This window comes from Spirilliplanes yamanashiensis, assembly GCF_016863475.1.
GTDB classification, from domain to species: domain Bacteria; phylum Actinomycetota; class Actinomycetes; order Mycobacteriales; family Micromonosporaceae; genus Spirilliplanes; species Spirilliplanes yamanashiensis.
The window spans coordinates 1-114,460 of sequence record NZ_BOOY01000022.1 but is presented as its reverse complement, the minus strand read 5'-3'; the positions used below and the strand labels follow the sequence as shown (position 1 = coordinate 114,460).

Here is a 114,460-nt window from a genome sequence, read left to right as displayed (position 1 = left end):
GTACGGCCGCTCCGGCGACAACCCGGCCGACGCCAACGGCGACGACCCGGCCGTGTGCGCCGACAACGTCTGCAACAACGTCCAGTTCCTGGTGCAGGACGCCGCGAACCAGTGGGTCGCCGACCAGAAGGCCGCCGGCCGCACGGACGCGCAGATCAAGGCCGAGCTGGCCACGTTCGACGTGCAGGACCGGTACGACTTCGACGGCGACGGCAACTTCAACGAGGCCGACGGCTACCTCGACCACTTCCAGATCGTCCACGCCGGCGGCGACGAGTCCGACGGCGACCCGTATCAGGGTGAGGACGCCATCTGGGCGCACCGCTCCTTCGTGTTCCAGACGGACGAGGGCAACACCGGCCCGTCGGGCAACCTGCTCGGCGGCGCGCAGGTCGGCAACACCGGGTTCTGGATCGGCGACTACACCATGCAGCCGGAGAACGGCGGCCTGAGCGTCTTCGCCCACGAGTACGGCCACGACCTGGGCCTGCCGGACGACTACGACACCGCGGGCGCCGGCAGCGTCAACAACGGCCACTGGACGCTGATGGCGCAGAGCCGGCTCAGCGGCGCGGGCGAGCCCATCGGCACCCGCCCCGGCGACCTCGGCGCCTGGAACAAGATGCAGCTCGGCTGGCTCGACTACGAGATCGTCGTGGCCGGGCAGCAGCGCACGCTGCGCCTCGGGCCACAGGAGTACACGTCGGACGACGCCCAGGCCGTGGTGGTCGTGCTGCCCGCGCAGACGATCACCGACCAGCTCGGGGCGCCGTTCGCCGGCACCCGGCAGTACTGGTCCGGCAACGCCAACGACCTGCGCAGCAGCATGACCCGGCAGGTCGACCTCACCGGCAAGGCCGCGGCGGCGCTGACCGCCAAGGTCCGCTACAACATCGAGGCCGACTACGACTACCTGTACGTGCAGGCGTCGGCGAACGGCCAGGCGCCGTGGACCACTCTGGACGGCACGGTCAACGGCCAGCCGTTCCCGCGTGACGGCAGCGGCGCCCCGGCGCTGACCGGCGACACCGCCGGCGCGTGGGTCGACCTGAACGTGCCGCTGAACGCGTACGCCGGCGCGCCGGTGCACCTGCGGTTCCTCTACCGCACCGACGGCGCGGTCACCTCGGGCGGCTTCTTCGCCGACGACATCGCGGTGACGGCCGACGGCCAGACCCTGTTCACCGACGGGGCCGAGGGCGCGAGCACGTTCACGCTGAACGGGTTCACGCAGGTCGGCGCCTCGCGCACCGCCCAGTACGCGCACCGATACATCGCCGGCTACCGCACCTACCAGTCGTACGACCGCTACCTGCGGACCGGCCCGTACGTCTTCGGGTACGGCGCCGCGAAGCCGCGGTGGGTGGACCACTACCCGTACCAGGACGGTCTGCTGATCTCCTACAACAACACCTACTGGACGGACAACAACACGAGCGAGCACCCCGGCCAGGGGCGCAACCTCATCATCGACGCCAACGCGCGGCCGCTGTACAACCTGGCGGGCACCCGCTGGGGCGGCCAGGTGCAGGTGTACGACGCGCCGTTCTCCCTGGAGAAGTCCGACTCGTTCACGCTGCACGTCAACGGCCAGCCCTCGTACGTCCGGGGCCAGGCCGCGCAGCCGCTGTTCGACGACACGAAGCAGTTCTTCTACGAGGACGGCCCGCTGTACGGGGTCAAGCTCCCCGCCGTGGGCGTGAAGATCCGCGTCCTCAGCGCCGACGGCGACACCATGCGCATCCGGATCTCCTGATCCGCACCGCGTGACCGGCGGCGCCCGGGGCCATCGTGGCCTCGGGCGCCGTCGTCTTCGGAACCGGAGGGGGCCCCGGTGCGTCCCATCGATGTGCGCCTTCTCGCGTGTTCCGGTGTCCTGACCGTGCTGGCCGTAGCCGGCTGCGCCGCTCCGGCACCCACGTCCCCGACGCCGGCCCCCTCCGCCGGGGCGCCGTCCGCCGGGGTGCCCTCTGCCGGGGTGCCATCCCCCGCCGCCTCGCCCGCCGGGGAGCCGGCGTCGGCGCCGCCCATCGGCTTCACCGACCTGCAGAAGCGGCCCGGCTGGGTCGTCGGCACCGTCACCCGCGGCGGCGACGGCCCCTGCTACGGCTTCCTCACCGAGGCCGGCGAGACCCTCGCCCTGCACTCCCCCGACGGCCTCACCCTGCGCCAGGGCGCCACCGTGCGCATCCAGGTGATGTCACCCAGCCACCGGATCGCGTGCGGCGAGGGCACCCCGATGGCCCTGCGGGCAGTGGAGCCGGTGGGCTGAGGCCGACGCGGGCGCCAGGGGCCTAGGCTGTCCGGCATGAGTGGCCAGGTGGACGAGGCGCGCGTGCTGGTGGAGGGTCCGTGGACCCACCGGTTCGTCAACGCCAACGGCAGCCGGTTCCACGTCGTCGAGACCGGCACCGGCCCCCTGGTGCTGTTCCTGCACGGCTTCCCCGAGTTCTGGTGGGCGTGGCACGACATCCTGCCCCGCGTCGCGGACGCCGGCTTCCGCGCCGTCGCCGTCGACCTGCGCGGCTACGGCGCCAGCGACAAACCGCCCCGCGGCTACGACGGCTACACCCTCGCCGCCGACGTCACCGGCCTCACCCGCGCCCTCGGCGAACGCTCCGCCATGATCGTCGGCACCGGCGCCGGCGGCATGATCGGCTGGACCGCCGCCGCCTTCCACCCCAAGATGGTCCGCCGGCTCGTCGTGCTCGGCGCCGCCCACCCGCTGCGGCTGCGCGCCGCCCTGTTCGCCGACCCGCGCGGCCAGGTCGCCGCCGCCGCCGGCACCCTGCGCTTCCAGGTGCCCCGGTACGAGCACCAGCTCACCCGGGACAACGCGGCCGCCGTCGGCCAGCTGCTGCGCCGCTGGGCCGGGCCCGGCTGGGCGCTCACCAGCGAGTTCGAGGACTACGAGGCGCGCTGCCGCGAAGCCATGCAGATCCCGCAGGCCGCGTTCTGCGCCCTGGAGTCGTACCGGTGGGCGTTCCGGTCCGCGCTGCGGCTGCACGGGTACCGGTTCGTCAAGCTCATGCAGCAGCCGCTCGTCACGCCCACCCTGCAACTGCACGGCAGCGTCGACACCGCAGTGCTACCCCGCACCGCGCAGGGCTCCGGCCGCTACGTCATCGCCCCGTACGAGTGGCGGGCCGTCGAGGGCGCCGGCCACTTCGTGCACCTCGAACGCCCCGAGTTCGTCACCGGGGAGATCCTGCGCTGGCTGAAGAGCTAGACCTTGTGCTCGTGCAGGTCGGTGACCTCGGCCACCGGCGCCCAGCCCTGATACACCCCGAAGTCGAACTCCTCCAGGCCCAGCGCCTTCGCCACCGGCGCCCGGCCGCCCGTGTACTCCACCCGCAGCCACGAGTCGTGCTGCGCCAGCACCACGAACGGCTGGCCGCGCCACTGGCACGTCGTGCGCACGTACGCGAACGCCTCCAGGTCGCCCGCGGGCACCGCGCGCACGTACCGGCCCGGGCGCACCTCCTCGAAGCCGTCCTGCGGCTCCTGGGCGTACAGGCGGACCTCGTCACCCTCGGGGCTCGCGTCGAACTCCCGGCCCCGCCACAGGGCCACGAAACCGTCCCGCATCACTGCTCACCGATCCGGCGCCAGCGCGGCGCGTCCGCGTCGAGGATCGCCACCATCGTCTCGCGGCCGTCCGCGTCCATCCGCCACAGCTGCGCGCCGTGCGGCAGGCGGATGCTGTCCACCTTGAACTCGGCGATCACGTCGTCGCTGTCGGACGGCGCGAAACCGTTGCCTCGGAACGGCGGCCGCTCGATCACCCAGCCGTCCATCGCCCGCATCGCCTGCTCGTTCGGCCCGCCGTACGGGATGCGGTACAGGTTCGGCCGGTGCGCCTGCCACCGCAGCACGAACGCCTCCTTGGCGTCCGCCTCGTACGGCGAACCCGGGAACACCAGGCCCAGCGCCGCCAGCAACGCCCCCGGCGTGCGCAGGTGCTCCACCTCGGACGCCCGGTGCACGAACCCGGCGACCCGGTCGTACCCGCGGTCCAGCAGATAGTCCACGTGGTCCGGCGGCACCGTCTTCTGCATCATCGGCACGGCCGCCGGCGGGGTCCGGCGCACCTGCGCCGCGGGCAGCGGCTGCGGCTCCCCGCCCAGCCCCTGCTCGGCCGCCCAGCTCGCCAGCGCCACCACCTGCGGTCCCGGCAGCGTCGCCCCGACCGGCGTACCCGGATTGACCGCGAACGACCACGACGGGTCCGGCCAGTCCCGGATCAGCTCCGCGAACTGCACACCCCGCGTGGGCGTGCCGCCCGGGTACCGCTCACCCAGCCGCGTCGGCGACGTGAACACCACCAGGTACGGCTCCCCGTCGATGTCCTCCGTCCGGTACCGCCCGTCCTCCCGGACCGGCGCCAGCACCGTGGCCAGCAGCAACGTCGACAGGAAGTCGTCGGTGCTCCCCCGCCCGGCGGCGTCGAGCAGGTCGGCCTCGGCGGCGTTGGACGCGGCGAAGTCGGCGTCGGGGGCCTGCCCACCCCCACCCGGCAGCCCGAAGGTGCCGGAGACGGCGTTCCAGGCGGGTTCCTCGGCGGCGGCACGGGGGTAGGCGCCGGACGGCGCGTTCCACGCGGGCGGGCTCGCCGGCGGTGGGGTGTGCGGCGGGGTCTGCGGCGGGCCGGCCTGGTGGGGCGGCGTGGGGTAGCCGCCCGTCGCGCTGCCGCCGGCCGTCGCTGCGCCGCCGGCCGTCGCTGCGCCACCGGCCGTCGCTGCGCCGCCAGCCGTCGCTGCGCCACCGGGCTGGGTGCTGCTGCCCATCGCCGTGCTGCCGGGCGTCTGGGTGCTGCCACCACTCTTCGCGGTGCTGCCGGGGGCGGGTGGCGGGATGGTGGGGCGGGTGGCCGGGGCCGGGATGACGGGGATCATCGGCGGGCGAGCAGCCGCCGGTGGCTGCCCCTGCCCAGGACCGGGCTGGGGCGCGCCACTGGGAACGCTGCCCGAGGTCTGGCCGGGCTGGCGCCGCGGCAGCCCGGCGGGCCCCTCGCCCGCCGCGGTACTGCCGGCAAGGCCCTGGTGGCCCGAGGCCGGACCGCTGGAGTCCTGGTCGGCACGTCCTCCGAAGCCGGTGCCGCCCTGACCGAACTGACCACCCTGGCCGGGCTGACCACTCTGGCCGGGCTGGCCGCCCTGACCAGGCTGACCACCTTGGCCGGGCTGGCCGCCCTGAACGGGTGCGGCCTGCATGGGGGCGGCGTGGCCGTGGGTGGCCTGGCCCCCGTAGCCCTCGCCGGGGCCGGTCTGGCCGGTCTGGCCGGTCGCCGCCGGGCTCGCCGGGGTCGGGCCCGTCGCGCCCGGACCCATCGCGGTCTGGCCGGTCGCGGTGAGACCCGCCGCCTGGCCCGTCGTGCTCTGTCCGTGGGCGGTCTGATCCGCCGCGGCGTTCCCCAGGGCGGTCTGGCCGCCCGTCGGGCGGCCCTCGGCCTGGCTCTCCGCGGCCCAGCCCTCGCCAGCCCGGCCCGGGCCGGCCTGGCCCGGCTCGCCCGGTCGGGCCTGGCCCGGGGTGTTGCGTCCGGCGCCGGCGAAGGCCTGCGCCACGGCGCTGCGGCCCGCCGCGCCCTGGGCGGGTCCTGCGGTCGCGGTCTGGCCGGCGGCTGCGGCCTGGTCGCCGCCCTCCTGTTCGAGGGCGGCCTGGCGGCGGGCGGCCTCGGCCATGGAGGCGGGGCGCTCCGACGGCGGGGTGACCGGGCGGCGCGGGAGGGGGCTGATGGCGGGTGCGTCGTCGTTGCCGCCGGGCGGGGCCACGGGCGGCGCGGACACCCGCGGCGGGAAGCCGGGGGCGTCGCCGGCCGGGGTCCCGGGCACCGCGGGCGGCGGCGGGGCCGCGGCGGGCACGCCGGCACCGGCGGGTGCGGCGGAGACGGGGGCGTCGGCGCGGGCGGCGGCCGGGTCCGGCGCGGCCGTCGCGCCGGACGTCGCCGGGGCGGCGGCCGGCGTGGCCCAGGGACCGCGGTCCGCGGCGGGCTCGGCCTCGGGGGTGGCGGGCCCGGCGCCGATCTCGGCGGCGGGCGCCCACGGCGTCGAGACGCGCGGCGGGGGCTGGTCGGCGGCGGTGCGGCCGGCGCCCGACGCCCACGGCGTGGCGCCGGCCTCGCGGGTGGCCCAGATGCTGCCGCCGCTCGACGGGGCGGGGTCGCCCGTCGGCTGGGTGACCGGGCGGCGCGGCAGGCCGCTCGATGTCATCCCTGCGGGTGACGCCGGGGCCGGCTCGCGGGCCGGGAACGCGGAGTCTCCCGGCGGCGCCGCCGGGCTGGACGCGGCGGGCAGTGGGCCGCCGGGCACCGGGCGCGCCGGGGGCACGTCGGGCCGGGTCGACGCGGCGGGGACGGCGGCCGTCGCGCTCTGCGCCGGGGCGGGTGCGGCGGGGCCGCGGGTGGGCAGGCGGAAGTCGCCGCGCGCGGACTGGGCGACGAACCACGCCGGCAGGTACCCCTCGATGGGCAGGCCGGGGTTGACGGCGAGCCACCACTCGAGGTTCGGCCAGGTGGCGGCCAGGTCGCGGTACGCGACGCGGCGGGCGGAGCCGGCGTGCTCGGCGAGGCACGCCTGCAGGGCGGGCGCCGACGTGAACGCGAGCACGTGCGTGCGACCGCCGGTGGTCCAGGTGCCCCAGCCGAGCGGCGCGCGCCCGGCGACGGCGTCGGTGGAGACGGGGAGGAGGAGTTCGACGTCGGCCAGGATCCTGAAGTAGGACTCCTGGTCATCGGAGCGCAAAGCCTCGCGCATCGCTGTCTCGGCTTCGGTAACCGGTTCCCACTCGGCCACGTCCACCTCCCTTCGCGGGCGTGTCACCCCACACGCAACGCGTACAACCTACAAGGTCAGACGTCGATCACAATGGTCACGGGTAGGCGGACCACCAAGACGGTCGCGCGCGACTAACATCCGGAACCGGAACGAGGCCGGGGGGAGAGCTACGGATGCGCAGCGCTATGCGTTGGTCACGGATGGTGGCGGCAGGTGCGCTGGTCGTCGGTTGTGTTCCGTTCGTCTCCGCGGCCCCCGCGTACGCGGTGGTGCCCTGCTCCGGCCAGCAGGCCCCGCCGCTGGGCACGGCGATGCCGGACGTCCCGTACCCCCTGCTCCGGTACGCCCCCGACCGGCTGGCGCCGCTGTCCACCGGCAGGGGCGTCACCGTCGCCGTGATCGACTCGGGCGTCGACGACCGCCACCCGCAGCTGCGCGGCCGCGTCCTGCCCGGCCGCGACCTGCTCGCCAGCAACCCGGACGCCAAGCAGGACTGCGCCGGCCACGGCACGGGCGTCGCCAGCATCATCGCCGCCCAGCCCGCCGACGGCACCGGCTTCCGCGGCCTGGCGCCGTCCGCGACCGTCCTACCGGTACGGGTGACGGAACGCAAAGAGATCGAAGAGGACAACCCCGGCCGGTACGTGGGCTCCGACGGCTTCGCCGAGGCCATCCGCTGGGCGGTCCGCAACGGCGCCCGCGGCGGCGTGATCAACCTGTCGGTCTCGCTGAACCGCGACGTCCCGGCGGTGCGCAGCGCCGTCGACTTCGCCCTCGCCAACGACGTCGTCGTGGTCGCCGCCGCCGGCAACGCCAGCGCCACCGACGCGGCGAAGGAGCCCTACCCCGCCCGGTACGACGGCGTCCTGGCCGTCGGCGCCGTCGACGCGAACGGCCTCTGGGCCGACTTCTCCCTCACCGGCGACTACGTCGACGTGGCGGCCCCCGGCTCCCAGGTGACCATGGCGGCGGTCGGCGGCGGCCACGTGCAGGACAGCGGCACCAGCTTCGCGGCCCCGTACGTGGCGGCGACGGCGGCCCTGATCCGCGCCCGCTACCCGGACCTGCCCGCGAAGGACGTCGTCAAGCTCATCCTCGCCACCGCCGACCCGGCCCCGGGCGGCAACCGCAGCGACAAGTACGGCATCGGCATCGTCAACCCGTACCGGGCCCTGACGGAACGCCTCGCCGACCAGCCGCCCCGCGCCCCGCAACCCGTCGCCGCCGAACACACCGACCCGGCCACCCAGGCCCTGACCGACCGCCGCGACGCGGCCCGGGACCGCGCCCTGCTGGTGGGCGTGATCGGGCTGGGCGCGGCGATCCTGGCCGTCGGCCTGGGCCTGATCCTCCCCCGCGGCCTGCGCCGCCGCTGGCGCCCCGCGGCCTGACCAGCCGTTTCGCGGCCGGCCCGCCCGGGTCGGGCCGTAAGGGAAAAGCACGCCCGGCTCGCGAGCCAGGACCCAAGGGACGGCGCCGAACCCACGCGGACATGCCGGCTCGGCCCGGCGGGGTGGGTGATCGCGGCACGGCAGTTGTGACCGCCGCAGAGCGGCCGAGCTGCACCGGTGGCCATGCCCGGAGCCGGACCGTCGCGGACGCGTGAGTTGGCCGGCGCGGGAGGCGAAGATGGAGGTGGCCGGCGGCGGCACCGATGAGTGGCCTCAGCCGGAGTACGGGCCGAGGTGGTCGTGGGCCGACCGGAACGGTCCGGAAGATCGCCTGTTGCCCAGGACGCGCCAGGGCCGGGACGCCGCACATAGATCCGCGCCCCGGCCCCGACGACGACCCCGAAGGGTCAGCTGAAGAGGGACGTGGCCCGCTTCTCCGTGTTGAGGTAGTCGTTCGTCGACTCGTCCAGGGCGACCTTGATCTTCGCCAGCATCGCCTTGAGGTCGTCCGAGGCGCGCGTCCAGGTCTGCTGGCGCTGCTGGTAGGCCTCCATCGCCGCGCCGTCCCACGTGGAGATCAGCGGCTTCGCGTCGCTCTCGAGCTGCGCGAGCTGCGAGTCGAGCGTGCTGATGGCCTTCTGGATGTCGGCGGCCGCCTGCTGCAGCGCACCGAAGTTGACGACGAGCCTGCCGTCGCTCATGTGTGTTTCCTCCCCGAAAGTGTGTGGCGTCGTCAGAGCGGCAGGGTGATGCCGCCGCCGCCGGACTGGGTGATGCGGCTCGACGCCTCGGTGTCGGTGGCCGTGTAGTTCTGCCCGGCGGTGCGGATGGCCTCGGCGGTCTCGGCCAGGGCGCGCTGGATGGCGGCCTGGTCGTTGCTCCACTGGACCTTGACCTGCGTGAAGGACGCGCCACCGCTGCCCTGCCAGGCGCTCTCCAGCACCGAGAGCTCGTTCATCAGGCCGGTGAGCATCTGCTGCAGCTGCTCGTTGGTCTGCTCGAACTTCGCGGCGGCCTGCTCCATCACCGCGGCTTCTGACTGCGTCTGGGACATTCCGACGTCACCCCGCTTCCTCGAAAGTTGTCAGTCGAAACGACAAGCCGTCAGGCTAGCCGCTTTCGGCTGCCCGTAGGGGGCAGCCGGACGCACCGACGGTAGCGCCGACCGTCCACGGTCGACAGTCCCTGTGGACAACCGTCAGGGCGCTGTGACGGCCTTGTCGGCGGCGGCGGGGTCGAGGCCCGCGCCGGCCGGGATGAGGCCCGTGAAGCCGGACGGGACGGCGACGGGGGTGACCGTCGCGTAGCCGAGGCGCTTCTTGACGTCGGCGGGGTCGGCCAGGGCGAACTGGCGGCCGGGGTCGGTGACGAGCAGGACGGTGCCGCCGGTGGCGCCGGGGGCGGGGGCGGCCTGGACGAGGGCGCCCCAGCCGGGGCGGACGAGGACGTAGTCGGCGAGGACGGTGCCGGCCGGGCCGGTGCCGGGGGTGCGGGTGCGGCGCTGGACGTCGGGCAGCGCGGATCCGGTGTGGAGGGTGAGGCGGCGGGCCGGGTCGTCCTGGGCGGGGTCGTAGGTGGCGCAGGCGGCGCCGTCGACGCGGGCCAGGTCGGGCAGGGTGGCGGGGGCGGCGGTGGGGCGCGACGGGGTCCACGGGCTCTCGGCCCAGTCGTTCCACTGGCCGAGTTCGATGGCGATCTCGCGGTCGGCGCCGGCGGCGGCGCGGTAGCCCGGGTCGGACAGGGCGAGGGTGCGCTGCAGGGTGGTGACGGGGGCGACGCCCTCGGCGACGACGACGCCCCACAGGGTGGGACCCGCGGTGACCACGGTGCCGATGCGCAGGCCGGTGCGGGTGGAGACCTCGCCGTAGCCGGCGGGGCGCACCGGGGCGATGCGATCACCCTCCTCGATGGGCTTGAGGAGCGCCTCGGCGACCCGTACCGGCTGGATGGTGCCGCCACCGAGCTGCTTGAGCAGGGCCTCGGCGGTGATGCGGTAGCGGCGGCCCTGCCAGAGCAGCCAGTTCGCGCCGCCGGCGCCCTCGACGAGGGCGGCGCGGTCGCGCAGCTCGGCGCCGCCGACGGGGCCGGCGCCGACGGTCAGGGTGGAGGTGGTGTCGGTGCCGGTGGCGGAGCAGACGGTCCACGGGCCGGCGGTGAGCCGGTTGCGGGCGGGCAGCGAGGCGGGCAGGTCGACGACGCCGAGGGTGGCGCCGCGGGGCTCGCCCTCCAGGGCGCGGGCGGACACGGTGACGGGCTTGGCGGAGCCGGTGATGAGCACGCCGGAGGTGAAGTTGAGGACAGGGTGCAGGACGCCGTTGCGCAGCACGTACGAGGCGCCGGTCTCCTTCTCCAGCACGACGGCGGAGCGGGCGCCGTTCTTCCAGTTCTTCGCGCTGGAGCCGCGCAGGAACGCCCAGGCGGCGGTGCCGGCGAGGACGATGGCGGCGATCAGGACACTCGCGACCGTGGCGCCCATGGCCCGCCGGAACGGCGACTGGGCGGGGTCGGTCTCGCGCATGACCAGCGCCGCGACGACGCGCTGGATCATGAACTGGTACGAGTGCAGCTGGTCCTGCCGCGACGGCATTGTGTCCCCCTGAAGGATCGACGCAGGCCATACGATAGGCCCGCCTCCGCCGCCCGTGGGGGCAGGGACCATCGGGGGAGGCGCACGGTGACGGCAGGAGTGGCCGCGACGAGCCGCGTCGAGCGGGGACGCGCGCAGCAGAAGCGCCGGGCTCCCACCACCCTCCACCGTGGACGCCTGCTCGGCGCGGGCGCGGGCCAGCTGGTGGCGACGCAGGTTGCGGTGGTGCTGGTGCTGGCCGGGCTGGTGGCGGGAACGGCGCAGACGGCGGCCGCGGCGGTCCTGGCCGCGCTGCTGCTGGCGGGCGCGTGGGCCCGCTTCAAGGGCCGGTGGGCGTACGAGTGGGCGGGCACGCTGCTGCAGTTCGCGGGCCGCCGGCACGGCACCGCCGACGGCGACCTGCTGGCGCTGGTGGCGCCGGGCACGGTGGTGTCCACGGTGGAGCTGGCGGGCGAGAGCACGGCCGTGCTGGCGGACGGCTACGGCGTGACCGCGGTGCTGGAGATCGGCGACCCGAACGCCCTGCTGGCGGACGACGCGGTGACCCTGCCGTCGCCGGAGTCGCTGCTGCCGCCGGGCAAGGACGGCCCGCCGGTGAGCGCGCAGCTGCTGCTGACGGCGGTGCCGGCCCCCGCGCTGCGGGCGGGCGCGGCGCTGCCGGCGAACTCGTACCGGCAGCTGACGGACGGCCGGCTGCTGAGCCACACCCGCACGCTGCTGGCGTTGCGGGTGCTGCGCACGGAGGGCTGGTCGGAGGAGGACCTGCACCGGGTGCTGGGCGGCCTGATCCGCAAGGTGCCGCGCCGGCTGCCCGGGGTGCCGGTGCGCCCGCTGGGCGAGGCGGCGGCGGTGCAGGCGGTGCACGAGCTGGCACACCACCGCCCGGACCAGCCGGGCCAGGAGTCGTGGGCGGGGCTGAGCTTCGGGGGGCTGGAGCAGGCCACGTACACGGTGGGGCGGCTGGCCCGGCTGCGGCCGGAGGCGGCGCAGCGGCTGGTCGGCCGGGTGCTGGCGCTGCCGGCCACGGCCACCACGGTCGCGATCACCGCGGGGCCGCGCACGGCCGGGGGCACGGCGGCCGAGGTGACGGTACGCCTGGCGGCCCCGGACGAGCGGGCCCTGGCGGCGGCGTCGGGCGCGCTGCGCCAGGTGCTGGCGGCCGAGCACGTGCCGGCCCGGCGGCTGGACGGCGCGCACCTGTCGGGGCTGGCGGCCACGCTGCCGCTGGGCGGCGGCACGCGGCGCCGCCCGCCGGAGATGCCGGCGGGCGAGGTCCCGGCGACGGGCGTGCTGGCGGGGATCGAGCCGGCGACGGGCGCGGGCGGCCTGATGATCGGCAGCAACCGGCACGGCGAGCCGGTGGTGGCCCGGCTGTTCCGGCCGGAGCAGACCCGCGCGGTGCTGGTGGGCGGCGTGCGGCTGGCCCAGCTGGTGGCGTTGCGGGCGATGGCGCTGGGCGCACGCGTGGTGGTGCAGACGGCGCGGCCGCAGGCGTGGGAGCCGTTCGGCCGGGGCGTGGCGACGCCCGGCGAGACGCTGCACGTGGTGCCGCCGGGGCGGGCGCTGGAGATGCCGCCGGGCAGCCAGCTGCACCCGCTGCTGGTGATCGTGGACGTGGGGCCGGTCGGCGCGGACACCCGGCCGGGTCACGGCTGGCAGGCGACGCTGGTGGTGCGCGACGAGTTCCTGCCGGTCGACGTGGACGTGGCGTCCCGGGCGGACCTGCTGATCCTGCAGCCGCTGCGGCCGGACGAGGCGGGTCTGGCGGCGGCCTCGCTGGGCCTGGGCGACGCGGCGCAGTGGCTGACCCGCATCCGCGCCGACATGGTGGGCGTGGTGGTGCGGCGGGCGGTGCGCTGGGTGGCGCTGTCGACCACGCCGATCGAGCAGCAGCAGATCGGGCCGATCATGCGCGGCTGACCACTCCCCGGGCTGGTCGGCGCATGGCACGATCATGGCCATGGGTCTGCTCATCCGACTGGTGACCGGCGCGGTGGCGCTGTGGATCGCCACGCTGCTCGTCGACGGCATCCGGGTCACCGCCGAGTCCGTGCCCGGCAAGATCGGCACGCTAGTCCTGGTGGCGGCGGCCTTCGGGCTGATCAACGCGGTCCTGCGGCCGATCATCAAGACGGTCGGCTGCGGCTTCTACGTGCTGACCCTCGGCCTGGTCGCGCTCGCCGTCAACGGCCTGCTGTTCCTGCTGACCAGCTGGATCGCCGGGCAGTTCGACGTGCCGTTCCACGTCGACGACTTCTGGCCGGACGCGGTGCTGGGCGCGCTCATCGTCGGCGTCGTGGGCTGGCTGCTCAACCTGTTCGTGCCCGACGGCAAGGACGACTGACCGGCCACATCCCGGGAATTGGAGCTGTGCCCGGGCCGCCCCGCGCGCTGTGCTGGGCGGCATGTTTTCCCTGACCCGCGACGACGGCCACGTGCTCGACGGCGACCCGGCCCGCCTGGACGTCGACCTCGTGACCCACTGGCTCGCCACCGACTCGTACTGGGCGCCGGGCCGCACCCGTGAGCTGATGGCGGCGGCGATCGCCGGGTCGGCGCCGTTCGGGGTGTACCGGCCGGGCGACGGCCGCCAGGTGGCGTTCGCCCGCCTGGTCACCGACGGCGCGGTGTTCGCGTACCTGAGCGACGTGTACGTCGACCGCGCGGTGCGCGGCATCGGCCTGGGGTCGTGGCTGGTGGGGGCGCTGCGCGACGAGCTGGCCGCGCGCGGGCTGACCCGGTTCCTGCTGACGACGGACGACGCGCACGGCGTGTACGCCCGGCTGGGCTTCGCCCCGGTGGACGCCGGGCGCTGGATGGAGCTGCGACTCCAGGTGACGTCCCCCATACGTCAGGACCCGATCATGGTCCAGCCCTTACCGTGAACGGCATGGGCGAGGAACGCAAGGGCTACCTGTTCGGGCTGGGCGCCTACATGCTGTGGGGGTTCTTCCCGCTGTACTTCCGGCTGCTCGCCCCTGCCGGCGCCATCGAGATCCTCGCCCACCGCATCGTCTGGTCGGTGCTGTTCGTCAGCCTGCTGCTGGCCGCCATGCGCAACTGGCGGTTCCTGGCCCGCATCGTCCGGCAGCCGAAGGCCCTGGCGGGGATCACGCTGGCCGGCGCCCTGATCGGCGTCAACTGGGGCACCTACATCTACGGCGTCAACGCCGGCCGGGTCGTCGAGACGTCGCTGGGCTACTTCATCACCCCGCTGGTCGTGGTGCTGCTCGGCGTCACGGTGATGCGCGAGCGGCTGCGGGTGGCGCAGTGGGCGGCGCTGGCCGTCGGCGCGGCCGCTGTGGCGGTGCTGACCGTGGACTACGGCCACCTGCCGTACGTGGCGCTCACCCTGGCGGCCAGCTTCGGCACGTACAGCCTGGTCAAGAAGCGGCTGTCGCTGCCGCCGGCGGAGGGCCTGTTCATCGAGTCGGCGGTGCTGGCGCTGCCCGCGGTCGCGTACCTGGGCTGGCTGTCCTGGACCGGCGACGCGGTCGTCGGGCACGTCTCGGCCTGGCACACGACGCTGATCCTGCTCTCCGGCGCGGCCACCGCGGTGCCGCTGCTGCTGTTCGCGGCCGCCGCCAACCGGGTCCCGCTCACCGGCCTGGGCATCCTGCAGTACGTGGCGCCGATCCTGCAGCTGGCGTGCGGCGTGCTGATCCTGCACGAGCCGATGCCGCCGGCGCGGCTCGCCGGCTTCGCGTTGGTCTGGGTGGCGCTGATCGTCTTCACCGCGGACGCCCTGCGGCACGCGCGGCGGGAACGGGCCACCGCGGCCACCACACCCGAAGCGGCGGCCGCGGCGACCCGCTGACCCCTAGGGCACGTCGTAGGTGAGGACCGTCGTCGCCGTGGCGTCGTCCGCGCCGCGGACCAGCTCCAGGCGGGTCAGGTTGTGGCCGGCGAGGCTGGTCATGCCCGACATGGAGATCTCCGCGCCGGGCGCGGCCACCCACGAGCCGATCTGGTCGCGCCGGTCGTCGGCGCCGTGGGCGATCAGCCGGAACGTGTACGCCTTCGCGCCCGAGCCGTCGCCCTTGGCGTAGAAGCAGGTCATGTTGACCTTCGTCCCCCAGCCGGTGCTGACCAGGTTGATGCTGGCCGACACGGGGGTGTTCGCGGCGACCGGCCGCATCGCGACGGTCTGGCCGGGTGGCGGCACCACGACGCCGGGCGCCTCCCGGTCGAGCAGGATCGCCCCGCCGATGCCCGCCACCAGGGCCAGACACGCCGCGGCCATGGCCAGCACGAACATGCGCCGGCGGCCGCGGCGGAGCTCCTGATGCCGGGACGAGGTGGCCGCCACCACCAGGTCCGGCATCCGGTCGCGCTGCCGCGGGCCGCCGGGGTCCATGATCGCCGCGAGGTCGGCCGGGTCGATGCGCCCCAGCAGGCCCGGCAGGACGGCGATGTCCGCCACCGCCTCGCGGCAGAACGAGCAGGTGGCCAGGTGCCGCTCGTAGGCGGCGCGCTCGGCCGGCGACAGGGCGCCGAGGACGTACGCGCCGTCGTCGTGCTCGTGGTCGCACCTCACCCCGTCACCCCCATCTCGTCCAGCACCATCTTCAGCTGCCGCAGCGCGTAGTGCGTGCGGCTCTTCACCGTGCCCGGCGGCACCCCCAGGCGCGCCGCCGCCTCCGCCACCGACCGGCCCCGGTAGAAGCACTCCACCAGCACGTCGCGGTGACTCTCGCTCAGCCGGGCCAGGGCCTCGGCCACCGTCCAGGCCTCCACCGCCCGGTCGGCCTCGTCGGGCGACGGGGGCGGCTCGGGCAGCGTGTCCGTCACCACCTCGCCGACCCGGGCCGACCGCCGCCGCCAGGCGTCGATCGAGAGGTTGCGCGCGGTGGTGAACAGCCACGACCGCACCGCGCCCCGCTCCGGATCGAGCGCCTCGGGGTGGCGCCAGGCACGCAGCAGCGTCTCCTGGACCAGGTCCTCGGCCCGCTGCCGGTCCCCACCGGTCAGCCTGACGGCGTGCGCGAACAGCGCGTCGCCGTGCTCGTCCTGCAGGGCGCGGAGCAGGTCGGCGTCCTGATCGTTCACTGCCGGCCGCCCTCCGCTCGCTCCCACCCCTACTTACGTGCGCATGCACCGGCCGGTTCAACCTGCGGCGAGGACAGCGTGTTCACCTTGGGTTAACCCTCGGTAGGGGGACGCTCCATCCCGGCGTGGCAGCGTCCGCCCTGCACCCGAGAAACACGAGGAGCAGATCTCACATGAGCACCCGCCCCCGCCTGCTGCCGCTGCTGGGCACCCCCCGGCACAGCGGCCGCGACGCGATGACCTGCCTGTACCGCTGCGGCAACGCCTGCGACCACCCCGTGCCGAACGAGTCGGACAACCCGTACTTCCAGGAGGTCGCCGAGGCCGGGTTCTCCCGCCGCGGCGTGCTGCGCACCGGCGCGGCCGGCGCCCTGGTCCTGGGCTTCGGCGGCGCCGCCGCCGGCGCGCTCGCCGCCCCGGCCGCCGCGGCCCCGGCGGCCCCCGCCGCGCCCGAGGCCGCCGCCGCCGGCGCCGCCGCCACGAAGAAGGCCGGCCCCATCACGTTCAAGGCGATCCCGCCGAACAAGCTCGACACCCTGATCGTCCCGAACGGGTACGACCACGCGGTCGTCATGCGCTGGGGCGACCCGGTGCTGCCCGGCGCGCCCGGGCTGGACGTGACCCGGCAGACGGCGCGACGGCAGAGCCAGCAGTTCGGCTACAACGCCGACTTCGTCGGCGTGATCCCGCTGTCGCGCAACCGGGCGCTGCTCGTGGTCAACCACGAGTACACCAACGAGGAGCTGATGTTCCCCGGCTTCACCACCCTCGACGCGATGACCGTCGAGCAGGTGAAGGTCGCGATGGCCGCGCACGGCATGTCCGTGGTGGAGATCGAGCGCGCCGGCCGCACCGGCCGGTGGCGCGCGGCCGACGGCGGCAACCTGCCGTACAACCGGCGCATCACCGCGCTGGAGACGAAGTTCCGGTTCACCGGCCCGGCGGCCGGCTCGCCGCTGCTGCAGACCGCCGCCGACCCGCAGGGCCGCACCCCGATCGGCACCCTGAACAACTGCGCCGGCGGCGTCACCCCGTGGGGCACGGTGCTGTCCGGCGAGGAGAACTTCAACCAGTACTTCGTCGGCGGCGACGCGGTCGCGGACGACGTCAAGCCGAAGCTGGCCCGCTACGGCATCTCCACCACCGCCCGCTACCCGAGCGGCTCGCGCAAGTGGGAGCGCGCGCAGGAGCGCTTCGACCTGGCCGAGCACCCCAACGAGGCGAACCGGTTCGGCTGGATCGTCGAGATCGACCCGCTCGACCCGCAGTCGCGGCCGCGCAAGCACACCGCGCTGGGCCGGTTCAAGCACGAGGGCGCCAACGTCATCGTCGCCCGCAACGGCAAGGTCGTCGCGTACATGGGCGACGACGAGCGGTTCGACTACCTGTACAAGTTCGTCAGCGACAAGAAGTTCCTCAAGGGCGACTCCGGCGTGGCCCGCCGGCACAACCTGACGCTGCTGGAGTCCGGCACCCTGTACGTCGCGAAGATCAACGGCGACGGCACCGGCCAGTGGATCAAACTGGCGCACGGCAACAAGTCGTACGTGCCCGGCATGACCGCCGTCGAGGTGCTCACCTTCACCCGGCTCGCCGGCGACAAGGTCGGCGCCACCAAGATGGACCGCCCGGAGGACGTCGAGCCGAGCAAGGTCACCGGCAAGGTGTACGTGGCGCTGACCAACAACACCAACCGCGGCGTCGGCACCAACCCGGGCGTCGACCCGGCCAACCCGCGCGTCAACAACAAGCACGGCCACGTGCTGGAGTTGGTCGAGTCCCGCGGCGACAACACCGCCGACACCTTCGCCTGGTCGCTGCCGATCATCTGCGGCGACCCGGCGGACCCGTCGACCTACTTCGCCGGGTACGACAAGACGCAGGTCTCCCCGATCTCCTGCCCCGACAACGTGGCGTTCGACGGCGCCGGCAACCTCTGGATCTCCACGGACGGCAACGCGCTGGGCGCCAACGACGGCCTGTTCGCCACCCCGATCGAGGGCCCGGAACGCGGCCACCTGCGCCAGTTCCTCACGGTGCCGACGGGCGCGGAGACCTGCGGCCCGTTCATCACCGCCGACGACCGCTCGGTGTTCGTCGCGGTGCAGCACCCGGGCGAGCTGAGCGGCGCCTCCCTCGACAAGCCGGCGTCGACGTGGCCGGACGGCGACTTCGCCAAGCCGGGCGTCGTGGTGGCCTGGCGCCTGGACGGCGGCCCGATCGGCAGCTGACCTCCACTCCATCGACGGGCCCGCGCATCCAGCGCGGGCCCGTCGTGTGTGCTGCGCCGTCACCGCCGAGGAGTGGGCCCGGTATGTCCCAGAGCTGCCGTATCAGCGGAGTTGCGTCGGCTGACCGTGACCGCTAGTGACCTTTCCCCCGGCTGCGGCGGCGTGCACAATGTCCGCGCCGCATACCGACCACGGGGGCCGTAGGCATGTCTTTCAATGGGTTCATTTCGTACAGCCACGCTGCCGACGGGCGCCTGGCACCGGCGATTCAGCGAGGTCTGCATCACCTAGCCAAACCCTGGCACCGTCGCCGCGCGCTCTGGATCTTCCGGGACCAGACCGGCCTGTCCGTCACTCCGGCCCTGTGGACGTCGATCCAGAACGCCCTCGACGGTTCCGAGTACTTCGTCCTGCTCGCCTCCCCCGAGGCCGCCCGGTCACCCTGGGTGAACCGCGAGATCGAGCACTGGGTGGCCACGAAGTCCCCGGACCGCATCCTGCCGGTCGTCACCGACGGCGACTGGCAGTGGGACGCCGCGGCCCGCGACTTCACCCCCGACTCCACCGCCGTCCCGCACGCGCTGCGCGGTGTGTTCACCGAGGAGCCGCTCTACCTCGACCTGCGCTGGGCCCGCGACGACCAGCACCTGAGCCTGCGCCACTCCCGGTTCCGCGACGCCATCGCCCAGTTGGCCGCGCCCATGCACGGCGTCAGCAAGGACGACCTCGAAGGTGAGGACGTCCGCCAGCACCGCCGCGCCCGCCGGCTCTGGTCGTTCGGGGTCTCGGCGCTCATGCTGCTCACGTTCGTCGCCGTCCTGACCGGGCTGCTGGCCCTGCACAACGCCGACCGCGCCAACGCCTCCGCGCAGGAGGCCCGCCGGCAGGAGAAGATCGCGCTGGAGCAGCGCGGCAGCGCCGAGCGGTCCGCCGAGGAGGCGAACCGGCAGGAGGAGGTCGCGCGGAGCCAGGAGCTGCGGGCCGAGCAGGCCGCGGCCGAGGTGCGCCGGCAGGAGGCGCTGGCGACGGAGCAGAAGAGCATCGCCGCGAAGGCGTCGACCACGGCCGAGCGGCAGCAGGCGAACGCGCGGTACCAGCGCGCCCTGGCCGACAAGGCCGCCGCCCGCGCCCGCCAGCAGGAGATCCTGGCGCAGCAGCAGCGCACGGCCGCCCAGCGGGCCGCCGCGGAGACCCGTCGCCAGGAACGCAACGCCCGCGAACAGCAGAAGAAGGCCGCCGAGCAGGAGCGGCGCGCCACAGAGGCTGCCGCCGAGGCCCGCCGCCAGGAGAAGAAGGCGCGCGAGCAGGAGAAGAAGGCGGACGAGGCGACCAGGGAGACCGGCCGCCAGACCCAGATCGCGATCAGCCGGCGACTACTCAACCAGGCCAAGGCGACAGTCGACAGCGACCCGACCACGGCGCTGAAGCTGGGCCTCGCCGCCGAGAGCGTCCGGCCCGACCCGGAGACCCGCAGCGCCCTCGCCGGGCTGGTGGCCTCGACGACGTTCGCCGGCTCCCTGGACGCGGCGGGCGCGGTCGCGCACGGCCCCGGCGGCCTGCTGGTGCTGGTCGACCCGAAGGGCACCGTGCGGCTGTGGGACGTGACCGACCGCGCCGACCCGAAGCCGCTGAGCACGATCGACAACGTCCTCACCAGCACGTTCGGGCTGTTCGTGTCGATGAGCCCGGACGGCCGCACCATCGCGTTCCCCGGCGAGAACCAGGCGGCGCAGGTGTGGGACGTCAGCGAGCCGACCAGCCCGGCGAAGCTCGGTGAGGTGCCCGGCGCCACGTCCGTCGTGTTCAGCCCCGACGGCCACACCGTCGGCGCGGTCGTCGAGGACACCGCCGTCCTGTACGACACGACGGACTGGGCGGAGCCGCGCCGGCTGGCCGCCCTCCCGGAGGCCGAGTACCACGCGTTCGTCGGCTTCAGCAAGGACGGGCTCACCGCGGTGACCGCCGGCGCCGAACCGGCCACGTACGACATCTCCGACCCGGCCGACCCGAAGAAACTGGCGACGGTGCCGGCGACCTCGACGAGCACCGTGGCGTACAACGCCGCGCAGTCCCTGCTGGCCACCGACGACGGCAACGGGCAGGTCACCTTCTGGAACCTGACCGACCCGGCCGAGCCGGTCGAGGACCGCCGCCGCTGGCTCACCACCGGCTCGCCCGCGGCTCTGATGACGTTCAGCCCGGACGGCAACTTCCTGGCCGCCTCCGACGCGGCCGGCAACGTGACGCTGTGGAGCCTGAGCGGGCCGGCCAGCCCGGTGCGCCTGCACACCGTCCCGCCGCAGTGGGCGCCCACCGCGATCACGTTCAGCGGCGACGAGAACACGGTCATCGTCGCCGCCGGCAGCGGCACGACGATGTGGAACGTGGCGGTCCCGGGCGCCCCGCAGCCCGCCGCCGCCCTGCCGGCCCACCCGAAGCCGGTGCGCCTGCTGGCGTACCGGCCCGACGGCCGCACGCTGGTCACCGTCCACTCGGACGGCATGGCCGTCTTCTGGGACGTGCGGCGCGCCGACCAGCCCGTCAAGCGCACCGCCGTGCGCGTCAGCGACAAGCCGATCCGTACCGCTGCCCTGTCTCCCGACGGCCTGACCCTGGCCGTCTCCGACCGGGTCGGCGCGCTCAGCCTGGTGAACGTGTCGGACCCGGAGAAGCCGGTCACGCTGGGCAGCGACGCCGAGCCGATGGACGAGTGGGGCGGCACGTCGATGGTGTTCAGCCCCGACGGCCGCACCCTGGCCCGGTTCGGCTACGCGAAACTGATGCTGTGGAGGGTGACGAAGGCGGGCGTCCCCGAGCGCGCCGGCATGCTGGAGGGCCCGCTGTTCACCGGTGACCAGGCCGCCTTCAGCCCCGACGGCAAGACCCTCGCCCTCACCGGCCACCCCGGGCTGACCCTGGTCGACGTCACCGACCCGGCCACGCCGAAGACCCTGGTCGAGGTGGGCGGCACGAAGCTGCGGCCGCTGTCGGCGGCGTTCAGCCCGGACGGCAGCATCCTGGCCGTCGGCGACCACAACCGCGAGGTGACCCTGTGGGACGTCACCAACCGCGCGCAGCCGCACCGGTTCGCCACCCTGCCCAACCACGTCGGCGGCGTCGGCTCCCTCGCCTTCGGCCCGGACGGGCGCACCCTGGCGGCCGGCATCCAGGACCGCACCGTGATGCTGTGGGACATCACCGACCGCAACGCCCCGGTCCGCTTCCCCGCGGCGAAGCACAACCGCGGCCAGACCGGCATGCTGGTGTTCAACCCGAAGGGCGGCACGCTGGCGGCCGGCGGCGACTACTACCGCCTGGACACGTCGGTCTCCCTGTGGGACTACTCGTCCCTGAACGCCCTGCGCGCCGACCCGGCGAAGCACGCCTGCGCCATCGCCGGCAGCAGCCTCACCAACGAGGAGTGGTCCCGCTACGTGCCGGAACTGCGGTACCGGCGCAGCTGCACCGACTGACCCTTCCCCGCCCGGGCGATCGGCGGCGACAATCGGTCGCCGCCGATCGCACCGACACGGGGACACCACCATGAAGTTCAACGGTTTCATCTCGTACAGCCACGCCGCCGACGGCCGCCTCGCCCCCGCCGTCCAGCGCGGCCTGCACCACCTGGCGAAGCCGTGGCACCGCCGCCGGGCCCTGTGGATCTTCCGCGACCAGACCGGCCTGTCGGTCACCCCGACACTGTGGACGTCCATCCAGAACGCCCTCGACGGCTCCGACTACTTCGTACTGATGGCGTCCCCGGAGGCGGCAAACTCGCACTGGGTGAACCGCGAGATCGACCACTGGCTGGCCACCAAGTCCCCCGACCGCATTCTCCCGGTCGTGACGGACGGCGACTGGCAGTGGGACCCGGCGACGGGCGACTTCACCGAATCGTCGACGGCGGTTCCGGAGGCGCTGCGCGGCGTCTTCACCGAGGAGCCGCTCTACCTCGACCTGCGCTGGGCCCGCGACGACCAGCAGCTCAGCCTGCGGCACTCGCGGTTCCGGGACGCGATCGCGCAGCTGGCGGCCCCGATGCACGGCGTCAGCAAGGACGACCTGGAGGGCGAGGACGTCCGCCAGCACCGGCGGGCGCGCCGGCTGTGGTCGTTCGCGGCGGCCTCGCTCATGCTGCTGACCTTCGTGTCGGTGCTGACCGGGCTCCTGGCGCTGCACAACGCCGACCGCGCCAACGCCTCGGCCGCGGAGGCGCGCCGCCAGCAGCAGGCAGCCTCGGAACAACGCGGCTACGCCGAGCAGTCCGCGGCCGAGTCGCTGCGACAGCAGAAGAACGCACAGCAGCAGGAAGCACGCGCCCGAGCGGCCGCCGAAGAGGTCCGGCGCCAGGAGGCACTGGCGCGCGAGCAGAAGACCCTGGCCGCCAAGGCGTCGACCGCCGCCGAGAAGCAGCAGGCCAACGCCCGCTACCAGCGCGCCCTCGCCGACACGGCGGCGGCACGCGCCCGACAGCAGGAGATCCTCGCCCAGCAACAGCGCAACGCCGCCGAGCAGGCCGCCGCGGAGACCCGCCGCCAGGAGGAGCGTGCTCGGCTGCAGGAGACCAGAGCTCGCGAACAGGAGCAACGCGCGGAAGAAGCGGCGCAGAACGCTCGCCGGCAGGAACGAATCGCTGCGGAGCACGAACGGAAGGCCAAGGAGGCGGAGGGGGAGGCACGACGCCAGCAACACATCGCGATCAGCCGGCGTCTGGTCAACCAGGCGAAGGCGAACATCGACGCCGAACCTCAGGCCGCCTTGAGGCTTGGTCTGGCCGCGGAGCGGATCCGGGCCGACGCCGAGACGCGAGGAGGACTCGCCGGCTTGGTCGCGTCAACGCACTACGCCGGCGCACTGGGGGGCGCCCACGAAGTCGCCTACGGACCGGACGGTCTGCTGGCCCTGGCCGAACCTTCAGGCACCGTGTCGCTTTGGGATGTGAGAAACCGAGCCACACCGATCCGGCTCAGCACCTTGGGCGCCAGCCGCTATGTCGGGCGGCTGACATTCAGCCCGGACGGGCGAACGCTCACACTGGTCGAGCCCGCGAATGTTGGCGCCCTATGGGACGTCAGCGATCGCGCCCAGCCGACCCGGATCGCCACGCTTCCTCACGCCGTCAACAACCTGATGTTCAGCCCGGACGGCCGTACCGTCGTCTCGACCGGCTATGACGGCCGCACAGTCCTGTGGGACGCGTCAAACCGCGCCCAACCGAAACTGCTCACCGCCCTTTCCGGCATCCCCGCGTCCGCCCGGATCGCCTTCAACGGCGACGGGCGCGCGATGGTGACCTCGGGCGACCCGTCGGTCGTCTGGGATCTCTCGGATCCCGCACATCCCACACCGACGGCGACCCTGCCCGAGGCCCTTCCGGACGGAATGGCGTTCAACCCCAAGCGGCCCATCCTCGCCGCGGGAGGCAGGAACGGAACGGTGCACATCTGGGACCTGACCGATCCGGCTTATCCGCGACAGGAGGTGCTCACAGGTCATGCCGAATGGGCGGCCGGGCTCGCCTTCCACCCGGACGGGAGCATTCTGGCCGTCAGTGACGGGGAAAAGGTGACGCTGTGGAACACGGCGGGCTCGTCCGGTTCTCTGCGGCTGCAGACCCTGGACAGGGTTCGCGGCGGGGCGGCGTCACTCGAATTCAGTCCGGATGGCCGAACACTGGCAACTGTCAACGGCGCCGAAACGAAGTTGTGGAATGTCGCGGATCGGGGCGCACCCGAGCCGGTCGCCGATTTGGTGGCCCACCGCAGGCCGGTGATGACGATGGCATATCGCGCGGGCGGAAAGACGCTGGCCACAGTTGATGCCGACGGCAAGGCGGTCTTCTGGGACATGAGGCGCGTCGGAAACCCTGCGCCCAGCGCCACCCTGCAATTTTCCGGCGGGGACGTCAATGCGGCACTCACCGCGGACGGGCGCACTCTGGCGGTGGCCTCTCTAGCCCACGGGGTGACGCTCACGGATGTGACGGACCCACATGATCCGGTGACACTCGGCTCGTTCCAGGAATGGGTGCCCAGGACGACCACGATGATGTTCAGTCCAGACGGCCGCACCATCGCAATTCTCGCGCACCGCACGCTCAAGCTCTGGGATGTGTCCGACCCACGTCATCCCGTCAAGCTCGGCGTACTGACCGGCGACGCGGTTCAGGGGCGGCAGCTGGCGTTCAGTCCCGACAGTCGCACGATCGCGGTCGTCGCCTACAACACGGTGACGCTGATCGACGTGACCGACAGAGCGGCACCGGTGCGGGTGGCCGAGGTCCCCGCTCAGTCCACCCAAGCGTTGTCGGTCGCTTTCAGTCCGGACGGCAACACACTGGCCACCGGGGGCTACGATCGGACAGCTGTCCTCTGGAACGTCACCGACAGGGCCCGTCCACATCGACTCGCCACCCTCGTCAATCCCACGGGGTGGGTGGGCTCGCTGGCCTTCGGTCCGGACGGGCGGACCCTCGCGGCGGGAATCGCGGATCGGACGGTGATGCTGTGGGACATCACCGACGGTGCCACGCCGGTGCGGTTCACCGCGACCAAGCGCACGGAAGCGCAGACAGGAATGATGTTGTTCAGCCCCGATGGGCGCACCTTCACGGTCGGCAGTGATCTCAACCGGAAGAGCCCCGCAGTCACCGTCTGGGACTACTCCGAACTGAACGACCTCCGCGCCGATCCGGTTGCGCATGCCTGCGCCATCGCGGGCAACGGCTTGAGCCCCGACGAATGGGCCCGCCACATCCCTGAACTCCCGTACCGGCGCAGCTGTGACGGGTGAAGCGTCAGGGCCCGCGCGTGGTACGCGGGCCCTGACGCGGTGATTCTCAGCGGCCCTGGAGACGCTTCACGTTGTCACCGAAGGTCCAGCCCCTCGAGCCGTCCCAATTGATCGACCACGTCATCAGCCCCTTGATGCCCGGGACGGAGTTCCACGCTTCGGTCACCAACGACGGCTTCATGTAGCCGCCGCCCGCCCCCTCCTGCGCCGGCAGTCCTGGGGCCTGCTTGTCGTAAGGCACCCGGATGGTCGTGCCCTGGATCGTCAGACCCTTGTTGAGGCAGTCCGTTTGGGCCGTGAATCCCTGGACGGTTCCGGCCCCGTAGGAGTCGCCGGAACACCCGTACATCGAACCGTTGTAGTACTGCATGTTCAGCCACCACAGGCGGCCGTTGTCGACGTACTTCTTGATGATGGGCAGGTAGGCGCCCCAGATGGAGCCGTAGAAGACACTGCCGCCGGTGACGTAGGCGGTTTCGGGCGCCATGGTCAGACCGAACCCGGGCGGCATCGCGGCGAGAACGCCGTCAATGATGCGGATCAGATTCGCCTGGGTCGTCGACAGGGTGTTGATGTCGCCGCTACCGGTCAGGCCGGTCTCGATGTCGATGTCGATGCCGTCGAAGTTGTACCGCTTCAGGATGGGCACGATGGTCTGCACGAACCGGTCCGCGACGGCGGACGAGTTCAGGTTGACGCCGGCGGTGGCGCCGCCGATGGACATGAGGATCGTGCCGCCCTGTGCCTTCGCACTGCAGTATTGGGCAGGGGTGCCGACGTTCACGCCGACGTCCATGCCGTCCTCCCACTTGACGGTGCCGTCGGGGAGGATGACCGGGAACGCGGCCATGATGACGTTGTACCCGTGCTGCGGGATCCGGCTGTCGTTGATCGGAATCCAGCCCATGCCTTCGTGGACGGCCTTGCCGTCCCAGTTCTCCCAGTAGCCCTGCAGCACCTTGCCCGCCGGCCGGCCCTTGAGCGCGCACGTCTCACCGGTAGGCGGAGTCGTGGGCGGAGTCGTGGGCGGCGTCGTGGGTGGAGTGGTCGGCGGAGTCGTCGGGGGCGTGGTGGGAGGAGTGGTGGGAGGCCTCGTCGTGGGAGGAGTGGTGGTGGGCGGGGTCGTCGGGCCGCCGGTGCAGGCGTCGATGTCGCGCCACAGGGACGGGGTCGCCGCCGGGTTCCAGCCGGTGCCCGCCCACGCCGTGTGCGTCACGAGCGCCTGGTAGAGGCGGCCGTTGTAGGTGGCCTGGGAGCCCGCCGTGTACGAGTTACCCTCGCGCCACGCGGGTGCCGTGCACACCACCGCGGCGGAGCTGGAGGGGATGAGGACGAGGCCGGTCGCGACGGTCATCGCCGCGCCGGCCGCAAGGGTGACCAGTCGCCATCGGAGTCTCATGAACCGAATTAGAACACGTTATTAACAGTTTTCAATGGCTTGATTTTTCAGGCGCTCGCTGCAGCTCCGTTGTCGGTCAGCGCCTCGGCCACCGCGCGCGCCGTGGCGAGCAGTTTCGCGCGCACGACCCGCGCCGACGTCAGCATCTCGGCCGCCGGGAGGGCGCACGCCAGGGCGAGCCGGCGTTCCACGTCGCGGTCGGGGGCGACCAGGACGGCGGCGCCCGCAAGGCCCTGGCGGAACTGTCCGATCTCGAGCTGCATGCCGCGCCGCTCCCCCGCCGCCAGGTCGGCCTCCAGGGCCTCCGGTGACACGAGGGTGGCCGGGGTGAAGGCGCGCATGCCCCAGTCGCGCAGGTAGCGCGCGCGCTGGTCGGGGGTCATGGTGGCCAGCAGCGCCTTGCCGATCGCGGTGGCGTGGCCGCCCTCGTCGTACCCCGGGACCAGGTCTTCGGTGTACGGCGAGCGGTGGCCCTCGGCGACCGCGGTGACGGCGATGCGGCCGCCGACGAAACGTCCGAGGTAGTGGGTGTAGCCGGTGTCGATGGCGGCGCGGCGCAGGACGTCGCCGACGGCGGGCGGGCCGCGGAAGGCGCCGACGAGTTCCCGGTAGCGGTCGGCGATCTCCAGGCCGACGATGTACGTGCCGTCCTCGCGGCGGATCACGTAGCCCTCGTAGGCGAGGGTCCGCACCAGGTGGTAGGTCGTCGCCACCGTCAGCTCGCACCGACGGGCGATCTGCTTCACGGTGAGGCCACGCGGAGCGCGGCCGACCGACTCGAGCACCCGGAGAGCCCGGGACACGCTTCTGATCAGGTCGGACGGTTCCGCCAAGGGGTCGCGCACAACCACCTCCGACGCCGAGGGGACTTACACCATATGAAAAATTCTCCACAGACGGAATGGGCAGGAGGTGCCATACCTCCACCGGGCGGCGACCGTCTGTGTGGGCAATGCCACGTACCGTCTCTGACCAGCCATGATGCGGCCTACAGTCCGAGACGATGACGGAACAAGTCTCGACGCAGCGACCGACGCGGGCCGCCACGGGCGCGATCACCACCACGATCGCCGTCGTGATCCCCGTGTTCCTCGTCGGCGGCCTGGCCGTCCAGATGCAGCAGGAGCTGCGCTTCGACCCGGCCGGGCTGGGGCTGGCGGTGAGCGTCTACTTCGGCGTCAGCGCCCTCGCCAGCGTCCCGGCGGGCACCCTGGTGGAACGGTACGGAGCGGTCGCGATGGCCCGGTGCGGCATCGTGCTGGCCGCGGTCAGCATGCTGGGCGTCGCCCTGTTCGCCACCTCGCTCGCCACGCTCGTCGCGTGGCTCGCCCTGGGCGCGGGCGCGAACGCCGCCGGCCAGCTCGCCAGCAACGCCGCCCTGGCCGCGCACATCCCGGCCCGGCGGCAGGGCCTGTCGTTCGGGCTGAAGCAGGCCGCCATCCCCGTCAGCACGCTGCTGGCCGGCGCGGCCGTGCCCGCGGTGGCGCTGACGCTCGGCTGGCGGTGGGCGTTCGGCTTCGCGGCGGTCCTCGCGGCGGCCGCCCTGCCGCTCGTCCCGGCGGGCACGGCGCGCCCGCGCGCCGCGGGCGGCTCGCCGCAGCGGGCCACCGGCGCCCTGGTCGTCCTCGGACTGGCCGCCACCCTCGCCGCCGCCGCCGCGAACGCCCTCGGCACGTTCCTCGTCGACGCCTCCGTCGACCGCGGCCTCGCCGAGGGCACCGCCGGGCTCACCCTCACGCTGGGCAGCGCGGTGTGCGTGGCGGCCCGGGTGTCCGGCGGCTGGCAGGCGGACCTGCTGCCCACCCGGCAGGTCGCGGTCATCGCCGGGCTGCTCACCGCCGGGGCCGCCGGCCTGGCGCTGCTCGCCGTCCCCGGCACGGCCACGCTGGTCGCGGGCGTCGTGCTCGGCTTCGGGTTCGGGTGGGCGTGGCCGGGCCTGATGAACTTCGCCGTGGTCCGGCTGCATCCGCAGGCGCCGGCCGCGGCCACCTCCATCACCCAGACCGGGGTGTACGCGGGCGGCTGCGTCGGGCCCCTGGGCCTGGGGGCGACGGCGTCGGCGCTGGGCTATCCGGCGATGTGGACGGTGGGGGCCGTGGCGATGCTGCTGGCGGCGGTGCTGATGCTGGCCGGCAGCGCCCTGCTGCGCCGCCACGCCGCCTGAGGCGGCGTCTGCCGCGCCGGGGAGGCGCTCAGCTGGTGCGGTCGGCGATGAAGTCGCACAGCGACTCCATGGCCTGACGCGGCGCGTTCGCCGGCAGCGGCGCCAGCCGCTCCCGGGCCGACTCCGCGTACGCCCGCACGGTCTCCCGGGCGCGCTTGAGGGCGGCCGACTCGCGCAGCAGGCCCAGCGCCTCGGCGTGCAGGTCGTCGTCGACGAGGGGGCCGGCCGAGAGCAGCTCGCGCAGCCGGGCGTCGGTGTCGTCGCCGGCGAGGGCGTACAGGACCGGCAGGGTGGGGATGCCCTCGCGCAGGTCGGTGCCGGGGGTCTTGCCGGACTGGGTGGACTCCGACGCGATGTCGAGCAGGTCGTCGGAGAGCTGGAAGGCGACGCCGATGGCCTCCCCGTACCCCTCGAGGGCCTCGGTGTGGGCGGCGGCCGCGCCGCCGAACATGCCGCCGAAGCGGGCCGACGTGGCGATCAGCGAGGCGGTCTTCTCGCGGATGACGTGCAGGTGGTGCTCGATGGGGTCGCCGCCGCGCGGCCCGGCCGTCTCGGCGATCTGGCCGGCCACCAGGCGGGAGAACGTGCGGGCCTGCAGCCGGACGGCCTCGGTGCCGAGGTCGGCGGCGATGTCGGCGGCGCGGGCGAACAGGTAGTCGCCGACGAGGATGGCGACCGAGTTGCCCCACCGGGCGTTGGCGCTGGGGGCGCCGCGGCGCACGAGCGCCTCGTCCATGACGTCGTCGTGGTAGAGCGTGGCCAGGTGGGTGAGCTCCATGACCACGGCGGCCGGGACGACCAGCGGCGACGACGGGTCGCCGAACTGGGCGCCCAGCGCGACCAGCAGGGGGCGGAACCGCTTGCCGCCGGCGTCCGCGAGGTGCACGGCGGCGTCGCCGATCAGCGGGTCGGCGTGGGCGACGGCGAGCCGCAGCTGCTCCTCGACACCGGCCATGGCCGCCGCGACGGACGCCTCGACGACCGGATCACGGAAGTCGACCCCGGAAGCGTTCACCGTGCTCACCACTCCTTCACGATGCCACACAGGCCCCGGCCGCAAGGCGGCCGGGGCCCGTGACGAACCTGCCTTTTCTACCGGACGAACAGCGATGCGTCGTTCGTGAGGTCCAGCAGCGGCGACGGGACGACGCCCAGGGCGAGCGTGGCCAGCACGCCGATGAACACCGCGGCGGAGGTCATCCAGCCGGGCACGGACACCGTCGGCGTCGTCTCGGCCGGCTCGGACAGCCACATCATCACGATGACCCGCAGGTACGGGAACGCGATGATCATGCTGGTGACCACGCCGGCGACGACGAGCCAGGACTGCCCGCCGTCGATCGCCGCCCCGAAGACCACGAACTTGCTGATGAAGCCGCTGGTCAGCGGGATGCCGGCGAAGGCCAGCATGAGGAACGTGAAGATCGCGGCGAGCAGCGGCGAACGGCGGCCCAGCCCGGCCCAGCGGGACAGGTGGGTGGCCTCGCCGTCGGCGTCGCGCACGAGCGACACGACACCGAACGCAGCCAGCACCGTGAAGCCGTACGCGACCAGGTAGAACAGCGTGCTGGACACGCCCTCGCGGTTCTGCGCGACGACGCCGACGAGCAGGTAGCCCGCGTTGGCGATCGACGAGTAGGCCAGCAGGCGCTTGATGTCCTGCTGGGTCACCGCGAGGACCGACCCGACGATCATCGTCAGCACGGCGATGGTGCCGATGACCGGCTGGTAGTCCCACTGCACGCCCTCGAACGCCACGTACAGCACCCGCAGCAGGGCGCCGAAGCCGGCGACCTTCGTGCAGGCCGCCATGAACGCGGTGACCGGCGTCGGCGCGCCCTGGTAGACGTCCGGGGTCCACACGTGGAACGGCGCCGCCGCGACCTTGAACAGCAGGCCGATGGCGAGCAGCGCGAGGCCCGCGTAGAGCAGGATGTCGCTGTTCTGCGAGGCGGCGACCGCCTCGTTGATCTGCTGCAGGTTGACGCCGCCCGCGTAGCCGTACAGCAGGGCGACCCCGAACAGGAAGAACGCCGACGCGTACGAGCCGAGCAGGAAGTACTTGAGCGCGGCCTCCTGGCTCAGCAGGCGCTTGCGGCGGGCCAGCGCGCACAGCAGGTACAGCGGCAGCGACAGCACCTCCAGCGCGATGAACATCGTCAGCAGGTCGTTCGCGGCGACGAACAGCAGCATGCCGGACAGCGCGAACACGGCCAGCGGGTAGATCTCCGTGTTGCCGGGCGCGCCCTGGGCCTGCCGGTTGTCCTTCTCGGAGCCGACGGTGAGGGCGGCCTGGGCGACGAACGGGCCGCCGGCCTCCAGCGAGCGCTCGCCGATCAGCAGCAGCGACACGATGCCGAGCAGCAGGATCGCGCCCTGCAGGAACAGGCTGGGCCCGTCGATGGCGACCGCGTCGCCGATGGTGACGACCCGGGTGTTGCGCTCCAGCACCACCATGACCAGCGCCGCCACGCTGCCGCCGATCGCGAGGACCAGCTGGACGGGGTGCCGGGCCCGCCGCGGGGCGAACGCCTCGACGAGCACGCCGAGGCAGGCCACGCCGAAGAGGATGAGGATCGGGGACAGTGCCGCGTAGTCGATGGGCGGCAGGTTCAGGTCTTCCACGGCTACGCCGCCACCTCTCCGTAGATTCGCGTCATCGGGACGCCTCCGTCACGCCGCCGCCGGTCGGGGCCGGGTCCTGCTTGCCCATGTCCTGCTGCATGGTCGCCTCGACGGCCGGGTTGATCACGTCCGTGACGGGCTTCGGGTAGAAGCCGAGCACGATCAGCAGCGCGATCAGCGGGGCGACGACGACCTTCTCGCGCAGGGTGATGTCCTTGCGCATCGGTTCGATGTCGGCCAGCGCCGGGTTGAGCGTGCCCTGCGTGGTGCGCTGCACCATCCACAGCACGTACGCGGCGGCCAGGATGATGCCGAGGGTGGCGATCACCGCGACCGTCTTGTTGACCGTGAAGACGCCGATCAGCACCAGGAACTCGCTGACGAACGGCGCCGTGCCGGGCAGGGCGAGCGACGCCAGACCGGCGAAGAACAGCACGCCCGCCAGCACCGGCACCAGCTTGCCGGCGCCGCCGAAGTCGCTGACCAGGGCCGAGCCGCGCCGGGCCACGAACATGCCGACGACCAGGAACAGCAGGCCGGTGGCGAGGCCGTGGTTGAGCATGTACAGCACCGCGCCCGTGCCGGCCTGGGTGGTGAAGGCGAAGATGCCGATGCCGATGAAGCCGAAGTGGGCGATCGACGTGTACGACACCAGGCGCTTGAGGTCGTTCTGGCCGACCGCCAGCAGCGCCGCGTAGATGATGCCGATGAGCGCCAGCGCGATCGCCCACGGGGCGAACCACTGCGACGCCTCGGGGAACAGCGGCAGGCAGTAGCGCAGGATGCCGAACGTGCCGACCTTGTCGAGCACGCCGACGAGCAGCGCGGCCGCGCCCGCCGGGGCGGCGCCACCGGCGTCGGGCAGCCAGGTGTGGAACGGGAAGAACGGCGCCTTGATGGCGAACGCGATGAAGAAGCCGAGGAACAGCCAGCGCTCGGTGCCCGTCTGGATGTCGATCTGGGTCAGCGCCACCCAGTCGAAGGTCTTGCCGCCGACCACCCACAGGCCGATGACGGCGGCCAGCATGAACAGGCCGCCGACCAGCGAGTAGAGGAAGAACTTCACCGCGGCGTACTGGCGCTTGGCGGTGCCGTACGAGCCGATGATGAAGTACATCGGCACGAGCATGACCTCGAAGAACACGTAGAACAGGAACACGTCCGCCGCGGCGAACACGCCGAACATGCACGCCTCGAGCGACAGCAGCAGCGCGAAGTACACCGGCACCGACCGCCGGGACTGCTCGGCGTCGTGCCAGCTGGCCAGGATCACCAGCGGCACGAGGACCGCGATGAGCATCAGCATGACCAGCGCGATGCCGTCGGCCGCGAACGTGAAGTTCACGCCCAGGCCGGGGATCCAGGGGTACGACTCGCGGAACTGGAACCGCTGCGCGTCGCCGCCGACCTGGAACGCCACCCACATGAACACGCTGAGCACCAGCATGACCAGGGAGACGGCCAGCGCCACGATCTTCGCGAGGTTGCCCTTCGCCTTCGGGATGCAGGCGACCACGGCGGCGCCGACGAGCGGCCCCAGCGTGAGGATCGAGAGGAACGGGAAGTTGTTCACGCCAGCCATCCCAGTTGGATCGCGAGGAACGCCGCCACGACGAGCAGCGCGCCGGTGAGCATGGACGTCGCGTACGAGCGGACGAACCCGGTCTGCAGCCGCCGGAGCCGGCCGGAGCCGCCGCCCACCGCCGCCGCGAGCCCGTTGACCGCGCCGTCGATGCCGCGGTTGTCGAGGTAGACCAGGGCGCGGGTGAGGAAGATGCCCGGCTTCTCGAAGATCGCCTCGTTGACGGTGTCCGAGTAGAGGTTGCGGCGGGCCGCGGTGACGACCACGCCCGCGGGCTGCTCCTGCTTGGCGGTGCCGTTGCGGAACAGCAGGTACGCCAGCCCGGCGCCCGCCACGGTCAGCAGCAGCGACAGCGCGGTGAGCACCCCGTGCGACAGGACGGCCTCGTGCGGCTCCTCCTGCGCGCCGAGCCCGCCGGTCGCCTCCAGCCAGTCCGGCACCGAGGTCGACAGCAGGAAGCCGGCGCCGACGGAGCCGATCGCCAGCAGGATCAGCGGGATGGTCATGATCGCCGGCGACTCGTGCGGGTGCTCGATGTCCTCGGTCCACCGCTTGGGGCCGTGGAAGGTGAGGATGAACAGCCGCGTCATGTAGAAGGCGGTCAGGCCCGCGCCGAGCAGGGCGGCCATGCCGAACAGCCAGGCCGTCCAGCCCTCCCGCTCGAACGCCGCGACGATGATCGGCTCCTTGGAGAAGAAGCCGGAGAACGGGAACATGCCGATGATCGCCAGCCAGCCCATCATGAAGGTCAGCCAGGTGATCTTCATGTACTTGGACAGGCCGCCGAAGCGCCGGATGTCCACCTGATCCTTCATGCCGTGCATGACGGAGCCGGCGCCGAGGAACATGTTGGCCTTGAAGAAGCCGTGCGCCAGCAGGTGCACGATCGCCAGCGCGTACGCGGCGCCGCCGAGCCCGACGCCGAGGAACATGTAGCCGATCTGGCTGACGGTCGACCAGGCCAGGACCCGCTTGATGTCGTCCTTCGCCGCGCCGATGATGCAGCCCATCAGCAGGGTGAGCGCGCCGACGCTGACGACCACCGTCTGCAGCGTGTGGTTCGCGCTGAAGATCGGGTTGGAGCGGGCGATCAGGTAGACGCCGGCGGTGACCATCGTCGCGGCGTGGATGAGCGCCGACACCGGGGTCGGGCCCTCCATGGCGTCGGGGAGCCACGCCTGCAGCGGGAACTGGCCGGACTTGCCGGCGGCGCCGAGCAGCAGCAGCAGGCCCAGCACGAGGATCGTGCCCGCGGCCAGGCCGGAGACGCCGTTGAAGACGTCCACGTACTGGGTGGTGCCGAGCGTGGCGAACATGATGAAGATGCCGATGGCCAGGCCGGCGTCGCCGACCCGGTTCATCAGGAACGCCTTCTTGCCCGCGGTGGCCGCCGACGGCTTCGTGTACCAGAACGAGATCAGCAGGTACGACGCCAGGCCGACGCCCTCCCAGCCGAAGTAGAGCATCACGTAGTTGTTGCCGAGCACCAGCAGCAGCATGGCGGCGACGAAGAGGTTGAAGTAGGCGAAGAACTTCCGCCGCCCCTCGTCGTGGGACATGTAGCCCACCGCGTACAGGTGGATCAGCGACCCGACGCCCGTGATGAGCAGGACGAACACGCCGGACAGCGGGTCGAACAGCAGGCCGAAGTCGACCTGGAAGCGCCCGACGGCGATGAAGTCCCACAGGCTCAGCTCGACCGACTTGTTCTCCATCCCGGCGAGCGAGATGAAGTAGCTGAGGCCCAGCACGAACGCGGACCCGACGGCGAGGACGCCCAGCCAGTGGCCCCATTTGTCGGCCCGGCGACCGAGCAGCAGCAGGACGGCGGCGCTCGCCAGCGGGATCGCCACCAACAGCCACACACTGCTCAAAAGCCCTGTGGCCTGCACGTACTCCACAGTCTCTTCCACGTGAAGGCCCCTGTCAGTACTTGAGGAGGTTGGAGTCGTCGACGCTGGCGGACCGCCGGGCCCGGAAGATCGACATGATGATGGCGAGGCCGATCACGACCTCGGCGGCTGCCACCACCATCACGAAGAAGGCCATGATCTGGCCGTCCAGCGTGCCGGTGATGCGGCTGAACGCGACGAGCGTCAGGTTCGCGGCGTTGAGCATCAGCTCGATGCACATGAACAGCACGATCGCGTTGCGCCGGACGAGCACGCCCACCGCGCCGATCGTGAACAGGATCGCCGCGAGGACGAGGTAGTAGTCGGGAGTCACTTCTCGGTTCCCTTCGGGGCGGCCTCAGGCGCCGTGAGCTCCCGCTGCGGCAGGATCTTCGAGATGCTGCGCTCGCTCTGGCTGCCGTCGGGCAGGCGCGCCGGGACGGCGACCGACATCGTGTTCGCGTAGACGCCCGGGCCGGCCTTCGGGGCCGGGTACGAGCCGGGCGCGAACCGCTGCCGCATCCGCTCGACCTGGTCCGAGCGGTCCTCCTTGCCGCGCTCGACGTGCGCCAGGACCATCGCGCCGACGGCGGCGGTGATCAGCAGCGCCGAGGTGATCTCGAAGGCCAGCACGTACCGGGAGAACAGCAGGCCGGCGATGGCCTGCACGTTGCCCGGGGCGTTCGCCTCGGTCAGCCCGACCGCGGTGGTGCCGTCCAGCGCCCGGCCGAGGCCGGTGGCGACCAGGCCGGCGAAGCCCAGGCCCAGCAGCACCGCGACGACGCGCTGGCCGCGCAGCGTCTCGATGAGCGAGTCGGAGGCGTCGCGGCCGACGAGCATGAGCACGAACAGGAAGAGCATCATGATCGCGCCGGTGTAGACGATGATCTGCACCGCGCCGAGGAACGGCGCCGCGTTGATCACGTAGAAGAAGCCCAGGCACAGCATCGTGACGACCAGCCACAGCGCGGAGTGCACCGCGTTGCGCGCCAGCACCATGCCGAGCGCCCCGACGACCGCGAGGGCCCCGAGGATCCAGAACGCCCACGCCTCGCCGGCGGACACCCGGCCCGCGGCCTCGGCGGCCAGAACGGTGGCGGTCATCGCTTCTCCTTCACCAGGCCGGAGCTGGCCGCCTCGGCGCGCGCGCCGTCACGCCGGGCAGTGCCCGCCGTCTCGGCCCGGCCGTCCGCGTCGGTCGGCATGGCGTCGCGCGTGCCCGACTCCGACCACGGCGCGCGCTCGGCGCCCGCCGACGTGCCCGGGTTGGTGAGCGCGCCGATGTAGTAGTCCTTGTCGGTCTCGCCGAGGCGCATCGGGTGCGGCGGCTGCTCCATGCCCGGCAGCAGCGGCGCGAGCAGCTGCTCCTTCGTGAAGATCAGGTCCTGCCGGGAGTCGCGGGCCAGCTCGTACTCGTTGCTCATGGTGAGCGAACGGGTCGGGCAGGCCTCGATGCACAGACCGCAGAAGATGCACCGGGCGTAGTTGATCTGGTAGATGCCGGCGTACCGCTCGCCCGGCGAGAACCGCTGCTCGTCGGTGTTGTCGGCGCCCTGCACGTAGATCGCGTCCGCCGGGCAGGCCCAGGCGCACAGCTCGCAGCCGATGCACTTCTCCAGGCCGTCCGGGTGCCGGTTGAGGATGTGCCGGCCGTGGTAGCGCGGCGCCGGCGACGGCGGCGTGAACGGGTAGTCGGTCGTGATGACCTTGCGGAACATGTGCGCGAAGGTCACGCCGAAGCCCTTGAAGGAGCCGGTGAACGTACCCACGTCACACCTCCTTGTCTGCGGGCTCGTCGCCGCGGGAGTCGCCGCCGACCGTGGCGGGCGCGCGTTCCGCGACCGCGCGCCGCGCCCGTGGGCTCGGCGGCACCTGGAGGTCGAGCGGTGGGACGGGGAAGCTGCCCTGGGGGCGGGCCTGGATCTGTTCCTCGACGCTGAGCTGCGGCGCCTTCTTGGCCGACGGCCAGAGCAGCGCGATGAGCAGCACCACCGTGGCGATACCCACGATCAGGATGATCCGGGTGCCGCGCGACGCCTCGTCGTTGATGACGCGGACGCCGGCCAGGAAGAGGATCCACACCAGGTTGACCGGGATGAGGACCTTCCAGCCGAAGCGCATGAACTGGTCGTAGCGCAGCCGGGGCAGGGTGGCCCGCAGCCAGATGAAGCCGAACAGCAGGATCAGGACCTTGACCAGCCACCACATCAGCGGCCAGTAGCCGGAGTTCGCGCCCGCCCAGATCGTCGTGATCGGGGCCGGGGCCCGCCAGCCGCCGAGGAACAGCGTCGTGCAGATCGCCGACACGGTGATCATGTTGATGTACTCGGCGAGGAAGAACAGCGCGAACTTGAACGACGAGTACTCCGTGTGGAAGCCGCCGACCAGCTCGGACTCCGCCTCGGGCAGGTCGAACGGGGCGCGGTTCGTCTCGCCGACCGCCGAGATGCAGTAGATGACGAAGCTGGGCAGCAGCAGCACCGCGTACCAGCTCGGCGCCGTCACCTCCATGCCGAAGATCTCCTGCGGGTCGCCGCCGGCCTGGGCCTTGACGATCTCCGAGGTCGACATGCTGCCCGCCGTCATGAACACGGCCACGAACGACAGGCCCATCGCGACCTCGTACGAGATCATCTGGGCGCTGGAGCGCAGGCCGCCGAGCAGCGGGTACGTCGACCCGGACGCCCAGCCCGCCAGCACGATGCCGTAGATGCCGATCGAGGCGCAGGCCAGCACGATCAGCACCGAGACCGGCACGTCGGTGAGCTGCAGCGCCGTCCGCTGGCCGAACATCGTGACCACCGGGCCGAACGGGATCACCGCGAACGCCGTGAAGGCGCACATCGCCGAGATGACCGGGGCGATGAAGTAGACGACCTTGTCGGCCGTCTTCGGGATGATCTCCTCCTTGAACGGCAGCTTGACGCCGTCCGTGAGGCTCTGCAGCCAGCCCTTCGGGCCGACCTGGTTCGGGCCCGGCCGCACCGCCATCCGGGCGACGACCTTGCGCTCGTAGTTGATCGTGAACAGCGTCAGCAGCAGCAGCACGACGAACACGCCGAGCAGCTTGATCAGGACGATCCACCAGACGTCGTTCTCGAAGGTCTGGAGAGTCGGGTCCTCAGCCAGGATCATCACCGGGCACCTCCGAGGAGCGGGCCGGGCGCGCCGGCGCTCAGCTTCACCACGGCACCGCCGGAGACGCCGAGCGTGCGGCGCACCGTGGAACCGGGCGAGTTGGTGGGCAGCCAGACCACGCCCGCGGGCAGGTCGGTCAGGGCCGCGGGCAGCGTGATCGCGCCGCGGCCGGTCGACACCGTGACCAGGTCGCCGTCGACGACGCCCAGGTCCGCGGCGGCGGCCTTGCCGAGCCGGACGACCGGCGGGCGGGCCGTGCCCATCAGCACCTCGTCGCCGTCGAGCGCCGACGCCAGGTCGATGAGCTGCGGCCAGGTGGCCAGGATCGCTTCGCCCGCCTCGGGCCGCACCGGCGCGACCGGCGCGACCGCCGGGGCGGCCGGGCGGCCGGCGGCGGTCGCCGGCATCCGGCCCAGCTCGCGGCGGATGCTGTGCACGTCGCCGGTGCCGAGCGCGACGCCGAGCTGCGCGGCCAGCGCCTCCAGGACCCGGGCGTCGGCCATCGCCGTCGTCTCGAGCACCTGGTCGAAGCTGCGCAGGCGGCCCTCCCAGTTCACGAACGTGCCGGCCTTCTCGACCGGCGGCGCGATCGGGAACACCACGTCCGCGCGCCGGGTGACGGCGCCGCGCCGCAGCTCGATGCTGACCAGGAACGGCACCGCGTCGAGCGCGGCGTCGGCCAGCAGCGGGTCGGCCAGGTCGGACGGGTCCACCCCGGCCACCACCAGGCCGCCGAGCTGCCCGTCGCGCGCCGCGGCCAGGATCTGGTCCGTGTCGCGGCCGGTCGTGGCCGGGATCGCGTCCTCCGCCACGCCCCACGCGCGGGCCAGCTCGGCCCGGGCGGCCGCGTCGGTGACCGGGCGGCCACCGGGCAGCAGGTTCGGCAGGCAGCCGGCGTCGACCGCGCCGCGGTCGCCCGCGCGCCGCGGCACCCACGCCAGGCGCGCGCCGGTGCGCTCGGCCAGCGCCGCGGCGGCCGACAGGCCACCCGGCACGGTCGCCAGCCGCTCGCCGACGAACAGCAGCGCCCCCGGCTGCGACAGCGCCGCGGTCACCTCCGGGTCCTCCGCGAGGATCCGGGCCTCGTCACCGGGCACCGCCGGGATCAGCCGCGCGCCCGTCTTCACGAAGCCGCGCGACAGGTACGGGGCCACGGCCAGCACGTCGAGCCGGTGCTTGCGGTTCGCCTTGCGCATGCGCAGGAAGAGGATCGCCGTCTCCTCCTCGGGCTCCAGCCCCACGACGACGGCGGCCGGCGCGGCCTCCACGTCGAGGAACGTGACGCCCGTGGTGGAGGCGACCTGCGCCGCGAGGAAGTCCTGCTCCTCGGTGGACAGCGGCCGCGCCCGGAAGTCGATGTCGTTGGTGCCCAGCGCCACCCGCGCGAACTTTGCGTACGCGTACGCGTCCTCGACGGTCAGCCGGCCGCCGGTCAGCACGCCGACGCCCTTCGACCGGGCCGCCGCCAGGCCCTCGGCCGCCACGACGAGCGCCTCGCTCCAGGACGCCTCGCGCAGCTCACCCGTGGCCGCGTCCCGCACCATCGGCGTGGTCAGGCGGTCCATCGCGGTGGCGTACTGGAAGCCCCAGCGGCCCTTGTCGCAGTTCCACTCCTCGTTCACCGTCGGGTCCTCGCCGGCGAGCCGGCGCAGCACCTTGTTGCGGCGGTGGTCGACGCGGATCGCGCAGCCGGACGAGCAGCCCTCGCAGACGCTCGGCGCCGACACCAGGTCGAACGGGCGGGCCCGGAACCGGTACTGCTTGCCGGTCAGCGCGCCCACCGGGCAGATCTGGATCGTGTTGCCGGAGAAGTACGAGTTGAACGGGACGTCGCCCTCGCCCTCACCCGCGTGGCCGTCGCCGTAGCCCTCGCCGCCGAAGAAGTCGTCCCGGTAGACGTTGATCTGCTCGCCGGACGAGCGGTCCATCAGGTCGATGAACTTGTCGCCCGCGATCTCCTCCGAGAACCGGGTGCAGCGCTGGCACAGCACGCACCGCTCGCGGTCCAGCAGCACCTGGGTGCTGATGTGGATCGGCTTCTCGTACTCGCGCTTGTGCTCGTGGAACCGCGAGTCCGCCCGGCCGTTGGACATCGCCTGGTTCTGCAGCGGGCACTCGCCGCCCTTGTCACAGGTGGGGCAGTCCAGCGGGTGGTTGATGAGCAGCAGCTCCATCACGCCGTTCTGCGCCTTCTCGGCGACCGGCGAGGTGAGCTGCGTCTTGACGATCATCCCGTCGGCGACCGTCTGGGTGCACGACGCCACCGGCTTGCGCTGGCCCTCGACCTCGACCAGGCACTGCCGGCACGCGCCGGCCGGGGCCAGCAGCGGGTGGTCGCAGAACCGCGGGATCGCGATGCCCATCCGCTCGGCGACCCGGATGACCAGCTCGCCCTTGGCGGCGGTCACCTCCACGCCGTCGATGGTGAGGGTGACCTCGTCGGTCCTCTTCGCCACGTCCGTCATCAGTGCGCTCCTACCAGGGCCTTCTCCGACAGGCGCGGAGCCGTGCGGCCCTCGATGTAGTCGAGGTAGTCCTGCTTGAAGTACTTGAGCGAACTGGTCACCGGGCTGGTCGCGCCGTCGCCCAGGCCGCAGAACGAGCGGCCCAGCACGTTGTCGCAGGTGTCCAGCAGGGTGTCCAGGTCCTCGTGGGTGCCGTGACCGGCCAGGATGCGGCGGTAGACCCGGACCATCCAGTAGTTGCCCTCGCGGCACGGGGTGCACTTGCCGCACGACTCGTGGTGGTAGAACTCCAGCCACCGGTACGTCGCGTACACCGGGCAGTCCTGGTCGGAGAAGATCTGCGTCGCGGTCGTGCCCAGGATGGATCCGGCGGCCGCCACCGACTCGAAGTCCATCGGGGTGTCGATGTGCTCCGCCGCCAGCAGCGGCGTCGACGAGCCGCCCGGCGTCCAGAACTTCAGCTGGTGACCCGGCAGCATGCCGCCCGCCAGCTCGATCAGCTCGCGCAGCGTGATGCCGAGGCCGGCCTCGTACTGGCCCGGGTGCACGACCCGGCCCGACAGCGAGTAGATCATCGGCCCGGACGACTTCTCCGTGCCCATGCTCTTCCACCAGTCGGCGCCGCCCAGCACGATGTACGGCACGCTCGCGATGGTGCCGACGTTGTTGACCACCGTCGGGCTCGCGTACAGGCCGGCGATCGCCGGGAACGGCGGGCGCAGGCGCGGCTGGCCGCGGAAGCCCTCCAGCGAGTCGAGCAGCGCCGTCTCCTCGCCGCAGATGTACGCGCCGGCGCCGGAGTGCACCACCAGGTCCAGGTCGAAGCCCGAGCCCAGGATGTTCTTGCCGAGGTAGCCCTTGGCGTACGCCTCGTCGACGGCGTGCCGCAGCCGCCGGGCCGCGTGCACCGCCTCGCCGCGGATGTAGATGTAGGCGCGGTTGGCCCGGATCGCCCAGGACGCGATGATGCAGCCCTCGATGAGCGAGTGCGGGTCGTGCGTCATCAGGGGCAGGTCCTTGCAGGTGCCCGGCTCACCCTCGTCGGCGTTCACGACCAGGTAGTGCGGCTTGCCGTCGCCCTGCGGGATGAAGCCCCACTTGAGGCCGGTCGGGAAGCCCGCGCCGCCGCGGCCGCGCAGGCCCGAGTCCTTGATGAGCTGGATCAGGTCGTCGGGGTGGACGCCCAGCGCCTTCTTCAGCGCGGCGTAGCCGTCGAGTCGCTCGTAGACGGACATCTTCCAGGCGTCCGGCGACAGCCAGCGCTTGGTGAGGACCGGGGTGAGCTTCTCGAGGACCTCCCGTCGGGGCTGCGTCACTTCTTCTCCTCAGCCTGCTCGAGGTTGCGCTCCTGCGCCCGGCCGCCCTCGTCGCCGACGGGCTTGCCGTCACCGGCGGGCGCGTCCGGCCCGGCGCCGGCCTGCACCGGCGTGCCGGCGGCCGTCGACGCGCCGGTGGCGTCCGGGGCCGGCGTGGAGGCGTCGGGGTTGCGCGCCTCGGCCGCCCGGCTCTCCGGGTCCTTCACGTCGCCGGCGGGGACGTCGCGGCCCGCGTTGCGGTGGGCCACCTTCTCGCCGACCTTGCCGGCGACGTTCGTGGCCGCCGACTTCACCGTGCTCGCGACCTTCTTCGCGGCCGTGGCGACCCTGTGGTCGCCGGGACGCTCGGGGGCCGGCTTGGTGGTCGGGATCGGGGTGTCCGGGTTGAAGCCCGGCACCGCCACCCCGTGCTCCTGGGCCAGCGTCACGCCGCGCAGCGTCGGCGCGCCGGCCGGGCCGTCGGCGACGGCGCCGTCGCGCACGTCCGCGAAGCCGGCGAGCTGCTTCGACATCTCCTTCAGCGTGCACAGCCGCGCGCCGCGGGTCGGCGCCGGGCGCTGGCCCGCCTGCAGGCCCTGCACGACGCCCGCCGCCGACTCCGGCGTCACGTTGTCGTAGAAGTCGTAGTTGACCGTCATGACGGGGCCGTAGTCGCAGGCCGCCAGGCACTCGGCGTGCTCCAGCGTGACGGTGCCGTCCGCCGTCGTCTCCTGGTGGCCGACGCCGAGCAGCTCGGTCAGGGTGTCGTAGACCTCCTGGCCGCCGAGCACGTTGCACATGGTGTTGGTGCACACGCTGACCAGGTAGTCACCGGTCGGGCGGCGCTTGTACATCGTGTAGAAGGTCGCCACCGCGCCGACCTGGGCCTTGTTGATGCCCAGGACCTCGGCGCAGAACGCCACCCCGGCCGGGCTGACGTAGCCCTCGACCGACTGCACCAGGTGCAGCAGCGGCAGAAGCGCGGAACGCTCCCGCCCCTCGGGGTAGCGCGCCAGGATGGCCTGCGCCTCGTCGTGCAGCTCGGCGAGCGGAGCTGCGGCGGGGCTGTACAGCGTGTCGGTCAACGGTCACACCCACCCATCACGGGGTCCAGCGAGGCGCCGCCGGCGATCACGTCGGCCAGCAGCGCACCCTCGGCCATCGCGGGGATGGCCTGCAGGTTCACGAAACTCGGGTCGCGGTAGTGCACGCGGTACGGGTGGGTGCCGCCGTCGGAGACCGCGTGCACCCCCAGCTCGCCGCGCGGGTGCTCGATGCCGACGTAGACCTGGCCGGGCGGCACCCGGAAGCCCTCGGTGACGAGCTTGAAGTGGTGGATCAGCGACTCCATCGACTGACCCATGATCTTCGCGACGTGCTCGAGCGAGTTGCCCATGCCGTCCACGCCGATCGCCAGCTGCGCCGGCCACGCGATCTTCTTGTCCTTGACCATGACGGCGCCGGGGCGCAGCCGGTCGAGGCACTGCTCGACGATCTTCAGCGACTCGCGGATCTCGGCGAGACGGACCAGGTAGCGGCCCCACACGTCGGCGGTCTGCGCCGTCGGCACGTCGAACTCGTACTTCTCGTAGCCCGCGTACGGCATGGTCTTGCGCAGGTCCCACGGCAGGCCGGCGGCGCGCAGCACCGGGCCGGTGATGCCGAGCGACAGGCAGCCCGTCACGTCGAGCACGGCCACGCCCTGGGTGCGCTCCTGCCAGATGACCTGGCCGGACAGCATGGCCTCGTACTCCTTGAGCTTCTTCGGCAGGTAGACGAGGAAGTCGCGGATCTTCGCCAGCGCCGTGTCCGGCACGTCCTGGGCGAGGCCGCCCGGGCGGAAGTAGGCGTGGTTCATCCGCAGGCCGGACGTCTCCTCGAAGATGTCGAGGATGTACTCGCGCTCGCGGAAGCCGTACAGCATCATCGAGATCGCGCCGAGCTCCATGCCGGTGGTCGCCAGCCACACCAGGTGCGACGAGATCCGGTTGAGCTCCATGAACATGACGCGGATGGTCTGCGCCCGCTCCGGGATGTCGTCGGTGATGCCGAGCAGCTTCTCGACCGCGAAGCAGTAGCCCGCCTCGTTGAACAGCGGCGCCAGGTAGTCCATGCGGGTCACGAACGTCGTGCCCTGCACCCAGTTGCGGTACTCGAGGTTCTTCTCGATGCCGGTGTGCAGGTAGCCGATGACCGGGCGGACCTCGGTGACCGTCTCGCCCTCGAGCTCCAGCACCAGCCGCAGCACGCCGTGCGTCGACGGGTGCTGCGGGCCCATGTTGACGACGATCTTCTCGTTGCTCAGCGGGTCGATGCCGCCGGTGACCGTGTCCCAGTCGCCGCCGGTGACCGTGAAGACCTTGCCCTCGGTGGTGTCGCGCTCGGTGGCGTATCCAGAGGTTGTCACTGGTAGACCCTCCGCTTGTCAGGAGGCGGGATTTCGGCGCCCTTGTACTCGACCGCGACGCCGCCCAGCGGGTAGTCCTTCCGCTGCGGGTGGCCCTCCCAGTCGTCGGGCATGAGGATGCGCGTCAGGTTCGGGTGGCCCTCGAAGACCACGCCGAACATGTCGTAGGCCTCCCGCTCCTGCCAGTCGGCGGTCGGGTAGACGCTGGTGACGCTCGGCAGCCGGCCGTCGACCGGCACCGCGGCCTCCAGCCGGACCACCCGGCGGTACGTCATGGACGTCAGGTGGTAGACGACGTGCAGCCGGCGGGTGTCACTGCCCAGGTAGTCGACACCGGACACCGAGGAGCACAGCTCGAAGCGCAGCGCCTCGTCGTCGCGCATGACCTGGCAGACCTCGCGGATCTTCTCCGGCTTGACGTGCAGGGTCAGCTCGCCGCGGTCGACGACGACCTTCTCGATCGCGTCGGCGAAGCCCGGGTAGGCCTCCTCGAGCGCGTCGTGCACCTCGTCGAAGTAGCCGCCGAACGGCCGCGGGGTGTCCTGCGTGCTCGGCCGGCGCCGCACCAGGCCGCCGAAGCCGGAGACGTCGCCGGTGCCCTGCACGCCGAACATGCCGTGCTCGGCGTGGATGGTCGGCGAGACCTCGGCGGGCGAGCCGATGTTCGCCCCGGTCGGGACGGCGTTCAGCTCGCTGCCCGGCTCGTTGGTCGCGTCACTCATCAGGCCCCTCCCCGCAGGTGCGGCTGGCGCTGCATCCAGTCCTCGATGCGCAGCTGCTCCTCGCGGCCCTCCAGCACGGCCTGCTCCCACGCGGCGCGGCGCTTCTTGTCCGCGCGATACGACGAGGGCATGGCGCCCGGCGCGACGATCGGCACGTCGCCGCGGGCCTGGCGGGCCTCGAGCATCTTGCGGCCGGTCGGGCCCAGCGGCTGGGCCATGACCTTCTCGCGCATCTTGAGGATCGCGTCGATCAGCATCTCGGGCCGCGGCGGGCAGCCGGGCAGGTAGATGTCGACCGGCACGATGTGGTCGACGCCCTGCACGATCGCGTAGTTGTTGAACATGCCGCCGGACGACGCGCAGACGCCCATGGAGATGACGGAGCGCGGCTCCGGCATCTGGTCGTAGATCTGCCGGACGACCGGGGCCATCTTCTGGCTCACCCGGCCGGCGACGATCATCAGGTCGGCCTGCCGCGGCGAGGCCCGGAAGACCTCCATGCCCCAGCGGCCGAGGTCGTAGTGCGGTCCACCCGCCGCCATCATCTCGATGGCGCAGCAGGCCAGCCCGAACGTGGCGCCCCAGAACGAGGACTTGCGCGCCCAGTTGGACAGCTTCTCCACCGAGGTGAGCAGGATGCCGCTCGGCAGTTTCTCCTCAAGACCCATGCTGCGACCCTCCTAGTCCCAGTTGAGGCCGCCGCGTCGCCACACGTAGGTGTAGGCGATGAACACGGTGACGATGAACAGGACCATTTCCACGAAGCCGAACAGGCCGAGCGCGTCGAAGGACACGGCCCACGGGTAGAGGAAGATGATCTCGATGTCGAAGATGATGAAGAGCATCGCGGTCAGGTAGAACTTCACCGGGAACCGGCCGCCGCCGACGGGCTGCGGGGCGGGCTCGATGCCGCACTCGTACGCCTCGAGCTTGGCGCGGTTGTAGCGCTTCGGCCCGACGATCGGCGCGATGGACACCGAGAACAGGGCGAACAGCGCACCCAGGATCAATAACCCGACGATGGGTACGTAAGGCGAGAGCGTCATGTTTTCTCCCTGCTCGTCCTTCCCAGCCCTGTTGCTCAGTTCACACTAAGAGTGGCCGTATCGGCAGCCGATCACGGGGGTCACACCGCGGGGGCGACCCTGGTCATGGCGTTGATGACCCGGTCCATGGCGTCGCCGCCGCGGGGGTCGGTCAGGTTCGCGAGCAACTTCAGCACGAAGCGCATGAGCACCGGGTGCGGCATGCCGTGCTTGGTCGCGATCCGCATGATCTCGGGCCGGCCGATGAGCTTCACGAAGATGCCGCCCAGCCGGTAGTACCCGCCGTAGCGCAGCTTCAGCTCGGCCGGGTACGCCGCCAGGGCGCGCTCCCGGTCGGGGCCGGCGGGCCGGGCGAGCGCCTGCACGGCGATCTCCGCGGCCAGTTCGCCGGACTCCATCGCGTACGGGATGCCTTCGCCGTTGAAGGGGTTGACCATGCCACCGGAGTCGCCGACCAGCATCACACCACGCGTGTAGTGCGGCACCCGGTTGAAGCCCATGGGCAGGGCCGCGCCGAGGATGTTGCCGTCGGCGTTGGCCTCGTCGCGCAGCCCCCACTCGGCGGGGGTGCCGGCGAGCCAGTCGGTCAGCATCTTGCGGTAGTTCGTGCGGCCGTAGGCCTTGGAGGAGTTGAGCACGCCCAGGCCCACGTTGACCCGGCCGTCGCCGAGGCCGAACAGCCAGCCGTAGCCGGGCAGCAGCGCGTCGCCGGCCTCGGGGCTCTTCAGCTCCAGCCAGGACTCCAGGTAGTCGTCGTCGGCGCGCAGCGGCGAGTGGTAGTAGCGGCGGACCGCGACGCCCATGGGCCGGTCCTCGCGCTTGGCCAGGCCGAGCGCGAGCGGCAGCCGCCCGGACACGCCGTCGGCGGCGATCACGAGCGGCGCGGTGAAGGCGACGGGCTCCTTGCCGGGGCCGTCCTCGGCGGTCACGCCGACGACGCGGCCGTCCGCGTCGAGGACCGGCCCGGTGACGTTGACCCGGGTGCGCAGGACGGCGCCGGCCTCGACGGCCCGGCGGGCGAGCATGTCGTCGAAGTCGAGCCGGGTGCGCACGAGGCCGTAGCTCGGGTAGGAGGCCAGCTCGGGCCAGTCGAGTTCGAGCCGGACGCCGCCGCCGATGACCCGCAGGCCCTTGTTGCGGATCCAGCCGGCCTTCTCGGAGGTGTCGATGCCCATGCGAACGAGCTGGCGGGAGGCGCGCGGGGTCAGCCCGTCGCCGCAGACCTTCTCCCGCGGGAACTCGGTCTTCTCGAGCAGCAGGACCCGCAGGCCGTGCCGTGCCATGTGGTAGGCCGCCGCGGAGCCGCCCGGCCCCGCGCCGACCACGATGACGTCGGCCTCGTCGATGACTACCTGCTCCTGCATGTCTCACCTCCGCTGGCAGAGATCGTGAATCAGTTCACAATCCCCGACGAGGGGAGTCTAGGACGGCCATCGAAGGGCCTATGGGTAAGGGAACCCTAACTGTTTCGCGCGGATGAATGCACCGTTCCGGACGGCTTTGCACCGCTCTTGGCGAGCTCCTTTTCGACGTGTTCGTCGAAGGCGCCCTCGGTCGCGCGGTTCAGTCCCTCGATGAGCCGGTCCACCAGATCCTGGGCCAGGTCCGGGTCGGACGCCGCCAGCGTCCGCAGCCGGTCGGCCAGCTCCAGCGCCTGCCGTTGTCCCTGGTCGCCGTCGCCGGCCGGGCCGTCGTCGTAGGGCATCTGCCTGATCGCGGTCATGCCTTGCCTCACCCCCGCAGCTGTCGTGCACCTGCGAGTCAGCTAAACACCGGATTAGGCGCTTTTAGCCCAGTTTCGGAAACTCGGGCGTCGTCGAATGTGCTTTGTTCCTCGGTGTCCGAATTCAGTCCCGCGTGGCCCGGTGCAGCGCCACCACGCCCCCGGTCAGATTGCGCCATCCGACGCCGCGCCAACGGCCACTCTGTGCGATCCGGCCGGCCAGCTCCCGCTGATCCGGCCACGCCCGGATCGACTCGGCGAGGTACACGTACGCCTCCGGGTTGCTGGACACCGCCCGCGCCACCGCCGGAAGGCTGCCCATCAGGTAGCGCAGGTAGACAGTGCGGAACGCGGCCGCCGTCGGGTGGCTGAACTCGCACACCACCAGGCGCCCGCCCGGCCGGGTCACCCGCGCCAGCTCGGCCAGCGCGCCGTCGGTGTCCTGCACGTTGCGCAGGGCGAACGAGATCGTCACCGCGTCGAACGTCGCGTCCGGGAACGGCAGGCGCAGCGCGTCGCCCGCCAGCAGCGGCACGTCCGGGCGCACCCGGCGCCCCGCCCGCAGCATGCCGGTCGACAGGTCCGCGCCCACCGCGAACGCCCCCGAGCGGGCCAGCTCCTCCGTCGAGACGCCGGTGCCGGCGCCCACGTCCAGCACCCGCTCCCCCGGCTTCAGGTCCAGCGCCGCCCGGGTCGCCCGGCGCCAGCCCCGGTCCCGGCCGAAGGCGAGGACGGTGTTCGTCAGGTCGTAGCGCCGGGCCACGCCGTCGAACATGGCGGCGATCTCGTGCGGCTGCTTGTCCAGGTCTGCGCGGGTCACGCCCTTACTCTGCCAGGACCCCGCCGCCCGGTGATCGCGACTGTCCTCCCGGCGGTGCGGGGATCGTTCTTCATCGTGGGCTTCTGCTTCGACACCGTCCCGCCGGACGCGACGCGGCTGGCCGCGGCCGCCGGCGCCACCGGCGACCCGCCCCGGGTGCCGAAGCTCGGCCGGGTCGAGATCCGGGCCGCCCGCCCCGACCGGCTCGCCGAGCTGATCACCGAGACGAACGAGTGGGGCGTGCCGTCCGACGCCTGGTCGCGCCAGGACGCCGACCGGGCCGCCGCCCGCAGCCGGGCGCTGCTGCGCACCATGGCCGCCGTGGTCGCCGAGCTCGACCCGGCGTACGCCGCCGTGGAGGTGGAGGAGCTCGTCCCCACGCCGGCCGCACTGCGCGACGGCGCCCTGCTGCCGGGCGACGTCTACGTCTCCCACCGGCTCGCCGCCGCGGCCGGGCGGCCGCCCGGCACTCTGACCACCTGGCCGCACGGGTTGCTGCGGCAGGGGTGGCTCGCCGGCCGGGAGGACCGGCCGCGCGACTGGGCCGCGTACTCGCGCGCCGTCGGCGCCGCACTGACCTGACCCGGGACACAGCAGGGGCGGGATGGAGAACCATCCCGCCCCTGCGCCTTGCGTTATATGGACGACCGCCGTCGGTCGGGTCCGACCTCGCCGCCGGCGGCCGTGCCGTGGCGACGTTCAGGTGTTACGCGGGCACGGTAACCAGCGCAAACGCACTTGGGAAGCCCGACACGGCCGCTTCTGTCGGTATTTCTCCGCGTTCGCCCGCTTCATCGTTACGCAGGAGCAACCCGGCATCCCCGGTTCGCCGGTCCCCACCTGGCCGTTCGGGCAGCCACCGACACCGCGCGAGGGACCCTCACACGCGGGCCTCGGGCAGCCGGCGCAGGATCTCGTCCGCCGTCTCCGCCGGCGTCTGGTCCGACGAGTCCAGCCACAGCCCCAGCCGCGGCGTCTCCGCCCGCAGCGACGCGTCCAGGTCGGCGACGGTCCACGCCCCGTACCCCCGCTTGCCCCGACCGGCCTCGCGCGCCGCCACCACCTCCGGCCGCGGCGCCAGGACCACGACGTGCCGCCGCGGCGTCGCGATCCGGTCCACGTACGCCGCCAGCTCCGGCCCGAGGATCACGTCCTGCACCACCGCCGTGACGCCCGCCCGGGCGTACCCGTCGGCCACCCGCGCCGACAGGTCGTACCGCAGGCGCAGCTGCGCCGCCGCCTCCTCCTCCGCGCCCGGCTCGAACTCCCGCCGCCCCGACACGATCATGCGGCGGAACAGGTCCCCGCGGACGTGCGCGGCGAGCGGCAGCCGCTCCGCGACGGCCTGCGCGACCGTCGACTTGCCGGCGGCCATGATCCCGGTGATGACGATGACGGCGCTCACCCGGCCGTTCCTACCCCACCCCGGACAGCGAGAAGCGCGGCACCCGCCGGGCGCCGCGCTCTCATCTATGTGGCCGGCCGGAGCCGGTGGGCAAACGTCAGGCGATGTCGTCCGGCGTCACCAGGCGGGTCTTGCGGCGACGCGCGACCACGAACAGGAACACACCGAGCGCGATGGCCGCCGCACCGGCCACGCCGATGCCGATGGCCGCGGGCCCGGTGACCGGCAGGCCACCACCGTCGCCGCCACCCGTGCCGCCGTCGCCCGGAGTGGGCGTGACGCTCGGGGACACGGTCGGCTGGGCCGTGGGGGTGCCGGTCGGCGTCGCGGTGGGCGTGGCCGTCGGGGTGACGGTCGGGGTGGGCGCCGGCGGGCCGACGATCTCGATCGGCACCTCGATGCTGTTGTCCTCGTCGTGCGTGTCACGGCCGCCGAAGGACACCTCGAGGTGCACGGACCCGGCGGGGCCGGCCGGGACGCCCTCGACCGCGTACAGCGGCAGCTGCTCCTCCATGGACCCGTTCCTCGCCAGGGGCCCGTAGTCGCAGACGTAGACCAGCGTGCCCTCGACCGTCTCGCAGCCCTGGTTGCCCGGGATGCCGAGCTGGTTGCTGACGCGGGTCAGATCGAGCTGAGTGAAGTCGAACTTCACCAGGACGTTGTCGATCCGCTTGCTGGTCTTGTTGGTGACCTTGAACGTCGCGGCCTTGGCGGGCTCGCGGGAGTCGAGCGGCAGGCCCGAGACGGTCACCTTGATGTCCGCCTCCTTCGGCGCCGCGAGGGCGGGCGAGGCGGCGGACGCGACGACGCCCGCGGTGAGCAGGGCGGCGGCGGACACGCGCGTGAGGGTGCGCAGGATCATGAGGGGCTCCACGGGGGCGGGCGCGAATACGGCGGGGACGTTAGCGATCAATGGATTCGGCGCGCCACTGTGAGCTGCGCCGCTCCAGGGCGACAACGCATAGAGATTCCGCTATGCCGGAGTTTTTGTTACCGGACGGATATCAATTCGGAGCCCCCGTCGCCCGCCACCGTCCACTCAGGAGCAGCGTCGGACTGCCGCGACGGCCCGGCCGCAAGGGGTGCAGCCGGGCCGTCGAGACGGAACGTCTTACTTCTCGTCGCGCGGGGCGACCAGGACGATCCGGCGGCGGCGCGCCACCAGGAACATCGCGATGCCGGCGGCCAGGACGGCCGCGCCGCCCGCGCCGATGCCCAGCGCGGCCGGACCGGTGACCGGCAGGCCACCGCCGCCACCCTCGCCACCCTCGGCGACGGTGACCAGGACCGAGAAGGTGTCCTCGTTGTCGGTCGAGTCGATGTCCTGCACCTCGGCGGCCGTCAGCTCACGCGAGTTCTTGGACGGCGCGGCCGGCGCGGCGGCCTTGCGGCGCACGTCGGCGGACTCGGCGGTCTCGATCGCGACGCCGGTGGAGACGCCGCCCTTCAGGGCCGGACCCTTCGCGTCCTCGGCCACCCGGACCGGGAAGAAGAACGCCCGGCTGGACAGCTCCTTGTTGGTGGTCTCGTCGAGGTCGGCCGGGATCAGCTCGATCTCGTCATACGAGCAGGTGACGGTCCGGCCGGAGAAGGTGCACTCCTCGTCGGCGTCGTCCGTGACGAAGCTGGACTTCTCGGGAAGCGTCGCCGTGACGGTGAGACCCCGGGCCGTGCGGTCGCCCTGGTTCAGCGCGTACACCGCGAGGGCGCTGCCCGCGCCCGGCTCGACCGGCTTGCCGGTGAAGCCGTCGTTGTCGACCACGGTCACGTCGGGCGACTCGATCTGCAGGTCGACCCCGCTGCCGCCGACGGTCACGTCCACCGTCTTGGAGTTGTTCGTCTTGTCCGCGTCGCCCGCGACCGTGAGCGAGATGGTGAGCTTGCCGGCGGCGCCGGTCGCGCCGTCCTTCTTCTGCAGCGGCAGCCACAGGTCGGAGGAGGCGCCCGGGGCCGGGATGTCCTCGGCCACCAGCTCGCACTCGGCGATCTCGTCGACGAAGGTGCAGCCGCCCGTGCCGAGGTCGACCTCCACCTTGGACAGGTCGAGCTTGCTCACGTCGAACGTGATGCCGACGGTCTTCGGCTTGGTGGTGCCGTTGTTGGAGACGCCCACCTGGGCGAACTTGCCGCTCGCGTCGGCCGCGATGGTGGAGCCGGTCAGGTCGAGGCCGAAGTCGACGTCGGCCGCGAGGGCCGGGGTGGCGGCGGCGGCCAGGGCACCGGTGGCCAGCAGGCCGACTGCACCGACTCGCGCCAGGTTGCGGAAGGTCATGAAAGGGGCTCCCCGTAGGACGGACAGGACTCGAGGGCGCAGGTTAGCGATCCTCATCCATGCCGCGCGACCCCCACGAGCCGCCAAGATCCCCGCATTGGTCCATCGAAGAACCGTAATGACCGGTATGGCGTTACCTTATCGAAACCTTAAGGCCCCGTCCGTTCGGCGAACGGCGTCGCGCCGCGGGCCGAACGGACGAGGCCGTTGTGACGTACCGTGATCGTGGCTTCTCAGTTCGCGTCGACCAGCGGGAGCGTCGTGCGGCCCGCACCGCCCCCGGGCATCGCGATCGACGAGAAGTGCGAGACCACGCGCTCGTCGGTCGGGTCGTCCGCCGGGGTGTGGTGCACCGCGAGGTGGCGGTAGAGGGTGTCGCGCTGCGCCGGGACGCGGCCCGCCGTGCGGATCATCCAGATCAGCTCGTGCAGGTTCGAGCGGTGCCGGGCGCCCGCCGACGAGATGACGTTCTCCTCGAGCATGATCGAGCCGAGGTCGTCGACGCCCATGTGCAGCGCCAGCTGGCCGACGTCCTTGCCGGTGGTCAGCCACGACGCCTGCAGGTGCGAGACGTTGTCGAAGAACAGCCGGGACACCGCGATGAACCGCAGGTACTCCATCGTGGTCGCCTGGGTGCGGCCCTTGAGGTGGTTGTTCTCCGGCTGGTACGTCCACGGGATGAACGCCCGGAAGCCGCCCACCGAGCCGGCCTGCTCGACCGGCGAGTCCACGTACCCGTTGGCGACCGCCAGGTCCTGCACGTCCCGGATCATCCGGATGTGCTCGATGCGCTCCGCGTTCGTCTCGCCCGTGCCCATCATCATCGTGGCGGTGGACGACAGCCCGTTGCGGTGCGCGACGGCCATCACCTCCAGCCAGCGGGCGCCGGACTCCTTCAGCGGCGCGATGGCCTTGCGGGGGCGGTCGGGCAGCATCTCGGCGCCCGCTCCGGCGATCGAGTCGAGGCCCGCGGCCTTGATGCGGACGACGGCCTCCTCGATCGAGGTGCCGGAGACCTTCGCCATGTGCAGGATCTCGCTCGGGCCGATCGAGTGGATCGCGAGCTGCGGGTACGCCGCCTTGACGGAGGAGAACAGCTCCTCGTAGTACTCGACGCCGTAGTCGGGGTGGTGGCCGCCCTGGAGCATCACCTGGGTGGCGCCGAGGTCGACGGCCTCGCCGCAGCGGCGCAGGATCTCCTCGGTCGGGTGCGACCAGCCCTCGCGGTGCTTCGGCGCCCGGTAGAAGGCGCAGAACTTGCACGCCGTCACGCACACGTTGGTGTAGTTGATGTTGCGGTCGATCAGGTACGTGACGACGCCGTCCGGATGCCGCCGGCGCCGCACCGCGTCGGCCGCCTCGCCGAGCGCGTGGAAGGGCGCGTCGGTGTACAGAAGCAGCGCCTCGGCGGGCGTGATCCGCCCGCCGTCGGCCGCCCGGGCCAGGATGTCCTCGATCGCCGTCACAGTGTCAGAGCCTACGTCGGCCGGGCGGCCGCCCGCCGTCACGCCGGTCACGTCAGCGCTCGATCAGCACGCCCAGGCCGTCCAGGACGCGGGCCAGGCCGAACTCGTACGCCCGGTCCGGCCGGTACGCGGCCTGCAGCGCCTCGCCGGCCACCGCGCCGACCCGCGCCGCCACCGGGTACGGCGAGTAGTCGATCTCGCTGAGCAGCGGCGCGACCTGGCCCCACCACTGCTCGTCGCTCTGCTCGGCGCGGATCGCCCGGGTCTCCGCGTCCGACCGGGCGGCGGCGTGCACGAACCCCAGCAGGAACGTCAGCGCCTCGTCCCGCTCGACGTCGCCGAGCCCGCAGTCGTCGAACGCGCGCAGCTCGTGCTCGTACTTGGCCATCTGCCCCGGCCCGAGCGTCGGGCGCGCCATCGGGGCGGCCAGCGCCCACGGGTGCCGCGCGAACAGGGCGCGGTTCTCCGCCGCGACCGCCGTCAGCCGCTCCCGCCACGGCCGGCCCGTCGTGTCGGTCCGCTCCATCGCCAGGTACGCCTTGTCGAGCATCAGGTCGAACAGCTCCGCCTTGCCCGGCGCGTAGGTGTACAGCGTCATCGGCACGACGCCGAGCTGCTGGGCGAGCCGGCGCATGGTGAGCGCGTCGACGCCCTCGGCGTCGGCCAGGGCGGTGGCGGCGTCCACGACCGCGTCGACGGTCAGGCCGGGCTTGCGGCCGCGGCGCGCCGCCGGCTGGCCGACGTCCCTGCGCCACAGCAGGGCGAGCGAACGGGCGAGGTCGGTCACCGGACCTCCTTCAACTGTACGTTGTACAATAATAGCGGTTTCCGTGATACCGGGGCCTCGACCAGTATCGGGCGGGCGTGGACACCGATTGTCGTCGGTGGGTGGTTCTAGGCTGGCGGCCGGACGTGGAGGGAAGGGGACGCGGTGCTGATCGTGCACGGCGCATGGGCGGCGGGCAGGCTCGCCCTCTGGGCCGAGGACCCGGCCCGGCCGACCACCACCACCTCCCGCGCCACCGCCCGGCCCCACCCCTTCGCCGCCCCCGCGGCCGCCCTCGCCACCGCCCTCGGCGCCGCCGACGACACCATCCGCGACGCCCTCGCCAAGGCACTGACCGCCGAGCTGACGTTCCGCCTCCCCGGCACCGCCCGCGGCCCACTGCCCTCCCCCGAGACCGGCTCCGAACCACCCCGGCGCGGCCTGCGCCTCGGCGACTGGCGCGTCCCCGCCCTGCTCGTCGCCCCCGCCGACGCCCTGACCGCCCTCGCCGCGCTCGGCACCCCCGAGGGCGACGCCGGGTGGACGCCCGCCGCTTCGCTGCGCTACCTGGCGGTCCTCGCCGGGCACGCCTGCGACCTGGCCCGGCGGGGGCGGATGCTGCCCCAGCTGGTCGCGGAGGACGGGGGGTGGGCGGCCCGGTGGCGGCCGGTCCTGACCGGCACGGACGTGGCGACGTTCCGCGACTTCGCGGCGGCGATGCCGCCGGTGTGCCGGGCGGTGGTGGGGGTGGCGGTCCCGGCGGGGTCCGGGGTCTTCGGCGCCGGCCTGTCCTTCACCGGCTCCGCCGCGGGTTCGGCCTCCGACTCCTTCCGCGCCGGGTCGCCCTCCCCCGACGGCTCGTCCTCCGCCGGACCGCCTTCCGCCAGCCCCTCTCCTGCCGGCTCGCCTTCCTCCGCCGGGTCGCATCCCTTCCCCGGGTCGCCTTCCTCCACCGGGTCGCCTTCCTCCACCGGGTCGTCTTCCTCCACCGGGTCGTCTTCCGCTGCCGGCCTGTCGCCGGGTGGGGGTGGTTCGGCCTTCGGGTCGGCTGCCGCCGTCTTCGCCCCGCCCGCCTCCGGCGGCGGGCGGGGGTTCCGGGCCGAGGTGATCCCGCTGGATCGGGCCCGATCGCGGCGCGGCATCCGCGCCAACCTCGCGGTCCCCCACGGCGGGCGGACCGACGCGGCCGCACCCGCCCAGACCGGACCCGGCGGCGCGCCGATGGAGGCCGCCTCCATCGCCCCGACCGCGGGTCCGGCGGACCTGACCGCGAGCCCCGCAAGCTTCACCGCGGGCTCGACCACCGCCCCCAGCTCCGGCTCGACCCCGGGCTCGGTCTCCGTCGCCACATCGGCCGCCACCGCCACCGGCGAGGCCGCCACCGGGGAGGCCGCCGGCGCGGCCGTGGGTGGGGTCGCGGAGACGTTGCGGTCCGCGCTCAACGCCCTCGTCGATGCCGCCGCCCGCATCTCCCTGCCCGAGCGCCTGCTCGTCGGGCAGCGCCCCGGCCCGAAGGCGCCCCTGCCCGACCGCTGGATCTCCGCGCTCACCGCCGAGGACCCGGCCCTGCCCGGCGCCCGCCCGGCCGAGGTCACCGCGCTGGTGCGCGAGCTGGAGGGGTGGCTCGCCGCAGCGCACGAGGCGAACGCGCCGATCCGGGTGAGTTTCCGGCTGATGGAGCCGCCGGAGGGCAGCGACGAGTGGGCGCTGGAGTTCGCGCTGCAGTCGGCGGAGGACCCGAGCCTGTACGTGCCGGCGGCAGCGATCTGGGCGGGCGAGCGGTTGCCCGGGTTGCCGCCGTGCCCGGACGAGACGCTGCTGGCGGGGCTGGGGCGGGCGGTGCGGCTGTACTCGGCGGTGCACGAGGCGCTCAGCGAGCAGCACCCGGCCGGGTTGACGCTGAACACCCGTGACGCGCAGGACTTCCTGCAGAACGCGGCGCCGCTGCTGCAGGCGGCCGGGTTCGGGGTGCAGCTGCCGGCGTGGGCGGGCCGTAAGGCGGTCGGGCTGAAGCTGACGACGCGGTCGCGGCCGTCGGGGCCGGGCGGGGTGGTGTCGGGCGGCGTCGGGCTGGACGACCTGGTGGACTTCCAGCTCGACCTGGTGATCGGGGAGCACACGGTCACGGCGGACGAGCTGGCGGAGCTGGCCCGGTCGAAGGTGCCGCTGGTGCGGGTGCGCGGGCGCTGGGTGGAGCTGGACGACCGGCAGCTCGCGGCGGCGCTGCGGGTGGTGTCGCGGCCGCGCACGGACACCGCCACGGCGGGCGAGCTGCTGCAGAAGGTCGTGGACGGCGGCGAGGAGGACCTGCCGCTGGTCGAGGTGGACGCCGACGGGCTGCTCGCCGACCTGCTGGAGGTCGATCGGCTGGCGCCGGTGCCGACGCCGGCGGACTTCGACGGGACGCTGCGGCCGTACCAGGAGCGGGGTCTGTCCTGGTTGAGTTTCCTGTCGCGGCTCGGGCTGGGCGGCATCCTGGCCGACGACATGGGTCTGGGCAAGACGGCGCAGACGCTGGCGCTGCTGCTGTCGGCGCCCGGGCCGACGCTGCTGGTGTGCCCGATGTCGCTGCTGAACAACTGGCGCAAGGAGGCGGCCCGGTTCGCGCCGCGGCTGCGGGTGTACGTGCACCACGGCGGCGCCCGGCGGCGCGAGGACGTGGCGGCGGACGCGGACGTGGTGGTGACGACGTACGGCACGGCGCTGCGGGACCTGGGGCTGCTGCGCGAGGTCGAGTGGGCGCGCGTGGTCTGCGACGAGGCGCAGGCGATCAAGAACGCGGCGACCCGGCAGGCGCAGGCGGTGCGGGCGATCCCGGCGCGGACGCGGCTGGCGCTGACGGGCACGCCGGTGGAGAACCACCTGGCGGAGCTGTGGTCCATCATGGAGTTCTGCAACCCGGGGCTGCTCGGGCCGGCGTCGACGTTCCGCAAGCGGTACCAGGAACCGATCGAGGCGCGCCGAGACGAGGCCGCGACGGAGGCGCTGAAGCGGGCGACGGGGCCGTTCGTGCTGCGCCGGCTCAAGACGGACCGCTCGATCATCTCGGACCTGCCCGAGAAGAACGAGATGAAGGTGTGGTGCACGCTGACGCCGGAGCAGGCGTCGCTGTACAAGGCCGTGGTCGAGGACATGATGGACGTCATCGAGCGCACGGACGGCATCGAGCGGCGCGGTAACGTCATCGCGGCAATGACGAAGCTGAAGCAGGTGTGCAACCACCCGGCCCACCTGCTCAAGGACGGTTCGCGGCTGCCGGGGCGGTCGGGCAAGCTGGCCCGCCTGGAGGAGCTGGCGGAGGAGATCGTCGCCGAGGGCGACAAGGCGCTGGTCTTCACGCAGTACGCGGAGTTCGGCACGATGCTGCAGCCGTACCTGGCGGCGCACCTGGACCGGCCGGTGCTGTGGCTGCACGGCGGCCTGTCGGCGGCGCGGCGCAACGCACTGGTCGAGGAGTTCCAGTCGTCGCCGGAGCCGATGCTGTTCCTGCTGTCGCTGAAGGCCGCCGGCACGGGCCTCAACCTGACGGCCGCGAACCACGTCGTCCACATCGACCGGTGGTGGAACCCGGCGGTGGAGGACCAGGCGACCGACCGGGCGTTCCGCATCGGACAGACGCGCAATGTGCAGGTGCGCAAGTTCATCTGCACCGGCACCCTCGAGGAGCGCATCGACGAGATGATCGAGCGGAAGAAGGCGCTGGCGTCGGCGGTCGTCGGCACCGGCGAGGACTGGATCACCGACCTGACGACGGACCAGCTGCGGGAGCTGTTCTCGCTCGACCCGACGGCGGTGGCGTGATGCCGGTGGACCCGACGGGACGGTTCTTCGAGGGCGGGCAGGCGATCCGCGTCGAGGGCGGCATCGCGGTGCGCTCGAAGCGCGGCGACATCGGTTCCCGCTGGTGGTCGCGCCGATTCGTCGACCAGCTGGAACGCATCTGTGACGGCGGGCGGCTGAGCCGCGGGCGGGCGTACGCGCGCAAGGGCCAGGTGCTCGGCTTCGACCTGACGCCGGGCGTCATCACCGGGCAGGTGCAGGGTTCCCGGCCGGACCCGTACGAGGTGTCGATCACCATCGGGGCGTTCGGCGACGACGCCTGGGCGGGCATCGTGTCGGCGCTCGGGGCGCAGGCGCTGTTCCGGGCGGCACTGCTGGCGGGTGACATGCCGACGGAGATCGTGGGGCTGTTCGACGAGCTGGGGCACCCGCTGTTCCCGGAGTCGCTGGAGATGGAGTGCTCCTGCCCGGACTGGGGCCGCCCCTGCAAGCACCTGTCGGCGGTGCTGTACGTGCTGGCCGAGGCGTTCGACGACGACCCGTTCCTGGTGCTGGCGTGGCGCGGCCGCGACCGGGACACGCTGCTGGCGGCGTTGCGCGCCACCCCCGGCGGCGAGGAGCCGGCCGACCCGCTCGCCGTCGAGGAGCAGCCGCTGGAGGACCGGCTCCGCGACTTCTACGCCCCCGCGGTGTCGCTGGGCCGGCTGCGGGAACGCCCGCCGCGCACCACCACCCCGCCGGAGCTGCTGCTGCGCGCCGTCGACCCGCCGAAGGTGCGGGTGCGGCACATCCCGCTGGTGGACGTGCTGCGCCAGGCGTACCGGGGACTGGGCCGCCCGCCGTCGTAATGGCGGTGCCGGGCCGGCGGCGATGCGGGAGGCTGGCCGGGTGACCGTGACGATCCGCGCGGCCACCGCCGCCGACCTGCCGGTGCTGCAGGAGATCGAGGTGGCGGCGGGCCGCTGCTTCGCCGACGTCGGCATGCCCGAGATCGCGGGCGACGAGCCGTTGCCGCTGGACGTCCTCGACCACCACCGCCGGCGGGGACTGTGCTGGGTGGCGGCCGGCGACGGGAACGTGCCGGTGGCGTACCTGATCGCGGAGCGCGTCGACGGCTGCCTGCACGTCGAGCAGGTGTCGGTGCACCCCGGGCACGCGCGCCGCGGCATCGGGCGGCGGCTCGTCGGGGTGGTCGCCGGCCTGGCGCGGACCGAGGGGGCGCCGGCGGTGACGCTGACGACGTTCACCGGCGTGCCGTGGAACGGGCCGTACTACGCGCGGCTGGGCTTCCGGGCCGTGCCGGACGCGGCGCTGCCGCCGGGCCTGCGGGCGATCCGGGCGGCGGAGGTGGCCCGTGGCCTGGACCGCTGGCCGCGCACGGCGATGCGCCTGGACCTGTGACGCTGCGTGGGCGTCAGGGTGCGTCCGGTGCACCGCCGCACATGGAACGGGGCCCGCACCGGATGGTTCGGTGCGGGCCCCGGTCACGGGTGGTTCAGTGCGTCACAGCGGCAGCCAGAGCGCCAGGACGTTCGACGGCTCCCAGCCCGGCAGGGACATGTGGCCCTGGCGGCACTGGTAGCGGCGGCCGTTGTAGGTCACGACCTGGCCGGTCGCGTAGTTCTGGTACGGCGCCCACGTGCCACCGGCGGGCGGCGCCGTGGTGGGCGGCGTCGTCGGCTGCGTGGTGGGCGGGGTGGTCGGCTGCGTCGTCGGCGGCCGGGTGGTGGGCTGCGTCGTCGGCGGGTTGGTGACCGGCGGGTTGCCGCCGGCGCCGAACGGGCTCAGGATCACGGCGGCACCGCGCGGGTCGCCGTCGTGGACCAGGCTCTCGAAGCCGCCGACGTCGTCGTACGCGAAGCCGTAGGCCTTACCGTCGGCCATGTTGTTGTGGATGATCCGCGAGTAGTGGTTCGGCGCGCTGTTCTTGTAGAACTGGTTCGCGTCGAGGACCGGCTCCTGCGTGGACGACCCCAGCGTGCCGCGGACCAGCGCGGTGCACAGCGTTCGCTTGATCTCCGGCTCGATGAACGGCGGGGTGTTGGGCGCGTTGAAGACGCCGTCGCAGCCCCACACGTTGCTGGTGGTGGGCTTGGCGACCGTGGCCACCTGGGCGCCGGAGGCGTCCGTGAAGACCATGTTGTTGCCGCTGGTGCGGCCGAAGAACTTGCGGTTCGGCTCGGCCACGCGCGGCACCACGGTGAGGGTGCGGCCCGTGTACGAGTTCCACGCGGTGTTGATGTACGAGGTGAGGTAGTTCGGGTCCATCAGGCCGGCGTCCATGGCCTTGCCCGGCGCGAGGACGCGCAGGACGGTGCCGTCGGGGCCGCGGACGATGGACCGGGCGAACGCCGGCTGCGCCGCGATCTCGTTGATGACCTTGTTGCGGCCGTCGTTGACCGGGTCGCCGGTGCGCTTGGTGACACCGTTGCTGCCGGTCACGCTCACGGCGTGCGGGACGGCGAAGTGGTCGACCTGCGAGCTGTTGATCCACAGACCGGAGTCGTTGTACGTGAACTCGGTCCAGTCGAACAGGATGTCGCGGTTCGGGTCGGCGCCGGCCCACGGGGCGGGCTGCACGAGGCCGTCCGGGGTGAGCCGGAAGTCGAGCTTGCGGCCGAACGAGAAGTACATGCGCGCCGAGATGTGGCGCGGGAAGCGCACCTGCACGCTGCCGCCGTTGCCCGGGCCGGCGATCGCCACGTCGGGGGCGGGGCTGGGCGGATTGGAACCGGCGGGCCAGTTGACGAAGGTGCCCGAAGCGTTGACGTAGCCGAGCTTGCCGCCGGGGCGGATGTCCTGGCCGAGGATGTACAGGAAGGTGGCCTCGCCACGACCGCTGTTGTTGGAGACCGTGACGGGCAGCAGGTCCGGGCCGATCGCGAGGGCGTTGCCCTGCGTCGCGGCGATCGCGCCCGGGATGGCGACCGCGAGAGCGGCGGCTATGCCGGCCAGTTTCAACTTTCTTTTCCGCACGGGCGAACTCCTCAGTTCTCTCCCGCCGGCGCACGCCGCCCAGGGGGCCGCCAGGAGGGCAGCGGCGTTGGGGGGCACACCGGAGCGAGGTGGGGGGACGGTGCACTCTCACGGGAGCGGATGTGAGAGCGCTCTCACAGCTTCATAGTCCGTTCAAGACATGTCAATACAGGGATTCATAAGTATTCCTAAAAATTAAGGCAGGCCCATACAGACGTGGTTCGGAATTGCTACTGCCCGTGACGACGGGGCGGAGCTAAGGTCGGATCATGGGTGAGATGAGCTACCGCCGCCTCGGCGCGTCCGGGCTGGTCGTGTCCGTCGTCGGCATCGGGTGCAACAACTTCGGGCGCAAACTCGACGCCGCCGGGACGAAGGCGGTTGTCGATGCGGCCATCGATGCCGGAATCACGCTGTTCGACACCGCCGACATCTACGGCACCCCGCACGGGGCGTCCGAGCAACTGCTCGGCGAGGCGCTCCAGGCGCACAAGCGCGACGACATCGTCATCGCCACCAAGTTCGGCATGGACATGGAGGGCGTCAACGGCGCCGACTTCTCCGCCCGCGGCGGGCGCCGCTACATCGCCCGCGCCGTCGAGGCGTCCCTGCGCCGGCTGCGCACCGACCACATCGACCTCTACCAGCTGCACACGCCCGACCCGGCCACCCCGATCGACGAGACCCTCGCCGCCCTCGACGACCTGGTCCGCGCCGGCAAGGTGCGCTACCTGGGCAACTCCAACTTCACCGGCTGGCAGATCGCCGACGCCGCCTGGACGGCCCGCACCCGCAACCTCACCCCGTTCGTCAGCGCCCAAAACCAGTACAGCCTGCTGCACCGCGACGTCGAGGCCGAGGTCATCCCCGCCTGCGAACGGTTCGGCCTCGGCTTCCTGCCGTTCTTCCCCCTCGACAGCGGCCTGCTCACCGGCAAGTACCGGCGCGGCCAGGCCGCCCCCGAGGGCACCCGCATGGCCCAGGACCGCTACGAGTCGTGGCTGGCGTCGGCGCCATGGGACACGATCGAGGCCATCGAGGCGTACGCGGCCAAGCGCGGCCGCACCATGCTCGACGTGGCGATCGGCGGCCTCGCCGCCCGCGTCGGCGTCACGAGCGTCATCGCCGGCGCGACCACCCCGGACCAGGTGCGGGCGAACGCGGCGGCCGGCTCCTGGAAGCCGACCGCCGACGATCGCACGGCCCTGGACGAGGTGCTGGCCCCGATCGGGCTGTGAGGGCGGGGCCTAGCGGCGCGTCACGGCACCCACTTGTGGTCGGCGTTGTTGAGGCACGGCCACTGGATGATCTTCGCCGACTTCTCCTTCGAGGCGCTGGGGACGGCGATGCACCGGTCACTGTGGACGTTGCGGTAGCGGACCAGCTTGACGCCGTTCGTGTCCTGGTTCTCGACCTTCCACTTCTGGTCGTTGCCGCCGTCGCAGGTGTACTGGGCGACGGCCGTGCCGTTCGTGGTGCTGTTGTTGACGCCCAGGCACTTCTTCGACTTCAGGTTGCGCAGCTCGATCGCCCCGCCGGTGGTGGGCGCGGACAGCCAGCGCTGGTCGTCGTTGTCGGAGCAGGTGTACTGGATGGCCTGGACGCCGTCGGCGGTGGCGCCGCTGCCGATGGCGAGGCACAGCAGCGAGTGGTTGTTCTTCAGGTGCGAGCCCAGGGCGTGGCTGCGGGCCTGGTAGAGCTGGTCGCCGCGCGGGCTGCCGTCGGCCTGGTCGCAGGCGTACTGGACGGCGGCCTTGCCGGGCTCGGTGGAGCTGGCGGGGATGGCGAGGCAGAGGCCGCTGTGCCGGTTCTTGTAGCGGACCGAGGCGCCGCGCACCTCCGCCGTCCACTGCTCGCCGGTGCCGCCGCAGGCGCGCTGCGTGATCGGGGTGGAGTTGGTGGTGGCGGTGCCGACGCTCGCGCACAGGCCGCTGTGGGTGTTGTACAGCTCCATGAAGCCGCCGGTGGTGGCGCGCTGGACCCAGCGGTGGTCGCCCTGGCCGTTGCAGTACCACTGGACGACGGCGGCGCCGACGGCCTTGGACGCGCCGTTGACGCCGAGGCAGTACTTGGTGACGTCGTTCTTCAGGTGCTCGATGGTGCCGCGGGGCGTGGTCTGGGCGTCCACCCAGGCCTGGAGGCCGTCGACGCGGGTCTCCTGGGCGCCCTCGCGGGTGGTCTCGGGCGCGCCGAGGCAGCCGTTCTGCCAGGAGGGGCCGTTGACGGCGGCGAGCCGGCCGCCGGCGAGCGCGGCGCCGCCGGCGTCGCCCTTGCAGGTGCTGGCGCCGTTGGCGGCGGTGACGTCGAGCGCGGTGGCGCCGACGGCGGTGACGGTGAAGGCGGCGGCGTGTAGCGCGTCGGGCACCCAGGTGTCGGCGGTGCGGCCGAAGCCGGTGACGGTGAGCTGGTCGCCGACGGCGGGCGCGGTGGCGGCGAGGGCGATCGGGCGCAGGGCGGCGGGCACCTCGGCGGCGAGCCGGACGAGCACGACGTCGCGGTCGGGGTGCGGCACCAGCTCGACGGCGTTGAGGGCGTGGCCGGTGGGCTGGGTCAGGTCGGGCCGGCCGACGGTGACGGTGGTGGCGCGGGCCGGGGCGCCGGCGGTGACGGCGGCGCCGAAGCACGACGCCGCGGTGAGCACCCAGCGGGCGTGCACCAGGCTGCCGGAGCAGGCGACGCCGCCGTCGGCGATGGCGCCGATCTGCAGCTTCGCGGCGAACGAGTAGGTGGAGCTGGTGGCGGGCTGGGCGCTCGTGACCGCGTGGGCCGGCGCGCCGCTCACCAGGCCCGCGGCGACGACGGCGGCCGTGAGGCCGATCGCGCGCAGGGTCGTGCGACGTGTGGTCATGGTGGTTCCCCCGTGTCCCAGGCGCGGTGTCCGCGCGCTGCTTCGACCCCAACCTAGGGAGTCGCGCGGAACCCCGTTGACCCGTGTGGTGTGACCCCCGTCACACGTCGGTCAGGCGTCGAAGTCGACGACGAGCCGGTCGGTGTCGGCAGTGGACTGGCACGTCAGGACGTATCCGGCGGCGACCTCGTCCGGCTCCAGCGCGTAGTTGCGAGCCATCGACACCGAGCCCTCGGTGACCTTCGCCCGGCACGTCGAGCACACCCCGCCCTTGCACGCGAACGGCAGCTCCGGGCGCACCCGCAGGGCCGCGTCGAGCACCCGCTCCCCCGGCGCCACCGTCACGGTGGTCGCCCGGCCGTCCAGCAGCACGGTCGCCTCCGCGCCGGCCTGCGCGGTGGTCGGCCGCGCCGGGGCGGGCGGCGGCGCGTCGTCGGCGAAGAACAGCTCCTGGTGGACGCGCTGCGCGCCGCGCTCGGCGAGCACCGCCCGCACGTCGGTGACCATCCCGTACGGCCCGCACAGGAACCACTCGTCGACCGGCGGCAGCAGGGTGTCGAGCAGCCGGCGCATCCGGTCGGCGTCGATCCGCCCCGACAGCAGGGGCGCCTCGCCGGGCTCGCGGGACAGGACGTGCACCACCTGCAGCCGGGCCGGGTAGCGGTCCTTCAGGTCGGCCAGCTCCTCGGCGAACATCACCGTGCGCGCGTGCCGGTTGCCGTACACGACGGTGAACGTGCTGGCCGGCTCGACGGCCAGGCCGTGCGCGACCAGCGACAGCACCGGGGTGATGCCGGAGCCGGCGACGACCGCGCCGTAGCTGCGGGCCCGGCCCGGGTCGAAGTCCGTGGTGAAGTTCCCCAGCGGCGGCAGCACGTCGATCGTGTCGCCGGCCTTCAGCGCCCGCACCGCGTGCCCGGAGAACGCGCCGCCGGGCACTTCCTTCACCCCGATCCGCAGCGTGCGGCCGTCGCCGGGCGGGCTGCAGATCGAGTACGACCGGCGCACGTCGTCGCCGAGCCTCACGGTGACGTGCTGCCCCGGCCGGAACGCGAACAGCTCCCGCAGCGGCGGCGGCACCGCGAACGTGATCGCCACCGCCTCCTCGGTGAGCCGGTCCAGCCCGGCCACGGTCAGGGGGTGGAACGTCGGCCGGCGCCTCACCGGCCGCTTGACGACGACGCTCATTCAGTACGCCTTCACCTGGTCGAACGGCTCGCCGCAGGAGCGGCACCGCCACAGCGCCTTGCACGCCGTCGACCCGAACCGGCTGAGCTGCGCGGTGTCGGGCGAGCCGCACAGCGGGCAGCGCGGGCTCAGCGCCAGCGTGACGGTGCCGGTGTGCTCGGGCGGGGCGATGCCGGTGGCGGCCAGCTTCGCGCGGCCCGCGTCCGTGATGTGGTCGGTGCTCCACGGCGGCGACAGGACGGTGACCACCTCGGCGTCGGCGTGCCCGGCGGCGGCCAGGGCGGCGCGGATGTCGGCGCGGATGACGTCCATCGCCGGGCAGCCCGCGTAGGTGGGCGTGATCGTGACCGTGACCCGCCCGTCGGCGCCGGCCCGCACGTCGCGCACGATCCCCAGGTCGCCGATCGTGACGACGCGCAGCTCGGGGTCCACGACGGACGCCGCCGCCGCGCGGGCGTCGCTCACCACCGCGCCCCGGGGTGCGCGCGGTGCACCACCTGCATCTCGGCGAGCAGGTACGACAGGTGCTCGGTGTGCACGCCGTCGCGGCCGCCGGCCGGGGCCCAGCCGTCGGCGGGCCGGTCGAGGGTCGCCTCGGCCAGCACCGGCTCGACCAGCGCCAGCCACGCCGCCCGCTCACCCAGCTCGTGGGTGTACGGCCACAGCGCGTCGACCGCGTCCTGCATGCGCCGGTGCGACTCGGCGGTGCCGTCGCCCAACCGCACCACCCAGCGCGCGGCGTGGTCGAGGTGGTACGCGGTCTCCTTGCGGGTCTTGGCGGCGATCGCGGCCAGCCGGGCGTCCGGGCCGGCCGCCAGCGCGTCGTAGCGCAGCTTCTGGGCGGCGGCCAGGAACAGCAGCTTCGCCATCGTCACCGCGAAGTCGCCGTTGGGCAGCTCGGCCAGCAGGCAGTTGCGGAACTCGCGGTCGTCGCGCAGGTACGCCAGGTCGTCCTCGGTGCGGCCGTCGGCCTCGCCGGCGTACGACAGGAACAGCCGGGCGGCGCCGAGCTGGTCGAGGGCGATGTTGGCCAGCGCCAGGTCCTCCTCCAGCTCGGGCGCGGACGCGCACCACTCGGCGAGCCGCTGCGCGGCGATCAGGGCGTCGTCCCCCAGCTCCAGCGCCTCGCTGCTCACAGGTGCTTCGCCCCCTCCGGGACGTCGTAGAACGTGGGGTGGCGGTAGACCTTGTCGGCGGCCGGGTCGAAGAAGGCGTCCTTCTCGTCGGGGCTGGACGCGGTGATCGCCGCCGCCGACACCACCCAGATCGACACGCCCTCCTGGCGTCGGGTGTAGACGTCGCGGGCGTTGCGCAGCGCCATCTCGGCGTCGGGCGCGTGCAGGCTGCCGACGTGGCCGTGCGCGAGCCCGCGGCGCGGCCGCACGAACACCTCCCAGAGGGGCCAGCCACTCATGCCGCCACCGTCGCCGTCGCGTGCTTCCGCGCGTACGCCTCCGCGGCCTCGCGGACCCACGCGCCCTCGGCGTGGGCGCGGCGCCGGTGCTCGATGCGCTGCCGGTTGCACGGGCCGTCGCCCTTGATGACGCGCATCAGCTCGGCGTAGTCGGGCGCGGTGAAGTCGTACGCGCCGCGCTGCTCGTTCCACCGCAGGCCGTCGTCGGGGATGCGCAGGCCGAGGATCTCCGCCTGGCCGACGCACATGTCGACGAAGCGCTGGCGCAGCTCGTCGTTCGAGAAGCGCTTGATCTTCCAGGCCATGGACCGCTCGGAGTGCGTCGAGTCGGCGTCCGGCGGCCCGAACATGGCCAGCGACGGGTACCACCAGCGGTCGAGCGCGTCCTGCGCCATGGCGTGCTGGGCCTCGGTGCCGTGCGCGAGGGTGTGCAGGATCTCGTAGCCCTGCCGCTGGTGGAACGACTCCTCCTTGCAGACCCGGATCATCGCCCGCGCGTACGGGCCGTAGGAGCAGCGGCACAGCGGCACCTGGTTGACGATCGCGGCGCCGTCGACGAGCCAGCCGATGGCGCCCACGTCCGCCCAGGTCAGCGTGGGGTAGTTGAAGATCGAGCTGTACTTCTGCCGGCCGTCGAGCAGGGCGTCGACGAGGTCGGCGCGGCTGACCCCGAGGGTCTCCGCGGCGGCGTACAGGTAGAGGCCGTGGCCGGCCTCGTCCTGGACCTTCGCCAGCAGGATCGCCTTGCGCTTGAGGCTGGGCGCCCGCGAGATCCAGTTGCCCTCGGGCTGCATGCCGATGATCTCGGAGTGCGCGTGCTGCGCGATCTGCCGGATCAGGGTCTTCCGGTACGCCTCCGGCATCGCGTCCCGGGGCTCGATCTTCTGGTCGGCGGCGATGACCTCGTCGAACGTCGATGCGGCGAGGCGGGCGGCCGCGGCGGTGCGCAGGTCGGACTCGGCGGCCTCGACCTGGGTGAGCAGCGCGTCATCCACCCTTCGAGTGTTACAGCCGGGCGAGCTGATCGCAATGGGGTGTAACAGCCGTCAGGCGCTCACGAAGGCGGGCCCGTCGGGGCCCAGGGCCGGCGTCTCGCCGCGCGCCGCGGCCCGGCGGGCGAACTCGCGCAGGCCGGCCACCTGGCGCTCGCCGAGCGAGAAGTCGAGCGTCCGGAAGTACGTGGCCAGCGTGGCGGCGTCGAACGGCTCCCAGCGCGCCGCCGACGCCGCGACCTCGTCCAGCTCGCTCAGGCACAGGTCGCGCGAGCGCAGGAACGCCTCGTGCACGTCCTTGACGGCGCCGGGCCGGTCGGCGGCGAAGTCGCGGCGGGCCGCCCAGACGGCGAAGACCATCGGCAGGCCGGTCCACTCCCGCCACTCCTGGCCCAGGTCGGTGACCGTGAGGCCGCGGGCGGGCGCCTCGTACATGGCGCGCAGCGCGACGTCGCCGATGAGCACGGCGGCGTCGGCCTCCAGCAGCATCGCGCCCAGGTCGGGCGGGCAGCGGAAGAACTCGGGCGTGACGCCGTACCGCTCGGCGAGCAGCAGCTGGGCGAGCAGCACGCCGGTGCGCGAGGTGGAGCCGAGCGCGACCCGGCGCAGCTCGGCCAGCGGCTTGGTGGAGACCAGGTTGACCGACAGCACCGGCCCGTCGGAGCCGACCGCCAGGTCGGGTAGCAGCAGCAGCTCGTCGGCGTGCCGCAGGTACTCGACCAGCGTGATCGGGCCGATGTCGAGGTCGCCGTCGACGAGGGCGGCGCTGAGCCGGTCGGGGGTGTCCTTGTGCAGGTCGACGTCGAGCAGCGCGCCGGAGCGCATCAGGCCCCAGTAGATGGGCAGGCAGTTCAGGAACTGGATGTGCCCGACCCGGGGCCGGCGCAGTGCGCTGCTCATGCTGCGACGCTAGCTCCATCGGACGACTCGCCGGCGGGCAGCGGGACAGGACGTTGCTCACGCCGCACCGCCCGCAGTACCGGCGGCACGCACAGGGCGACGGCGAGCAGGCCCGCGCCGCCGGCCGCGGCGACGAGCAGCCGGGGCTCGAACGCGTCGACGAGCGGCCCGCCCAGCACCAGCCCGGCCATGCCGGCGCCCTGCACGGCGGAGCTGAGCGCGGCGAACGCCCGCCCACGGGCGGCGGCGGGCACCCGCTCGGCGATCACGACGGCGGTGAAGACGTTGAGCCCGCCGTTGCAGGCGCCGCCGATCAGCCAGAGGGGCACGAGCAGCAGCGCGTCGGAGGCGGCGGCGCCGAGGGTGATCGGCGCGCAGGCCCCGGCGAGCAGCAGCAGGATGGCCCGCACCAGCCGGGCGGCCCCGGCGATCCGGTGCCCGAGCCGGCCGAAGACCACCGCGCCGATCAGCATGCCGCCCGCCCACGAGGCGCTGACCAGGCCGAACATCGTGGTGGACGCCCCGAGGGTCTCGCGGATGAAGAACACCTCGATGACGTTGATCGCGCTGACCCCGGCGACGACCGCCGCCACGGCGGCGACCATCGTCAGGACCAGCCGGTCGCCGCGCAGCCGCCAGCCGCGCGCCGCCGCCCGCACCGCGGGGGTGCCGCCGCCCGCGCGCCGGGTGCGGATGAGCAGCCCGGCCGCGACGAGCGTCAGGTAGCTGGCGGCGTCGAGCAGCAGCGGGACCCGTACCCCGAACTGGCCGACCAGGACGCCGGCGAGCGCGGGCGCGGCCAGCATGCCGATCAGGCCGGCGGTCTGGTTGATGCCGCTGGCCCGCGCCATGTCCTGCGGGCGCACCATCTCGGGCAGCAGCGCGAGCAGCGTGGGCTGGGTGACGGCGAGGCCGCTCGCGAGCACCGCGACCAGGGCGACGATCGCGGCGGGGTGGGTGGCGAAGGCCAGCCCGAGGCACACCGCGGCCTGCGCGACGCCCGCGACGACGAGCACGGTGCGGCTGTCCACCCGGTCGGCGATGCGCCCGGCCACCGGCGCGAGCACGACCAGCGGCACGCTCGCCGCCAGCAACAGCGCGGAGACGGCGGTGCCGCCCGCCCCGGACTGCTGGAACGCCAGCGCGAGCGACGTGGCGGCGAGGAAGTCGCCGCACGCCGAGACGGCCCGCGCGCCGGCGGCGACGTACACGTCGCCCCAGCGAGATGTGAAGGACATACTTCGAAAGTAATCCTTCACATCTCGTGATCGCAACCCCTCAGTCGACGGGGAACGTGGCGTAGTGCACCGCCACCTGCCGGGCGCCCGCCGGGATCTCCCCCTCGCGGTCGCGCACCCGGTACGGCGCCAGCACCTCCCGCACCTTCTCGTTCACCTCGCGCAGCTCGTCGGCCGACAGGATCAGCCGCTGCCCCATCAGCGCGCTCGCCTCCCGCCAGTCCTTCGACGCGTCGTGCTGGCGGGCGAACCAGTCCCGCAGCTTCGCGAAGTCCCGGCTCAGGTACGCGTCGATCAGCGCCTGCTCCGCCGCCTGCGCCTCCGGCTCCTCCGACCCGCCCACGCTGAAGCCCGCCGTGGTGCTGCGCCACACCCGCTCCCGCCCGTCGCCCCGGCTCGGCGCCTGCTCGACGAGGCCGAACTTCGCCAGCTCGCGCAGGTGGTAGCTCGTGGCGCTCGGCGACAGCCCGACCAGCCCCGCGCACTGGGTGGCCGTCACGACCGCTCCCGTGCTGCTGAGGTGGTCCATGATCTCCAGCCGCGCCGGATGGGCCAGCGCCCGCATGACCTGCGGGTCGCTGATCGTCATGCCGCGCTGGACGGGCCGCTCCTCGCTCATGCGGCCAATGATCCTGCGCCGGCCGGGCGCGCGGAAACCGGGTGAGCGGACGCGCCGCACCGCGTATCGTGGTCAGCCGCTTGACGGCCGCGGTGAGCACGCACCGCAGCGGACGTCCCCGCGCCGGAGGCGGCCCATCCGCCCCCGGACACGCGAGCGAGCAGATGACCCGCACCCAGGGAGTCAGCGTGCCCGCATCCGACCTCGACACCGACCTCGCCGGCGAGCGCGAGCACCTCGCCGCGTCCCGGGCCGCCCTGGCCCGGATGCGGCAGCGCGCCGAGGCCCTGTTCGCCACCGGCCACGACGTGGCCGGCGACTCCTACACCGCCGAACAGCTCGGCCGGACCCTGTCCCTGCGGGTGAAGGAGCTGGCCGACGACCCGTCGACGGCGCTGTTCTTCGGCCGGCTCGACCTGGCCGACGGCGACTTCCACATCGGCCGGCGGCACGTCACCGACGACGCCGGCGAGCCGATGGTCCTGGACTGGCGGGCGCCGCTGTCGCGCAGCTTCTACCGGGCCAGCGTGCGCGAGCCGCAGGGCGTGCTGGTGCGGCGGCGGTTCGGGTTCGTGCGCGGCGAGCTGACCAGCTTCGAGGACGAGCACCTCGACCGCGGCGAGGAGCTGGGCACCGCCAGCCGCATCCTGACCGAGGAGATCGAGCGGCCGCGCGTGGGGCCGATGCGCGACATCGTCGCCACGATCCAGCCCGAGCAGGACGAGCTGGTGCGCGCCGACCTGGAGACGTCCGTCGCCGTGCAGGGGGCGCCGGGCACCGGCAAGACCGCGGTCGGGCTGCACCGGGCGGCGTACCTGCTGTACCTGCACCGCGAGCGGCTGAAGCGCTCCGGCGTGCTGGTGGTCGGGCCCAACACGGCGTTCCTCGGCTACATCTCGGCGGTGCTGCCCGCGCTCGGCGAGGTCGAGGTGCAGCAGGCCACCGTGGACGACCTGGTCGCCCGGGGGCCGGTGCGCGGCGCGGACCCCGTCGAGGCGGCGGTCGTGAAGCACGACGCCCGGATGGCCGAGGTGCTGCGCCGGGCGGTGTGGGGGCGGGTCCGCAAGCCGGAGTCCTCGATGCAGGTCAGCGACGGGTCGTACCGGTGGCGCATCGACACCGAGCCGCTGCGCCGCATCGTCGACGAGGCCCGCCGCGAGGGCCTGCCGTACGCGGTGGGCCGCGAGCGGGTGCGCGCCCGGGTGGTCGCGCTGCTGCAGCGGCAGTCGGAGTACAAGCGCGGCGACTCCCCGTCCGACGCCTGGCTGCGCCGGATGGCGAAGGCGGCCCCGGTGACGGAGTTCCTGGACGCGGCCTGGCCCGCGCTGACGCCGGAGGCGGTGGTCGCCGAGCTGCTGACCGACCCGGCGCCCGCCGCCGACGGCGTGCTCACCGACGGGGAGCAGGACCTGATCCGCTGGGTGAAGCCGCCGAAGACCGTCAAGAGCGCCCGGTTCAGCGCCGCCGACGCCGTGCTGCTCGACGAGGTCGCCGGCCTGCTCGAACGCCCCGCGGGCTTCGGCCACGTCGTCGTCGACGAGGCGCAGGACCTGTCCCCCATGCAGTGCCGGGCCATCGCCCGGCGGGTCGAGCACGGCTCGATCACCCTGCTCGGCGACCTGGCGCAGGGCACCGCCCCGTGGGCCGCCACCGACTGGCGGACCACCCTGGCCCACCTCGGCAAGCCGGACGCCGCCGTGGTGCCGCTGACCGTCGGGTTCCGCGTACCCGCGGCGGTGCTGGCCCTGGCGAACCGGCTGCTGCCCGCGCTGGGCGTCGACGTGCCCGAGGCGGTGTCGCTGCGGCGCGACGGCGACCTGCGCGTGCGCCCCGACGCCGACGTGGCGGCGGGCACGGTGGCCGAGGTGCGGGCGGCGCTCGGCCACGAGGGCTCGGTCGGCGTCATCGCCGCCGACGCGGACGTCGCCGCGGTCCGCGCCGCCCTGACCGCCGCCGGCGTGGACCTCGCGGACCCGGCGGACCTGGAGCCCGCGGCGCGCGTCACGGTGATCCCGGCGAGCCTGGTCAAGGGCCTGGAGTACGACCACGTGGTGGTCGTCGAGCCGGCCGCGATCGTGGCGGCGGAACCGCGCGGGCTGCACCGGCTGTACGTGGCGCTGACCCGCGCGGTGTCCCGGCTGGCCGTGGTGCACGCCCGCCCGCTGCCGGACCCGCTCGGCGCGGCGGCCTAGCGCCAGGAGTGCCGCGGCTCGTAGCCCAGCAGGCGCCGCGCCTTGTCGATGCCGAGCAGCGTCTCGTGCTCGCCCAGCTCGCGGGTGACCGGCACGTCGGGGAAGAACTCGGCGGCCAGGCTCGCGCTGGACCGGCTCATCACGGTGTCGGCGTTGGCGATGACGAAGACCTCCATGCCGGGCCGGCCGTACTCCAGGGCCCGGCGCACGGCCTGGGCGCCGTCGCGCGCGTCGATGTAGCCCCACAGGTTCCAGATCCGGCTGCGCGGGTCGTCGGAGAACGACGGGAAGGCCGCGTAGTCCTCGGGGTCCATCACGTTGGAGAAGCGCAGGCCGATCATCGTCAGGGCGGGGTCCCACCGGCAGAACTGCGCGGCCATCTGCTCCTCGAGGTGCTTGACCAGCGAGTACGTCGACTCGGGCCGGGCCGGGTACTCCTCGTCCACCGGCAGGTACGGCGGCGGGGTGTCGAACGGCAGGCCCAGCACGGTCTCGCTGGACGCCCAGACCACCCTCGTGATGCCGGCCGCCCGGGCCGCGGCGAAGACGTTGTACGTCGCCGAAGCGTTGTTGGCGAACGTGGCGGCGTTGGAGGTGAGCCCGGGCGCGGGGATGGCGCCCAGGTGCACGACGGCGTCGACCGGGCCGGCCAGCCCGTCGTTCGTGGTGAGGGCGTCGACGACCTGCCCGTAGTCGGTGAGGTCGACCCGGATGAACGCCGACGGCTGGTCGCGCGGCCCGGCGAGGTCGAGGTTGACGACGTCGTAGGAGTGTTCGAGCAGGTCCAGGACGACGGCGCGGCCGAGCTTGCCGCTGCCGCCGGTCACCGCGATGCGAGTCATACCCACCCTCTACCCGGATCGGCGAACTTTATGGCACAAAGCTCTTTGACTTTGTGCTGTAAAGTGCTTTGCATGAACCTCGACGACGACAGACCGCCGGCCGACCCGCTCGCCGTCATCGCCCGCGAGCGCGCCACCGCCGAGCGCGGCCTCACCCCCGACCCGCGCATGTTCTCGTGGCCGTGGGGCGTCGCCTGGCTCGTCGGCTTCACCCTGTTCTTCCTGCGGTTCGGCCCCGACGGCCGGGTCTTCGTCGACCTGCCCGGCTGGCTGCCGCTCACCACCCTGCTCGGTCTGATGATCGCCGCCGGCGTCGTCACCGGCGTGGCCGGGGCGCGCGCCGGCCGGCACGTCAGCGGGCCCTCGTCGCGCCAGGGCGCCCTGTACGGGGTGAGCTGGTCCATCGGGTTCGCCGGCATGAGCGTCGTGCTGTCGCAGTTCACCGGGCTGCTCTCCGAGGCCATGTCCGGGCTGCTGTGGGCGGGCGTCATGGTGGGGCTCACCGGCGTCCTGCACATGGCCGGCGGCGCCGCCTTCGACGACCGCCACCTCTTCGTGCTCGGCGCGGGCATCAGCGTCGTCAACGTCGCGGGCGTGCTGGCCGGGCCGGGCTGGCACTCGCTGGTCGTGGCGGTCGCGGGCGGCGGCGGCATGCTGCTGGCCGGCCTGCTCGGCTGGCTGCGGTGGCGCCGGTGACCGAGATCCCCGAGCTCGACCCGGTGATCCACGCCCAGGCGCGGCTGCGGGTGGTGTCGGCGCTGTCCGCGCTGCGCGCCGACGACCGGATCACGTTCCCCCGGCTGCAGGAACTCCTCAAGATGACCGCCGGGAACCTGTCCGTCCACCTGCGCAAGCTCGAGGACGCCGGCTACGTCGAGGTCACCAAGACCCACCAGGGCCGCACCCCGGCCACGCTGGTCCGCCTCACCCTGCGCGGCCGGCTCGCGTTCGACGACTACACCGCCGCCGTCCGGGCGCTGCTCGACGGCGGCACCGCGAAGGAGCAGACGTGATCCTGGCCCGCGCCGAGAAGGTGTCCAAACGCTACGGCGACACGACCGCCGTCGACGGCGTCAGCCTCGACGTCGCCGCCGGTGAGCTGGTCGGGCTCCTCGGCCCGAACGGCGCCGGCAAGTCCACCCTGGTGCAGCTGTTCACCGGCCAGCGCCGGCCCACCGGCGGCCGGGTCGAGCTGTGCGGCGGCGACCCGCGCGACCCCGCTCACCGGCGCCGGCTCGGCGTCACCCCGCAGGAGACCGGGCTGCCGCAGACCCTGCGCGTCGGCGAGGTCGTCGACTTCGTCGCCCGGCACTACGCCGACCCGCTCGGCCGCGCCGAGCTGCTCACCCGCTTCGGCCTCGACGACCTGGTGCGGCGCCAGACCGGCGGGCTGTCCGGCGGCCAGAAGCGGCGGCTCGCCGTCGCGCTGGCGTTCGTCGGCCGGCCGCAGATCGTCTTCCTCGACGAGCCCACCACCGGCCTCGACGTGGAGGCGCGGCGCGCCCTGTGGGACGCGGTGCGCGCCTTCCACGCCGACGGCGGCACCGTCGTGCTGACCAGCCACTACCTGGAGGAGATCGAGGCGCTCGCCACCCGGGCGGTCGTCGTCGGCGGCGGCCGGGTGCTCGCCGACGACACCGTCGACGCCGTCCGCGGCAGCGTCGGCCGCCGCCGCGTGTCGCTCACCGTCGCCGGCGGCGTGCCCGAGCTGCCGGGCGTGCTCGCCGTCGAGACCGAGGGCGACCGCACCCACCTCTACACGGCCGACGCCGACCGCACGGTCCGCGACCTGGTCGCGGCCCGCGTGCCGTTCCACGACCTCGAGGTACGCCCGACGAGCCTCGAAGAGGCCTTCCTGACCCTGACGGCGGTGTGACCGTGAGCCTGACCCTGACCCACGCCCGCTTCCACCTGCTGGAGGCGGTCCGCATCCCGGTCGCGCTCATCGGCAGCGCGTTCTTCCCGGCGGCGTCCATGCTGTTCTTCGTCGTCCCGTTCACCCGCGACGACGCCGTCGGCGCCACCTACGCCACCGCCTCGATGCTCACGTTCACCGTCATGACGACCAACCTGTTCCAGTACGGCATCGGCGTCGCCACCGACCGCGACCAGCCGTGGAGCCCGTACCTGCGGACCCTGCCCAGCGGCCCGCTGCCGTCGTTCGCCGGCCGGATCGTCGCGGGCCTGGCGATGATGCTGCTGTCACTCATTCCCGTGCTGGTCGTCGCCGCGCTGCTCACCCCCGCCACCGTGTCGCCGGGCGGGCTGGTCGCCGGGCTCGGCGCGCTGGTCCTGGCCGCCGTCCCGTTCACCCTCATGGGCCTGGCCATCGGCTACGCCCTGCCGGCCAAGGCCGCGATCGTCGCGGCGCAGGTGCTGTTCCTGCCGCTGGCGTTCGGCGGCGGCCTGTTCACCGGCGGGCCCGGCAACGAGCCCGGCTTCGTCGCCACCGTCGCGCCGTACCTGCCGACCCGCGGCGCCGCCGAGCTGATGTGGGCGGCCGTCACGGACTTCCCGCTCAACGGCACCTCGATGGCCGCGCTGATCGTGTGGACGGTGGCGCTGCTCGGCGCCGCGGTGTGGGCCTATCGGCGGGACGAGGGACGGCGCTTCTCGTGACATGCTCAGGGTCATGGCGCACCCCGAGGCAGGCTTCCCCACCTGGGTGGATCTCGGCACGTCCGACCTGACGGCCGCCACCGCCTTCTACACCGGACTGTTCGGCTGGACCGCGAACGTCTCCCCCGACGAGCAGTACGGCGGCTACACGATCTTCACGCTCGACGGCGCCCCGGTGGCGGGCGCGGGCCCCCTGTTCGCGGCGGGCCAGCCCGTCACCTGGAGCAGCTACTTCGCCGATCCCGACGCGGACGCCACGGCGGACCGCGTCGAGGCGGCCGGCGGCAAGGTCCTGGTGGCCCCGTTCGACGTCGGCGACCAGGGCCGGATGGCCGCCTTCCTGGACCCGGCCGGCGCCCCGTTCAGCGTGTGGCAGGCCGGCACGATGCCCGGCGCCGAACTCTTCGACGCCCCCGGCGCCCTGACCTGGACCGAACTGCTCACCCGTGACGTCGACGGGTCGGTGGCGTTCTACGGCGCGGTGTTCGGCTGGGAGCCGGAGCACAGCGTCATGTCGTACGGCCCGTACACGGTGTGGCGGCTCGGCGGGCGTCCCGTCGCCGCCATGAAGCCGATGCTCGGCCCGGACTGGCCGACGGACCTGCCCGCCCACTGGCTGAGCTACTTCCAGGTGGCCGACTGCGACGCGGCGGTCGCCACGGCCACCGGGCTGGGCGGCAGCGTCGCCACCCCCGCCACCGACTTCGAGTTCGGCCGCTTCGCCGGGTTACGGGACCCGCAGGGCTCCCTCTTCGCGGTGCTGCAGGGCGGCTGATCACGTTAGCCTGCGGTGATGAGCACAGTCGGCGCCATCGTCCTGCCCCAGCTCCCGCCCGAGCGCCTCCTCGACGCCGCCCGCGCGGCCGACGAGGCCGGCCTCGACGAGCTGTGGCTGTGGGAGGACTGCTTCTGGACCAGCGGCCTGTCCGCGGCGGCCGCCATCCTGGGCGCCACCACCCGCGTCCGCGTCGGCGTGGGCCTGCTGCCGGTGCCGCTGCGCAACGTCGCCCTGACCGCCATGGAGATCGCCACCCTGGAGCGCATGTTCCCCGGCCGCGCGATCATCGGCGTCGGCCACGGCGTCCAGTCGTGGATGGGCCAGGTCGGCGAGCGGGTGGCGTCCCCGCTGACGCTGCTGCGCGAGTACACGACGGCGCTGCGCGCCCTGCTGCGCGGCGACCGCCTCACCGTCACCGGCCGCTACGTCAAACTGGACGACGTGGCGCTCGACTGGGCCCCGGTCGACACCAGCGTCCACGTCGGCGCGTCCGGCCCGAAGACGCTGCGCCTGGCCGGCGAGGTCGGCGAGGGCACCCTGCTCACGGCCGCCACCAGCCCGGCCGAGCTGACCACCCTCAAGGCCCGGATCGACGAGGGCCACGCCGCCGCCGGCCGCACCGGCGCCCTGCCCGTGGTCGTCAACGTCCTCGCCGCCACCGGCCCGGACGCCCTCGACCGCGTCACCCGCGAACTGCACCGCTTCGGCGACTCCCCGGACGCCCCGGTCACCGATCTGGCGGTCACGGGCGACGCCGGCGAGGTGGCGGCGGGCCTGCGCCGCTGGTTCGACGCGGGCGCCACGACGGTGCTGCTCCAGCCCGCCCTCGACGAGCCGGACCCGGTGGGGTTCCTGCGCTTCGCGGCCCGGGAGGTCGCCCCGCTGCTGCGCTGAGTCAGGGCCCGACGGCGGCGAGCGCCTGCGTGATGTTCCACTCGGCCAGGTCGAGCATCCACTGCCGGTCGGGGAAGTCGGTGTCCGCTATCCGCAGCGGGCCCTCGATCAGGGACAGCACCTGCGCGTACCGGTACAGCTCCAGCCGGTGCGGGTCGAGCTCGACCGGACGCAGCCGCGGGTACGCGTCGCCGAACCGCATCCGCAGCCACGCGTGCTCCCACTCGACGTCGAACCACGTCAGGCCCTCGATGTCGATGAGCACGGGCTCCCCGGCGGGCGTGACGAGGACGTGGTCGGGCCCCAGCTCGCCGTGCACCAGCCCGTACGTGCTGCGGGCCTGAACCGCGGCGCGCAGCCGCCGCACGTGCCCGGCGATCCGGTCGTGGGCGTCGGCCATCCGGGCGTCGCGGGCGGCGACGGCGCGCAGGTGCAGCAGCGCCCGGTCCACGACGATGTCCTCGGCGGACCGGGACGAGCGGGGAGCGCCGGCGAGCCGGCCCGGGTGCGGGCCGGGCGTGGTGTGCATCCGGCGCAGGGCGTCCCCGAGCGCGGCCAGCGGCGCGGCGGCGGCGGCCGGGTCGCGCTCCAGCAGGGCTTCCAGCTTCACCGCCCCGGCGTCCTCCGTGAGCGCGATGTCGGCGCCGAGGTGCCGGCCCGTGCGGTCGAGCAGCAGCAGGTGCGGCACCCGCACGCCCGCGGCGGTCAGGGCGGTGTGGGCGGTGGCGAACAGGTCCGCGCCGGACGCGTCGGTGAACGGGTCGTCGGGCACGGCCGGCGACGGCGGCCAGTAGTTCTCGCCGGGCGCCCACACGTAGAGGACGGCGGTCGTCCCGTCGTCCAGCCGGAGCCGGTAGACGCCCTTCCTGGTGCCGCCGGTGAGCCGGTCCAGCCCGACGAGCCGCCGGCCGGTGCCGAACTGCCCGGCGACGAGGTCGCGCACGTCGTCCGGCCGCAGGAACGTCCGCACGGCCGTCAGCCCCGCACCGGCACGACGAGCGGGCCGTGGTCGCCCGGGATGACGCGGACGCGGACCCGGTAGTGCTCGGCCAGCAGGGTCTCGGTCAGCACGTCGGCGGGCGGTCCGGCCGCCGCCACCCGGCCGTCGGCGAGCAGGACGAGGCGGTCGGCGTACTCGCCGGCGGTGGTGAGGTCGTGCATGGTAGCCAGGACGGTCAGGCCGTTCTCGCGGCGCAGCCGGTCGACGAGTTCCAGGACCTCCTGCTGGTGGCCGATGTCGAGGGCGCTGGTCGGCTCGTCGAGCAGCAGGACGGAGGCGCCCTGGGCGAGGGCGCGGGCGAGGAACACGCGCTGGCGTTCGCCGCCGGACAGGGTCTCCAGGCGGCGGCTCGCGAAGGGCTCCAGGTCGAGGCGGCGCAGGACATCGTGGACGGCGGTCAGGTCGGCGGCGGACTCGCGGCCCAGCGGCGCGATGTACGGGGTGCGGCCGAGCAGCACGTAGTCGAGGACGGCCATGCCGGGCGGGACGACCGGGGACTGGACGACGGTGGCGACGCGGCGGGCGCGGGCGCGGCGGGCGAGCCGGCCGAGTTCCGTACCGGCGATGGTGACCGTGCCCGTGAAGGGCAGCAGGCCGCCGACGGCGCGCAGCAGCGTGGACTTGCCGGCGCCGTTCGGGCCGATGACGGTGACCCACTCGCCGGCGGCGACGGTGAGGTCGACGCCGTGCAGGATGGGCGTGCCGTCGAGGGCGACGCGCAGGCCGGTGACGTGGACGGTCATGTGGTCCGCCCGCCCATGCTGCGCAGCACCAGCACGAAGAACGGGGCGCCGAGGAACGCGGTGACCACGCCGATGGGGATCTCGGCCGGGGTGGCGACGGTGCGGGCGACGAGGTCGGTGAGGGTGAGGAACGCGCCGCCGAACAGCACCGACAGCGGCAGCAGGACGCGGTGCGACGCCCCGGCGAGCATGCGCAGGGTGTGCGGGACGATGATGCCGACGAAGCCGATCAGGCCGGAGACGCTGACGGCCGCCGCGGTGCCGAGCGAGGCGGCGGCGAGCAGCACGAGCCGGGCACGCTGGGGGTGCAGGCCGAGGGCGGTGGCCTCCGCGTCGCCGACGCCGAGCACGTCGAGGACGCGGCGGTGGGCGAGCACGACGGCGGCGGTGACGACGGCGTACGGCAGGACCATGCGCACGTCGTGCCAGCCGGCGGTGGCGAGGCGGCCGAGCAGCCAGGAGTACACCTCGCGCAGGCTGTCGACGTGGCGCTGCATGAGGTACGTCTGGGCGGCGTCGAGGAACGCCGACACGGCGACGCCGGCCAGGATGAGCGTGGCGGGGCTGCGGCCGCGCCCGCCCGCGACGCCGAGCAGGTAGGTGAGCCCGACCGCGCCGACGGCGCCGACGAACGCGGCGACGGGCACGCCGACGGGCAGGTTGGTGGTGGCGTCGCCGGCGGCCACCCGCCCGGCGATGACGGCGGTGACGCCGAGGCCCGCGCCGGAGGCGACGCCGAGCAGGTGCGGGTCGGCGAGCGGGTTGCGGAACACGCCCTGGTAGGCGGTGCCGGCCAGGGCGAGCATCCCGCCGACGATGAGCCCGAGCACGACGCGCGGCAGGCGCAGCTCGGTGATGATGGCGACCTCGCGTTCGGTGAGGCCGCTGTCGATGCGTACCCCCGGCAGGAGGTTGAGCAGTTCGGCGGCGACGCTGCCCGGCGGCAGCGTGACCGGCCCGAACGCCAGCCCGGCCAGCGCGGCCGCGACGACCGCGACCGCACCGGCCACCAGCCAGAGCGGTCGCAGTCGCGCGGGACGCGCGGCCGGGCCGAGCGTCACGCGGGGACCTTGGCCACCGCGTCGGCGACGGTGCGGACGAGGTCGACGACGCGGGGGCCCCAGCGGGACGCGATGTCGTCGTCGAGCTCGACGATCTGCCCGGTCTTCACCGCGGTGATGCCGGCCCAGCCCTTGCGGGCCTTGACCGTGGCGGCGGACTGCTGGCAGCACTTGGTGTCGGCGAGGAAGATGACGTCCGGGTCGGCGCCGACGAGCGCCTCCTGCGACAGCTGCGGGTAGCCGCCCGCCTTGTTGTCGGCGTCGGCCGCGTCGGCGACGCTCTGCAGGCCCAGCGAGCTCATGATCGAGCCGACGAACGTCTTCGACGTCACCGAGTAGTAGGTGGGGTCGAGCTCGTAGTAGTAGCTGAGCGGCTCGGCGCGCTGCGGCAGCCCGGCCGTGATCTTGGTGATGTCGTCCTTCATGCGCTGGGTCAGCGCGGCCGCCTCGGCCGGGTGCCCGGTGAGGGCGCCCAGCTCGGTGATCTGCCGGTAGGTGTCGTCGAGCGTGGTGGCGGCGGGCGCCACGAACGTGGGCACCTTCAGCGCGGTGAGCTGCTCGACGACCCGGTTGGTGTCGGTGGACAGCACGACCAGGTCGGGCTGGCGGGACGCGACGGACTCGGCGTTCGGCTTGAAGCCGGACAGGTCGGTGACGGGCGTCCCGGCCGGGTACGTCGACTGGTCGTCGACGGCCGCGACCTGCGGCCCGGCGCCGATGGCGAAGAGCATCTCGGTCACCGTCGGCGACAGCGAGATGATCTTCTCCGGCCGGGCCGCGAGGGTCACGGTGCCGACGGTCACGGGGTACGCGGCCGCGGCACTGCTGGCCCCCGTGGCGGGCGGGTCGTTGCGCGCCGGGTCGGCGCAGCCGGTCGCCGTGAGCGCGAGCGCGGCGGCGAGGGCGAGGGCGGTTCTTCTACGCACGGTGCTGGTCCTCCTGTCGGCCGAGGCGGTTGCTTCGCCGACAGGCGTCGGAGTGCGGCGCCCGCCTGCGAGGCGCCCTTTCCCCGAGAGCGCGGTTCGCGACCGCGCCGCAGGCGACCTGGCTGGGCCCCCGGTCGGCGAGGGCCTTCACAGTTGCGGGACAGCGCCGGATTCGCACCGGCTTCGCTGGGAGCGGTCACCCGCACGCTATCCCAGCGGCCACGCCACCCCGAGGGCGGTGCCGAAGACCGTGTCCTGCGGTACGAAACCGTCCCGGCGGGAATCGTGGGAGACCTCGCGGTGGTCGCCCAGCACGTACAGGGCGCCCGCCGGCACGGTGACCGGCGCGCACTCGGTGACGGTGCCGGGCGTGAGGTACGGCTCGTCGACGGGGGCGCCGTCGCGCAGCAGCCGGCCGTCGCGGCACTCCAGGCGGTCGCCGGGCAGCCCCAGGACCCGCTTAACGGACGAGCGCCCCCGCTGCTCGTACAGGACGACGTCGCCGCGGTCGACGCCGGCGTGGTGGCTGAGCTTCTCGACGGCCACCCGGTCGCCGATCGTGAGCGTGGGCTGCATGGAGCCGGACGGGATGTAGACGAACTGCAGCACCCACAGCCGGACGACGACGGCGAGCACCCCGACGAGCGCCAGGGTGAGCCCGACGGCCCGCCACGGCCGGTGGACGGCCGGCGCGCCGGTGGCGGCGCGGGTGCGGCGCTCGCGCAGTGCGGCCCGGACGCCGCCGGCGGTCCAGCGCAGCGCCTCCCAGCGGCCGGTGGTCTGGTCGAACTCGCGCAGCACCGCCTCGCCCCACGGGCCGCCCTCGGCCCGCCGCCCGCGCACGGCGAGGGTGAGCACGGCTCGGGCGGCGGCGCGCAACGGGTCGTGGCGCTCGGCGGCGGCCGGGCGGGTGGCGGCGGGCGTGGTCACGCGACCACCTCGCCCGCGCGGCCGCCGTCGGCGCCGCCGGTCAGGGCCGCGCGGAACCGGGCCAGGCCGAACGCCGCGCCCCCGGGCGCCGCCGGTCCGAGCCGGCGGGCGGCGGGCGCGCGCTCGGCGGCCGCCGCGAGCCGCTGCCGGGCGAGGGCGGCGCCGTCCGAGGTCAGCCGGTACGTGTGCCGCGGCGGCCGGCCGGGCTCGTCGGACGGCTCCCAGCCGGTCTCCAGCAGCTGCTGGTCGGCGAGCCGCATGAGCAGTGGGTAGAGGGTGCCGCTGGCGAGGCCGGTCTCGCGGCTGAGGTCGTAGCCGTAGCGCCAGCGGGCGGCGTCGGCGAGCAGCGCGTCGAACAGCCGCAGCGTCTGCGGCGAGGTGTGCGGTCGGCGGGGCATGGCCGAAACTCTACATAACTCGACTATCGAGCGGAAGAGAGCCCCGCGCACCCGGCGCGGGGCTCTCTGCTCAGCCGTGCGTCAGCAGTACTGGGCCTGCTTGCCGATCACCTTGTACGCGCAGTCCGCGGCCTCGGCCAGCAGCAGCACCGCCTCGCGGTTGCGCGTCGTCTCCCGGGTGATGACGCTCGCCGGCGGGTAGAAGCCGCCCGCCGACGCGCTGCGCGGGTACAGCTCGAACGTGAAGTGGAAGATCTTGTGCGTCCCCCACATCCAGTCGAGCAGGTCGCCGTCCGTGACGTACAGGTCGCTCGACTGCTGCGGCGTGTAGCCGTTCGTCGCCGCCATCGACCGGCCCAGCGTCCGGAACGTGTTGTTCTGGTCCGCCGACATGCCCGTCGACGTGTCCGCCGTCGTGTGCCCGTACGGCCAGAGCACCAGCTCCGAGTACGTGTGGAAGTCGATGCCCGCCTTGATCTGCTGCACCCCGCCCACGACCCGGCTGTTCACGAAGTCGCGGACCACCCGGGTCTCCGGCGCCGAGAACGACGACGGGCCGCGGTACGTGTCCGACGACGTCGAACCCGACGAGCCGCCGCAGCAGCCCCAGCGGTACGAGTAGTTGCGGTTCAGGTCGGTGCCCACGTAGGACGAACCCGTGTTCGGCTGGCGGTTCTTGCGCCACGACCGGTACGAGCCGGTGGCGATGTCGTACTCGCTGCCGTCCGGGTTGACCTGCGGGATGATCCAGATCTCGCGGCTGTTCACGATGTTGCGGATCCGGGTGTCGCTGGCGTAGCTCGACGTGTACAGGTTCAGCAGGTAGACCGCCATCTCGGTGGTCAGGTGCTCCCGCGCGTGGTGCTGGGCGTCGTACAGGACCTCGGGCTCGTTCTCGTCCGTCGCCACGTTGTCCGAGATCTTGACCGCGACGATGTCCCGGTTCTGGTACGACTTGCCGATCACCCGCTTCTGCGCGATCGCCGGGTACGCCGCCACCACCGAGTTCACCTTCGCCTGCAGCTCGGCGTAGTTGTGGAACGCGGCGTCACGCGACGGGAAGTCCCGCGTCGACGGCGCCCGGTCCGCGCTCGGCGCCTTCTGCCCGTGCCCCGCCGCGGGCAGCGCCCGCACCTCGAAGCCCAGCGCGCGGATCTTCGCCACCTCGGCGGACGTCGCCGTGATCTCCACGACGCCGTGCTCCACCGCGTCGATCGCGGCGCCGCTGGCGGCCACCGCGTTCACCTGGTCGCGGGTGCGCGCGTCGTACACCTCGTACGCGGCGGATGCGTCACCCCGAGGCGCTCCGGGCTGCGCTGGTTGAGCGGCCACCGGAGCGCTGCCGACGGCGGTCAGGCCGACCGCGGCGACAGCGGCCAGCACGGTTGCCCGAGTCAGTGCCTTACGGGACACACGGGATCTCATGCGCGGACCTCCTGGGGGTGAGGGGCCTTCGTGAGGCGTGCGCTCACTGCACCATCAGGCGGTGATCACCACAACATGCCGAACTGATCGTCCCGCGGTGTTATGCATCCGCGTCGATGGTCAGGCCTGCGGCTTGTCGTCCTCGCCGGCCAGCGCCGCGCGCAGCTTCTCCTTCTCCTCGCGGCGCTTCACGACCGCCTCCGCCAGCTGGTCGTTCATCTCCTCGCGCCACCGGCGCAGCAGGAAGAACGACAGCACGGCGCTGATGACCAGCGCCACCATCGCCTTGACGAAGATGTTCTCCACCAGCGGGATCGGCAGCGTCGCCGCGAACACGGCGGCGAAGATGCCCAGTCGGCCCAGTGTGTACTTCAGCGCCGGACTCATGACGACCCTCCTCAGCCCGCCCGGTCGCGCAGCGACCGCAGGCCGTAGAACCAGATCAGGGCGTAGAACACGCTCGTGCCGGCGGCGCCCGCGGCGCCGCTGACCAGCGGCGGGAACGACTGCGCGACGGCGCCCGCCACCGTCATGCCGACACCGACGCCGAAGCCCGCCGCCAGGATCGCGACGACGATGCGGCGGCCGCCGTAGCCCACCGCCCGGAACTCCTCGACGAACGTCCACGCCGGCAGCAGCACCGCCAGCCAGCCGCTCGCCTGGCCGAAGCGCGACAGCTGCAGCACCGACATCACGGCCTCGAACAGCAGCAGGACGGCCACGCCGACGAGCAGGCCCGCCAGCACCACCCCGAGCAGGTCGGAGATGGAGGCGATGCGCCCCTCGGCGTCGCGTCGCGGGTACGTGCGGGTCTCGGTCATGACGGGACGAGACTACGCCCAGACCTGCTGCGGCTCGCTGCGGCGGTCCGCCAGCGACACCGGCCGGTCGTACTCGCGCACGACCTCGTAGCGGGTGTTGCGCTCGACCGGCTGGAAACCGGCGTCCCAGATGAGGTTGAGCAGGTCCTCGCGGTGCATCGTGTTCGGCGTGCCGTACGAGTCGGCGTCGTGGGTGATCTTGTACTCCACCACCGAGCCGTCCAGGTCGTCCACGCCGAAGTTCAGCGACAGCTGCGCCACCGACAGGCCGTGCATGACCCAGAAGCACTTCACGTGCGGCACGTTGTCGAACATCAGCCGGGACACCGCGAACGTCTTCAGCGACTCGGCCGGCGCCGCCATCGTCGTCTGCGCCTGGATGCGGTTGCGGACCTTGCCGTCCGCCGAGTCGACGAAGTCGTGCTGGTAGCGCAGCGGGATGAAGACCGCGAAGCCGCCCGTCTCGTCCTGCAGCTCCCGCAGGCGCATGACGTGGTCGACGCGGTGCCGCGGCTCCTCGATGTGGCCGTACAGCATCGTCGCCGGCGTCTTCATGCCCTTCTCATGGGCCAGCCGGTGGATGCGCGACCAGTCCTCCCAGTGGCAGGCGTGGTCGACGATGTGCTGCCGGACCTCCCAGTCGAAGATCTCCGCGCCGCCGCCGGTCAGCGACTCCAGGCCGGCGTCCATCAGCTCGTCGAGGATCTCGCTCGCCGGCAGGCCGCTGATCTTCTCGAACCACTGCACCTCGGTGGCGGTGAAGCACTTCAGCTTGACGTTCGGCAGCGCCGCCTTCAGCTCGCGCAGCACCTTCGGGTAGTAGCGCCACGGCAGCGTCGGGTGCAGGCCGTTGACGATGTGCAGCTCGGTGAGCTGCTCGTCCTCCATCTCCTTGGCCTTGCGGACGGCCTCGTCGATGCGCATCGTGTACGCGTCCTTCTCCCCCGGCTTGCGCTGGAAGGAGCAGTACGCGCAGCTCGCGGAGCACACGTTCGTGAGGTTGAGGTGCCGGTTGACGTTGAACATCACCCGGTCGCCGTTCAGCTCGGTGCGCTTGTGGTGCGCCAGGCGGCCGAGCCAGGCCAGGTCGTCGGACGCGTACAGCGCCTCGCCGTCCGCACGGCTCAGGCGGGCCCCCTCGTAGACCTTGGCCTCGAGGTCGCGCTTCAGCCCGGCGTCCATGTGTGCCCCTCTCCATCCGCTCGGTCCGAGCCTACGTCCGGGGTGCGACGGGACGCGCCCGCGGAGCCGGAGGGCGGCGAACCTCACGACGGATCCACGACACTTCGCCCGATACGTCCCAATGCTGAAGGATTCTCAGCTTCCTTTCACCCGGATCGGATCGACAGCCGTCGTGTCGGTGGGGTAAACCCTTGAGGGGGGAACGAGACAAGCGCCGGCGTTCGGAGACCCGTGTTTCGGGGACGGGTCGACACACCGGTGGTCGCGGACGGGGAGCGCATTGACCACAGGCAGCAGGGGACGGCACCGGACGGCACGCCGGCGGGCAGGCACACCCGCACTGCGCCGCCCCGCGATGCTGTCCGCCGCCGCCGTCGCCGCCCTCAGCGTCTTCCTGTCGCCGCTGCCCGCCCTGGCCGCCCCGACCGACCCCATCGGCGTGCCCGACAGCGGCTCCCGGCCCGCCCCCGCCGGCGCCCTCCAGCTGCCCGGCACCAGCGCGCCCACCATCACCACCCCCGTCACCACCATCGCCACCACGCCGCTGCTCGCCAAGGTCGAGAAGCAGCGCGACAAGGTCGCCGCCCTCGGCGACCGCCTGCTGGAGCTGCGCGAACAGCAGGCGATCGCCCGCCAGGCCGCCGCCACCGTCGACACCCGGTACGCCGCCGCCGACGCCGCCCTCCAGGCCGCCAGGGCCGAGGCCGCCGCGGCCGCCGCCGCCTCCCTGCGCGAGTCGGCCGCCATGCCCGACGCCGAGTACGGCTCCCGCTGGCACGGCCTCGGCTCGCTGTCGCGCATCCAGCGCGGCGAGACCGCCGGCCGCGACGCCGCCGCCCGCCACCTGGCCCTCGCCGAGCAGGCGTACCGCCTCGTCGACACCGAGAAGCGCACCGCCGCCGCCCGCAACCAGGCCCTGTACCAGCAGTACGACAAGACGGACGCCGACTACCGCAAGCAGGCCGCCGCCCTCACCAAGCTCGAGCAGGACAACGCCGCGCAGATCGCCATCGACGAGGCGGTCATCGAGCAGCGCGAACAGAACCTCGGCGAGCGCTACGTCATCGGCGGCGACCTCGACGGCAAGGGCGCCCACCCGTCCGCCATCAAGGCGGTCACCTACGCGCTCGGCCAGCTCGGCGACATGTACCTGTGGGGCGCCGAGGGCCCGGACCGCTTCGACTGCTCCGGCCTCATGCTCGCCGCCTACATCGACGCCGGCTACCGCAAGCTGCCCCGGGTCTCCCGCCACCAGTACTGGGCCACCCGCGCCAACACCGTCAACCCCGAACAGCTCGTCCCCGGCGACCTGCTGTTCTTCTCCTCCAGCAACAGCTGGACCGACATCCACCACGTCGCCATGTACATCGGCAACGGGCAGATGGTCGAGGCGCCCCGCTCCGGCGTCCCCGTGCGCGTCACCACCGTGCGCTGGTCCCGCCTGTTCGCCGCCACCCGCATCTACGGCGCCGTCGACGAGCCCGTGAAGCCGCCGGCCATCCCCACCACCCCGCGCCCCGGCACCACCGCCACGGCGAAGCCGCCGACGTCGGCCACCCCGAAGCCCGGCACCACCTCGCCGTCGCCCAAGCCGACCACCGGCTCCCCCAGCCCCAAGCCGACGACGCCGAAGCCGACCACCCCGTCGCCGACCCCGTCGCCCACCGACCCGACCCCCACGACCGACCCCACGCCGACCACCGGCACGCCGTCCGGCGACGCCTCGGCGAGCGGTCCCGCCTCGGGGTCGGCATCCAGCTCGGCGTCCGGCTCGGCGTCGGGCTCGGCGTCGGGCTCCGCCTCCCGGTCCGCCTCGGGCGCCGCGTCCCGCTCGGCCTCCGCGGACGCCTCCGACCGGTGACCCGCGGGGTGTGATCTTCGGCCGGGATGTGGCACGGTAAGGACAGGAAGCGCCTGCGCCCGGCTGCCCCGTCCCGCGGCCGGCTCGGCGGTGGTGGGAGGCCCCATGCACAAGCACCAGCCGGCACCGGACGACAGCGGGGAACTCCCCCCGCTCGCCGCCCTGCCCCCGGTCGGCACACCCGCGCCCGCACCCGCCCCCGCTCCCCTTGCCGCGGATGAATCGGACGTCTACGAGCTGCCGGCGCCGCCGCCTCCGGGCGCCCTGTGGGCCGGCAATGCCCCATCGACGGACACCTCCACCGACTCCGCCACGCCGGGGACTCCGCCTTCTTCCTCCAGCGCTGCCCTGTCGGGTCTGCCCTCGGCCGCGGAGCCGGGCGCTCCGGTGTCGGGTGCGCCGGTGGGTGAGGGGCCGGTGAGTTCTTCGGTGAGTGCTTCTTCGGTGAGTGCTTCTTCGGCGAGTGCCGCGCCCGACAGCGCCGCGCCCGTGAGTGCCGCGCCGGACAGCGCCGCGCCGGTGAGTGGCTCGCCGTTCAGTTCCTCGCCCGTCAGCGCCGCGCCGGTCAGCTCCGCCCCCGTGAGCGCCGCGCCCGTCAGTGCCGTGCCCGGGGAGGCCGGGTCCGTGAGCGGGCGGGTGCGGGTTCCCGGTGGGGTGGACGGTGGTGAGCTGCCGCCCGGTGAGGGCACGCGGCCCGTGCCGCACACGTACCGGTCAGGCGAGGTTGGCGGGTCGTCCGGGCAGACGCGGGCTACCGCCTCCGTGCCCGGGGCCAGTCCCGTGGACAGCCGGATCGACGCCGCCGGGATCCGCGCCCTCACCGAGAGCACCGGGCAGGCGAAGCTGTACCGCGCCGGTGGGCTCTCCGCCGCCGCCCAGGCCAACGGCCGCCCGGCCCCGGCCGACGACAAGCCCGCCACGGCCGGCAGCAGCGCGGCCGGGTCGGCGAACGGGTCCGCCCCGCGGCTCAGTGTGAAGAACGAGGGGGCCGACTGGTTCGCCGGCCGGACCGCGGGTTCGGCGGCCGCTGAGGAGGGCGCCGCCGATGGCGCGGCTCAGCCTTCCGAGCCGGGCCCGTCGCCCGCGCCGATCCCCGAGCCGACGCCCACGCCGGTGCCGCCGCCCGCGCCGGTTCCCGGGCCCGGGCCTGCCCCGAAGCCGGTGCCCGCGCCCGAACCGGAGCCCGCCCCGGTCCCGCACCCGGCACCCGAGCCGGGCCCGGCGCCCCACCCGGAGCCGGCCCCGGATCCCGGACCGTCGCCCACCCCGGGCCCGGCCCCGAGCCCGGCGCCGCCGGTCCCCGGCCCCACCCCACCCGGCCCGGGCCCGACACCGCCAGGCCCGGGCCCCACACCGCCAGGCCCGGGCCCCACACCGCCCGGACCCGGCCCGACACCGCCCGGACCCGGCCCGATGCCGCCGACCCCGCCAGGCCCCGGCCCGGTGCCGCCGACACCGCCGGTCCCCGGCCCGACACCGCCCGGTCCAGGACCGGACCCGACGCCGCCCGGACCGGGACCGGACCCGGTGCCGCCGGGCCCCGGACCGAGCCCCGTGCCTCCGGGCCCCGGCCCCAGCCCCGTACCGCCGGGCCCCGGCCCAGGACCGGTGCCGCCCGGACCGGGACCCATGCCGCCCATGCCCCCCATGCCCGTCATCGCCGGGCATGCCGGGTCGCGGGGTGGTTCCGGTGGTGGTGGGGTTGCGGGCGTCGGGGAGGATCGGCGCGAGCCGTCCGTGCCGGGGCGGTCCGAGGCGCCGTTGTCGAGAAGTGGAAGTTCGTTCGTGACCGAATCACAGCCGCCGGCCGCGCTGCCGTCGTACTCGATGCCGCCGGCGGCGCCGACCAGCGGGCAGCCGCGCATCTACCAGTCGACCGGCGCGTGGCCGGCGGTCGGCGGGGCCCGCCAGGGCCAGGGCCAGGGCCAGGCGCAGGCGACGGCGGAGCCGGACGCGACGCGCACCCAGGTGGTGCGGGCGCCGGAGGCGACGCAGGTGGTGCCGGCGCAGCGGGGGACCGTCTACGAGGCGGGCGAGCTGGAGGTCGGCGACCGGACCATGGCGGTGCCGACGCATGCCTACCACGACGCGGTGGAGAACACCGGGTCGCTGACGGGGCACATCCTGAACCAGGGTTGGTCGGACATCGGTCAGCAGCAGTCGAGCCGCAACAACCGCAAGGTCGTCATCATCATGGCGGTGGTGCTGTTGGCGCTGGTCGGCATCAGTGTGATCGCGGTGCTGGCGGCCGGGAACATGATGTCGGGGCTGTTCGGCGGGTTCGGCCAGTAGCGGCCGGGGCGGGTGAGTCCTGCCACGACCGGGTGGAATGCGAACCGTCCGAGTTGCGTTGACCCGTACACTGTTCCGAGTTATTCATTCGGCGTGGGCACACGGCCCCGCCACCGGGCGCATCTGCGGGCGATCAGCGGCAAACCTCACCTCCCCCAAGCCGCGGCGGGCCACATGCGGGATTGCGCCCCCGTAGAGAGGTTCCGTTGAGCATTTTCGCTGACCCCAGCACGTTCCCGTCCGTTCTCGACACCCCCGTCGAGGCCGCGGACAGCATCCAGACAGACCTTCCGGAGACGGCGGCCCCGGCGACGGCGAGCTTCGGCGACTTCGGCCTGCCCCGCGACCTGGTGCGGGCGCTGGCGCGGGAGGGCATCACCACCCCGTTCGACATCCAGTCCGCCACGATCCCGGACGCGGTCGCGGGCCGCGACGTGCTCGGCCGCGGGCAGACGGGCTCCGGCAAGACGCTGGCGTTCGGGCTGCCGGTGCTGGCCCGCGTCGCCCAGGGCGGCAAGGCCGCCCCGCACCACCCGAAGGCGCTGATCCTGGTCCCGACGCGCGAGCTGGCCATGCAGGTCAACGACGCGCTGCTGCCGCTCGGCAAGTCGATCGGCGTGTTCCTGAAGACCGCGGTCGGCGGCGTGCCGTACGACCGGCAGCTGGACGCGCTGCGCCGCGGCGTCGAGGTCATGGTGGCGACGCCGGGCCGGCTGAAGGACCTGATCGAGCGGGGCGCGTGCAGCCTCGACGAGATCGAGGTCACGGTGCTGGACGAGGCCGACCAGATGGCCGACATGGGCTTCCTGCCCGAGGTGACCGAGCTGCTGGAGAAGACCCCGGAGGGCAGCCAGCGGCTGCTGTTCTCGGCGACGCTCGACGGCGACGTGGACGCCCTGGTGAAGCGGTTCATGACGGACCCGGTGACGCACTCGACGGCCCCGGCCGAGGCGAGCGTCACGACGATGGAGCACCACGTCCTGCTGATCCCGCCGCAGGACAAGTTCAAGGTGACGGCGGCGATCGCGTCGCGGCCGGGCAAGACGATGGTGTTCGCCCGCACCCAGCTCGGCGTGGACCGCCTGGTGGGTCAGCTGCGGGAGGTCGGCGTCCGGGCGGGTGCCCTGCACGGCGGCAAGACGCAGCGGGTGCGCACCCGCACGCTGGCCGAGTTCAAGGAGGGCCGGACGAACGTGCTGGTCGCCACCGACGTGGCCGCCCGCGGCATCCACGTCGACGGCGTCTCGCTGGTCGTGCACGTGGACCCGCCGAAGGACCCGAAGGACTACCTGCACCGGGCGGGCCGCACGGCGCGCGCGGGCGAGTCGGGCGCGGTGGCGACGCTGGTGCTGCCGAAGCAGCGGCGCAGCACGATCTCGATGATGGAGAAGGCCGGCGTGGAGCCGTCGCAGCTGCGCTGCAAGGCGGGCGACGAGTCGCTGGCCGCGCTGACCGGGGCCCGCGAGCCCAGCGGCGTGCCGGTGAAGGAGGAGCCGGAGCCGCAGCGCCGCCCGCGCCGCGACGCCGGTGACCGCCCGCGCGGCCGCTTCCAGGACCGCGACCGGGGCGGGCACGCCCCGCGCAGCGGCGGCGACCGCCCGTGGGCGGACCGGCCGCGCGGCGAGCGCACGTACGGTGACAAGCCGTTCGGCGGCGACCGGGCCGGGTTCGGTGGGGGCGAGCGGCGGTTCGCCGACCGGGTCCGCACCGAGCGCACCGACCGGCCGGCGGCCGGCGCCCGCTTCGACGGTCCGCGCGCCGCGGCCCGCCCGGAGGGTGGCCGGTTCGAGCAGGACCGCCGCCGCCCGGCGCGCACGCACTGACGCGACAGTCGCACGACGATGCCCGGTTCCCCGCGTGGGGGGCCGGGCATCGTCAGCTGTGCCGGACCCCGTTCAGCACCCGGTGCAGGGCGGTGAGCAGGGTCTTGCGGTCGAACGGCTTGTACAGCAGCGAGCCGTCGGAGGGCAGTTCCTGGCCGCCGGGAGCGGGGCCGGCGGTGTAGCCGGACATGAACAGCACGGGCAGGGACGGCCGGATCTCGCGCAGCGACGCGGCCAGCTCGGTGCCGTACATGCCGGGCATGACGATGTCGGTGAGCAGCACGTCGAACTGCTCGGGCCCGGCCGAGAAGATCTTGAGCGCTTCCAGGGGCGCGCCGACCTGGCGCACCCGGTACCCGGAGCGGGTGAGGATGCGCAGCACGACCTCGCGGACGGCGTCCTCGTCCTCGACGAGCAGCACGGACTGGCCCTCGCCGCGCGGGGCGTCGGTGGCGGCCGGGTCGGTGCGGGTGGTGTCGCGGGCGGCGGCGGGCAGGTAGACGCGCACGGTGGTGCCGCGGCCCGGCTCGGAGTCGAGGGCGATGTGGCCGCCGGCGTCGGTGATGACCCCGTACGCGGTGGCGAGCCCCAGCCCGGTGCCCTGGCCGCGCGGCCGGGTGGTGAAGAACGGCTCGAAGGCGCGGCTGAGCACCTCGGGCGGCATCCCGGCGCCGGTGTCGGCGACGCTGAGCGCCACGATGCGGCGGCCGACGGCGGCGACCTCCCGGCCGTACGCGCTGATGTCGGACAGCGGCGCCCCGCTGAGGGTGAGGTTCTCGGTCCGGATGGTGATGCGCCCGCCGGTGGGCATGGCGGCGCGGGCGTTGACGATGAGGTTGACCAGGACCTGTTCCATCTTGGTGCGGTCCACGGTGACGGCGGCGAGCTGCGGGTCCAGTTCGGCGCTGAACTCGATGTCCTCGCCGAGGGTGCGGCTGAGCAGGTCGCGGGTCTCGGCGACGACGGTGTTGAGGTCGACGGTCTCCAGCCGGGACGGTTCGAGCCGGCTGAAGATGAGCAGCTGCCGGGTGAGGGCGGCGCCGCGTTCGGCGGCCTTGCGGATGCCCTCGATGTCGTCCAGGGACGGGTCGTGCTCGGGCAGCGAGTCGGCGAGCATGCCGCAGTAGCCGGTGATGACGGCGAGCAGGTTGTTGAAGTCGTGGGCGACGCCGCCGGCGAGGTGGCCGAGGGAGTCGAGCCGTTCGTTCTGCCGCAGCTGGTGTTCGAGCCGGGCGCGTTCCTCCTCGGCGAGCATCCGCTCGGTGGCGTCGCGCAGGATGCCCTCGACGTACGCGACGTGGCCGTCGGCGTCGACGACGGCGGAGGCGCGCTGTTCCATCCAGACCAGCTGGCCGTCCTTGCGGCGGCAGCGGAACGCCAGCGACTCGGGGTCGGGCGAGCGCCAGGACGCCTTGATGGCGTCGCGGTCCTCGGGCTCGACGAGGTCGAGCAGGTTCATCGGTTCGGCGCGCAGCTCGGCGGGGGTGAAGCCGAGGATGTTCTCGACGGCGGGGCTGACGTAGTCGAGGTCGGGGGCGGGCAGCCAGCGGAACCGGAAGATGACGTCCTGGGCGTGCTCGGCGAGCAGGCGGAAGCGTTCCTCGCTCTTGCGCAGCGCGGACTCGGCGGAGCGGCGCCGCCGGCGGTCCTCGGCCTCGCCGATCTCGCGCTGGACGGCGGGCACGAGCCGGGCGAGCCGGTCCTTGAGCACGAAGTCGTGGGCGCCGGCCTTCATGAGCGCGGCGGCGGTCTCCTCGCCGACCTCGCCGGAGACCAGGATGAACGGGATGTCCAGCCCGGTGGCCTGCACGAGGTCGAGCGCCTCGCGGGCGTTGAACATCGGCATGTTGTAGTCGCTGAGCACGACGTCGGGGCAGCACCGCTCCAGGGCGGCGGCGAGGTCCTCGGCCGTCTCGACCCGCGTGTGCTCGACGGCGACGCCGGCGCGCTGGAACTGCCGCAGGATGAGCAGGGCGTCGTCGTCACTGTCCTCGACGATCAGCAGCGAGACGGTCACGCCTGCGCCTCGCCGCCACGCCACGACGGTGCGGGCTCGTTGACGAGCAGCCAGTAGACGCCGAGCACGTTGGTGGCGTCGAGGAACTCGTTGAACACGACGGGCTTGCGGACGAAGCTGTTGGCGCCGAGCCGGTAGCTCTCCACGATGTCGCGTTCCTCGCTGGACGTGGTGAGCACGACGACGGGCAGCGCGGCGGTGCGCGGGTCGGACCGGATGCGGCGCAGCACCTCCAGCCCGTCGATCTTGGGCAGCTTGACGTCGAGCAGCACCAGTGAGGGCACCAGGCCGGGTTCGCCGCCCGGGGGCAGCAGGTACGACAGGGCCTCCTCGCCGTCGCCGGCGACGACCACCTCGTTCTGCATCTTGTTCTTCTCGAACGCGCGCACGGTGAACAGCACGTCGTCCGGGTTGTCCTCGACGAGCAGGATGGGGCCGCCGTTCATCACTTCTCCCCCAGGTCCTCGAAGCGCAGGTAGAAGGTGGCGCCGTCGCCGGGCTCGCTGGCCGCCCAGACGACGCCGCCGTGCCGCTGCACGATCCGGTTGACGATGGCCAGGCCGATGCCGGTGCCCTCGAAGTCGGTGGCGGCGTGCAGCCGCTGGAACGGGTCGAACAGCTTGGCGGCGTACCGCATGTCGAAGCCGGCGCCGTTGTCGCTGACGGCGAGGACGGGGCCGTCCTCGTGGGCGACGTTACCGACGCGGATGCGGGCGTCGCTGCGCTTCGCGGTGAACTTCCAGGCGTTGCCGAGCAGGTTGAGGAAGACGAGGCGGATGAGGTCGGGGTCGCCGGTGGTGGTGAGCCCGTCGTCGACGACGGCGTCGACGGTGCGGTCGGGGTGGGCGTCGGCCAGGTCGGCGAGCACCTCCCGGGCGGTGGCGCTGATGTCGACGTGTTCGCGGCGCAGCTCGACCCGGGTGGCGCGGGACAGGTTGAGCAGGTCGTCGATCATCTGCGCCATCCGGGTGGCGTTGGCCTCGATGCGTTCGAGGTAGCGCAGGCCGGTGGCGTCGAGCTTGTCGGCGTAGTCCTCCTGGAGCACCTCGCTGAAGCCGGCCAGCGAGCGCAGCGGGGCGCGGAGGTCGTGGGAGACGGAGTACGCGAAGGCGTCCAGCTCCTTCGTCGACGCCTCCAGCTCGGCGGTGCGCTGCTTGACGCGCAGCTCCAGCTCCTCGTTGAGCCGGCGCACCTCCTCCTCGGCCCGCTTGCGCTCGGTGATCTCGGTGGAGATGCCGGCGATGGCGTACGGGTGCCCGTTGGCGTCCATCAGCGGGAACTTGACCGTGATGTACGTGCGCACCCCGTCGTCGCCGGGGGCGATCTCCTCCATCCGCACGGGGCTGCCGAGCGAGATGGCCATGAGGTCGTTCGCCCGGAACGCGTCGGCCACGTCCTTCGGGAACAGGTCGTGGTCGGTGAGCCCGACGATGTTCTCCCGCTGCACGCCGAACAGCCGCTCGTACTCGCGGTTGACGACCATGTAGCGGCCCTCGGTGTCCCGCATGTAGATGACGGCCGAGGTGTTGTCGAGCAGGGCCATGAGCTGTTCCTGGCCGACGAGCGTGCTCCGGACATCCGTCATGCGTCCTCCACCTGTCGTGCGTTGGGGTGCGGGTCACGCCGGCGGGGCCGCGGGGCGCCGTCGGCGAGGGCGGGCAGCTGCCGGCTGCCGCGGACGGTCCGGCCGCCGATGACCATGACCACCTCGATGTCGTCGGCGCGCGGCGGCTTCACGTCGCCGGCGCTCACGACCGCGGGGGTACGCCGCAGCGGGGCGAGCAGGTGGGCGCGGCGCACCCGGGTGAGCCGGTCGAGGAACGACTCGTCCATGCCGGTGGTGCCGCTGCGGTTGGAGACGAGCTCCTTGTCGCCGATGCCGCTGGAGTCGCGGCCGCGCTGCGGGTTGAACAGGAACCGCTTGCTGAGCATGAGGTGCGCTCCGGCGGCCCGGGCGTGCGCGGACAGCAGCAGGTACCAGTCGACGAGCGCGGGGTGCGCGGCGACGATGCCGGCGAGGGCGGGCGCGGTCAGCTCGGCGAGGTGCTCGGGGGCGACGCCGGCGCGGCGCAGCACGGTCTCGGGCAGCGGCGGGCGCTGCATGAGCCGGTGCAGGGCGGTCCACTCGTCGCGCAGCAGCGCCGGTTCGAGCTTGGCGACGTGCCGGTCGTAGCCGGGGTAGCCGATGCCGAGCAGGAAGTCGCGCTTGAGGGCGTCGACGTCGAGGGCGCCGCTGGGCGGGATGTCGCCGGGGCGCCAGTGCACGGCGTACTGCCGGAACACGTCCATGAAGTACTCGGGTTCCATGCCGCGCTCGCCGGTGGGGTTGGCGAAGTCGAGGAACAGCGCGCGCAGCTCCTCGATGAGGCGGGTGGCGAGGCGGACCCGGTCGAGCCCGTCGGGTTCGCACGGGTCGACGAGGCCGTCGCTGATGGGTTCGAGCAGGGCGTTGGCGCCCGCCTCGATCGTCTGGCCCTTCTTGACCAGCTCGAAGAACCACTCCTCGCCGGGGTCGCCGGTGTAGGAGCGGATCAGGCCGTCCTCGAACACCCCGGGCAGCCGGGCGAGGGCGACGCCGCCGACGCGGACCTCGGTGGTGGGCACGTTCCAGAGCACGATCGACGCGTACGTCTCGCGCTGGTAGTGCCCGTCGCCGGCGGCCTCGGCGAGGGCGGCGAAGTAGTCGGGGAAGCTGCGCCCGCGGGCGGTGAGCCCGGCGAACGAGGCGAGGGGGTCGGCCTTGCGCTCGGGGTGGTGTTCCTGGTGGTGCCGGGCGATGGAGGCGCCGGCGAAGCCCAGGCCGATGACGAGGCGGCGGGCGTCGAGGGTGGTGAGGTCGGCGGGGTCGGGCAGGAGGGGCAGGACGTCGCGGGCGAGGCCGGCGGCGACGGTGCCGGAGGGGGCGGCATCGAACAGCACGGCTCGGTTGAGCCGGGGCAGCTCGGTGCGGAGCCAGGTGTCGAGCTGTGCAACGGTTGCGGTCACGCCGACCTCCCGGAAGGGTGTTTCGATCGTAGGTCGCATTTGTGTGACATACCCGAAGAATGCATACCTCAGCGATCTAGGCGGGCACCCTTGCACGGCGGGCGGTACGGTCGCGGCATGGCGACGCTGCCCGGTGCCCTCATGTGGGACCGCCTCGACACGGTCGGGGCCGAACACACCCTCTACGACGTTCGTGCCGGTTTCTACGCCCGCGGCACCCAGATCGCGGTGGACCCGATCCCCTACACGGCGCGCTACGAGCTGCAGACCGACGAGTCGTGGGCGACCACCCGGCTCGACGTGAGCACGGAGGGGGCGGGCTGGGCCCGCACCCTGCGCCTGGAGCTGGCGGCCGGCCGCTGGCGGGCCACCACCGGCGAGCAGGGCAACCTGGACGCGGCCCTGACCGCGTCGGGCCACGCCGGCGCCGGGCTGCCCGGCACCGAGGACCCGGACCTGCTGTTCGGGGCCTTCGACATGGACCTGACCGGCTCACCGCTGACGAACACGCTGCCGATCCGCCGCACCGGCCTGCTCGCGGCCGAGCCGGGGGTGGCGCACCGGATCAGCGTGGCCTGGGTGCTGCTGCCCAGCCTGGAGGTGGTGCAGGCCGACCAGATCTACACGGCGGCCGGGCCGGGCCTGGTGCGGTTCGCGAACGAGACGTTCAGCGCCGACATCGAGGTCGACGACGACGGCTTCGTCAGGCACTACCCGGGGCTGGCCCGCCGCGCATGAACGCCTCGATCGCCGCCAGGTGCGGGGCGATGTCGAGGCCGTGCGCGGCCAGCCAGTCGTCGGAGTAGTAGGTGTCGGCGTAGCGCTCGCCGCCGTCGCAGAGCAGCGTGACCACCGAGCCCTGCTCGCCCGCGGCGCGCATCTCGGCGATCAGGCCGAACGCGCCCCACAGGTTGGTGCCCGTGGAGCCGCCGACGCGGCGGCCGAGCACCGCGCACGCGGCGCGCATCGCGGCCAGCGACCCCGCGTCCGGCACGGGCACCATGCGGTCGACGACCGACGGCACGAACGACGGCTCGACCCGCTGGCGCCCGATGCCCTCGATGCGGGAGCCGCGGTGGGTCACCACCGTCCAGTCGCGGGCCTGCCAGGCGCAGTGGAACGCCGAGTTCTCCGGGTCCACCACGCACACGCGGGTGGGGTGGCGCTGGTAGCGGACGTACCGGCCGATGGTGGCGCTGGTGCCGCCGGTGCCCGCGCCGACGACCACCCACGCCGGGACGGGGTGCCGTTCGAGCGCCATCTGCGCGTAGATGCTCTCGGCGATGTTGTTGTTGCCGCGCCAGTCGGTGGCCCGTTCCGCGTACGTGAACTGGTCCATGAAGTGGCCGTTGTTCTTCTCGGCGAGGCGCTGCGCCTCGGCGACCACCCGGCCCGGGTCGTCCACGAGGTGGCAGGAGCCGCCGTGGAACTCGATGAGCGAGATCTTCTCGTGCGACGTGCTCGCGGGCATGACGGCGACGAACGGCAGCCCGAGCATGCGGGCGAAGTAGGCCTCGCTGACCGCCGTCGACCCGCTGGACGCCTCGACCACCGTGGTGTGCGGGCCGATCCAGCCGTTGCACAGCGCGTACAGGAACAGCGAGCGCGCCAGGCGGTGCTTGAGCGAGCCGGTGGGGTGCACCGACTCGTCCTTCAGGTAGAGGTCGATGCCCCACTCGGGCGGCAGCGGGTACGGCAGCAGGTGTGTGTCGGCGGAGCGGTTCGCGTCGGCCTCGACCTTGGCGACGGCGCGCTCGGTCCAGGCCCGGTCGGCTACCGGCTGCGGCCCGGCTGCGGTCTGTTCTCCCACTTGGTCGAGAGTGCCACGGCGGTGCGGGTCGACGCGACGCCCGGGATGCGGTTCAGCTTCACGATGAGCTGTTCCAGCTCGGCGATGCTCGGCACCCGCGCGGTCAGCTGGTACGACTCCACCCCGGCCATGAAGTAGCAGGACTCGATCTCGGGCATCTGGCGCAGGTAGTCGAGCACGTCGTCGGTGTCGGCGCCGGAGTCCTCGACGATGCCGATGAGCGCGGTGACGCCCAGGCCGATGGTCTCGGGGGCCACCTCGGCCCGGTAGCCGCGCAGGACGCCGCTGGCCTCCAGCTTGCCGACGCGCTCGTGCACGGCCGGCGCCGAGAGCCCCACCTGCCGGGCGAGCTCGGCGTACGACAGCCGGGCGTTGGTGCGCAGCAGCTCCACGAGGCTGAGATCGATGGCGTCCACGGCGACAGACACTATGCGACGGTCACCGCTAGTGACGCACCGGGAGACGCAGCATAGTGGTCAACTTCCTAAATGGGGCGTTTTCTTTGTTTCACGGACGTGGTGCGTTGCCAGTGCTCTAATTGCGGTACGTCCCAATCATGCGCGCCGACACGCACTGTGACCGTTCGGCGACTCCGACATTCACCTGCGAGGAGGGGCCGTGGACACGGGAGACCGTCTGCTGACGCCTGGCGAAGTGGCCGCGTTGTTCCGCGTCGACCCCAAGACCGTGACGCGCTGGGCAGCTGCGGGCCGCATCGGCAGCATCAGGACCCCCGGCGGGCACCGCCGCTTCCGGGAGTCCGAGGTGCGCGCGCTGCTGGAGGGCGACGAGGTGCTCGAGGAGATGCGCGAGGACGACGCCGCGAACCGGCCGCGCAACACCGGCCCGGCGAACCCCGGCGGCTACGGCTCGCCCAACGGGCTGCGCTGACCCGCCCCCGCGCACTCGATCAGTTTCCGAGAAGCGCGGACGGCCGGCGGCTCCCTAGCCTGGGACCATGACGGGTACCGAGCAGGCCGAGGGATTCTCCGCCGCCGAACGCAAGGCCATGAAGGAACGCGCCGCCGAGGTCCGGGCGGCGTCGCGGCGCGGCAGGAAGGCGGCGGACGACGCCGCCGCCGTGCTGGCGAAGATCGCCGAGATGCCCGAGCCCGACCGCGGCCTGGCCGAGCAGGTGCACGCCGTCGTCACCGAGCACGCGCCGGACCTGGCACCGAAGCTCTGGTACGGGATGCCGGCGTACGCGCGCGACGGCAAGATCGTCTGCTTCTTCCAGGGCGCGGCGAAGTTCGAGTCCCGGTACGCCACGCTCGGCTTCAACGACGCCGCGAACCTGGACGACGGCGCCATGTGGCCGACCGCCTTCGCGCTCACGAAGGTGACCGCCGAGGTGAAGGCCCGCATCGCCGAGCTGGTGCGCCGGGCCGCCTAGTCCCGGGCGTTCAGCTCGCCCGTCCAGCGGCGGAACAGGGTGTGCTCCACGCCCAGCGCGTCGAGCACCTTGCCCGCCACGAAGTCGACCAGCTGCTGGGCGCTCGCCCGCGCGCCGGCGCCGTAGAACCCGGGGCTCGCGGGCAGCACCACCGCACCCGCGTCGTGCAGGGCGATCAGGTGCTCCAGGTGGCTGCGGGTCACCGGGGTCTCCCGCGGGACCAGCACGGTGCGGCGGCGCTCCTTCAGGCTCACCTCGGCGGCCCGCTGCAGCAGGTCCTTCGACAGGCCGATCGCGATGCCCGCGCACGCCGCCGTGCTGGCCGGGACGACGGCCATGCCGCGCGCCGGGTAGGAGCCGCTGCTGGGCCCGGCCGCCAGGTCGCCCGCCGCCCAGTACTGCACGTCCGCCCCGCCCGGGTCGACGCCCAGCCAGGTCGCCAGGTCGTCCTTCCAGTGCGCGTCGCGGAACGACACACCCGTCTCGTCGAGGATCGTCAGCCGGGCCGCCCGCGACACCACCAGGTCGACCGGCTCGCCCGCGTCGAGCAGGGCGCGCAGCACCGCCGCCGCGTACGGCGTACCCGACGCCCCCGACACCCCCACGACCCACGGCCTGCGCATCGCTCCAGTGTGCCCGGCCCCGGCGGGCGCCGTGCGGCGCCCGCCGGGATCGCTCAGCGGGCGGGCGCGGGGACCGCCGCCGCCAGCTCCGGCCAGGTGCCCGGGTCGGCGACCGTGGCGAACGTGATGCGCTCCAGCACGCGGCGCAGCTCGGCGGTCGACTCCCGGCCGCTGCCGTACACCTCCGCCTTCCAGCCGCCGCTGGGGTCGAGGCGGTAGCAGAGCCGGTCGTTGCCGGCGTTGCACCAGGTGCCGCCCTCGGGCAGGTCCGCGGGCGGCTTGCTGTTGCCCGCCCAGTCCCGCCGGTACAGGCTGATCCGCAGGTCCTGCACCGTGCTGTCCTCCGGGTCGAGCACCGGCATGGTCAGCCTGGCCGGCACCCGGTCGTCCCCGCGCACGAACCGCAGCCCCGTCGCCTGGAACCCGCCGCCGCCGTGCGGCCAGTCGGCGCCGCGGCCGCCGGAAGAGAACCGGTAGCCGTCCGGCAGCCAGCCCACCGACAGCGCCACGGTCGCCGGCACGGGCCGGGTGCCGCGCAGGCCGTTCGCCACGGCCACCAGGTCGGCGCGGCCGTGCTCCTCGGGCGTCACGTTGTCGAGCACCGCCCACGCGTCGTCGGCGTACTGCCACGCCAGGGCCGGCCACCGCATGCCGCCGTCCACCGGCTCCTCATCGATGGGCAGGTTCGGGCTGAAGAACGCCGGTCGGCCCTGCACGCGCAGCCGCTCCGCGCCGGTGTACCGCTTCGGGTCGAACACCCCCGGCCGGTACACGGTCAGCAGCAGGCTGCTGCCCGGGGCGCTGATGTCGCCGCGGTCGTCCACGACGGTCTCCATCTCGCCGTCGACCCGCACGGGCGCCTGCTGGAACCACGGCGTCAGCAGCGACGGGTCGCCCACCTCGAAACGGCCCACGGTGTAGCCGCGGAACGCGTACGCGGTGGGGTCGGCCGGGAACACGACCGGCCCGGCGGCCGGCCGCGGCGCCGCCGGCGCGAGGCTCGGCGCCGGCGCCCCCTCGGGCCCGCCGGCGACCAGCTGCGGCACGGCCGCCGCCCCGGCCACGGCCAGCACGGCCGCCGCCGCCCCGCCCGCCGCCCAGCCCGCCCGCCGGCGCCGCCGCAGCCGGCGGCCCTCCGAGACGATGTCGTCCACGGTGTGCACGAGCCGTGGCGCGTCGGCACTGGCCTCCACCGCGGCCTCCGTCAGCAGGTCATGCAGGTCGTGCTTCATGGCGCCCTCTCAGGTTCAGAACGTCGGCGGGGACCCCCCGGTCCGGCTCGCCGACGTGCAGGATGTCGCGCAGCGCCGCCAGGCCCCGCGCGGTGTAGCTCTTGACGGTGCCCTCGGGACAGGCCAGCGCCTCCGCGGTCTCCTGGACGCTCAGGCCCTCCAGGAACCGCAGCACCAGCACCGCCCGCAGCTTCGGCGACAGGCGGCTCAGCGCCTCCCGCACCACGAGCCGGTCGTCGACCGCGTGCGTGCCGTCCGGGCCCGGCGGCGGCTCCGGCATCGCGTGGCTCATGCCGCGCTCGCGCCGCCACCACGGCCGCCGGGTCTCGTCGATGGCGGCGCGCACGACCATCCGGCGGGCGTACGCCCCCGGGTTGTCGACCCTGCTCCACCGCCCGTACAGCCGGGCCAGCACCGTGCAGGCCGCGTCCTCCGCCGCCTGCCAGTCCCCGCACGTCAGGTACGCCAGCCCGCGCAGGGACTCCAGCTGGACCTCGACGAAGGCCCGGAACTCTGCTTCCTCGTCGCCGTTCACCAGTCCTCGCTCCGATCTGTCGGAGCAAGACGGACCGGCCCCGCCCGCGGGTTGCATCACCGGCGCCGGGAAAATCTCCCGCGGGCCACCCAGTGTGCCTCGCCTAAGCTGGTGGGCATGTGCCGGAACATCCACCAGCTGCACAACTTCGAGCCGCCCGCCACGCACGACGAGGTGCACGCCGCCGCGCTGCAGTACGTGCGCAAGGTCGCCGGCGCCACCCGCCCGTCGCAGGCCAACCAGGCCGCGTTCGACCGGGCCGTCGCCGCCGTCGCCGCCGCCACCGAGGAGCTGCTCGCCGAGCTCGTCACCACGGCGCCGCCGAAGAACCGCGAGGTCGAGGCCGCCAAGGCCCGCGCCCGCGCGGAGAAGCGGTACGCCTCCTAGGCGCGCAGGCCCAGGCGCAGCACGAGGTCGAGCAGGGCGAACAGGAACAGGGCGATGCCCACGAACCCGTTCGCCGTGAAGAACGCCCGGTTGACCCGCGACAGGTCCCGCGGCGTCACCACCACGTGCTGGTAGGCGAACGCGGCCGCCGTCAGCACCAGGCCGATCCACCACGGCCAGCCCAGCCCCACCAGCTCGCCGAACCACACGAACAGCGCGAACGTCACCACGTGCGTGACCGTCGACAGGTGCAGGGCGGCGCGCACCCCGTAGCGGGCGGGCGTGCTGTGCACCCCGATCTCGCGGTCGACGTCGACGTCCTGGCAGGCGTAGATGAGGTCGAACCCGCCGATCCACAGCCCGACCGCGGCGGCCAGCACCCACGCCGGCCCCGACCCGGCGAACGTGCCGGTGACCGCCAGCCACGCCCCGACCGGCGCCACGGCCTGCGCCAGCGCCAGCACGAAGTGCGGGAAGTTCGTGAACCGCTTCGCGTACGGGTACACCACCAGCGGGATCACGGCCAGCGGCGACAGCACCAGGCACAGCGGGTTCAGCGCCGCCGCGGCGGCGAACAGCACGGCCAGCGACACCGCCGCGCCGGTCCAGGCCGTCCGCAGGCTCACCGCCCCGGTCACCAGCTCGCGGTTCCGGGTACGCGGGTTCAGCGCGTCGATCTTCCGGTCGAGGATGCGGTTGGCGGCCATGGCGAACGTGCGCCCGCCCACCATGGCGACCGTCACGAGCAGCAGCACGCCCCAGCGCACCGTCCCGCCGTCGCGCAGCATGGCGGTCAGCGTGGCCAGGTAGGCGAACGGCAGCGCGAACACGGAGTGCTCGACGGCGACGAGGCGCAGGAACGCCTTCACCCGGCCCGGCTGCTCCGGCGCGAGCGTCATATGCCGTATTCCTTCCACCGCTTGTCGACCAGCGCGGCCACCTCCGGCGACATGGTCATCTCCTCGGGCCAGCCGCGCGTGTAGCCCTCGGTGGGCAGCTTGCGGGTGGCGTCGATGCCGGCCTTGCCGCCCCAGAACTGCTGGTACGACGCGTGGTCGAGGTGGTCGACGGGCCCCTCGGTGACCATCAGGTCGCGCGAGTAGTCGACGTTGCCGAACGCCCGGAACGCCACCTCGTGGTAGTCGTGCACGTCGCAGTCCTCGTCGACGACCACGATGAGCTTCGACAGCGACATCAGGTGCGCGCCCCACACCGCGTTCATGATCTTCTGCGCGTGCTTCGGGTACCGCTTGCGGATGCTCACGATGACGCAGTTGTGGAACACGCCCGCCGCCGGCATGTCGTAGTCGACGATGTCCGGGATCAGCATCCGCAGCAGCGGCAGGAAGATGCGCTCGGTGGCCTTGCCGAGGCCGTGGTCCTCCTGCGGCGGCTTCGACGTGATGATCGAGTGGTAGACCGGGTCGCGCTGCATCGTCATCGTCTCGATGTGCAGCACCGGGAACGGCTCCACCGGCGTGTAGAACCCGGTGTGGTCGCCGAACGGGCCCTCCGGCAGCCGCTCCCCCGGCTCCAGGTAGCCCTCGAGCACCACCTGCGCGTTCGCCGGCACCTGCAGCGGCACGGTCAGGCAGTCGACCATCTCGACCCGCTCGCCGCGCAGGAACCCGGCGAACAGGTACTCGTCGATGTCGCCGGGCAGGGGCGCGCTGGCCGCGTACGACACCACCGGGTCGGCCCCGAACGCCACCGCCACCGGCAGCCGCTCGTGCCGCCGCTCCGCCACCGCGTGGTGCGCCGTCGAGTCCTTGTGGATCTGCCAGTGCATGCCCAGCGTGTTGTGGCTGTGCTGCTGGAGCCGGTACAGCCCGAGGTTGCGCTTGCCCGTCTCGGGGTGCTTGGTGTGGGTCAGCCCGAAGTTGTGGAAGACGCCGCCGTCGCCCGGCCACACCTGCAACCCCGGCAGCCGGTTCAGGTCGACGTCCCGCCCGCGGTACACGACCTGCTGGCACGGCGCCGTCTTCACCTTGCGCGGCGGCAGCGACTTGAGCTGCAGCACCTTGCCGAGCCCCTCCCGGATGCCCGACCACCCCACCGGCAGCTCCGGCTTGATCATCGCGCCGATCCGGTCCCCGATCTCGTCGAGGCTGTCGACGCCGAGCGCCATCGCGGTGCGCTTCTCGGTGCCGAACAGGTTCAGCGCCACCGGCATCTCACCCCGCGTGGGCCGCTCGAACAGCAGCGCCGGCCCCCCGGCCCGCACGGTGCGCGTCACGACCTCGCTGATCTCCAGCGTCGGATCGACCGGGACACCGACCCGGCGCAGCTCACCGGCGCGCTCCAGCGCCGCGAGGAAATCCTTCAGATCGGTGTACGGGAAGCCGCCCATGGTCCTCAGTCTGTCCTACCCGAACCCCGCCCGGCACGTGACCTTGCCGACCACCGGCGTCACCGCCGGTCACCCGGCGCCGTTGAGCAGGCATGAGGTCGCGAACGGTGGGCCGGTGCTGCGCGCTCGCCGCCCTGACGGCGGGTCTCGCGCTGGCCGCTCCCGCCGCCTCCCACCCGGCCGCGCTGCCCGCCTGCGTCCCGTCCGGCGGGGCGCCCACCGACGCCCCCACCGGCCCGCCGAGCGCCGCCGCCCCCGGCGCCTGCCGCGCGGCCGACATCCCCGAGTCGGCCGTCCCCCGGCCCCCGGCGGGCGGTTACCAGCACCTCGGCGCCACCACCGCCGGCGAGTGGTCCGGGGTCTCCGGCCGGTTCGCCGTGCGCGACGCCCGGGTGCGGTCCCGCACCCACGACTTCGTGGCCGCCCGGTTCATGGTGAAGCGGGACCTCGGCGGCGGCGAGGTGTCCTGGCTGGAGGCCGGCTGGGCCGAGACCGGCTGGGCGGGCGACGGCCGCCAGCGCATCTACACCTACGACACGAACAGCCGCGCCTGGCGCTTCTACGACCAGTACCCCCTGCGCGACGGCGACCAGGTGTGGCTCGACCTGCGCACCGACGCCGACGGGGTCTGGCAGGCGTGGCTGTGGTGGGACGGCCGGTGGAACCTGCTGACCGCCGAGCGGCTGCGCGTCGGCCCGGCCGCGCAGGCCGAGCAGTACGTGGAGCTGCACACGGACAGCCGCCGCCCCGCCCCGGTGTCGGTTCCCCCGGTGACGGTCGACAACGTGCAGCTCAAGCCGGCGGGCGCCGCCCCGGTCCGCTACTGGCGCGACGACGTGCCGACGATCACCGACGACGCGAACCCGGCCCGCCGCCCGGACCTCTGCCTGACCTGGACGACCCACTACGACACCTGGTCGGCGGGCAGCTGCCCGCCGGGGCCGCCCGGGGGTCAGCCGGCGTCGGCGTAGGAGTGCAGGCCCTCGAAGAACAGGTTGACGCCGAAGAGGTTCATCAGCATCGTCACGAAGCCGGCGATGGCGATCCACATGGCCGTCGTGCGCTTGACGCTCGGGGTGGCGCGGGCGTGCAGGTAGCCGGCGTAGACCACCCAGCTGATGAACGCCCACACCTCCTTGGGGTCCCAGCCCCAGTAGCGCCCCCACGACGCCTCGGCCCAGATCGGGCCGGCGATGAGGGCGCCGAAGGTCCAGATCGGGAACGCGAACGCGTGCATGCGGAAGGTGAGGCGTTCGAGGAGGGCGGCGGCGGGGGCGCGGCGGCCGAGGGTGTACGGGAAGGAGCGCTTGCCGTTGTCGTAGCCGGTGCGCAGCAGGTACATCGTGGCCGGGACGACGCCGACGAGGAAGATGCCCGACGAGATCATCACGGCGGCGACGTGGATGACGAACCAGTACGAGTCGAGGGCGGGCACCAGCGGGCCGACCGGGGTGTAGGCGACCATGCCGGCGGCGCCGATGAGGACGACGAGCACGAGCGAGACGTACAGGCCGAGGTGGCGCAGGGCGGGGCGGCGCACGAGCACGCCGGCCCACACGACGGCGGCGATGAGGGTGGCCGTGAGGATGTACTCGTACATGTTGCCCCACGTCAGCCGCCCGGCGGCGAGGCCGCGGGTGACGACGGTGCCGGTGTGGGCGGCGACGCCGACGGCGTACAGGGCGACGGCGGCGCGGCCGGCCCAGGCGGCGCCGGTGGTGTCGCGCGGGGCGGCGGGCCCGGCCGCGGCGGCGACCGGGGAGACGACCGGGGCGGCGGGCGGGGTGGCCGGGGCGCCGGCGTAGGCCAGTTCGGCCTCGGGGCGCAGGGCGGCGCGGCCGACGTGGCTGCGGGTGCCGAAGGCGTACTCGGCGGCGTGGCCGATCATCGCGGCGAGGTACGCCAGGACCGTCACCACGAGCAGCTGGTTGGACAGCTCTTCCATCATTCCGGCCTTTCAGCGCGTGCCGCGGCGACGAGCCGGTCGAACTCGTCGGCGAAACCCGGGTAGTCGGTGCGCGGCAGACCACCGGCTTCGATCAGGCTAACCCCGGCCGGGCCGCCCGCGGCCGCGGGTCCGGCGGGGGTGACCCGGAAGAACACGCGGCGGCGGCGCCCGGCGAGGGAGAGCATGAGCCCGGCCAGGCCGGCGACGGAGCCGACGAGCAGGAGCGACTGGGCCGGGTTGGCGCGCACGGAGACGGTGATCCAGCGGCGGGTGCCGGCGAACTCGATGCGGCTGCCGTCGGCGAGCTGCCACGCCTCGCCGGGGCGCAGCAGCCTGCCCTCGCCGACGGGCTTGAGCTTGCCGCGGTCGATCTGGCCGCGCGGCAGCTGGTACACGCTGGCCGGGTTGCCCACCTCGAGGCCGAGGTCGCCGCGGTAGGCGAACAGCATGACGGCCGGGTCGCGCTCGCCGGGGTACGTGGAGCTGGTGAACGGGGGCTGCGACCGTACCGTCGGCATGTAGAGGCCCTCGAACGCCCACTGGGCGTCGGCGGGCTGCCGGCCGGTGGCGGGGTCGACGTTGACGTCGGCGAACATCGCGACGCCCTCGGCGGTCTGCAGGCTGTCGGTGGGCAGGAACGGCACGACCCGGGTGAGCTGCTGGCCGTACCGGTCGGTGAAGCGCAGGATCGGCGCGTAGCCGTTGCCGAGCAGGTAGACGCTGGCGCCGTCGAGGCGCAGCGGGTCGTTGACGGAGAACGACCGCTGCTCGGCGGCGCCGCCGGACTCGACGGTGACGTCGGCCCGGAACGAGGTGGGCTGGCCGTCCTCGGTCCAGGTGGCGTCGAACGTGTCGAGCTGCACGCAGAACGGCGGCAGGTCGGCGGGCTGGACGCGGGCGCCGAGGCCGGACTCGTCGTACTGCTGGAGGGTGTTGCAGAACGCCTTGTCGGCGCCGGCGACGACGAGGCGGTTGCCGTGCCAGCCGTACCAGGAGCCGAAGCCGACGCCGACGAGCACGGCGAGCAGGGCGACGTGGAACAGCAGGTTGCCGGTCTCCTTGGCGTAGCCCTTCTCGGCGCCGACGGTCCACGACCCGTCGGCGTGCTCGCGGACCCGGGTGCGGAAGCCGCGCAGCGACCGGGCGATCGCGGCGGCGGCGTCCGCGGGCGCCGCGTCGCTCGCGGCGGGTGCCGCGTGCTGCGGCAGCCGGGCCAGGTTCCTCGGGGCGTCCGGGGGTACGGACCGCAGCGCGCGCACGTGCTCGGCGAGGCGCGGCAGCACGCAGCCGATCAGCGACGTGAACAGCAGCAGGTAGATGGCGGAGAACCAGGGCGACGCGTAGACCTCGAAGAAGCCGAGCCGGTCGAGGGTGGGCGCCAGGTCGGGGTGGGCGGCGTAGTACTCGCCGACGTTCTCCCGGTTGACGCCGCGCTGGGGCAGCAGCGAGCCGGGGATGGCGGCGAGCGCGAGCAGGAACAGCAGCACCAGGGCGGTGCGCATGCTGGTGAGCTGGCGCCACCCGTTGCGCAGGCTCGCGAGCAGCCGGTTGGGGCGCCTCGGCGGGGCGGGCGCGGGCTCGACGCGCTCGTCGACGGCGGTCACAGCAGCGCGCCGGCGTCGAAGTTGAACGTGGTGCGCAGCCAGATGAGGAAGCCGTCCCAGCCGCCGGTGATGAGCGCCAGGCCCACCACGATGAGCATGACGCCGCCGACGCGGGTGACCCACCGGCTGTGCCGGCGCACGGCGGTGAACACGCCGATGAGCTGCCGGAACGCCAGCCCGAACGCGACGAACGGCAGCCCGAGGCCCAGCCCGTACGCGACGGCGAGGGTGACGGCCCGCCCGGTGCCGCCCGCGGTGGTGCCGAGGACGAGGACCGCGCCGAGGGTGGGCCCGACGCAGGGGATCCAGGAGAACGCGAACAGCGCCCCGAAGACGGGGGCGCCGAGCAGCCCGGCCGACGGCAGGCGGTGGATGCGGGCCTCGCGCTGCAGCCCGGGCACGAGCCCGAGGAACGCCAGCCCGAACACGACGATGAGCAGCCCGCCGATGACGTTGAACGTCTGCTTGTGGGTGAGCAGGGCGACGCTGACCTGCGACGCGGCGGCCACGATGATCGTGAACACGGCGGTGAACCCGGCGACGAACAGCAGCGACCCGGCGAGCATCCGGCGCCGCCCGGCGGCGACCGTCATCGTCGGCCTGGCCTCGACCAGCACCGCGCCCTCGGCGGCGGGCCGGGGGGTGCCGAGCGCGGCGTCGAGGTCGGCCCCGGCCAGCCCGGTCATGTACGACAGGTAGCCCGGCACCAGCGGCAGGATGCACGGCGACAGGAAGCTGACGAGCCCGGCGAGCGCCGCGACGGCCACCGCGAGCAGCAGCGGCCCGTCGGTGGCGATGCCCGCGAACGTCTCGCCCATGGTCAGTTCCCGACCGGCTCGGCGGGGATCGGCTCGGCGGCGATGCGCTCGACGACGGGCCGCAGCTCGGCGGCGGTGACGGCGGCCCGCTTCACGGCGGCGATGCGCCCGGCCCGGTCGAGCACCATCGTCACGGGCGTGGTGTTCGGCGTGACCTTGAACTGCAGCGCGACCTTGCTGGCCGGGTCGAACAGGCTCGGGTACGTGGCGCGGGTGCGCTCGAACGCCCGGGCGGCGTCCCGGTCGTCGTTGTGGTTGACGCCGACGAACTCGACCCGCTGGCCCTTCGTCGCCTGGTACGTCTGCTCCAGGTCGTCGGCCTCGGCCCGGCACGGGTTGCACCAGGAACCCCAGAAGTTGACGACGACGACCTTGCCGGCGACGTCGGACAGCTTCCACATCCGTCCGTCGAGCAGTTCGCCGCGCAGCTCGGCGGGCGGCGGCCGGTCGTCGCCCGCGCACTCGATGAAGCCGGTCGCCGACGTGGTGCAGCGGTCCTCCCACGACTCGCCGCCGCAGCCGGTGAGGGCACCCGCGGTCAGGGCGGCGGCGGCGAGGGCGGCGAGCGCGCGGCGGGTCATCAGGCGCCCTTCGCGTCCTTGGCGCCCGGCGACAGCGCCACCAGGTGGGCGGCGGGCTCCGAGTACTCGATGCCGGTGACCCGCGCGCCGGTGAAGTGGAACGACGTCAGGCTGGCCAGCCCGCACTGGCGGCGGCGCGGGTCGTGCCAGAGGCGCTTCTTCTCGACGTACCGGCGCAGCGTCCAGATGGGCAGCTGGTGGGAGACGCAGACGGCCTCGTGGCCCTCGGCGGCGACCCGGGCGGCCTGCACCGCCTCGAACATGCGGGCGGCGATGTGCAGGTACGGCTCGCCCCACGACGGGGTGACCGGGTCGCGCAGCACCCACCAGTTGCGCGGGTTGCGCAGCGAGCCGTCGCCGACGCTGACCTGCTTGCCCTCGAAGAAGTTGGCGCTCTCGATGAGCCGGGTGTCGCTGGCGACGTCGAGGGAGAACTGGGCGGCGAACGGCTCGGCGGTCTCCTGCGCGCGTTCGAGCGGGCTGGCGACCAGGTGGGTGACGTCGCGGTCGGCGAGCGCCTGGGCGGCGGCCTTGGCCATCTGCGCGCCCAGTTCGGAGAGGTGGAAGTCGGGCAGCCGGCCGTACAGGATCTTGCCCGGGTTGTGCACCTCGCCGTGCCGCAGCACGTGCACCACGGTCGTCGACTCGCTCATGCCGCGGCCGCCTCCTCCGCCGCGGCGGGCAGGGCCGCCGCGATCTGCTCCAGCGCCGCGTCGTCGATCGCGGCCGACACGAACCAGGACTCGTACGCGCTCGGCGGCAGGTAGACGCCCCCGGCGAGCATGGCGTGGAAGAACGCCTTGAACGCGGCGACGTCCTGGGTGCGGGCGCCGTCGTAGTCGCGCACGTCGGCGTCGGTGAAGAAGAACGAGAACATGTTGCCGGCGGTGGCGACCCGGTGCGGCACGCCCGCCTTGCTCAACGCGTCGGTGACCAGGCCCTGGATGGTCGCGGCGGTCTCGTCGAGGCGGCGGTAGAGCGCGGCGTCGGCCAGCCGGAGGCTGGCGAGCCCGGCGGCGCAGGCCAGCGGGTTACCGGACAGCGTGCCCGCCTGGTAGACGGGCCCGGCCGGGGCGAGGTGCGCCATGACCTCGGCGCGCCCGCCGAACGCGGCCGCGGGCAGCCCGCCGCCCATGACCTTGCCGTAGGTGACGAGGTCGGCGTCGGCCGGGTCGAGCCCCAGCCAGCCGCCCGGGGCGACCCGGAACCCGGTCATGACCTCGTCGACGATGAGCAGCGCGCCGTGCGCGTGCGTGATGCGGGCGAGCGCCTGGTTGAACCCGTCGCGCGGCGCGACGACGCCCATGTTGCCGGCGGCGGCCTCGGTGATGACCGCGGCGATCTCGGCGCCGTCGGCGGCGAAGACGGCCTCGACGGCGGCGACGTCGTTGTAGGGCAGCACGATGGTCTCGCTCGCGGCGGCCTTGGTGACGCCGGGCGAGTCGGGCAGCCCGAACGTGGCGACGCCGGACCCGGCCGCGGCGAGCAGCCCGTCGGCGTGGCCGTGGTAGCAGCCCGCGAACTTGACGATCTTGGACCGGCCGGTGACGCCGCGGGCCAGCCGGATCGCCGACATGGTGGCCTCGGTGCCCGAGTTGACCAGCCGCACCTGCTCGACCGGGGTGCGCCCGACGATCTCGGCGGCCAGCTCCACCTCGCCCGGCGTCGGGGTGCCGAAGCTGGTGCCCAGCGCGGCCGCCTGCTGCACGGCCGCGACCACCTCGGGGTGGGCGTGGCCGTGGATCAGCGGGCCCCACGAGCAGACCAGGTCGGCGTAGCGGCGGCCGTCCGCGTCGAACAGCCACGGGCCCTCGCCGCGAACCATGAAGCGGGGGGTGCCGCCGACAGCGCGGAACGCGCGCACAGGGGAGTTGACCCCGCCCGGCACGATGGCGCGGGCGCGGTCGAACAGGGCCTCGGAAGCCGGGGCGTCGGCCGGGTACCGGCCCCCCGCGGCATGCAATGAATCGGTCACGGTGAGCCCATTCTGACAGCGGGAAGCGACGACCGGGCACTACCCCCACTCCCGGTTGCCCATGTCACGCAGCTGTTTCCCAGCTGTGGCCCAGACGTTCCCGACAGGCCGGCGGGCACGAGCCGCGCTAGGCTACCGGCGTGGAGCGTCCCGAGCTGTCGATCACGGTGCAGCGCGCCCCCGACGAGGTCGTGTTCCACCTCGCCGGGGAGATCGACATGCTCACCGTCGCCAGACTGTCCGCCCTGGTCAGCGAGGCCCTGAGCGGCGCCGACGGGCACGAGACACCCGCCCGCATCGTCCTCGACATGGCCGGCGTGACGTTCTGCGACTCGCAGGGCCTGGGCACGCTCGTGGTCCTCAGCCGCAAGGCCAGCCACGCCCGGGCCGTCCTCAGCCTCACCAACGTGGGTGATTTCCTCCTGCGCGTCCTCGACATCACGGGGCTGCGCTCGGCGCTGGTCATCAGCAACGAGAGCCGGGCCTGACCCGCTGGGGCACATCCCAGAGCAGCACCCCGTCCGCGGGTCACCTCGTCCACGCCTGGACGATGGCACCGCGCACTGAATCCGGACAAGGTACGCGAGGGCGCCGTTGCGGGGCCGCAGGTGAACTGATGAGCCCGGGCAGCCGTTTCAGCTAGTGACCGAGGAACACCGGCCGCCCAGAAGGATCCTCGCCTTGTCGTTCGTCACGCGCCTGCGCCGCCCCCTCGGGTGGCTGCTCACCATTCTGGCCGCCGCCCTGGTCGTCGCGATCCTGGTCGCGCCGAACCGGTACGGCCGGCTCGGGGTCGCCGCCTTCCTGCGCATCCCCATCGAGGGCATCGCCGCGGCCGCCCTGCTCGTGGTGCTGCCGCGGCGGCCCCGCCGGATCGTGGCGGTGCTGCTCGGCGCCGCCGTCGGCGTCCTCGGCCTGGTCAAGGTGGCCGACATGGGGTTCTACGAGTCGTTCGCCCGGTCGTTCGACCCGGTGCTCGACTGGGGGCTGCTCGACGACGGCTTCAACTTCCTCACCGACGCGGTGGGCCGCGGCGGCGCGATCGGGGTGGCGATCGGGGCGGCGCTGCTGGTCGCCGGGGTGGTGACGCTGTGCGCGCTGGCGATGCTGCGCCTGTCGACGGTGCTGGTCAGCCACGACCGGGTCGCCCGGCGGGGCATCGCCGCGGCCGCCGCCGCCTGGGCCGTGCTGGCGGTGGCGGGCGTCGTGGTGCTGCCCGGCCGCCCGGTCGCGTCGGACAGCTCCGCCAACCTGGCGTTCGGGCGCCTGCTCGGCGTCAAGGCGGGCCTGCACGACCGGCAGGCGTTCGCCGACGCCGCCGCCGTCGACGCGTTCCGCGGCACCCGCGACGCCGACATGCTCACCGCGCTGCGCGGCAAGGACGTGGTGTTCGCGTTCATCGAGAGCTACGGCCGCGACGCCGTCGAGGACCCCGAGTTCGCCCCGCAGGTCGGCGCCGTGCTCGACGACGGCACCCGCCGCCTCGCCGCCGCCGGATACGCCTCGCGGGCCGGCTGGCTGACGTCGTCGACGTTCGGCGGCTACAGCTGGTTCGCGCACTCCACGTTCCACTCGGGCCTGAAGGTCTCCAACCAGCAGCGCTACCGCACGCTGGTGGCCAGCGACCGGCAGACGCTGCCGAGCATGTTCCGCCGGGCGGGCTGGGAGACCGTCGGGATGGAGCCCAACAACACGTACGCGTGGCCCGAGGGCGACTTCTACGGCTACGACCGGGTCCACGACTCGCGCAACATCGGCTACCGCGGCCCGAAGTTCAGCTGGTCGGCGATGCCGGACCAGTTCACCCTGGCCGCGTTCGAGCGGCTGGAGCGCGGCCGCGCCGGCCGCGGCCCGCTGATGGCCGAGGTGTCGCTGAGCTCCAGCCACACCCCGTGGGCGCCGATCCCCCAGTTCATCGACTGGTCGGCCGTCGGCGACGGGTCCGTCTACGGGCCGATGGCCGCCGCCGGCCCCACCGCCACCGAGATCTGGAAGGACAAGAAGCGGGTCCGCGCGGAGTACCGCCGGTCGATCGAGTACTCGCTGACCAGCCTCGTCTCGTACGTCGAGCACTACGGCGACGACGACCTGGTGCTCGTCATCCTCGGCGACCACCAGCCGAACGCCACGGTCACCGGGGACGGCGCCAGCCACGACGTGCCGATCACGCTGATCAGCCGCGACCCGGCCGTCACCGGCCGGATCGCGTCGTGGGGCTGGGACGACGGCCTCAAGCCCGGCCGCCGCGCGCCCGTGTGGCCGATGGAGGACTTCCGGGACCGGTTCCTCACCGCGTACGGCTCCCGGCCCGCCGACGGCAGCCTGGCCGCGCCGCGCTAGGTGTAGTGCCCATGAGCGTTGTTGACGCGGCGTGGTGGCTTGAGATGTAAGAAGACCTCCGGCGAGGTGGAAGTTGCGACGCTTCACCTACCCGGAGGTCTCTATGGCTC

At 73.3% G+C, this 114,460-nt stretch carries 105 protein-coding genes, 2 pseudogenes and 1 riboswitch (1 of these 108 cut by a window edge); of the genes and pseudogenes, 34 read left to right on the top strand and 73 right to left on the bottom strand.

Going from position 1 to position 114,460, the window contains the following annotated elements; translation table 11 throughout:
• From Sya03_RS15115 to Sya03_RS15105, 3 genes are all read left to right on the top strand, one after another.
• Positions 1–1,756 carry the 3' portion of an immune inhibitor A domain-containing protein gene (locus Sya03_RS15115; RefSeq protein ID WP_203938960.1) on the top strand. 638 nt of this gene lie to the left of the window's left edge, so 1,756 of the gene's 2,394 nt are visible here — the last part of the coding sequence; its start codon lies beyond the left edge, outside the window; it ends in the stop codon at positions 1,754–1,756.
• A gap of 222 nt (positions 1,757–1,978) precedes the next feature.
• Positions 1,979–2,272 carry a hypothetical protein gene (locus Sya03_RS15110; RefSeq protein WP_203938922.1) on the top strand — a complete coding sequence of 98 codons (294 nt, stop codon included), beginning with the start codon at positions 1,979–1,981 and terminating at the stop codon, positions 2,270–2,272.
• A gap of 36 nt (positions 2,273–2,308) precedes the next feature.
• Positions 2,309–3,229 carry an alpha/beta fold hydrolase gene (locus Sya03_RS15105; protein ID WP_203938921.1) on the top strand — a complete coding sequence of 307 codons (921 nt, stop codon included), beginning with the start codon at positions 2,309–2,311 and terminating at the stop codon, positions 3,227–3,229.
• On the opposite strand, the gene Sya03_RS15100 is transcribed toward Sya03_RS15105, so the two are convergent.
• Together Sya03_RS15100 and Sya03_RS31035 are read right to left on the bottom strand one after the other, a co-directional pair.
• On the bottom strand, positions 3,226–3,591 hold the full coding sequence (locus Sya03_RS15100; RefSeq protein ID WP_203938920.1) for a UCP033725 family protein: 366 nt from the start codon (positions 3,589–3,591) through the stop codon (positions 3,226–3,228). The two genes, Sya03_RS15105 and Sya03_RS15100, sit on opposite strands and share 4 nt — an antisense overlap.
• Positions 3,588–6,791, bottom strand: a complete 3,204-nt coding sequence (locus Sya03_RS31035; protein WP_306890366.1) for an SseB family protein — start codon at positions 6,789–6,791, stop codon at positions 3,588–3,590. The genes Sya03_RS15100 and Sya03_RS31035 overlap by 4 nt, the downstream gene beginning before the upstream one ends.
• A 182-nt stretch (positions 6,792–6,973) precedes the next feature.
• On the opposite strand from Sya03_RS31035, the gene mycP reads away from it, so the two are divergent.
• The gene (mycP, locus tag Sya03_RS15085) at positions 6,974–8,164 is read left to right on the top strand and encodes a type VII secretion-associated serine protease mycosin (RefSeq protein WP_239107525.1); all 1,191 of its coding nucleotides are present in this window, start codon (positions 6,974–6,976) and stop codon (positions 8,162–8,164) included.
• 407 nt (positions 8,165–8,571) lie between these two features.
• Here mycP and Sya03_RS15080 read toward each other — a convergent pair whose 3' ends face one another.
• The 3 genes from Sya03_RS15080 to eccB form a co-directional block, all read right to left on the bottom strand.
• A complete protein-coding gene (locus Sya03_RS15080) occupies positions 8,572–8,865 on the bottom strand; it encodes a WXG100 family type VII secretion target (protein ID WP_203938918.1) in 294 nt (97 codons plus the stop codon).
• 32 nt (positions 8,866–8,897) lie between these two features.
• Positions 8,898–9,218, bottom strand: a complete 321-nt coding sequence (locus tag Sya03_RS15075; RefSeq protein ID WP_203938917.1) for a WXG100 family type VII secretion target — start codon at positions 9,216–9,218, stop codon at positions 8,898–8,900.
• A 144-nt stretch (positions 9,219–9,362) separates the two neighbouring features.
• Positions 9,363–10,751, bottom strand: coding sequence for a type VII secretion protein EccB (gene eccB / locus Sya03_RS15070; protein ID WP_203938916.1), 1,389 nt, complete (start codon positions 10,749–10,751; stop codon positions 9,363–9,365).
• Positions 10,752–10,838: 87 nt separating this feature from the next.
• Here eccB and Sya03_RS15065 point away from each other — a divergent pair, with 87 nt between their 5' ends.
• The 4 genes from Sya03_RS15065 (at position 10,839) to rarD (ending at position 14,568) form a co-directional block, all read left to right on the top strand.
• A complete protein-coding gene (locus Sya03_RS15065; RefSeq protein ID WP_239107524.1) occupies positions 10,839–12,671 on the top strand; it encodes a type VII secretion protein EccE in 1,833 nt (610 codons plus the stop codon).
• Positions 12,672–12,711: 40 nt separating this feature from the next.
• On the top strand, positions 12,712–13,095 hold the full coding sequence (locus tag Sya03_RS15060) for a phage holin family protein (protein ID WP_203938915.1): 384 nt from the start codon (positions 12,712–12,714) through the stop codon (positions 13,093–13,095).
• A 61-nt stretch (positions 13,096–13,156) separates the two neighbouring features.
• Complete coding sequence (locus Sya03_RS15055; protein ID WP_203938914.1) at positions 13,157–13,636, top strand: GNAT family N-acetyltransferase; 480 nt, start codon at positions 13,157–13,159, stop codon at positions 13,634–13,636.
• A gap of 5 nt (positions 13,637–13,641) precedes the next feature.
• The gene (gene rarD / locus Sya03_RS15050; protein WP_203938913.1) at positions 13,642–14,568 is read left to right on the top strand and encodes an EamA family transporter RarD; all 927 of its coding nucleotides are present in this window, start codon (positions 13,642–13,644) and stop codon (positions 14,566–14,568) included.
• A 3-nt stretch (positions 14,569–14,571) separates the two neighbouring features.
• On the opposite strand, the gene Sya03_RS15045 is transcribed toward rarD, so the two are convergent.
• Both Sya03_RS15045 and Sya03_RS15040 read right to left on the bottom strand, forming a co-directional pair.
• A complete protein-coding gene (locus tag Sya03_RS15045) occupies positions 14,572–15,288 on the bottom strand; it encodes an anti-sigma factor family protein (RefSeq protein WP_203938912.1) in 717 nt (238 codons plus the stop codon).
• On the bottom strand, positions 15,285–15,800 hold the full coding sequence (locus Sya03_RS15040; protein ID WP_203938911.1) for a sigma-70 family RNA polymerase sigma factor: 516 nt from the start codon (positions 15,798–15,800) through the stop codon (positions 15,285–15,287). The genes Sya03_RS15045 and Sya03_RS15040 overlap by 4 nt, the downstream gene beginning before the upstream one ends.
• Before the next feature lie 173 nt (positions 15,801–15,973).
• On the opposite strand from Sya03_RS15040, the gene Sya03_RS15035 reads away from it, so the two are divergent.
• From Sya03_RS15035 to Sya03_RS15025, 3 genes are all read left to right on the top strand, one after another.
• Positions 15,974–18,031: a PhoX family protein gene (locus tag Sya03_RS15035; protein ID WP_203938910.1), complete on the top strand. Its 2,058-nt coding sequence runs from the start codon at positions 15,974–15,976 to the stop codon at positions 18,029–18,031.
• Positions 18,032–18,237: 206 nt separating this feature from the next.
• The gene (locus tag Sya03_RS15030; RefSeq protein ID WP_203938909.1) at positions 18,238–21,504 is read left to right on the top strand and encodes a toll/interleukin-1 receptor domain-containing protein; all 3,267 of its coding nucleotides are present in this window, start codon (positions 18,238–18,240) and stop codon (positions 21,502–21,504) included.
• A 70-nt stretch (positions 21,505–21,574) separates the two neighbouring features.
• On the top strand, positions 21,575–24,823 hold the full coding sequence (locus Sya03_RS15025) for a TIR domain-containing protein (RefSeq protein WP_203938908.1): 3,249 nt from the start codon (positions 21,575–21,577) through the stop codon (positions 24,821–24,823).
• Positions 24,824–24,869: 46 nt separating this feature from the next.
• On the opposite strand, the gene Sya03_RS15020 is transcribed toward Sya03_RS15025, so the two are convergent.
• The 4 genes and pseudogenes from Sya03_RS15020 to Sya03_RS15015 form a co-directional block, all read right to left on the bottom strand.
• On the bottom strand, positions 24,870–25,781 hold the full coding sequence (locus tag Sya03_RS15020) for a chitinase (RefSeq protein WP_239107523.1): 912 nt from the start codon (positions 25,779–25,781) through the stop codon (positions 24,870–24,872).
• A gap of 34 nt (positions 25,782–25,815) precedes the next feature.
• Positions 25,816–25,983 (bottom strand): hypothetical protein, encoded by a 168-nt coding sequence (locus tag Sya03_RS31030; RefSeq protein ID WP_239107522.1) that lies wholly within the window; start codon positions 25,981–25,983, stop codon positions 25,816–25,818.
• 56 nt (positions 25,984–26,039) lie between these two features.
• Positions 26,040–26,177 (bottom strand): annotated as a pseudogene (locus Sya03_RS31850) (carbohydrate-binding protein); the annotation flags it as partial.
• A gap of 92 nt (positions 26,178–26,269) precedes the next feature.
• Complete coding sequence (locus Sya03_RS15015) at positions 26,270–27,067, bottom strand: IclR family transcriptional regulator (RefSeq protein ID WP_203938906.1); 798 nt, start codon at positions 27,065–27,067, stop codon at positions 26,270–26,272.
• Between the two features lie 158 nt (positions 27,068–27,225).
• On the opposite strand from Sya03_RS15015, the gene Sya03_RS15010 reads away from it, so the two are divergent.
• Complete coding sequence (locus Sya03_RS15010) at positions 27,226–28,386, top strand: MFS transporter (protein WP_203938905.1); 1,161 nt, start codon at positions 27,226–27,228, stop codon at positions 28,384–28,386.
• Positions 28,387–28,414: 28 nt separating this feature from the next.
• Here the strand turns inward: Sya03_RS15010 and Sya03_RS15005 are convergent, their stop codons facing one another.
• The 18 genes from Sya03_RS15005 to Sya03_RS14920 all read right to left on the bottom strand — a co-directional run bounded on the left by Sya03_RS15005 (position 28,415) and on the right by Sya03_RS14920 (position 48,101).
• A complete protein-coding gene (locus tag Sya03_RS15005; RefSeq protein WP_239107520.1) occupies positions 28,415–29,401 on the bottom strand; it encodes a polyprenyl synthetase family protein in 987 nt (328 codons plus the stop codon).
• A 77-nt stretch (positions 29,402–29,478) separates the two neighbouring features.
• Complete coding sequence (gene nuoN / locus Sya03_RS15000; protein ID WP_203938904.1) at positions 29,479–31,011, bottom strand: NADH-quinone oxidoreductase subunit NuoN; 1,533 nt, start codon at positions 31,009–31,011, stop codon at positions 29,479–29,481.
• 31 nt (positions 31,012–31,042) lie between these two features.
• Positions 31,043–32,584 (bottom strand): NADH-quinone oxidoreductase subunit M, encoded by a 1,542-nt coding sequence (locus tag Sya03_RS14995; RefSeq protein ID WP_203938903.1) that lies wholly within the window; start codon positions 32,582–32,584, stop codon positions 31,043–31,045.
• Entirely contained in the window at positions 32,581–34,506 is a 1,926-nt protein-coding gene (nuoL, locus tag Sya03_RS14990) for an NADH-quinone oxidoreductase subunit L (protein WP_203938902.1), read from the bottom strand. Before nuoL ends, Sya03_RS14995 begins: the two co-directional genes overlap by 4 nt.
• 13 nt (positions 34,507–34,519) lie before the next feature.
• Complete coding sequence (nuoK, locus tag Sya03_RS14985) at positions 34,520–34,819, bottom strand: NADH-quinone oxidoreductase subunit NuoK (RefSeq protein WP_203938901.1); 300 nt, start codon at positions 34,817–34,819, stop codon at positions 34,520–34,522.
• A complete protein-coding gene (locus Sya03_RS14980) occupies positions 34,816–35,589 on the bottom strand; it encodes an NADH-quinone oxidoreductase subunit J (protein WP_203938900.1) in 774 nt (257 codons plus the stop codon). The genes nuoK and Sya03_RS14980 overlap by 4 nt, the downstream gene beginning before the upstream one ends.
• On the bottom strand, positions 35,586–36,254 hold the full coding sequence (gene nuoI, locus Sya03_RS14975; RefSeq protein ID WP_203938899.1) for an NADH-quinone oxidoreductase subunit NuoI: 669 nt from the start codon (positions 36,252–36,254) through the stop codon (positions 35,586–35,588). The genes Sya03_RS14980 and nuoI overlap by 4 nt, the downstream gene beginning before the upstream one ends.
• Before the next feature lies 1 nt (position 36,255).
• Entirely contained in the window at positions 36,256–37,620 is a 1,365-nt protein-coding gene (gene nuoH / locus Sya03_RS14970; protein WP_203938898.1) for an NADH-quinone oxidoreductase subunit NuoH, read from the bottom strand.
• Positions 37,620–40,088 carry an NADH-quinone oxidoreductase subunit G gene (locus Sya03_RS14965; protein WP_203938897.1) on the bottom strand — a complete coding sequence of 823 codons (2,469 nt, stop codon included), beginning with the start codon at positions 40,086–40,088 and terminating at the stop codon, positions 37,620–37,622. The genes nuoH and Sya03_RS14965 overlap by 1 nt, the downstream gene beginning before the upstream one ends.
• The gene (gene nuoF / locus Sya03_RS14960; RefSeq protein WP_203938896.1) at positions 40,088–41,404 is read right to left on the bottom strand and encodes an NADH-quinone oxidoreductase subunit NuoF; all 1,317 of its coding nucleotides are present in this window, start codon (positions 41,402–41,404) and stop codon (positions 40,088–40,090) included. Before nuoF ends, Sya03_RS14965 begins: the two co-directional genes overlap by 1 nt.
• Positions 41,401–42,468, bottom strand: a complete 1,068-nt coding sequence (gene nuoE, locus Sya03_RS14955; protein ID WP_203938895.1) for an NADH-quinone oxidoreductase subunit NuoE — start codon at positions 42,466–42,468, stop codon at positions 41,401–41,403. The genes nuoF and nuoE overlap by 4 nt, the downstream gene beginning before the upstream one ends.
• Positions 42,465–43,790, bottom strand: coding sequence for an NADH-quinone oxidoreductase subunit D (locus tag Sya03_RS14950; protein ID WP_203938894.1), 1,326 nt, complete (start codon positions 43,788–43,790; stop codon positions 42,465–42,467). Before Sya03_RS14950 ends, nuoE begins: the two co-directional genes overlap by 4 nt.
• Positions 43,787–44,512: an NADH-quinone oxidoreductase subunit C gene (locus Sya03_RS14945; protein WP_203938893.1), complete on the bottom strand. Its 726-nt coding sequence runs from the start codon at positions 44,510–44,512 to the stop codon at positions 43,787–43,789. The genes Sya03_RS14950 and Sya03_RS14945 overlap by 4 nt, the downstream gene beginning before the upstream one ends.
• Positions 44,512–45,180: a NuoB/complex I 20 kDa subunit family protein gene (locus Sya03_RS14940; protein WP_203938892.1), complete on the bottom strand. Its 669-nt coding sequence runs from the start codon at positions 45,178–45,180 to the stop codon at positions 44,512–44,514. The genes Sya03_RS14945 and Sya03_RS14940 overlap by 1 nt, the downstream gene beginning before the upstream one ends.
• Positions 45,181–45,192: 12 nt before the next feature.
• Positions 45,193–45,558 carry an NADH-quinone oxidoreductase subunit A gene (locus Sya03_RS14935; RefSeq protein WP_203938891.1) on the bottom strand — a complete coding sequence of 122 codons (366 nt, stop codon included), beginning with the start codon at positions 45,556–45,558 and terminating at the stop codon, positions 45,193–45,195.
• Positions 45,559–45,638: 80 nt separating this feature from the next.
• Positions 45,639–46,922 (bottom strand): geranylgeranyl reductase family protein, encoded by a 1,284-nt coding sequence (locus tag Sya03_RS14930; RefSeq protein ID WP_203938890.1) that lies wholly within the window; start codon positions 46,920–46,922, stop codon positions 45,639–45,641.
• Between the two features lie 95 nt (positions 46,923–47,017).
• The gene (locus Sya03_RS14925; RefSeq protein WP_203938889.1) at positions 47,018–47,281 is read right to left on the bottom strand and encodes a hypothetical protein; all 264 of its coding nucleotides are present in this window, start codon (positions 47,279–47,281) and stop codon (positions 47,018–47,020) included.
• A 124-nt stretch (positions 47,282–47,405) separates the two neighbouring features.
• Positions 47,406–48,101 carry a demethylmenaquinone methyltransferase gene (locus Sya03_RS14920; protein ID WP_203938888.1) on the bottom strand — a complete coding sequence of 232 codons (696 nt, stop codon included), beginning with the start codon at positions 48,099–48,101 and terminating at the stop codon, positions 47,406–47,408.
• Positions 48,102–48,155: 54 nt separating this feature from the next.
• Here Sya03_RS14920 and Sya03_RS14915 point away from each other — a divergent pair, with 54 nt between their 5' ends.
• Positions 48,156–48,683, top strand: a complete 528-nt coding sequence (locus Sya03_RS14915; protein WP_203938887.1) for a hypothetical protein — start codon at positions 48,156–48,158, stop codon at positions 48,681–48,683.
• 298 nt (positions 48,684–48,981) lie between these two features.
• Here Sya03_RS14915 and Sya03_RS14910 read toward each other — a convergent pair whose 3' ends face one another.
• The 5 genes from Sya03_RS14910 to Sya03_RS14890 all read right to left on the bottom strand — a co-directional run bounded on the left by Sya03_RS14910 (position 48,982) and on the right by Sya03_RS14890 (position 54,031).
• A complete protein-coding gene (locus Sya03_RS14910; RefSeq protein ID WP_203938886.1) occupies positions 48,982–49,506 on the bottom strand; it encodes an AAA family ATPase in 525 nt (174 codons plus the stop codon).
• 97 nt (positions 49,507–49,603) lie between these two features.
• Positions 49,604–50,368 carry a hypothetical protein gene (locus Sya03_RS14905; protein ID WP_203938885.1) on the bottom strand — a complete coding sequence of 255 codons (765 nt, stop codon included), beginning with the start codon at positions 50,366–50,368 and terminating at the stop codon, positions 49,604–49,606.
• A gap of 249 nt (positions 50,369–50,617) precedes the next feature.
• Positions 50,618–51,778 carry a hypothetical protein gene (locus tag Sya03_RS14900; RefSeq protein ID WP_203938884.1) on the bottom strand — a complete coding sequence of 387 codons (1,161 nt, stop codon included), beginning with the start codon at positions 51,776–51,778 and terminating at the stop codon, positions 50,618–50,620.
• 233 nt (positions 51,779–52,011) lie between these two features.
• Positions 52,012–53,244: a cyclic dehypoxanthinyl futalosine synthase gene (gene mqnC, locus Sya03_RS14895; protein WP_203938883.1), complete on the bottom strand. Its 1,233-nt coding sequence runs from the start codon at positions 53,242–53,244 to the stop codon at positions 52,012–52,014.
• A gap of 52 nt (positions 53,245–53,296) precedes the next feature.
• Positions 53,297–54,031 carry a TetR/AcrR family transcriptional regulator gene (locus tag Sya03_RS14890; RefSeq protein WP_203938882.1) on the bottom strand — a complete coding sequence of 245 codons (735 nt, stop codon included), beginning with the start codon at positions 54,029–54,031 and terminating at the stop codon, positions 53,297–53,299.
• A 144-nt stretch (positions 54,032–54,175) separates the two neighbouring features.
• On the opposite strand from Sya03_RS14890, the gene Sya03_RS14885 reads away from it, so the two are divergent.
• Genes Sya03_RS14885 through Sya03_RS14875 form a run of 3 tightly spaced genes read left to right on the top strand, consistent with a single transcriptional unit; the run spans position 54,176 to position 59,191 of the window.
• Positions 54,176–57,811, top strand: coding sequence for a DEAD/DEAH box helicase (locus Sya03_RS14885; protein WP_239107519.1), 3,636 nt, complete (start codon positions 54,176–54,178; stop codon positions 57,809–57,811).
• Complete coding sequence (locus Sya03_RS14880; protein WP_203938881.1) at positions 57,811–58,638, top strand: SWIM zinc finger family protein; 828 nt, start codon at positions 57,811–57,813, stop codon at positions 58,636–58,638. Before Sya03_RS14885 ends, Sya03_RS14880 begins: the two co-directional genes overlap by 1 nt.
• A 40-nt stretch (positions 58,639–58,678) precedes the next feature.
• A complete protein-coding gene (locus Sya03_RS14875) occupies positions 58,679–59,191 on the top strand; it encodes a GNAT family N-acetyltransferase (RefSeq protein ID WP_239107518.1) in 513 nt (170 codons plus the stop codon).
• Between the two features lie 102 nt (positions 59,192–59,293).
• Here Sya03_RS14875 and Sya03_RS14870 read toward each other — a convergent pair whose 3' ends face one another.
• A complete protein-coding gene (locus Sya03_RS14870) occupies positions 59,294–60,766 on the bottom strand; it encodes a beta-1,3-glucanase family protein (protein ID WP_203938879.1) in 1,473 nt (490 codons plus the stop codon).
• A gap of 278 nt (positions 60,767–61,044) precedes the next feature.
• Between Sya03_RS14870 and Sya03_RS14865 the strand changes: the two genes are divergently transcribed.
• Positions 61,045–62,004 carry an aldo/keto reductase gene (locus Sya03_RS14865; RefSeq protein ID WP_203938955.1) on the top strand — a complete coding sequence of 320 codons (960 nt, stop codon included), beginning with the start codon at positions 61,045–61,047 and terminating at the stop codon, positions 62,002–62,004.
• A gap of 20 nt (positions 62,005–62,024) precedes the next feature.
• Here the strand turns inward: Sya03_RS14865 and Sya03_RS14860 are convergent, their stop codons facing one another.
• The 9 genes from Sya03_RS14860 to Sya03_RS14820 form a co-directional block, all read right to left on the bottom strand.
• Positions 62,025–63,614, bottom strand: coding sequence for a ricin-type beta-trefoil lectin domain protein (locus Sya03_RS14860; RefSeq protein ID WP_203938878.1), 1,590 nt, complete (start codon positions 63,612–63,614; stop codon positions 62,025–62,027).
• Between the two features lie 111 nt (positions 63,615–63,725).
• Positions 63,726–64,802, bottom strand: coding sequence for a 1,2-phenylacetyl-CoA epoxidase subunit PaaE (gene paaE / locus Sya03_RS14855; protein ID WP_203938877.1), 1,077 nt, complete (start codon positions 64,800–64,802; stop codon positions 63,726–63,728).
• Positions 64,803–65,267, bottom strand: coding sequence for a 1,2-phenylacetyl-CoA epoxidase subunit PaaD (gene paaD / locus Sya03_RS14850; protein WP_203938876.1), 465 nt, complete (start codon positions 65,265–65,267; stop codon positions 64,803–64,805).
• Positions 65,264–65,938 carry a 1,2-phenylacetyl-CoA epoxidase subunit PaaC gene (gene paaC, locus Sya03_RS14845; RefSeq protein ID WP_203938875.1) on the bottom strand — a complete coding sequence of 225 codons (675 nt, stop codon included), beginning with the start codon at positions 65,936–65,938 and terminating at the stop codon, positions 65,264–65,266. Before paaC ends, paaD begins: the two co-directional genes overlap by 4 nt.
• Positions 65,935–66,216: a 1,2-phenylacetyl-CoA epoxidase subunit PaaB gene (gene paaB / locus Sya03_RS14840; RefSeq protein ID WP_203938874.1), complete on the bottom strand. Its 282-nt coding sequence runs from the start codon at positions 66,214–66,216 to the stop codon at positions 65,935–65,937. The genes paaC and paaB overlap by 4 nt, the downstream gene beginning before the upstream one ends.
• Complete coding sequence (gene paaA / locus Sya03_RS14835) at positions 66,213–67,241, bottom strand: 1,2-phenylacetyl-CoA epoxidase subunit PaaA (protein WP_203938954.1); 1,029 nt, start codon at positions 67,239–67,241, stop codon at positions 66,213–66,215. Before paaA ends, paaB begins: the two co-directional genes overlap by 4 nt.
• Before the next feature lie 21 nt (positions 67,242–67,262).
• Entirely contained in the window at positions 67,263–68,108 is an 846-nt protein-coding gene (locus Sya03_RS14830; RefSeq protein WP_203938873.1) for a menaquinone biosynthetic enzyme MqnA/MqnD family protein, read from the bottom strand.
• On the bottom strand, positions 68,105–69,346 hold the full coding sequence (locus Sya03_RS14825; RefSeq protein ID WP_203938872.1) for an MFS transporter: 1,242 nt from the start codon (positions 69,344–69,346) through the stop codon (positions 68,105–68,107). The genes Sya03_RS14830 and Sya03_RS14825 overlap by 4 nt, the downstream gene beginning before the upstream one ends.
• 40 nt (positions 69,347–69,386) lie before the next feature.
• On the bottom strand, positions 69,387–69,965 hold the full coding sequence (locus Sya03_RS14820) for an ArsR/SmtB family transcription factor (protein ID WP_203938871.1): 579 nt from the start codon (positions 69,963–69,965) through the stop codon (positions 69,387–69,389).
• 164 nt (positions 69,966–70,129) lie between these two features.
• Here Sya03_RS14820 and Sya03_RS14815 point away from each other — a divergent pair, with 164 nt between their 5' ends.
• The gene (locus Sya03_RS14815) at positions 70,130–72,157 is read left to right on the top strand and encodes a HelD family protein (protein ID WP_203938870.1); all 2,028 of its coding nucleotides are present in this window, start codon (positions 70,130–70,132) and stop codon (positions 72,155–72,157) included.
• On the opposite strand, the gene Sya03_RS14810 is transcribed toward Sya03_RS14815, so the two are convergent.
• Positions 72,154–72,999 (bottom strand): NAD-dependent epimerase/dehydratase family protein, encoded by an 846-nt coding sequence (locus Sya03_RS14810; protein WP_203938869.1) that lies wholly within the window; start codon positions 72,997–72,999, stop codon positions 72,154–72,156. The genes Sya03_RS14815 and Sya03_RS14810 overlap by 4 nt on opposite strands.
• Before the next feature lie 72 nt (positions 73,000–73,071).
• On the opposite strand from Sya03_RS14810, the gene Sya03_RS14805 reads away from it, so the two are divergent.
• The 6 genes from Sya03_RS14805 to Sya03_RS14780 are packed head-to-tail and all read left to right on the top strand — an operon-like array spanning position 73,072 to position 77,290.
• Positions 73,072–73,695 carry a transporter gene (locus Sya03_RS14805; protein WP_203938868.1) on the top strand — a complete coding sequence of 208 codons (624 nt, stop codon included), beginning with the start codon at positions 73,072–73,074 and terminating at the stop codon, positions 73,693–73,695.
• Positions 73,692–74,012 (top strand): winged helix-turn-helix domain-containing protein, encoded by a 321-nt coding sequence (locus tag Sya03_RS14800; protein ID WP_203938867.1) that lies wholly within the window; start codon positions 73,692–73,694, stop codon positions 74,010–74,012. Before Sya03_RS14805 ends, Sya03_RS14800 begins: the two co-directional genes overlap by 4 nt.
• On the top strand, positions 74,009–74,875 hold the full coding sequence (locus Sya03_RS14795; RefSeq protein ID WP_203938866.1) for an ABC transporter ATP-binding protein: 867 nt from the start codon (positions 74,009–74,011) through the stop codon (positions 74,873–74,875). The genes Sya03_RS14800 and Sya03_RS14795 overlap by 4 nt, the downstream gene beginning before the upstream one ends.
• Positions 74,876–74,877: 2 nt before the next feature.
• Entirely contained in the window at positions 74,878–75,618 is a 741-nt protein-coding gene (locus Sya03_RS14790; protein ID WP_203938865.1) for an ABC transporter permease, read from the top strand.
• Between the two features lie 13 nt (positions 75,619–75,631).
• Positions 75,632–76,393 (top strand): VOC family protein, encoded by a 762-nt coding sequence (locus tag Sya03_RS14785; protein WP_203938864.1) that lies wholly within the window; start codon positions 75,632–75,634, stop codon positions 76,391–76,393.
• 18 nt (positions 76,394–76,411) lie between these two features.
• Positions 76,412–77,290, top strand: a complete 879-nt coding sequence (locus Sya03_RS14780; protein ID WP_203938863.1) for an LLM class flavin-dependent oxidoreductase — start codon at positions 76,412–76,414, stop codon at positions 77,288–77,290.
• A gap of 1 nt (position 77,291) precedes the next feature.
• Here Sya03_RS14780 and Sya03_RS14775 read toward each other — a convergent pair whose 3' ends face one another.
• From Sya03_RS14775 to mqnE, 10 genes and pseudogenes are all read right to left on the bottom strand, one after another.
• Positions 77,292–78,260: a phosphotransferase family protein gene (locus Sya03_RS14775; protein WP_203938862.1), complete on the bottom strand. Its 969-nt coding sequence runs from the start codon at positions 78,258–78,260 to the stop codon at positions 77,292–77,294.
• A gap of 5 nt (positions 78,261–78,265) precedes the next feature.
• Positions 78,266–79,033, bottom strand: a complete 768-nt coding sequence (locus Sya03_RS14770) for an ABC transporter ATP-binding protein (RefSeq protein WP_203938861.1) — start codon at positions 79,031–79,033, stop codon at positions 78,266–78,268.
• A complete protein-coding gene (locus Sya03_RS14765; protein WP_203938860.1) occupies positions 79,030–80,094 on the bottom strand; it encodes a FecCD family ABC transporter permease in 1,065 nt (354 codons plus the stop codon). The genes Sya03_RS14770 and Sya03_RS14765 overlap by 4 nt, the downstream gene beginning before the upstream one ends.
• Complete coding sequence (locus tag Sya03_RS14760; RefSeq protein WP_203938859.1) at positions 80,091–81,020, bottom strand: ABC transporter substrate-binding protein; 930 nt, start codon at positions 81,018–81,020, stop codon at positions 80,091–80,093. Before Sya03_RS14760 ends, Sya03_RS14765 begins: the two co-directional genes overlap by 4 nt.
• A gap of 117 nt (positions 81,021–81,137) precedes the next feature.
• Positions 81,138–81,202, bottom strand: a riboswitch (cobalamin riboswitch).
• Between the two features lie 25 nt (positions 81,203–81,227).
• Positions 81,228–81,950: a signal peptidase I gene (gene lepB / locus Sya03_RS14755; protein ID WP_203938858.1), complete on the bottom strand. Its 723-nt coding sequence runs from the start codon at positions 81,948–81,950 to the stop codon at positions 81,228–81,230.
• Positions 81,947–82,348: a PadR family transcriptional regulator gene (locus Sya03_RS14750; RefSeq protein WP_203938857.1), complete on the bottom strand. Its 402-nt coding sequence runs from the start codon at positions 82,346–82,348 to the stop codon at positions 81,947–81,949. The genes lepB and Sya03_RS14750 overlap by 4 nt, the downstream gene beginning before the upstream one ends.
• 84 nt (positions 82,349–82,432) lie before the next feature.
• Positions 82,433–83,773, bottom strand: a pseudogene (locus Sya03_RS14745) (M14 family metallopeptidase); the annotation flags it as partial.
• Positions 83,774–83,893: 120 nt separating this feature from the next.
• Positions 83,894–84,160, bottom strand: coding sequence for a DUF4229 domain-containing protein (locus tag Sya03_RS14740; RefSeq protein ID WP_203938855.1), 267 nt, complete (start codon positions 84,158–84,160; stop codon positions 83,894–83,896).
• A gap of 11 nt (positions 84,161–84,171) precedes the next feature.
• Positions 84,172–84,594 carry a hypothetical protein gene (locus Sya03_RS14735; protein WP_203938854.1) on the bottom strand — a complete coding sequence of 141 codons (423 nt, stop codon included), beginning with the start codon at positions 84,592–84,594 and terminating at the stop codon, positions 84,172–84,174.
• A gap of 12 nt (positions 84,595–84,606) precedes the next feature.
• A complete protein-coding gene (mqnE, locus tag Sya03_RS14730) occupies positions 84,607–85,776 on the bottom strand; it encodes an aminofutalosine synthase MqnE (RefSeq protein WP_203938853.1) in 1,170 nt (389 codons plus the stop codon).
• A 355-nt stretch (positions 85,777–86,131) separates the two neighbouring features.
• Here mqnE and Sya03_RS14725 point away from each other — a divergent pair, with 355 nt between their 5' ends.
• Positions 86,132–87,637, top strand: a complete 1,506-nt coding sequence (locus Sya03_RS14725) for a C40 family peptidase (protein ID WP_203938852.1) — start codon at positions 86,132–86,134, stop codon at positions 87,635–87,637.
• A 230-nt stretch (positions 87,638–87,867) separates the two neighbouring features.
• On the opposite strand, the gene Sya03_RS14720 is transcribed toward Sya03_RS14725, so the two are convergent.
• Positions 87,868–88,458, bottom strand: coding sequence for a hypothetical protein (locus Sya03_RS14720; protein WP_203938851.1), 591 nt, complete (start codon positions 88,456–88,458; stop codon positions 87,868–87,870).
• 964 nt (positions 88,459–89,422) lie between these two features.
• Here Sya03_RS14720 and Sya03_RS14715 point away from each other — a divergent pair.
• Positions 89,423–89,929 (top strand): hypothetical protein, encoded by a 507-nt coding sequence (locus tag Sya03_RS14715; protein WP_203938850.1) that lies wholly within the window; start codon positions 89,423–89,425, stop codon positions 89,927–89,929.
• Positions 89,930–90,135: 206 nt separating this feature from the next.
• The gene (locus Sya03_RS14710) at positions 90,136–91,752 is read left to right on the top strand and encodes a DEAD/DEAH box helicase (RefSeq protein ID WP_203938849.1); all 1,617 of its coding nucleotides are present in this window, start codon (positions 90,136–90,138) and stop codon (positions 91,750–91,752) included.
• A 52-nt stretch (positions 91,753–91,804) separates the two neighbouring features.
• Here the strand turns inward: Sya03_RS14710 and Sya03_RS14705 are convergent, their stop codons facing one another.
• From Sya03_RS14705 to Sya03_RS14690, 4 genes are read right to left on the bottom strand one after another with little or no spacing between them, the layout of a single operon-like run.
• Positions 91,805–93,769: a response regulator gene (locus tag Sya03_RS14705; protein ID WP_203938848.1), complete on the bottom strand. Its 1,965-nt coding sequence runs from the start codon at positions 93,767–93,769 to the stop codon at positions 91,805–91,807.
• A complete protein-coding gene (locus Sya03_RS14700; RefSeq protein WP_203938847.1) occupies positions 93,766–94,215 on the bottom strand; it encodes a response regulator in 450 nt (149 codons plus the stop codon). Before Sya03_RS14700 ends, Sya03_RS14705 begins: the two co-directional genes overlap by 4 nt.
• Positions 94,215–95,354 (bottom strand): sensor histidine kinase, encoded by a 1,140-nt coding sequence (locus Sya03_RS14695; RefSeq protein WP_203938846.1) that lies wholly within the window; start codon positions 95,352–95,354, stop codon positions 94,215–94,217. Before Sya03_RS14695 ends, Sya03_RS14700 begins: the two co-directional genes overlap by 1 nt.
• A complete protein-coding gene (locus Sya03_RS14690; protein WP_203938845.1) occupies positions 95,351–96,754 on the bottom strand; it encodes a hypothetical protein in 1,404 nt (467 codons plus the stop codon). Before Sya03_RS14690 ends, Sya03_RS14695 begins: the two co-directional genes overlap by 4 nt.
• A gap of 117 nt (positions 96,755–96,871) precedes the next feature.
• Here Sya03_RS14690 and Sya03_RS14685 point away from each other — a divergent pair, with 117 nt between their 5' ends.
• On the top strand, positions 96,872–97,492 hold the full coding sequence (locus Sya03_RS14685; protein ID WP_203938844.1) for a putative glycolipid-binding domain-containing protein: 621 nt from the start codon (positions 96,872–96,874) through the stop codon (positions 97,490–97,492).
• Here the strand turns inward: Sya03_RS14685 and cds1 are convergent.
• Entirely contained in the window at positions 97,458–98,564 is a 1,107-nt protein-coding gene (gene cds1 / locus Sya03_RS14680; protein ID WP_203938843.1) for an L-cysteine desulfhydrase Cds1, read from the bottom strand. The two genes, Sya03_RS14685 and cds1, sit on opposite strands and share 35 nt — an antisense overlap.
• Positions 98,528–98,980: an Lrp/AsnC family transcriptional regulator gene (locus Sya03_RS14675; RefSeq protein ID WP_203938842.1), complete on the bottom strand. Its 453-nt coding sequence runs from the start codon at positions 98,978–98,980 to the stop codon at positions 98,528–98,530. The genes cds1 and Sya03_RS14675 overlap by 37 nt, the downstream gene beginning before the upstream one ends.
• Positions 98,981–99,182: 202 nt before the next feature.
• Between Sya03_RS14675 and Sya03_RS14670 the strand changes: the two genes are divergently transcribed.
• Together Sya03_RS14670 and Sya03_RS14665 are read left to right on the top strand one after the other, a co-directional pair.
• Entirely contained in the window at positions 99,183–99,455 is a 273-nt protein-coding gene (locus Sya03_RS14670; protein ID WP_203938841.1) for a BldC family transcriptional regulator, read from the top strand.
• 67 nt (positions 99,456–99,522) lie between these two features.
• Complete coding sequence (locus Sya03_RS14665; protein ID WP_203938840.1) at positions 99,523–99,957, top strand: iron chaperone; 435 nt, start codon at positions 99,523–99,525, stop codon at positions 99,955–99,957.
• Here the strand turns inward: Sya03_RS14665 and Sya03_RS14660 are convergent.
• The 3 genes from Sya03_RS14660 to Sya03_RS14650 are packed head-to-tail and all read right to left on the bottom strand — an operon-like array spanning position 99,954 to position 102,347.
• Entirely contained in the window at positions 99,954–100,580 is a 627-nt protein-coding gene (locus Sya03_RS14660; protein WP_203938839.1) for a UbiX family flavin prenyltransferase, read from the bottom strand. The two genes, Sya03_RS14665 and Sya03_RS14660, sit on opposite strands and share 4 nt — an antisense overlap.
• Before the next feature lie 53 nt (positions 100,581–100,633).
• The gene (locus Sya03_RS14655; protein WP_203938838.1) at positions 100,634–101,812 is read right to left on the bottom strand and encodes a hypothetical protein; all 1,179 of its coding nucleotides are present in this window, start codon (positions 101,810–101,812) and stop codon (positions 100,634–100,636) included.
• On the bottom strand, positions 101,793–102,347 hold the full coding sequence (locus tag Sya03_RS14650) for a SigE family RNA polymerase sigma factor (protein ID WP_239107516.1): 555 nt from the start codon (positions 102,345–102,347) through the stop codon (positions 101,793–101,795). The genes Sya03_RS14655 and Sya03_RS14650 overlap by 20 nt, the downstream gene beginning before the upstream one ends.
• A 117-nt stretch (positions 102,348–102,464) precedes the next feature.
• Here Sya03_RS14650 and Sya03_RS14645 point away from each other — a divergent pair, with 117 nt between their 5' ends.
• Entirely contained in the window at positions 102,465–102,734 is a 270-nt protein-coding gene (locus tag Sya03_RS14645; protein WP_203938837.1) for a DUF2277 domain-containing protein, read from the top strand.
• Here Sya03_RS14645 and mqnP read toward each other — a convergent pair.
• Together mqnP and Sya03_RS14635 are read right to left on the bottom strand one after the other, a co-directional pair.
• Entirely contained in the window at positions 102,731–103,633 is a 903-nt protein-coding gene (mqnP, locus tag Sya03_RS14640) for a menaquinone biosynthesis prenyltransferase MqnP (protein WP_203938836.1), read from the bottom strand. The genes Sya03_RS14645 and mqnP overlap by 4 nt on opposite strands.
• The gene (locus Sya03_RS14635; protein WP_203938835.1) at positions 103,630–105,084 is read right to left on the bottom strand and encodes a menaquinone biosynthesis decarboxylase; all 1,455 of its coding nucleotides are present in this window, start codon (positions 105,082–105,084) and stop codon (positions 103,630–103,632) included. Before Sya03_RS14635 ends, mqnP begins: the two co-directional genes overlap by 4 nt.
• Positions 105,085–105,176: 92 nt before the next feature.
• On the opposite strand from Sya03_RS14635, the gene Sya03_RS14630 reads away from it, so the two are divergent.
• Positions 105,177–106,055, top strand: coding sequence for a hypothetical protein (locus Sya03_RS14630; RefSeq protein WP_239107514.1), 879 nt, complete (start codon positions 105,177–105,179; stop codon positions 106,053–106,055).
• Here the strand turns inward: Sya03_RS14630 and ccsB are convergent.
• Genes ccsB through hemL form a run of 6 tightly spaced genes read right to left on the bottom strand, consistent with a single transcriptional unit; the run spans position 106,037 to position 112,010 of the window.
• Positions 106,037–107,029: a c-type cytochrome biogenesis protein CcsB gene (gene ccsB, locus Sya03_RS14625; protein WP_203938834.1), complete on the bottom strand. Its 993-nt coding sequence runs from the start codon at positions 107,027–107,029 to the stop codon at positions 106,037–106,039. The genes Sya03_RS14630 and ccsB overlap by 19 nt on opposite strands.
• The gene (gene resB / locus Sya03_RS14620) at positions 107,029–108,636 is read right to left on the bottom strand and encodes a cytochrome c biogenesis protein ResB (protein WP_370871936.1); all 1,608 of its coding nucleotides are present in this window, start codon (positions 108,634–108,636) and stop codon (positions 107,029–107,031) included. The genes ccsB and resB overlap by 1 nt, the downstream gene beginning before the upstream one ends.
• Entirely contained in the window at positions 108,633–109,454 is an 822-nt protein-coding gene (locus Sya03_RS14615) for a cytochrome c biogenesis CcdA family protein (RefSeq protein ID WP_203938833.1), read from the bottom strand. The genes resB and Sya03_RS14615 overlap by 4 nt, the downstream gene beginning before the upstream one ends.
• Before the next feature lie 2 nt (positions 109,455–109,456).
• Positions 109,457–110,035: a TlpA family protein disulfide reductase gene (locus Sya03_RS14610; RefSeq protein WP_203938832.1), complete on the bottom strand. Its 579-nt coding sequence runs from the start codon at positions 110,033–110,035 to the stop codon at positions 109,457–109,459.
• Positions 110,035–110,688, bottom strand: coding sequence for a histidine phosphatase family protein (locus Sya03_RS14605; RefSeq protein WP_203938831.1), 654 nt, complete (start codon positions 110,686–110,688; stop codon positions 110,035–110,037). Before Sya03_RS14605 ends, Sya03_RS14610 begins: the two co-directional genes overlap by 1 nt.
• Positions 110,685–112,010 (bottom strand): glutamate-1-semialdehyde 2,1-aminomutase, encoded by a 1,326-nt coding sequence (gene hemL, locus Sya03_RS14600; RefSeq protein WP_203938830.1) that lies wholly within the window; start codon positions 112,008–112,010, stop codon positions 110,685–110,687. The genes Sya03_RS14605 and hemL overlap by 4 nt, the downstream gene beginning before the upstream one ends.
• A gap of 140 nt (positions 112,011–112,150) precedes the next feature.
• Between hemL and Sya03_RS14595 the strand changes: the two genes are divergently transcribed.
• Positions 112,151–112,498, top strand: a complete 348-nt coding sequence (locus tag Sya03_RS14595; protein WP_203938829.1) for an STAS domain-containing protein — start codon at positions 112,151–112,153, stop codon at positions 112,496–112,498.
• A 193-nt stretch (positions 112,499–112,691) separates the two neighbouring features.
• Positions 112,692–114,350: a sulfatase-like hydrolase/transferase gene (locus Sya03_RS14590; protein WP_239107512.1), complete on the top strand. Its 1,659-nt coding sequence runs from the start codon at positions 112,692–112,694 to the stop codon at positions 114,348–114,350.
• Positions 114,351–114,460: the final 110 nt, after the last annotated feature.

Coding starts and splice junctions, on each gene's coding strand:
- Sya03_RS14700 (WP_203938847.1), bottom strand. CDS start 94,215: ATGAACGGCGGCCCCATCCTGCTCGTCGAGGACAACCCGGACGACGTG.
- Sya03_RS14820 (WP_203938871.1), bottom strand. CDS start 69,965: ATGAGCGAGGAGCGGCCCGTCCAGCGCGGCATGACGATCAGCGACCCG.
- Sya03_RS14780 (WP_203938863.1), top strand. CDS start 76,412: ATGAGCACAGTCGGCGCCATCGTCCTGCCCCAGCTCCCGCCCGAGCGC.
- Sya03_RS14635 (WP_203938835.1), bottom strand. CDS start 105,084: ATGGGCGGCTTCCCGTACACCGATCTGAAGGATTTCCTCGCGGCGCTG.
- Sya03_RS14825 (WP_203938872.1), bottom strand. CDS start 69,346: ATGTCCTTCACATCTCGCTGGGGCGACGTGTACGTCGCCGCCGGCGCG.
- Sya03_RS14965 (WP_203938897.1), bottom strand. CDS start 40,088: ATGACGGACGTGGCGAAGAGGACCGACGAGGTCACCCTCACCATCGAC.
- Sya03_RS14810 (WP_203938869.1), bottom strand. CDS start 72,999: ATGACTCGCATCGCGGTGACCGGCGGCAGCGGCAAGCTCGGCCGCGCC.
- Sya03_RS14685 (WP_203938844.1), top strand. CDS start 96,872: ATGGCGACGCTGCCCGGTGCCCTCATGTGGGACCGCCTCGACACGGTC.
- ccsB (WP_203938834.1), bottom strand. CDS start 107,029: ATGGAAGAGCTGTCCAACCAGCTGCTCGTGGTGACGGTCCTGGCGTAC.
- Sya03_RS14980 (WP_203938900.1), bottom strand. CDS start 35,589: ATGACCGCCACCGTTCTGGCCGCCGAGGCCGCGGGCCGGGTGTCCGCC.
- Sya03_RS14900 (WP_203938884.1), bottom strand. CDS start 51,778: ATGACCTTCCGCAACCTGGCGCGAGTCGGTGCAGTCGGCCTGCTGGCC.
- Sya03_RS14610 (WP_203938832.1), bottom strand. CDS start 110,035: ATGACCCGCCGCGCGCTCGCCGCCCTCGCCGCCGCCGCCCTGACCGCG.
- Sya03_RS15075 (WP_203938917.1), bottom strand. CDS start 9,218: ATGTCCCAGACGCAGTCAGAAGCCGCGGTGATGGAGCAGGCCGCCGCG.
- Sya03_RS15060 (WP_203938915.1), top strand. CDS start 12,712: ATGGGTCTGCTCATCCGACTGGTGACCGGCGCGGTGGCGCTGTGGATC.
- Sya03_RS14750 (WP_203938857.1), bottom strand. CDS start 82,348: ATGCCCCGCCGACCGCACACCTCGCCGCAGACGCTGCGGCTGTTCGAC.
- paaE (WP_203938877.1), bottom strand. CDS start 64,802: ATGAGCGTCGTCGTCAAGCGGCCGGTGAGGCGCCGGCCGACGTTCCAC.
- Sya03_RS15055 (WP_203938914.1), top strand. CDS start 13,157: ATGTTTTCCCTGACCCGCGACGACGGCCACGTGCTCGACGGCGACCCG.
- Sya03_RS14905 (WP_203938885.1), bottom strand. CDS start 50,368: ATGATCCTGCGCACCCTCACGCGCGTGTCCGCCGCCGCCCTGCTCACC.
- Sya03_RS14815 (WP_203938870.1), top strand. CDS start 70,130: ATGACCCGCACCCAGGGAGTCAGCGTGCCCGCATCCGACCTCGACACC.
- Sya03_RS15105 (WP_203938921.1), top strand. CDS start 2,309: ATGAGTGGCCAGGTGGACGAGGCGCGCGTGCTGGTGGAGGGTCCGTGG.
- eccB (WP_203938916.1), bottom strand. CDS start 10,751: ATGCCGTCGCGGCAGGACCAGCTGCACTCGTACCAGTTCATGATCCAG.
- Sya03_RS14930 (WP_203938890.1), bottom strand. CDS start 46,922: ATGCAGGAGCAGGTAGTCATCGACGAGGCCGACGTCATCGTGGTCGGC.
- Sya03_RS14830 (WP_203938873.1), bottom strand. CDS start 68,108: ATGAGCAGCGCACTGCGCCGGCCCCGGGTCGGGCACATCCAGTTCCTG.
- mqnP (WP_203938836.1), bottom strand. CDS start 103,633: ATGACGCTCGCGCCGGAGCAGCCGGGCCGGGTGAAGGCGTTCCTGCGC.
- Sya03_RS14805 (WP_203938868.1), top strand. CDS start 73,072: ATGAACCTCGACGACGACAGACCGCCGGCCGACCCGCTCGCCGTCATC.
- Sya03_RS14615 (WP_203938833.1), bottom strand. CDS start 109,454: ATGGGCGAGACGTTCGCGGGCATCGCCACCGACGGGCCGCTGCTGCTC.
- Sya03_RS15035 (WP_203938910.1), top strand. CDS start 15,974: ATGAGCACCCGCCCCCGCCTGCTGCCGCTGCTGGGCACCCCCCGGCAC.
- Sya03_RS14860 (WP_203938878.1), bottom strand. CDS start 63,614: ATGACCACACGTCGCACGACCCTGCGCGCGATCGGCCTCACGGCCGCC.
- Sya03_RS14935 (WP_203938891.1), bottom strand. CDS start 45,558: ATGACGCTCTCGCCTTACGTACCCATCGTCGGGTTATTGATCCTGGGT.
- Sya03_RS14735 (WP_203938854.1), bottom strand. CDS start 84,594: ATGACCGAGACCCGCACGTACCCGCGACGCGACGCCGAGGGGCGCATC.
- Sya03_RS14645 (WP_203938837.1), top strand. CDS start 102,465: ATGTGCCGGAACATCCACCAGCTGCACAACTTCGAGCCGCCCGCCACG.
- nuoH (WP_203938898.1), bottom strand. CDS start 37,620: ATGATCCTGGCTGAGGACCCGACTCTCCAGACCTTCGAGAACGACGTC.
- Sya03_RS14660 (WP_203938839.1), bottom strand. CDS start 100,580: ATGCGCAGGCCGTGGGTCGTGGGGGTGTCGGGGGCGTCGGGTACGCCG.
- Sya03_RS14865 (WP_203938955.1), top strand. CDS start 61,045: ATGAGCTACCGCCGCCTCGGCGCGTCCGGGCTGGTCGTGTCCGTCGTC.
- Sya03_RS14880 (WP_203938881.1), top strand. CDS start 57,811: ATGCCGGTGGACCCGACGGGACGGTTCTTCGAGGGCGGGCAGGCGATC.
- Sya03_RS14630 (WP_239107514.1), top strand. CDS start 105,177: ATGAGGTCGCGAACGGTGGGCCGGTGCTGCGCGCTCGCCGCCCTGACG.
- Sya03_RS14605 (WP_203938831.1), bottom strand. CDS start 110,688: ATGAGCGAGTCGACGACCGTGGTGCACGTGCTGCGGCACGGCGAGGTG.
- Sya03_RS14695 (WP_203938846.1), bottom strand. CDS start 95,354: ATGACGGATGTCCGGAGCACGCTCGTCGGCCAGGAACAGCTCATGGCC.
- Sya03_RS14785 (WP_203938864.1), top strand. CDS start 75,632: ATGGCGCACCCCGAGGCAGGCTTCCCCACCTGGGTGGATCTCGGCACG.
- paaB (WP_203938874.1), bottom strand. CDS start 66,216: ATGAGTGGCTGGCCCCTCTGGGAGGTGTTCGTGCGGCCGCGCCGCGGG.
- Sya03_RS14945 (WP_203938893.1), bottom strand. CDS start 44,512: ATGAGTGACGCGACCAACGAGCCGGGCAGCGAGCTGAACGCCGTCCCG.
- Sya03_RS14740 (WP_203938855.1), bottom strand. CDS start 84,160: ATGAGTCCGGCGCTGAAGTACACACTGGGCCGACTGGGCATCTTCGCC.
- Sya03_RS14925 (WP_203938889.1), bottom strand. CDS start 47,281: ATGACCGCGATCAGGCAGATGCCCTACGACGACGGCCCGGCCGGCGAC.
- Sya03_RS14725 (WP_203938852.1), top strand. CDS start 86,132: ATGCTGTCCGCCGCCGCCGTCGCCGCCCTCAGCGTCTTCCTGTCGCCG.
- Sya03_RS15010 (WP_203938905.1), top strand. CDS start 27,226: ATGACGGAACAAGTCTCGACGCAGCGACCGACGCGGGCCGCCACGGGC.
- rarD (WP_203938913.1), top strand. CDS start 13,642: ATGGGCGAGGAACGCAAGGGCTACCTGTTCGGGCTGGGCGCCTACATG.
- Sya03_RS14940 (WP_203938892.1), bottom strand. CDS start 45,180: ATGGGTCTTGAGGAGAAACTGCCGAGCGGCATCCTGCTCACCTCGGTG.
- Sya03_RS14770 (WP_203938861.1), bottom strand. CDS start 79,033: ATGACCGTCCACGTCACCGGCCTGCGCGTCGCCCTCGACGGCACGCCC.
- Sya03_RS15080 (WP_203938918.1), bottom strand. CDS start 8,865: ATGAGCGACGGCAGGCTCGTCGTCAACTTCGGTGCGCTGCAGCAGGCG.
- Sya03_RS14665 (WP_203938840.1), top strand. CDS start 99,523: ATGACGGGTACCGAGCAGGCCGAGGGATTCTCCGCCGCCGAACGCAAG.
- Sya03_RS15025 (WP_203938908.1), top strand. CDS start 21,575: ATGAAGTTCAACGGTTTCATCTCGTACAGCCACGCCGCCGACGGCCGC.
- mqnE (WP_203938853.1), bottom strand. CDS start 85,776: ATGGACGCCGGGCTGAAGCGCGACCTCGAGGCCAAGGTCTACGAGGGG.
- mycP (WP_239107525.1), top strand. CDS start 6,974: ATGGTGGCGGCAGGTGCGCTGGTCGTCGGTTGTGTTCCGTTCGTCTCC.
- Sya03_RS15030 (WP_203938909.1), top strand. CDS start 18,238: ATGTCTTTCAATGGGTTCATTTCGTACAGCCACGCTGCCGACGGGCGC.
- Sya03_RS14655 (WP_203938838.1), bottom strand. CDS start 101,812: ATGAAGCACGACCTGCATGACCTGCTGACGGAGGCCGCGGTGGAGGCC.